The 107,507-nt window shown below is 63.7% G+C and carries 94 protein-coding genes, 1 rRNA gene, 15 pseudogenes and 1 riboswitch (2 of these 111 only partly in view); of the genes and pseudogenes, 51 read left to right on the top strand and 59 right to left on the bottom strand.

What is annotated here, in order from left to right; genetic code table 11:
• From ACTGJ9_RS08405 to ACTGJ9_RS08430, 6 genes are all read right to left on the bottom strand, one after another.
• A protein-coding gene (locus ACTGJ9_RS08405) for a response regulator (RefSeq protein WP_456676680.1) crosses the window boundary here: on the bottom strand, nt 1–1,113 show its 5' portion. Its footprint begins 420 nt before the window's first position; the window shows 1,113 of its 1,533 coding nt (coding positions 1–1,113); the start codon lies at nt 1,111–1,113; its stop codon lies off the left edge, out of view.
• A gap of 14 nt (nt 1,114–1,127) precedes the next feature.
• Nucleotides 1,128–1,370 (bottom strand): hypothetical protein, encoded by a 243-nt coding sequence (locus ACTGJ9_RS08410; RefSeq protein ID WP_456678472.1) that lies wholly within the window; start codon nt 1,368–1,370, stop codon nt 1,128–1,130.
• Nucleotides 1,371–1,502: 132 nt separating this feature from the next.
• Nucleotides 1,503–2,582: a circadian clock protein KaiC gene (gene kaiC, locus ACTGJ9_RS08415; protein WP_456676681.1), complete on the bottom strand. Its 1,080-nt coding sequence runs from the start codon at nt 2,580–2,582 to the stop codon at nt 1,503–1,505.
• On the bottom strand, nt 2,548–2,985 hold the full coding sequence (locus tag ACTGJ9_RS08420; protein WP_456676682.1) for an ATPase domain-containing protein: 438 nt from the start codon (nt 2,983–2,985) through the stop codon (nt 2,548–2,550). The genes kaiC and ACTGJ9_RS08420 overlap by 35 nt, the downstream gene beginning before the upstream one ends.
• Nucleotides 2,982–3,302: a circadian clock KaiB family protein gene (locus ACTGJ9_RS08425; protein ID WP_456676683.1), complete on the bottom strand. Its 321-nt coding sequence runs from the start codon at nt 3,300–3,302 to the stop codon at nt 2,982–2,984. The genes ACTGJ9_RS08420 and ACTGJ9_RS08425 overlap by 4 nt, the downstream gene beginning before the upstream one ends.
• A gap of 137 nt (nt 3,303–3,439) precedes the next feature.
• Nucleotides 3,440–4,111, bottom strand: a complete 672-nt coding sequence (locus ACTGJ9_RS08430; protein WP_456676684.1) for a response regulator transcription factor — start codon at nt 4,109–4,111, stop codon at nt 3,440–3,442.
• A 388-nt stretch (nt 4,112–4,499) separates the two neighbouring features.
• Between ACTGJ9_RS08430 and ACTGJ9_RS08435 the strand changes: the two genes are divergently transcribed.
• On the top strand, nt 4,500–5,720 hold the full coding sequence (locus tag ACTGJ9_RS08435) for an OpgC domain-containing protein (RefSeq protein ID WP_456676685.1): 1,221 nt from the start codon (nt 4,500–4,502) through the stop codon (nt 5,718–5,720).
• A gap of 41 nt (nt 5,721–5,761) precedes the next feature.
• Nucleotides 5,762–6,254, top strand: a pseudogene (locus tag ACTGJ9_RS08440) (DUF2059 domain-containing protein).
• A gap of 9 nt (nt 6,255–6,263) precedes the next feature.
• On the opposite strand, the gene ACTGJ9_RS08445 reads toward ACTGJ9_RS08440, so the two are convergent.
• The 7 genes and pseudogenes from ACTGJ9_RS08445 to ACTGJ9_RS08475 form a co-directional block, all read right to left on the bottom strand.
• Nucleotides 6,264–7,760, bottom strand: a complete 1,497-nt coding sequence (locus ACTGJ9_RS08445) for a sugar ABC transporter ATP-binding protein (RefSeq protein ID WP_456676686.1) — start codon at nt 7,758–7,760, stop codon at nt 6,264–6,266.
• Nucleotides 7,757–8,629, bottom strand: coding sequence for a hypothetical protein (locus ACTGJ9_RS08450; RefSeq protein WP_456676687.1), 873 nt, complete (start codon nt 8,627–8,629; stop codon nt 7,757–7,759). The genes ACTGJ9_RS08445 and ACTGJ9_RS08450 overlap by 4 nt, the downstream gene beginning before the upstream one ends.
• 20 nt (nt 8,630–8,649) lie before the next feature.
• On the bottom strand, nt 8,650–8,853 hold the full coding sequence (locus tag ACTGJ9_RS08455; protein WP_456676688.1) for a hypothetical protein: 204 nt from the start codon (nt 8,851–8,853) through the stop codon (nt 8,650–8,652).
• Entirely contained in the window at nt 8,850–10,973 is a 2,124-nt protein-coding gene (locus tag ACTGJ9_RS08460; RefSeq protein ID WP_456676689.1) for an ABC transporter permease, read from the bottom strand. The genes ACTGJ9_RS08455 and ACTGJ9_RS08460 overlap by 4 nt, the downstream gene beginning before the upstream one ends.
• A 79-nt stretch (nt 10,974–11,052) precedes the next feature.
• Nucleotides 11,053–12,069, bottom strand: coding sequence for a sugar ABC transporter substrate-binding protein (locus ACTGJ9_RS08465; protein ID WP_456676690.1), 1,017 nt, complete (start codon nt 12,067–12,069; stop codon nt 11,053–11,055).
• 40 nt (nt 12,070–12,109) lie between these two features.
• Entirely contained in the window at nt 12,110–13,081 is a 972-nt protein-coding gene (locus tag ACTGJ9_RS08470; protein WP_456676691.1) for an ABC transporter permease, read from the bottom strand.
• 611 nt (nt 13,082–13,692) lie between these two features.
• Nucleotides 13,693–13,900: pseudogene (locus ACTGJ9_RS08475) on the bottom strand (ABC transporter substrate-binding protein); the annotation flags it as partial.
• Nucleotides 13,901–14,033: 133 nt separating this feature from the next.
• Here ACTGJ9_RS08475 and ACTGJ9_RS08480 point away from each other — a divergent pair.
• Nucleotides 14,034–15,647, top strand: a complete 1,614-nt coding sequence (locus ACTGJ9_RS08480) for an acyl-CoA synthetase (protein WP_456676692.1) — start codon at nt 14,034–14,036, stop codon at nt 15,645–15,647.
• A 99-nt stretch (nt 15,648–15,746) separates the two neighbouring features.
• Here ACTGJ9_RS08480 and ACTGJ9_RS08485 read toward each other — a convergent pair whose 3' ends face one another.
• Nucleotides 15,747–16,946: an MFS transporter gene (locus tag ACTGJ9_RS08485; protein WP_456676693.1), complete on the bottom strand. Its 1,200-nt coding sequence runs from the start codon at nt 16,944–16,946 to the stop codon at nt 15,747–15,749.
• Between the two features lie 173 nt (nt 16,947–17,119).
• Here ACTGJ9_RS08485 and ACTGJ9_RS08490 point away from each other — a divergent pair, with 173 nt between their 5' ends.
• The 3 genes from ACTGJ9_RS08490 (at nt 17,120) to ACTGJ9_RS08500 (ending at nt 20,055) form a co-directional block, all read left to right on the top strand.
• Entirely contained in the window at nt 17,120–17,923 is an 804-nt protein-coding gene (locus ACTGJ9_RS08490; protein ID WP_456676694.1) for an MBL fold metallo-hydrolase, read from the top strand.
• A gap of 150 nt (nt 17,924–18,073) precedes the next feature.
• Nucleotides 18,074–19,111, top strand: coding sequence for an alpha/beta fold hydrolase (locus ACTGJ9_RS08495; protein ID WP_456676695.1), 1,038 nt, complete (start codon nt 18,074–18,076; stop codon nt 19,109–19,111).
• Entirely contained in the window at nt 19,108–20,055 is a 948-nt protein-coding gene (locus ACTGJ9_RS08500; RefSeq protein ID WP_456676696.1) for a fatty acid desaturase, read from the top strand. Before ACTGJ9_RS08495 ends, ACTGJ9_RS08500 begins: the two co-directional genes overlap by 4 nt.
• A gap of 57 nt (nt 20,056–20,112) precedes the next feature.
• On the opposite strand, the gene ACTGJ9_RS08505 is transcribed toward ACTGJ9_RS08500, so the two are convergent.
• Together ACTGJ9_RS08505 and ACTGJ9_RS08510 are read right to left on the bottom strand one after the other, a co-directional pair.
• Nucleotides 20,113–20,349 (bottom strand): hypothetical protein, encoded by a 237-nt coding sequence (locus tag ACTGJ9_RS08505; RefSeq protein ID WP_456676697.1) that lies wholly within the window; start codon nt 20,347–20,349, stop codon nt 20,113–20,115.
• Nucleotides 20,350–20,486: 137 nt separating this feature from the next.
• Nucleotides 20,487–21,467 carry a helix-turn-helix transcriptional regulator gene (locus ACTGJ9_RS08510; protein WP_456676698.1) on the bottom strand — a complete coding sequence of 327 codons (981 nt, stop codon included), beginning with the start codon at nt 21,465–21,467 and terminating at the stop codon, nt 20,487–20,489.
• Between the two features lie 86 nt (nt 21,468–21,553).
• Here ACTGJ9_RS08510 and ACTGJ9_RS08515 point away from each other — a divergent pair.
• Nucleotides 21,554–22,199, top strand: a pseudogene (locus ACTGJ9_RS08515) (glutathione S-transferase family protein).
• A 28-nt stretch (nt 22,200–22,227) separates the two neighbouring features.
• Nucleotides 22,228–22,649 (top strand): annotated as a pseudogene (locus tag ACTGJ9_RS08520) (DUF6157 family protein).
• Here ACTGJ9_RS08520 and ACTGJ9_RS08525 read toward each other — a convergent pair.
• From ACTGJ9_RS08525 to ACTGJ9_RS08540, 4 genes and pseudogenes are all read right to left on the bottom strand, one after another.
• Entirely contained in the window at nt 22,650–23,435 is a 786-nt protein-coding gene (locus ACTGJ9_RS08525; RefSeq protein WP_456676699.1) for an enoyl-CoA hydratase/isomerase family protein, read from the bottom strand.
• A gap of 12 nt (nt 23,436–23,447) precedes the next feature.
• Nucleotides 23,448–24,557 carry a cyclic nucleotide-gated ion channel gene (locus ACTGJ9_RS08530; protein ID WP_456676700.1) on the bottom strand — a complete coding sequence of 370 codons (1,110 nt, stop codon included), beginning with the start codon at nt 24,555–24,557 and terminating at the stop codon, nt 23,448–23,450.
• A gap of 160 nt (nt 24,558–24,717) precedes the next feature.
• A pseudogene (locus ACTGJ9_RS08535) lies at nt 24,718–24,935 on the bottom strand (hypothetical protein).
• A gap of 123 nt (nt 24,936–25,058) precedes the next feature.
• A pseudogene (locus tag ACTGJ9_RS08540) lies at nt 25,059–26,506 on the bottom strand (TAXI family TRAP transporter solute-binding subunit).
• A 28-nt stretch (nt 26,507–26,534) separates the two neighbouring features.
• Between ACTGJ9_RS08540 and ACTGJ9_RS08545 the strand changes: the two are divergent.
• The 3 genes from ACTGJ9_RS08545 (at nt 26,535) to ACTGJ9_RS08555 (ending at nt 27,790) form a co-directional block, all read left to right on the top strand.
• Nucleotides 26,535–26,792 (top strand): hypothetical protein, encoded by a 258-nt coding sequence (locus tag ACTGJ9_RS08545; RefSeq protein WP_456676701.1) that lies wholly within the window; start codon nt 26,535–26,537, stop codon nt 26,790–26,792.
• Nucleotides 26,793–26,912: 120 nt separating this feature from the next.
• On the top strand, nt 26,913–27,260 hold the full coding sequence (locus tag ACTGJ9_RS08550) for a DUF3307 domain-containing protein (RefSeq protein ID WP_456676702.1): 348 nt from the start codon (nt 26,913–26,915) through the stop codon (nt 27,258–27,260).
• 131 nt (nt 27,261–27,391) lie between these two features.
• Nucleotides 27,392–27,790: a hypothetical protein gene (locus ACTGJ9_RS08555; RefSeq protein WP_456676703.1), complete on the top strand. Its 399-nt coding sequence runs from the start codon at nt 27,392–27,394 to the stop codon at nt 27,788–27,790.
• Here ACTGJ9_RS08555 and ACTGJ9_RS08560 read toward each other — a convergent pair.
• Together ACTGJ9_RS08560 and ACTGJ9_RS08565 are read right to left on the bottom strand one after the other, a co-directional pair.
• Nucleotides 27,787–28,101: a YkgJ family cysteine cluster protein gene (locus ACTGJ9_RS08560; RefSeq protein ID WP_456678473.1), complete on the bottom strand. Its 315-nt coding sequence runs from the start codon at nt 28,099–28,101 to the stop codon at nt 27,787–27,789. The two genes, ACTGJ9_RS08555 and ACTGJ9_RS08560, sit on opposite strands and share 4 nt — an antisense overlap.
• Nucleotides 28,102–28,119: 18 nt before the next feature.
• Complete coding sequence (locus tag ACTGJ9_RS08565) at nt 28,120–28,818, bottom strand: helix-turn-helix transcriptional regulator (protein ID WP_212327527.1); 699 nt, start codon at nt 28,816–28,818, stop codon at nt 28,120–28,122.
• Between the two features lie 112 nt (nt 28,819–28,930).
• On the opposite strand from ACTGJ9_RS08565, the gene ACTGJ9_RS08570 reads away from it, so the two are divergent.
• On the top strand, nt 28,931–29,206 hold the full coding sequence (locus tag ACTGJ9_RS08570; RefSeq protein WP_456676704.1) for a hypothetical protein: 276 nt from the start codon (nt 28,931–28,933) through the stop codon (nt 29,204–29,206).
• A gap of 38 nt (nt 29,207–29,244) precedes the next feature.
• Entirely contained in the window at nt 29,245–29,973 is a 729-nt protein-coding gene (locus tag ACTGJ9_RS08575; RefSeq protein ID WP_456676705.1) for a glutathione S-transferase family protein, read from the top strand.
• A gap of 78 nt (nt 29,974–30,051) precedes the next feature.
• Here the strand turns inward: ACTGJ9_RS08575 and ACTGJ9_RS08580 are convergent, their stop codons facing one another.
• From ACTGJ9_RS08580 to ACTGJ9_RS08620, 9 genes and pseudogenes are all read right to left on the bottom strand, one after another.
• Complete coding sequence (locus ACTGJ9_RS08580; protein ID WP_456676706.1) at nt 30,052–31,203, bottom strand: ABC transporter substrate-binding protein; 1,152 nt, start codon at nt 31,201–31,203, stop codon at nt 30,052–30,054.
• 90 nt (nt 31,204–31,293) lie between these two features.
• Nucleotides 31,294–31,713 carry an acyl-CoA thioesterase gene (locus ACTGJ9_RS08585; protein ID WP_456676707.1) on the bottom strand — a complete coding sequence of 140 codons (420 nt, stop codon included), beginning with the start codon at nt 31,711–31,713 and terminating at the stop codon, nt 31,294–31,296.
• Between the two features lie 9 nt (nt 31,714–31,722).
• Nucleotides 31,723–32,484 carry an SDR family NAD(P)-dependent oxidoreductase gene (locus tag ACTGJ9_RS08590; RefSeq protein WP_354084120.1) on the bottom strand — a complete coding sequence of 254 codons (762 nt, stop codon included), beginning with the start codon at nt 32,482–32,484 and terminating at the stop codon, nt 31,723–31,725.
• 22 nt (nt 32,485–32,506) lie between these two features.
• Nucleotides 32,507–34,390 carry a feruloyl-CoA synthase gene (locus tag ACTGJ9_RS08595; RefSeq protein WP_456676708.1) on the bottom strand — a complete coding sequence of 628 codons (1,884 nt, stop codon included), beginning with the start codon at nt 34,388–34,390 and terminating at the stop codon, nt 32,507–32,509.
• Nucleotides 34,387–35,196, bottom strand: coding sequence for a crotonase/enoyl-CoA hydratase family protein (locus ACTGJ9_RS08600; RefSeq protein ID WP_456676709.1), 810 nt, complete (start codon nt 35,194–35,196; stop codon nt 34,387–34,389). Before ACTGJ9_RS08600 ends, ACTGJ9_RS08595 begins: the two co-directional genes overlap by 4 nt.
• Before the next feature lie 253 nt (nt 35,197–35,449).
• Nucleotides 35,450–35,911, bottom strand: coding sequence for a DUF3237 domain-containing protein (locus tag ACTGJ9_RS08605; RefSeq protein WP_456676710.1), 462 nt, complete (start codon nt 35,909–35,911; stop codon nt 35,450–35,452).
• Between the two features lie 11 nt (nt 35,912–35,922).
• A complete protein-coding gene (locus ACTGJ9_RS08610) occupies nt 35,923–37,242 on the bottom strand; it encodes a TRAP transporter large permease (protein WP_456676711.1) in 1,320 nt (439 codons plus the stop codon).
• Between the two features lie 2 nt (nt 37,243–37,244).
• Entirely contained in the window at nt 37,245–37,751 is a 507-nt protein-coding gene (locus tag ACTGJ9_RS08615) for a TRAP transporter small permease (protein WP_148751638.1), read from the bottom strand.
• Nucleotides 37,752–37,944: 193 nt separating this feature from the next.
• Nucleotides 37,945–38,962: pseudogene (locus ACTGJ9_RS08620) on the bottom strand (TRAP transporter substrate-binding protein).
• A 256-nt stretch (nt 38,963–39,218) separates the two neighbouring features.
• Here ACTGJ9_RS08620 and pobA point away from each other — a divergent pair.
• Together pobA and ACTGJ9_RS08630 are read left to right on the top strand one after the other, a co-directional pair.
• Nucleotides 39,219–40,388, top strand: a complete 1,170-nt coding sequence (gene pobA, locus ACTGJ9_RS08625) for a 4-hydroxybenzoate 3-monooxygenase (RefSeq protein ID WP_456676712.1) — start codon at nt 39,219–39,221, stop codon at nt 40,386–40,388.
• Between the two features lie 222 nt (nt 40,389–40,610).
• The gene (locus ACTGJ9_RS08630; RefSeq protein ID WP_456676713.1) at nt 40,611–41,066 is read left to right on the top strand and encodes a PaaI family thioesterase; all 456 of its coding nucleotides are present in this window, start codon (nt 40,611–40,613) and stop codon (nt 41,064–41,066) included.
• Here the strand turns inward: ACTGJ9_RS08630 and ACTGJ9_RS08635 are convergent.
• Nucleotides 41,023–41,907 carry a LysR family transcriptional regulator gene (locus ACTGJ9_RS08635; RefSeq protein WP_456676714.1) on the bottom strand — a complete coding sequence of 295 codons (885 nt, stop codon included), beginning with the start codon at nt 41,905–41,907 and terminating at the stop codon, nt 41,023–41,025. The two genes, ACTGJ9_RS08630 and ACTGJ9_RS08635, sit on opposite strands and share 44 nt — an antisense overlap.
• A 122-nt stretch (nt 41,908–42,029) precedes the next feature.
• Between ACTGJ9_RS08635 and ACTGJ9_RS08640 the strand changes: the two genes are divergently transcribed.
• Nucleotides 42,030–42,659 (top strand): pyridoxamine 5'-phosphate oxidase family protein, encoded by a 630-nt coding sequence (locus tag ACTGJ9_RS08640; RefSeq protein WP_456676715.1) that lies wholly within the window; start codon nt 42,030–42,032, stop codon nt 42,657–42,659.
• Here ACTGJ9_RS08640 and ACTGJ9_RS08645 read toward each other — a convergent pair.
• Nucleotides 42,656–43,740 (bottom strand): annotated as a pseudogene (locus tag ACTGJ9_RS08645) (AbrB family transcriptional regulator). The gene ACTGJ9_RS08640 and the pseudogene ACTGJ9_RS08645 sit on opposite strands and share 4 nt — an antisense overlap.
• A gap of 100 nt (nt 43,741–43,840) precedes the next feature.
• Nucleotides 43,841–44,116, bottom strand: coding sequence for a PsiF family protein (locus tag ACTGJ9_RS08650; protein ID WP_456676716.1), 276 nt, complete (start codon nt 44,114–44,116; stop codon nt 43,841–43,843).
• Between the two features lie 186 nt (nt 44,117–44,302).
• On the opposite strand from ACTGJ9_RS08650, the gene ACTGJ9_RS08655 reads away from it, so the two are divergent.
• Nucleotides 44,303–44,791, top strand: a complete 489-nt coding sequence (locus ACTGJ9_RS08655) for a hypothetical protein (RefSeq protein ID WP_456676717.1) — start codon at nt 44,303–44,305, stop codon at nt 44,789–44,791.
• Between the two features lie 46 nt (nt 44,792–44,837).
• On the opposite strand, the gene ACTGJ9_RS08660 is transcribed toward ACTGJ9_RS08655, so the two are convergent.
• Nucleotides 44,838–45,386: a TetR/AcrR family transcriptional regulator gene (locus tag ACTGJ9_RS08660; protein ID WP_456676718.1), complete on the bottom strand. Its 549-nt coding sequence runs from the start codon at nt 45,384–45,386 to the stop codon at nt 44,838–44,840.
• A 104-nt stretch (nt 45,387–45,490) separates the two neighbouring features.
• Here ACTGJ9_RS08660 and ACTGJ9_RS08665 point away from each other — a divergent pair, with 104 nt between their 5' ends.
• Nucleotides 45,491–45,967 carry a PaaI family thioesterase gene (locus ACTGJ9_RS08665; RefSeq protein ID WP_456676719.1) on the top strand — a complete coding sequence of 159 codons (477 nt, stop codon included), beginning with the start codon at nt 45,491–45,493 and terminating at the stop codon, nt 45,965–45,967.
• 170 nt (nt 45,968–46,137) lie between these two features.
• Nucleotides 46,138–46,795 (top strand): annotated as a pseudogene (locus ACTGJ9_RS08670) (DsbA family protein).
• 82 nt (nt 46,796–46,877) lie between these two features.
• Here the strand turns inward: ACTGJ9_RS08670 and ACTGJ9_RS08675 are convergent.
• From ACTGJ9_RS08675 to ACTGJ9_RS08685, 3 genes are all read right to left on the bottom strand, one after another.
• Entirely contained in the window at nt 46,878–47,078 is a 201-nt protein-coding gene (locus tag ACTGJ9_RS08675) for a hypothetical protein (RefSeq protein ID WP_456676720.1), read from the bottom strand.
• A gap of 83 nt (nt 47,079–47,161) precedes the next feature.
• The gene (locus ACTGJ9_RS08680; RefSeq protein ID WP_456676721.1) at nt 47,162–48,232 is read right to left on the bottom strand and encodes a carboxylesterase family protein; all 1,071 of its coding nucleotides are present in this window, start codon (nt 48,230–48,232) and stop codon (nt 47,162–47,164) included.
• Nucleotides 48,233–48,252: 20 nt separating this feature from the next.
• Nucleotides 48,253–49,224 carry a S1C family serine protease gene (locus ACTGJ9_RS08685; RefSeq protein WP_456676722.1) on the bottom strand — a complete coding sequence of 324 codons (972 nt, stop codon included), beginning with the start codon at nt 49,222–49,224 and terminating at the stop codon, nt 48,253–48,255.
• Between the two features lie 286 nt (nt 49,225–49,510).
• Between ACTGJ9_RS08685 and ACTGJ9_RS08690 the strand changes: the two genes are divergently transcribed.
• The 7 genes from ACTGJ9_RS08690 (at nt 49,511) to ACTGJ9_RS08720 (ending at nt 58,133) form a co-directional block, all read left to right on the top strand.
• Nucleotides 49,511–50,929 carry a M20 family metallopeptidase gene (locus tag ACTGJ9_RS08690; RefSeq protein ID WP_456676723.1) on the top strand — a complete coding sequence of 473 codons (1,419 nt, stop codon included), beginning with the start codon at nt 49,511–49,513 and terminating at the stop codon, nt 50,927–50,929.
• A 260-nt stretch (nt 50,930–51,189) separates the two neighbouring features.
• Nucleotides 51,190–52,980, top strand: a complete 1,791-nt coding sequence (locus ACTGJ9_RS08695) for a peptide ABC transporter substrate-binding protein (RefSeq protein ID WP_456676724.1) — start codon at nt 51,190–51,192, stop codon at nt 52,978–52,980.
• A gap of 29 nt (nt 52,981–53,009) precedes the next feature.
• Nucleotides 53,010–53,969 carry an ABC transporter permease gene (locus tag ACTGJ9_RS08700; RefSeq protein ID WP_456676725.1) on the top strand — a complete coding sequence of 320 codons (960 nt, stop codon included), beginning with the start codon at nt 53,010–53,012 and terminating at the stop codon, nt 53,967–53,969.
• Entirely contained in the window at nt 53,935–54,852 is a 918-nt protein-coding gene (locus ACTGJ9_RS08705) for an ABC transporter permease (RefSeq protein WP_456676726.1), read from the top strand. The genes ACTGJ9_RS08700 and ACTGJ9_RS08705 overlap by 35 nt, the downstream gene beginning before the upstream one ends.
• Nucleotides 54,852–55,859, top strand: a complete 1,008-nt coding sequence (locus tag ACTGJ9_RS08710; RefSeq protein ID WP_456676727.1) for an ABC transporter ATP-binding protein — start codon at nt 54,852–54,854, stop codon at nt 55,857–55,859. The genes ACTGJ9_RS08705 and ACTGJ9_RS08710 overlap by 1 nt, the downstream gene beginning before the upstream one ends.
• A complete protein-coding gene (locus ACTGJ9_RS08715; protein ID WP_456676728.1) occupies nt 55,856–56,824 on the top strand; it encodes an ABC transporter ATP-binding protein in 969 nt (322 codons plus the stop codon). The genes ACTGJ9_RS08710 and ACTGJ9_RS08715 overlap by 4 nt, the downstream gene beginning before the upstream one ends.
• Nucleotides 56,825–56,888: 64 nt before the next feature.
• Nucleotides 56,889–58,133 carry an MFS transporter gene (locus ACTGJ9_RS08720; RefSeq protein WP_456676729.1) on the top strand — a complete coding sequence of 415 codons (1,245 nt, stop codon included), beginning with the start codon at nt 56,889–56,891 and terminating at the stop codon, nt 58,131–58,133.
• Nucleotides 58,134–58,252: 119 nt separating this feature from the next.
• Here ACTGJ9_RS08720 and ACTGJ9_RS08725 read toward each other — a convergent pair whose 3' ends face one another.
• The 5 genes and pseudogenes from ACTGJ9_RS08725 to ACTGJ9_RS08745 form a co-directional block, all read right to left on the bottom strand.
• Nucleotides 58,253–58,474 (bottom strand): dodecin, encoded by a 222-nt coding sequence (locus tag ACTGJ9_RS08725; protein ID WP_456676730.1) that lies wholly within the window; start codon nt 58,472–58,474, stop codon nt 58,253–58,255.
• A 309-nt stretch (nt 58,475–58,783) separates the two neighbouring features.
• Complete coding sequence (locus tag ACTGJ9_RS08730) at nt 58,784–59,341, bottom strand: HNH endonuclease (RefSeq protein ID WP_456676731.1); 558 nt, start codon at nt 59,339–59,341, stop codon at nt 58,784–58,786.
• 186 nt (nt 59,342–59,527) lie between these two features.
• Nucleotides 59,528–60,504 (bottom strand): annotated as a pseudogene (locus ACTGJ9_RS08735) (peptidyl-alpha-hydroxyglycine alpha-amidating lyase family protein).
• Between the two features lie 16 nt (nt 60,505–60,520).
• Nucleotides 60,521–62,290 carry a flavin-containing monooxygenase gene (locus ACTGJ9_RS08740; protein WP_456676732.1) on the bottom strand — a complete coding sequence of 590 codons (1,770 nt, stop codon included), beginning with the start codon at nt 62,288–62,290 and terminating at the stop codon, nt 60,521–60,523.
• A 231-nt stretch (nt 62,291–62,521) separates the two neighbouring features.
• A complete protein-coding gene (locus ACTGJ9_RS08745; protein ID WP_456676733.1) occupies nt 62,522–63,169 on the bottom strand; it encodes a DNA-3-methyladenine glycosylase family protein in 648 nt (215 codons plus the stop codon).
• Between the two features lie 187 nt (nt 63,170–63,356).
• Here ACTGJ9_RS08745 and gluQRS point away from each other — a divergent pair, with 187 nt between their 5' ends.
• On the top strand, nt 63,357–64,229 hold the full coding sequence (gene gluQRS / locus ACTGJ9_RS08750) for a tRNA glutamyl-Q(34) synthetase GluQRS (protein WP_456678474.1): 873 nt from the start codon (nt 63,357–63,359) through the stop codon (nt 64,227–64,229).
• 103 nt (nt 64,230–64,332) lie between these two features.
• Nucleotides 64,333–65,611, top strand: a pseudogene (locus ACTGJ9_RS08755) (ATP-binding protein).
• Here ACTGJ9_RS08755 and ACTGJ9_RS08760 read toward each other — a convergent pair.
• Nucleotides 65,538–66,431 (bottom strand): YihY/virulence factor BrkB family protein, encoded by an 894-nt coding sequence (locus ACTGJ9_RS08760; RefSeq protein ID WP_456676734.1) that lies wholly within the window; start codon nt 66,429–66,431, stop codon nt 65,538–65,540. The pseudogene ACTGJ9_RS08755 and the gene ACTGJ9_RS08760 sit on opposite strands and share 74 nt — an antisense overlap.
• A gap of 164 nt (nt 66,432–66,595) precedes the next feature.
• Here ACTGJ9_RS08760 and ACTGJ9_RS08765 point away from each other — a divergent pair, with 164 nt between their 5' ends.
• The 6 genes from ACTGJ9_RS08765 to ACTGJ9_RS08790 all read left to right on the top strand — a co-directional run bounded on the left by ACTGJ9_RS08765 (nt 66,596) and on the right by ACTGJ9_RS08790 (nt 70,544).
• On the top strand, nt 66,596–66,790 hold the full coding sequence (locus ACTGJ9_RS08765; protein ID WP_148751678.1) for a twin transmembrane helix small protein: 195 nt from the start codon (nt 66,596–66,598) through the stop codon (nt 66,788–66,790).
• Between the two features lies 1 nt (nt 66,791).
• Nucleotides 66,792–67,364 carry a cob(I)yrinic acid a,c-diamide adenosyltransferase gene (locus ACTGJ9_RS08770; RefSeq protein ID WP_456676735.1) on the top strand — a complete coding sequence of 191 codons (573 nt, stop codon included), beginning with the start codon at nt 66,792–66,794 and terminating at the stop codon, nt 67,362–67,364.
• Between the two features lie 124 nt (nt 67,365–67,488).
• Nucleotides 67,489–68,238, top strand: coding sequence for an electron transfer flavoprotein subunit beta/FixA family protein (locus tag ACTGJ9_RS08775; RefSeq protein WP_377786608.1), 750 nt, complete (start codon nt 67,489–67,491; stop codon nt 68,236–68,238).
• Nucleotides 68,238–69,188, top strand: coding sequence for an electron transfer flavoprotein subunit alpha/FixB family protein (locus tag ACTGJ9_RS08780; protein ID WP_456676736.1), 951 nt, complete (start codon nt 68,238–68,240; stop codon nt 69,186–69,188). The genes ACTGJ9_RS08775 and ACTGJ9_RS08780 overlap by 1 nt, the downstream gene beginning before the upstream one ends.
• Nucleotides 69,189–69,396: 208 nt before the next feature.
• Nucleotides 69,397–70,278, top strand: coding sequence for a 3-hydroxybutyryl-CoA dehydrogenase (locus ACTGJ9_RS08785; protein WP_456676737.1), 882 nt, complete (start codon nt 69,397–69,399; stop codon nt 70,276–70,278).
• Between the two features lie 71 nt (nt 70,279–70,349).
• On the top strand, nt 70,350–70,544 hold the full coding sequence (locus ACTGJ9_RS08790; RefSeq protein WP_456676738.1) for a hypothetical protein: 195 nt from the start codon (nt 70,350–70,352) through the stop codon (nt 70,542–70,544).
• On the opposite strand, the gene tlpA is transcribed toward ACTGJ9_RS08790, so the two are convergent.
• A complete protein-coding gene (tlpA, locus tag ACTGJ9_RS08795) occupies nt 70,541–71,206 on the bottom strand; it encodes a thiol:disulfide interchange protein TlpA (RefSeq protein ID WP_456676739.1) in 666 nt (221 codons plus the stop codon). The two genes, ACTGJ9_RS08790 and tlpA, sit on opposite strands and share 4 nt — an antisense overlap.
• A 101-nt stretch (nt 71,207–71,307) precedes the next feature.
• Between tlpA and argH the strand changes: the two genes are divergently transcribed.
• From argH to lysA, 3 genes are all read left to right on the top strand, one after another.
• On the top strand, nt 71,308–72,705 hold the full coding sequence (gene argH / locus ACTGJ9_RS08800) for an argininosuccinate lyase (RefSeq protein ID WP_456676740.1): 1,398 nt from the start codon (nt 71,308–71,310) through the stop codon (nt 72,703–72,705).
• Between the two features lie 93 nt (nt 72,706–72,798).
• Nucleotides 72,799–73,089, top strand: coding sequence for an LPS translocon maturation chaperone LptM (gene lptM, locus ACTGJ9_RS08805; RefSeq protein WP_456676741.1), 291 nt, complete (start codon nt 72,799–72,801; stop codon nt 73,087–73,089).
• A gap of 23 nt (nt 73,090–73,112) precedes the next feature.
• Nucleotides 73,113–74,378 carry a diaminopimelate decarboxylase gene (gene lysA / locus ACTGJ9_RS08810; RefSeq protein WP_456676742.1) on the top strand — a complete coding sequence of 422 codons (1,266 nt, stop codon included), beginning with the start codon at nt 73,113–73,115 and terminating at the stop codon, nt 74,376–74,378.
• A 40-nt stretch (nt 74,379–74,418) separates the two neighbouring features.
• Here the strand turns inward: lysA and ACTGJ9_RS08815 are convergent, their stop codons facing one another.
• From ACTGJ9_RS08815 to ACTGJ9_RS08825, 3 genes and pseudogenes are all read right to left on the bottom strand, one after another.
• Nucleotides 74,419–76,164 carry a tannase/feruloyl esterase family alpha/beta hydrolase gene (locus ACTGJ9_RS08815; RefSeq protein WP_456676743.1) on the bottom strand — a complete coding sequence of 582 codons (1,746 nt, stop codon included), beginning with the start codon at nt 76,162–76,164 and terminating at the stop codon, nt 74,419–74,421.
• A 161-nt stretch (nt 76,165–76,325) separates the two neighbouring features.
• Nucleotides 76,326–77,233: pseudogene (locus ACTGJ9_RS08820) on the bottom strand (NAD(P)-dependent oxidoreductase).
• Nucleotides 77,234–77,496: 263 nt separating this feature from the next.
• Nucleotides 77,497–77,880: a carboxymuconolactone decarboxylase family protein gene (locus ACTGJ9_RS08825; RefSeq protein WP_456676744.1), complete on the bottom strand. Its 384-nt coding sequence runs from the start codon at nt 77,878–77,880 to the stop codon at nt 77,497–77,499.
• Between the two features lie 167 nt (nt 77,881–78,047).
• Here ACTGJ9_RS08825 and ACTGJ9_RS08830 point away from each other — a divergent pair, with 167 nt between their 5' ends.
• Complete coding sequence (locus ACTGJ9_RS08830; RefSeq protein WP_456676745.1) at nt 78,048–80,690, top strand: TIGR02302 family protein; 2,643 nt, start codon at nt 78,048–78,050, stop codon at nt 80,688–80,690.
• Between the two features lie 163 nt (nt 80,691–80,853).
• Here the strand turns inward: ACTGJ9_RS08830 and ACTGJ9_RS08835 are convergent.
• A pseudogene (locus ACTGJ9_RS08835) lies at nt 80,854–81,227 on the bottom strand (response regulator).
• Between the two features lie 36 nt (nt 81,228–81,263).
• Complete coding sequence (locus ACTGJ9_RS08840; protein ID WP_456676746.1) at nt 81,264–82,139, bottom strand: MJ0042-type zinc finger domain-containing protein; 876 nt, start codon at nt 82,137–82,139, stop codon at nt 81,264–81,266.
• Nucleotides 82,140–82,343: 204 nt separating this feature from the next.
• Here ACTGJ9_RS08840 and ftsE point away from each other — a divergent pair, with 204 nt between their 5' ends.
• The 5 genes from ftsE (at nt 82,344) to ACTGJ9_RS08865 (ending at nt 87,116) form a co-directional block, all read left to right on the top strand.
• Nucleotides 82,344–83,003: a cell division ATP-binding protein FtsE gene (ftsE, locus tag ACTGJ9_RS08845; RefSeq protein WP_200513240.1), complete on the top strand. Its 660-nt coding sequence runs from the start codon at nt 82,344–82,346 to the stop codon at nt 83,001–83,003.
• Nucleotides 82,996–83,964, top strand: a complete 969-nt coding sequence (locus ACTGJ9_RS08850) for a cell division protein FtsX (RefSeq protein ID WP_456676747.1) — start codon at nt 82,996–82,998, stop codon at nt 83,962–83,964. Before ftsE ends, ACTGJ9_RS08850 begins: the two co-directional genes overlap by 8 nt.
• Before the next feature lie 170 nt (nt 83,965–84,134).
• Nucleotides 84,135–84,839 carry a YdcF family protein gene (locus tag ACTGJ9_RS08855; protein WP_456676748.1) on the top strand — a complete coding sequence of 235 codons (705 nt, stop codon included), beginning with the start codon at nt 84,135–84,137 and terminating at the stop codon, nt 84,837–84,839.
• A gap of 11 nt (nt 84,840–84,850) precedes the next feature.
• On the top strand, nt 84,851–85,624 hold the full coding sequence (locus tag ACTGJ9_RS08860) for a lysophospholipid acyltransferase family protein (RefSeq protein ID WP_456676749.1): 774 nt from the start codon (nt 84,851–84,853) through the stop codon (nt 85,622–85,624).
• Nucleotides 85,625–85,718: 94 nt separating this feature from the next.
• Nucleotides 85,719–87,116, top strand: a complete 1,398-nt coding sequence (locus ACTGJ9_RS08865) for an IS1380 family transposase (protein ID WP_456676750.1) — start codon at nt 85,719–85,721, stop codon at nt 87,114–87,116.
• 169 nt (nt 87,117–87,285) lie between these two features.
• On the opposite strand, the gene ACTGJ9_RS08870 is transcribed toward ACTGJ9_RS08865, so the two are convergent.
• Nucleotides 87,286–87,897, bottom strand: coding sequence for a gamma-glutamylcyclotransferase (locus ACTGJ9_RS08870; protein WP_456676751.1), 612 nt, complete (start codon nt 87,895–87,897; stop codon nt 87,286–87,288).
• Nucleotides 87,898–88,007: 110 nt separating this feature from the next.
• On the opposite strand from ACTGJ9_RS08870, the gene ACTGJ9_RS08875 reads away from it, so the two are divergent.
• The 3 genes from ACTGJ9_RS08875 to ACTGJ9_RS08885 all read left to right on the top strand — a co-directional run bounded on the left by ACTGJ9_RS08875 (nt 88,008) and on the right by ACTGJ9_RS08885 (nt 91,375).
• Nucleotides 88,008–89,192 (top strand): DUF2125 domain-containing protein, encoded by a 1,185-nt coding sequence (locus ACTGJ9_RS08875; RefSeq protein WP_456676752.1) that lies wholly within the window; start codon nt 88,008–88,010, stop codon nt 89,190–89,192.
• Nucleotides 89,193–89,308: 116 nt separating this feature from the next.
• Nucleotides 89,309–89,527: a hypothetical protein gene (locus ACTGJ9_RS08880; protein WP_456676753.1), complete on the top strand. Its 219-nt coding sequence runs from the start codon at nt 89,309–89,311 to the stop codon at nt 89,525–89,527.
• A 279-nt stretch (nt 89,528–89,806) separates the two neighbouring features.
• Entirely contained in the window at nt 89,807–91,375 is a 1,569-nt protein-coding gene (locus ACTGJ9_RS08885; protein ID WP_456676754.1) for a hypothetical protein, read from the top strand.
• 113 nt (nt 91,376–91,488) lie between these two features.
• Here the strand turns inward: ACTGJ9_RS08885 and ACTGJ9_RS08890 are convergent, their stop codons facing one another.
• Genes ACTGJ9_RS08890 through ACTGJ9_RS08900 form a run of 3 tightly spaced genes read right to left on the bottom strand, consistent with a single transcriptional unit; the run spans nt 91,489 to nt 94,398 of the window.
• Nucleotides 91,489–92,424: a prephenate/arogenate dehydrogenase family protein gene (locus tag ACTGJ9_RS08890; protein ID WP_456676755.1), complete on the bottom strand. Its 936-nt coding sequence runs from the start codon at nt 92,422–92,424 to the stop codon at nt 91,489–91,491.
• Nucleotides 92,421–93,515, bottom strand: a complete 1,095-nt coding sequence (gene hisC / locus ACTGJ9_RS08895) for a histidinol-phosphate transaminase (protein ID WP_456676756.1) — start codon at nt 93,513–93,515, stop codon at nt 92,421–92,423. The genes ACTGJ9_RS08890 and hisC overlap by 4 nt, the downstream gene beginning before the upstream one ends.
• A gap of 34 nt (nt 93,516–93,549) precedes the next feature.
• Nucleotides 93,550–94,398: a chorismate mutase gene (locus tag ACTGJ9_RS08900; RefSeq protein ID WP_456676757.1), complete on the bottom strand. Its 849-nt coding sequence runs from the start codon at nt 94,396–94,398 to the stop codon at nt 93,550–93,552.
• 186 nt (nt 94,399–94,584) lie between these two features.
• Nucleotides 94,585–94,664, top strand: a riboswitch (SAM riboswitch).
• A gap of 93 nt (nt 94,665–94,757) precedes the next feature.
• Between ACTGJ9_RS08900 and metX the strand changes: the two genes are divergently transcribed.
• Both metX and metW read left to right on the top strand, forming a co-directional pair.
• Nucleotides 94,758–95,960 (top strand): homoserine O-acetyltransferase MetX, encoded by a 1,203-nt coding sequence (metX, locus tag ACTGJ9_RS08905; RefSeq protein WP_456676758.1) that lies wholly within the window; start codon nt 94,758–94,760, stop codon nt 95,958–95,960.
• Between the two features lie 2 nt (nt 95,961–95,962).
• A complete protein-coding gene (gene metW, locus ACTGJ9_RS08910; protein WP_456676759.1) occupies nt 95,963–96,625 on the top strand; it encodes a methionine biosynthesis protein MetW in 663 nt (220 codons plus the stop codon).
• Nucleotides 96,626–96,733: 108 nt separating this feature from the next.
• Here metW and ACTGJ9_RS08915 read toward each other — a convergent pair.
• Nucleotides 96,734–97,596 (bottom strand): annotated as a pseudogene (locus ACTGJ9_RS08915) (alpha/beta fold hydrolase).
• Nucleotides 97,597–97,811: 215 nt separating this feature from the next.
• Here ACTGJ9_RS08915 and ACTGJ9_RS08920 point away from each other — a divergent pair.
• Complete coding sequence (locus tag ACTGJ9_RS08920) at nt 97,812–98,465, top strand: NlpC/P60 family protein (RefSeq protein WP_456676760.1); 654 nt, start codon at nt 97,812–97,814, stop codon at nt 98,463–98,465.
• A gap of 112 nt (nt 98,466–98,577) precedes the next feature.
• Here ACTGJ9_RS08920 and ACTGJ9_RS08925 read toward each other — a convergent pair whose 3' ends face one another.
• Nucleotides 98,578–99,366: an MOSC domain-containing protein gene (locus ACTGJ9_RS08925; protein WP_456676761.1), complete on the bottom strand. Its 789-nt coding sequence runs from the start codon at nt 99,364–99,366 to the stop codon at nt 98,578–98,580.
• Between the two features lie 243 nt (nt 99,367–99,609).
• Here ACTGJ9_RS08925 and clpB point away from each other — a divergent pair, with 243 nt between their 5' ends.
• The gene (gene clpB / locus ACTGJ9_RS08930; RefSeq protein WP_456676762.1) at nt 99,610–102,249 is read left to right on the top strand and encodes an ATP-dependent chaperone ClpB; all 2,640 of its coding nucleotides are present in this window, start codon (nt 99,610–99,612) and stop codon (nt 102,247–102,249) included.
• An 86-nt stretch (nt 102,250–102,335) separates the two neighbouring features.
• Here the strand turns inward: clpB and ACTGJ9_RS08935 are convergent, their stop codons facing one another.
• From ACTGJ9_RS08935 to ACTGJ9_RS08945, 3 genes and pseudogenes are all read right to left on the bottom strand, one after another.
• Nucleotides 102,336–102,602 (bottom strand): hypothetical protein, encoded by a 267-nt coding sequence (locus ACTGJ9_RS08935; protein ID WP_456676763.1) that lies wholly within the window; start codon nt 102,600–102,602, stop codon nt 102,336–102,338.
• A gap of 128 nt (nt 102,603–102,730) precedes the next feature.
• Complete coding sequence (locus tag ACTGJ9_RS08940; RefSeq protein ID WP_456676764.1) at nt 102,731–103,093, bottom strand: SPW repeat protein; 363 nt, start codon at nt 103,091–103,093, stop codon at nt 102,731–102,733.
• 171 nt (nt 103,094–103,264) lie between these two features.
• Nucleotides 103,265–105,339: pseudogene (locus tag ACTGJ9_RS08945) on the bottom strand (M23 family metallopeptidase).
• 1,030 nt (nt 105,340–106,369) lie between these two features.
• Between ACTGJ9_RS08945 and ACTGJ9_RS08950 the strand changes: the two are divergent.
• Nucleotides 106,370–107,507, top strand: a 16S ribosomal RNA gene (locus ACTGJ9_RS08950) (it continues 351 nt past the right edge of the window).

The raw sequence follows: 107,507 nt of genomic DNA on the forward strand, positions 1-107,507 counted from the left end.
CGTTGCGAGCTCAGAGTAAGAGAAGGGCTTATTGAGCAATTCGATCTCGGCATCGAGCCTGCCCTCGTGAACCAAAGCACCGGCGGCATAGGCTGTCGTCATTAATATTTGAATGGAGGCGCGCATTGCCCGAGCGCGTTCCGCCAGGACCCGTCCATCCATACCGCCCGGCAGTCCGAGGTCGGTGAACAACAGGCAGATGTCGTTCTCCCGCGCCAGGATGTCCAGCGCCGACGCGCCATCGATGGCTTCGAAAACCCGGTAACCGAGCTCGCGCAGGCTATCAACCGTATAGCGTCGAACGTCCGCCTCGTCTTCGACAACGAGGATCGTCTCGCCTTGTTTGCCCCGCGATGCATCAGCAGCCGCTTTGGGCTCTGCGACAGGGGTCCATGTGGGAGCAGCCGCGTCCAGGACCTTGGGCAGATAAAGTTTGGCCGAGGTGCCGATGCCGGGTTCGCTGTAAAGCCTCACGTGGCCGCCGCTCTGTTTGACGAACCCGTAGACTTGACTCAGCCCCAAGCCGGTCCCACGTCCGCCTGCCTTTGTCGTGAAGAATGGCTCGAAGACCTGCCGAAGCACATCGGGCGTCATGCCTATTCCCGTGTCTGTCACGGTGATGAGAACATGAGATCCCGCAACGACATCGATATCTGCCATTGCGGAGACGGCCTCGAACTCGACATTATCCGTCTCGATCACAAGTTGCCCGCCCGACGGCATCGCATCCCGCGCGTTGACGGCAAGGTTCAAAATCGCCGCTTCGAGTTCGGTCGGATCGATCTCAACGCTCCAAGGGTCTTTGACCAGTCTGGTCCGCACCACTATCTGCTCGCCCAAAGTGTGCTGGAGGAGATCGGACATCCCGGAAACAAGTACGTTGACGTCAAGCACATGGGGTTCGAGGGGCTTTCGCCGCGCAAACGCCAGCAATTTCTCGGTGAGCTTCGCGGCTTGCCAGGCGCCGCGGGTGGCATTTTCGAGTGCTCGCAGCAAGGCGGGCTCGGTGATTGCAAATCGACGTTGAGCACTCTCCAGATTGCCGAGCACGACGGTCAGGAGATTATTGAAATCGTGTGCTATCCCAGCCGTCAGCAGTCCAACCGCTTCCATTTTTGCCGAATGCCTTAGACGTTCTTCGGCTGCCTTGCGGGCCGAGACATCTCGAAGGCTGGCAAGGCGAGCAGGCTGACGGTCCCAAGTCGTTTCGACGATTGAATCTCTGCATCAATCTGGTCGCCGTCCGGCTTATGAATAGCTATTTCGGCCGTGTCTCCGGCGATAAACGGTATTCCGATCGGACGCCCGATCAATGACTCAGCCTGCCGCCCGAAAATCTCCTCGGCAGCTGGGTTGGCAAACAGGACGATGCCCCCTCGTCAATGACGATGATCCCGTCGGCATTCTTCTCGACGAGGAATCTGATCTCGGCTTGATCGATGCCGCTGCGAGACCTGGCATCCGCACTGTTCATGGTATCGACCTTGCCGCGCCTTCACCGATTATTGTGCGATATCATCACCGGTGAACACGTTTGGCGCAGCTTTGAAGGAATCGCCGAAGTGCATGCCGGCGCCGTCGATTGTGAACTTCCGGATTTCCTTGGCATGCTCGCTGCCACGCATCTTCAGCACCATGAGCCCTCGATTCATCGTGTTCTGCTCCTGGATGTAGCGCAGTAAGATGATTGAATCCGTCAACGTGGAGATGTGTTGCTCGCTGACGCTCTCGCCACCGACGAGGGATTTGCTGGTGGCGGTACAAAGTCCGGCAATTTCCCGCTTCTTGATGAAGGAGGTAAGGCTGATCAGAAATTCGCGGAACCCGGTATCCGGGGCGATCCGTTCCAGTGCCGACAGGCTGTCCACCGCGATCCGGTTCGGCTGGAATTCGTCGACCAGACTCTGGATCGTAAGCAGATGATCCGGCAGCCCCTGCGCTTCAGGATAGAGACAGACGATTTTGAGCTTTCCCGCGGCTTCCATTTGAGCGAAATCGGCACCCCAGCCACTCGCGTTGCGGAAGAGCTGGCCCTTGCTCTCCTCATATCCAAACAGGATGGCTTTCTCTCCGGCCGCTACGCCGCCGGCGAGAAAGTTGGTGACGAGCAGGGTCTTGCCGGTACCGGTGGCACCGCTCACGAGCGTCACGCTATCGCGAAAGAAACCGCCTCCGCACATCTTGTCGATCTCAGAATTTCCGCTTGTGACGCGCACCGTGCTTGATTGCTGTTCCAGCCGAAGCGAGGAGAGCGGGACCGCGACCACGCCTTGGTTCGCCAGGAGGGTAAAGGGTGCCTCACCTTCGGCGTGGTGGCTGCCGCGCATCTTGAGGACTTCGATGGTACGGCGACGTTTTTCACGATGAAGGACGTTGCGCAAAATGACAACGTTGTCGGCGACGAATTCCTCCAGGCGATGCCGCGTGATTTCTCCATACTCACTGTTGCGTTCCGCCGTCATGAGCACGGTAAGGCCGGTCTTTTTGAGCGCGCTGCTGATATGAAACAGCTCGCGGCGCAGAATCTTCGGGTCGCCGATAAAATGGTCAAAAAAGTTGAGTAAGCGAATCGAGAACGACACGTTTGGCGTTGACCGTCTTGACTGCGTGCTGAATGCGAGAGAGCAAGCCAACGAGATCGAAATCGCCGATGATCAGTTCATCGCTGGCTGGCGGGCTGGCGTCCACAAATCCCAAGCGGCCGTTCTTGCGCCATTTCGCCAGTTCCCAGCCAAATCCCAGCATATTGGCTTCAATATCCGTGGGCGGCTCCTCGAACGTGACGAGCACGCCATTCTCACCAAACGTCGTAATTCCGTGAGCGAGAAATTGGGTGGCGAACACCGTCTTGCCGCTTCCGGGAGTGCCGCCGACCACGGTGGTCCGGGCGCGAGGCAACCCACCCATGACCAGTTCATCGAAGGCCTGAACGCCGGTCTGCACCCGATCCAGCACGGCGGCAACGTCGACATCCTCTGTGATCATGCTGTCTTCCCTTCAGGGTCGATACCGAGAAAATCAAGAACCCTCGCCACGTCGCTGAGATCGCCAATTATCCGCCGCGGGCGAACAGGGTGTTCAAAGGCGAGGGTCGGCGTAGCGATGATCGCAGCTTGTTCGGCCAGCTCGGGATTCTTGATGACGTCGATAATTTCGACTTCCAGCCCATTGTGTGCCTTCGCGACCTCTTGCAAGCGGCGCAGATTCTGCTCCGCTCGACGAGAGGTCGCTGACGGTCCGGCGATGTAGAGTCGAAGCAAGAGGTTGGTCACGTCGCAATCGCCTTCTTGGCGCTGAAACATCGGGCGCCGCCGATGATGCCACCGCTGACCTCGCACCCCGCGTGCGAACCATGGCGGCGCATCCGAGCGCCCCATGAGTCGTGTCAGCAAACACGGTGCGCCGGTCTCAGGCAAGAGAGAGAGAAATACCAACCCTACTAGTAGAGGCCGTCACCCCGCGGCATTTGGCCCGGGCGTCTCGGCGAGCGTCGCGGCCTCAACGCGTCGTCACTCGTGACCGCCCGCTCGCGCGCCCAGATAATAGCCGCACTACGGCGGTTTACGCCGATTTTGCGGTACAGGGACGCAATATGGTTGCGAACCGTGTTCTGGGAAAGATGGAGCATCTCGCTCATCTCGGAATCGCTTCGTCCTTCGCAAATAAGCCACAGCACTTCGCGTTCGCGACCTGTTAAACTATCAACCTCGGACGATCGCGGGGGCGACCGCGTGCCGTGGCGTAGAGCGCTGAATTTCTCGACGATCATCCGGGTGAGCCAGGAGCTATCGGCCATGATGGCTTCGATCGCGGCGACGAACTGCCACGGCTCTTTTTGATCGCTGGTCTGTTGAACGACACAGACCGGACGCCGCTCGTTGTCGATCATGACGTCGGCGGTCGTAATAAAGCAATCCAGCACCGGGCGCTCGGACCTGCGTATAGGCAACTCAAGATTCTGAAGGCCACCGTTAAGGCGACGACGCAAATTGTCGTCGATCCAGACGATTTGCCCTGAGGCATCTACGAGAATGGCACCATCCGCGAGAGCAGAAGCGATTGGCTTCAACTCTTCATCATCTCGCGCAAAATCCTTCGCCACCTGGTCCATGACTGGCCCCCTGTGTTGATCAATGACAGGCAAGAATTGGAATGTGCGGAGATAACGTTACGAGGCTAAACTGGTTCCGGCCTACTAACTCCTTAGTAGACCGGAACTATTTCGGTCCAAAGGCATGGAGGAGGGCAACTTCCTCGATCGTTCGCCGCCCCCTAGTTTCCGGCCGCCTTGGAGTTACGGTGCACTAGACGTTCGAGTGACCGCGTAACTTTTGTGGCAGGGGGCCGCGCGTCCAGATGACAAAGTTCTTGCGCGGGCGCCAAGGTCGGCTACCGTCGGGTTCTAGTCGCCGGGTCAGGTGACGATTTGATTGATCCTTTTTAGCACTCGAATTCATCGGCGCCGCGACGGCGCGACGCCCACCGGACGAGGCGGGGCCATGATCGTACGGGACCAGGCAGCACTCTTGGCGCCGGTTGAGCGCGACTTGCGGCTCGACCTCTTCCGCGGCATCGGCCTGTGGATGATCTTCCTCGATCACATCCCGCACGACGTCGTGGCCTGGCTGACCTTGCGCAATTACGGCTTCAGCGACGCCGCCGAGTTCTTCGTCTTCATCTCCGGCTATCTGGTCGGCTGGATTTACGGGCCGATCGTCGCCGGCGGCTGGTTCATCGCCGCGCTGAAGCGGCTATGGCGGCGGGCGGCGGAAATGTATGTCGCCCACATCATGCTGTTCCTGCTGTTCACGGCCCAGATCGCCCGCACGATCAGGAGATTCGACAACCCGATGTATGCGGACGAGTTCAACGTTCACAGTTTCCTCGACCATCCGGACATCCTGATCGGCCAGGCGCTCACACTGCGTTACAAGCCAGTCAATCTCGACGTGCTGCCGCTCTACATCACGCTGGTGATCGCCGCGCCCTTCATCGTGTGGTGCCTGGTGCGCCGGCCGAACCTGACGCTCGCGGCGTCCGCGGTGCTCTATGTGCTGTCGCGCTGGTTCGACTGGAATGTCGCGTCCTATCCGCCCGGCACGACCTGGTATTTCAATCCGTTCTGCTGGCAGCTGATGTTCGTCGTCGCCGCATGGTGTGGCATTGGCCAGGTCGAGAAGATCGCCAAATGGGTCTGGTCGAAGCCGGTGATGGGCCTGGCGGCGGCATGGATTGCGTTCGCCCTCCTGATCGTGATGACCTGGCACATTCACGCGCTCGAGGCCCTGATCCCGAAATGGATGATCAAGGCGATCTACCCGATCGACAAGACCGACCTCGACATGCTGCGCTTCACGCATTTCCTGGCGCTCGGGATCTGGGTGACCTATTTCATCCCGCGCCACTGGAAGGCGTTACACCTGAAATGGCTGCGCCCGGTCATCCTGTGCGGCCAGCATTCGCTCCCGATCTTTTGCCTCAGCGTGTTCCTGTCGTTCTCGGCGCATTGGATCCTGATGCAATACACAAGGGGCGTCTGGGAGCAACTCGCCGTCTCCTTCGCCGGATTCGCCATCATGGTCGGGGCGGCGTGGCTGCTCGACCGCGCCGAGCGGGTGCCCAGCCTCTTCGTCAAGGTGACCGATGTCGACGACGAGCCGGAGCCCGCCGCCGAAGGCGCACTGGTAAAGGTCATCGCCGCAGCTCCCGTGAGCCGTTGAGGGCCCATCGCATCGCGCGGGCGACTTTTCAGGAGATATCCATGTCGAGGCTCTCGTTGACGGTTGCCGGCGCCCTTCTGCTCCTCACCTGCAACGCGTCGGCGGGCACAGGCGCCGTCGCCCGAGGCGATGGATGCTGCGCGAAAACTCGTCACCACGCTGAAGATCACGGATCAATATCGCGCGGCTCTCCCGCAGCTCATGCTTAAGCTGAGACCCGTGGTCGCGCAGGACAGGCCGGAGATCGAGCACGATTATGATGCGATGATCGCGCCGGGCTCCGACATCTACGCACCGTTCGCCGCTGCCATGGTCGACCAGATCGCCGCGCTCTACGCCGCCAGCTTCACGGTGGAAGAGCTGCGCCAGATCGAGGCGTTCTATGTCCAGCCGGCTGGCCGGAAGCTTTTGGAGAAATCGGATACGCTGGCGCAAGCGAGTGCGCAGATCGGCCAGGACGCGAACCAGAAGGCCGTCGACGAACTGAAGCAGCGCCTCACCGAGGCGCTGCGCCAGAAGGGGCACAAGCCGTAGCCGCTGCCTCTAGTGAATAGCCGCGTACATGATCTTCTCCTCCGTCGCCTCCAGCGCGGAGAATTCCTCCACCACCTTGCCCTGGCGCGAGACCAGGATCCGGTCGGACAGCGCCATGATCTCGGGCAAATAGGACGAGATGACCACGACCGCCTTGCCCTCGTCGGCGAGCCGGTTGATCAGCTCGTGGATCTCGACGATGGCGCCGACGTCGACGCCGCGGGTCGGCTCGTCGAAGATGATCAAATCTGGCTCCTGCACCAGAGATTTTGCGATCACGACCTTTTGCTGATTTCCGCCGGAGAGCTCGACCACCTTGCCGTCGTCGCCGATGGCACGAACCCCAAGCTTCTCGATCCAGGTCTTGCCGACCGCATCCGCCTCTCGCCGCGACAGCATCATGCGGCCCCGCGGAAACTTCGACAGCAGGCCGAGATAGATGTTGCGCGCGATCGAGGACGTCTCGAAGAAACCCTCGACCTTGCGGTCCTCGGTGACATAGGCGATGCCGGCCTTGACCGCCGGCGCCGGCACCCGGTAGCGCGCCGGCTGATCGTGCAGCAGGATTTCGCCTCCATGGAAGAAGTCACGCTTGAGTACGCCCGCGACGATCTTGAACGTTTCGGTGCGGCCCGCGCCGACGAGGCCGAAAACGCCGGTGATCTGGCCCGCGAATACCGACAGCGAATTGTTCTTCACCATCGGCGCCATCTTCAGGTTCTGCACCGTAAGCACGCGCGCACCGGTCGGCCGCACGCTGCTCTTGCGTGCGCCATAGAGCGTGTTGGAGAGGTCGCGGCCGACCATGGCCTGCACGATCGCCGCGCGGTCGAACTTGGCGGCATCGCCGGTCACGACATGCTTGCCATCGCGCAGCACGGTGATGCGGTCGGCCAGTAGCAGCGCTTCTTCCAGCGCATGCGAGATGAAGACGATCGAGACGCCGCGCTTCTTGAGGTCGCGCACGAGATCGAAGAAGTATTTCTTCTCCTCCGGCGTCAGCGACGCAGTCGGCTCGTCGAAGATGATGACCTTGGCGCGGTGCAGGACCGCGCGCGCGATCTCGACCATCTGCTTCTTGGCCGCGCCAAGGCCGCCGACGGTCGCGGTCGGCGTGACGTCGAAATTAAGTGACTGCAAAAACTGCTGCGCGGCGATGTAGATGCCGCGCAGGCGGTTGTAAAACTTCTCTTGCCCGAGAAAAAGGTTTTGCGCGACCGTCATGGTCGGCACCAGGCTGTTCTCCTGGAACACCATGGCGATGCCGAGATTGCGTGCCTCCAATGGCGTCTTTGGCGCGACATCGGCGCCGTCGACCGTCATGGTCCCCGAGGTCAGCATCACAACGCCCGCCATCACCTTGGTGAGGGTCGACTTGCCCGCGCCGTTCTCGCCGACCAGCGCGTGGATCTCGCCGCGGCGGAGCTCGAAGTCGACCCCATCGATGGCAGGCACGCCGGCGTAGAGCTTCGTCGCCTTGCGCAGCGAGAGTGCGATGTCGCTCATGGACGAAACTCCTCGGCAAGACCGGCAAGGGGCAATCGCAGGACTCGGCCGGGCCCCTTGGCGATCAGGACGAGATCGTCGCCCATCTCGGCGGCCGCGACGACGCCGTGATTGATGCCGTCGACCCTGCTATGCAGCGAATAGAGCGGCTGGCCGTCCGCATCGAGACGGATGACGAGGCCATAGGAACGCGGCGGCGCCCACGGCTTGATCACGCCCATGGTCTTGATGTGCGCGCCTTGCATCGGCTCCTTGAACGAACGCCCGGAACGCAGGCGCGGCGCGACCCAATAGGCCGTTTCAATCTCCGCCATCATGCGACGCCGATAGCCGGGCTCGCGCAACACGAACTCGACGAGCTGTGTCCGCGCGGTAAAGGCAGTGAGCCAGTAGCCGCCGCCAGAGGCCTTCGACAGCCGCGACGGATAGACGGGGAGGTGAGCGAGCACGACCTTTGCCGATGTACCGGGCGAGACGAGAACGAGGCGATGACGCCAGCTCTCGCTGACCAGCATAGCGTTGCCATGAGCGCAGGCGCCGAAGGCATAGCCGAACCCCTGAGCCACTCGTGTCACGGCCTTGCTGCCGAGATCGAGCTTGAACACGCGGCCGGTCCGATTGAGCTCCAGCAGGTCACGTGCCCAATCGTCGATGCCGCATGTCGTCGAGCCGTCGGTTGCAATGAGCGTGTTGTCGTCCGCGAGCGCCAGCGCATTGATGGCGTTGAACGCGGGGTCGGTGAACGTCACGCTCGGCTGCTCGGCCGAGGGGCTTGCGTAGACACGCACCTCGCGTCCCCCGAGTGCGACAGCAAGGCCGCCGCCGGGAAGTGCAGAGAGCGCCGATATCGGCTGCTCGAAACTGCGCACCTCCGATGCCGTGCCGCCTTTCAGGAAGTCAGCCGCTGCCCGTTGGCGATAAAGAGGTTGCTTCCGTCGGTGGCGAGATCTTGCGGTGCGTCGCACGTCAGCAAGGTCTCGGCCGATTCCAGTTTTTGGTTGGGCTTCAATGCGCCGTCGAAAGAGGGCACTGTGATGGTGGCGTCGCCGCGCCCGAGAAAACGGTTGGCGAAGTCTCTGACGGCGCCGATCACGACTGCTTTCCCCACCGCTTGTCATACTGGACGAAGTTCGGATCGGCATTGTCGAGCTTGTAGCGGCCGATCCGGTTGTTGAGGATGCCGCCCAGATAGAGATAGCCGCGATGCTCGCGCATCGAGGTGATCATCGGATGGTTCTCGCCGTGCAGATCCCAGAACGATTCGACGATCTTGCCTTGCTCGTTGAACTTGACCACGCAGCCGGTGTTGATGTTTGGGAATAGCCATTCGTCGACCGGCACGCGCTTGGCCATACGACGGCGGAAGCCCGGCATCTTCCAGGCGAGGTCGAGCGAGGGGCTGCGCATGCCGACCAACGCCAGCCAGTAATTGCCGTCGGAGGCGAGGTTGATGTTGTCGGGGTAGCCCGGCAGATTATCCATCACGACTTCGACCTGGCCCTTCTTTGCGCCCGCGAACCAATAGCGCTTGATCGAGCAGCCAAACGTCTCGGCGAACAGGATCGACTGGCCGTCGCTGGCAACGCAGATGCCGTTGGGGAATTTGAGTCCGCGCAACTCGGTGCGCGTCGTGCCGGTCTTGGTGTCGTAGGAGATGATGCGGCCGTTGCCGCGCGCTTCCAGGCCGTCGATCGGCCACTCGTCCATCTCGTAACGTACGGTTGCTTCCGAGAAGAAAATCAGCCCGTCATCGGTGATATCGAGGTCGTCGGCGAGCCGCAGGCGGCTGTCGTCGTTGACCGAGCGCATGCTGCGGTTGGTCTCGTCGGTCGCCTTTTCCACGGTGCCGTCGGGCTTGATGCGATAGAGCCCCATGCCGCCGATACAGACATAGAGATTGTCCTCGCGGTCGAACGCCATGCCGAGCGGCTGGCCGCCGATATGGGCGAATACCTCCATTTTTTCGTAGTCGGGCGCGAGGAAGCGCATGATGTCGCCGTGGCGTGAGCCGGCATAGAGGTTGTCGTGGCGATCGAGGATGACGTCTTCCGGCGCCTCGATCCGGCCAAGCCCGATCGCCTCGACGTCACGCAGCTTGTCGTTCTGCTCGAACGGCCCGCCTTGCCCGATCTCGGTCGGTGGGGGCGGCGGCAACTCGTGATAGGTGGGCGCGACATAGACCTTGCTGATGATGCGGGTCCGGTTTTTCTGCCAGCGAATGTCGACCATGGCGGCGACGAGCAGGATACCGGCGAGAGCCATGCGATTGACGCCGCCGCGCGCGTTCATGGTTGTGAGACCGTTGGTGATCAGGAGCACGATCAGCACCCCGACCGCAGATTTTGCGACCGAGCCCTTGCCGCCGCCGAGCGTGATGCCGCCAAGCACGGTCGCGGTCAGCACGATCACTTCCAGGCCGACGCCGATGTCGCCGCCGACTGTGCCGAGCCTGGAGGCGAAGAACAGCGCGCCGATGCTGGTCAGCACACCGCTTGCCACGTAGCAGAGCGCGATGGTGCGGCGAACGGGAATGCCGGAGTTATACGCCGAGCGGCGCGAGCCGCCGATCGCGGTGATGTGCCAGCCCGGTCGCAACCGGGTCATGAAGATGTGGCCGAAGATCGCGATGACGATATAGACCAGGGCCACGGTCGGAATGCCGAAGACAGAACCGGCACCGATGAAATCCCAGGATGGGATGTCGGGAAAGGCCGAGGCGATCGCGTTCGAGTAGCGCTGGATCAAGAGATCGTAGGCCGAGCGGTAGATGATGAGCGTGATTAGCGTGGTGATGAAGGCGCGCAGCCGCAGATATCCGACCAGAATGCCGTTGACGGCGCCGAGCAGCGCGCCACAAAGCAACGTGGCGACGACCACAGCAGGGACCGGCCAGCCCGCGACGTCAAGCAGATAGAGTGCGCAGAAATCCGTCAATGCGAAGATCGACCCGACGGAAAGATCGATGCCGCCGACGATGACGACCAGCGCAAGCCCGAGCGCGATGAAGCCGATTTCGCCGGCTTGGCGCGCCGTGTCGGCGAGGCTCGCCGGCGACAGGAAGTTGTCGATGGACCGGCTGAACGCGAACCCGACGATCAGGAGAAGGATGACCGGGATGGCTGTCTCGGTCCATCGTTTGGAGAGAATTTCGCCGAGCAAATGATCCGGCCAGTAGCGGTAACGCAGACTCGTCAGGGTATCGCGCATCAGCATTCCAGCGGTGCATGGACAATGGTGGAGCGAGGTCCCCGAAACAGGCACGGTCTCGGGGACTTCGAGCGTCAGCGTCGAGCTATTTCTTGAGATCGCTGAGATTCCAGCAGGACATCGGGCTGTCGGCGTTCTCCTTGGTGATCCGTATCAGCGTGGTGTATTCCGAGCCCTTGATCGAGCCGGGCTTGGCGCCCGACGACAGCAGCCATTTGATCGTGCCGGCCATCTGCGCAGCCTGCGTCGGCACGTCGTAGCTCATGTCGAGATCGAACGCGCCTGATTTCACCAGTTCGCAGGCGCCCTTGCGCTCGCCGCCGCCTGATGTGGCGAGGAACACCTTTCCGGTGAGACCTGCTTCCTTGACTGCGGCAGCGGTGCCGATGTCCATGCCGTCCCAGAAGCCTACGATGCCACAGAGGTCGGGGTTCTGCTTCAGCACCGTTTGCGTGATCGCTTTGGCCTTGGCGGCATCCCAGTCCGCGGCCTGGCTCGACACCACCTTGATCTCGGGATGCTTGGCAAGAACGTTCTCGACGCCCTTGAGGGTATAGGCGCTCGCGGCCGCCGACAGTGCGCCCTGGATGATCGCGATCTTGTTCGACTTGCCCTCGCAAGCCTTGACCACGCCTTCCGTCTGGCGTTCGCCGATCTCGACCCAGTTGGCGCCGACGAAGGCAGAGCTCCGATAGGCCGAGCCCATATTGATCTGGATGACGTAGATGCCTTCATTCTCGGCGCGCTGCAGAAGTTTTGCGTAGGTCTGCACGTCCGGATTATGCACCACCATCACCGCCGGCTTCTCGGAGATAAGCGAGGTGACGGCCTGCGCGCCGGCATTGGTGTTCCAGTTGGCGTCGCGGATCACGAACTTCACGCCGAACGGCTCGAGCTCCTTCTTCAGGCCGGCGTACCAACCCTCGGTGAGGTCGAAGTTCATCGCCACGGGGACATAAGCCACGGTCTTGCCGGCGAGCGCTTCCTTGAACGGCTTCTGGAATGGCTCGTCCAGGCCCTGCTGGGCGAGAGCCGGTCCGGTCAGCGCCGCGAGAGCCAGCGCGGCGAGTGTTGTCTTCGTCAGGCTGCCAAAGGTCTTCATTGCTTCCTCCTTGGTTGTCATTGTCGTTGCTGTTGATCGTTCAAATGTCGCCCTGCTGGGCCGTTTCTTCGTTGCGCGGATTCAGGAAGGAGTCCGTGATGACGGCGAGCAGCAGGACCACGCCCTTGATGAGATTTTGCCCGGCGTAGGAGATATCCATGATGGTCATCCCGTTGAGCATGGTGCCGATCAACAGCGTGCCGATGATGACGTTCAGCACGCCGCCGCGCCCGCCTGACAGCCCGATGCCGCCCAGCACGACGACCAGAATCACGTCGTAGATCAGCGTCGAGTTGAAGATGCGGGTCGGCATCGAATTGACGGAGGCCGCCAGCACGAGGCCGGCAAAGCAGCCGATCAGGGCTGTGATCACATACTGCAGGACAACGATCGGGCGGGAGGGGATGCCGGTCACGCGCGCAGCGTAAGGGTTATCTCCGATGGCATAAATATAAGCGCCCCAGCGGGTCTGGCGCAGCAGGAATGCGACCACGATGCAGGCAATCGCGAACATCCAGATCGACGTTGGAATGCCGAGAACGGTGCCCTGTCCGAGCCGCTCGAAGCCGTTCATGCCCGGACTCCATTGCACGACGTCGAGCTGGAACAGCGCGGCTTGTCCCAGCCCAGCGAGCAACAGACCCGTTGCCAGCGTCGCAAACAGCGAGGGCACCTCGGCATAGGCGATCAGCCAGCCGTTGACGAGGCCGAACGCGATCGTGAGCAGCACCGCGATCAGCAACGAGAACGGCAGCGAATGGCCGTTCTGCACCATCTGAAGCACGAGCCCAGGCGGCACCGCGAGGGCCGCGATCAGCGAGATGTCGATGCCGCGGCCGATCACGACGATCGCCATGGCGAGGCCGAGGATGCCGAGCACTGCCACGTTCTGGAGCAGCGTCAGCATGTTCTCTGCGGTCAGAAATCCGTTCAGGAAGATCGAGAATACGAGGAACAGCAGCGCGAAGACGGCGAAAACGATCTCCTGCTGATTGAACCGAAAGCGCTTCATCCCCGTATTGCCTTTCTTCGACGTCGGCCTCTGTGGGTCCTTATGACGGTCGGGTCTATGCGGTAGGTCTGTGGGAGCGGCCTCGGGCTCTCCGCCCTCACCCGGTCCCGGTCGTTGGGGCCGATCGAGAAGTGAACCAGCGTATTCAGTCTGGCGTCTTTGTCGACGAGAATGTCTGCCGCGATGTCCGGACCGAAGATGCGATCGATCTCGGTTCGGACGTTCTCCCCACAGCGAGGTCACGAAGCGCAGGCTTGGTAACCGGGAGGGCTTCGAAGCAGTCATGCAAATTGCGGGAAGGGATGAGCGAGTCGTGAGGCCGCCCTTCCAGCGCCCTGATTTCGGCGACGGTTTTGACAGGCTGCGTGAAGCACGTCGTGAGCAACGAGGGTGCTCTCACGGACACCGCCGTCCAGGCGGCACGGCGAGTTGTGCAGCAGCTGATCTGTCCTGATGCAAGCGAACGTTCCTGCCTATCTCATTGACCGATTTTTGTTCTTCATAGGCCAAACGCTCGGACCCGGCTTGCTCCGGAGCGCAAAGCTTTTGCTTGTCCGCGCAAACCGGTCTTGCGTGTAGGCGGCGGCCACCTAAAATCTCGGCGCCGGGCGAGCTTGTGCGATGCACAAAGGGCGTTCATTTTGGCTGCGCGATTTCGGCAATTCCATCGTCGCAAGCGCAGTAGCCGAGGTCGGCAGCTCGATGATCATGTCGACGCCTGCGGCCTCCACCATTTGCGGCCGATGGTAGCGGCGACGTCGGGCTTGTTGAGCACGTCGGCTGCGACGATGTCGACGGGCTGCCGAACATCTGCCCGCCAGGGCTCGGGCCGATTTGACGCAACAGATCGCGCCGACTACGCTTTGCGCAAACTCGAGAATGCATAAGGACGATGGCCGGACCAATGTCCAGGCCGGCCTTCGTGCGCATTGAAAATCACCGGGGGACGGAAATGTCGAGCGATATCACAGCCACCATCTCGAAAGCGCGCGAGCATTCCATCGGCGACCTCCTGCGCCGCTCGGCGGGCCGCGAGCCGGCCAAGCTTGCCGTGAGCTGCGGCAGCGTCAGCTGGAGCTTCGCGGAGATGGATGCGATCTGCAACCGGCTCGGCCGCGGCCTGCTTGATCTTGGCGTGAAGAAGGGCGACCGTCTAGCCGTGCTGTCGCGCAATTCCCATGCGTTCGCTGCGCTGCGTTTCTCGGTGGCGCGTATCGGTGCTGTGCTGGTGCCGATCAACTTCATGCTCAATCCCGATGAGATCAATTTCATCCTGAAAAGCTCTGGCGCAAAGCTGCTCGCGACCGGGCCCGATTTCGTTGAGCCGGCGCGTGCCGCGAGCGCGAAGGATTGCGCTGTCGAAAAGATCATCTGGCTGCCGGGTGAGGATCCCGCCACAGCGCCTGCTGGCATCACCACCTTCGACGATTTGCTTCATGCCGACGCCTCGTACCTCGATGCATCCGTCGACAGCCGCGATCTCGCGCAGATTGTCTACACCAGCGGTACGGAATCGCTGCCCAAGGGTGCGATGCTGAGCCATGAAGCGGTGATGTGGCAGTATGTCAGCTGCATCATCGACGGCGGCATGAGCGTAGACGACAAATTCCTGCACTCCCTGCCGCTCTATCATTGCGCGCAGCTCGACGTGTTCCTGGGGCCGCAAATCTATCTCGGCGCCTCCGGCGTGATCACGGGCAAGCCGACCGCGGACAACATTCTGGCGTTGATCCAGGCGCACAGCATCACCTCGTTCTTTGCGCCGCCGACGATCTGGATCGCCATGCTGCGCTCGCCGAATCTCGACAAGACCGATCTTTCGACGCTGCAGAAGGGCTATTACGGCGCTTCGATCATGCCGGTGGAGGTATTGCTCGAGCTTCAGCGTCGGCTGCCCGCCGTAAAATTCTGGAACTTCTACGGCCAGACCGAGATCGCGCCGCTCGCGACCGTGTTGCGGCCGGAGGATCAGCTGCGCAAGGCCGGCTCGGCCGGCAAGCCCGTGCTCAATGTCGAGACGCGCGTGGTCAACCTCGCAATGGAAGACGTGAAGGTTGGCGAGGTCGGCGAGATCGTTCACCGCTCGCCGCACCTGCTCTCCGGGTATTACAACGACCCCGTGAAGACCGCGGCGGCGTTTACCGGCGGCTGGTTTCACTCCGGCGATCTCGCCACCGTTGACGCCGAAGGCCACATCACCGTGGTCGATCGCGTCAAGGACATGATCAAGACCGGCGGCGAGAATGTCGCCAGCCGCGAGGTCGAGGAGATGGTCTATCGCATTCCTGAAGTCTCCGAGGTCGCCGTGGTGGGCCTGCCCGATCCGCGCTGGATCGAGGCTGTGACTGCGATCGTCGTGGTCAAGACCGGCGAGACGCTGGATGAAGATGCCGTCATCCGGCATTGCGCCGGCCAGATGGCGCATTTCAAGGTGCCGAAGCGCGTGATCTTCGTCGACAGCTTGCCCAAAAATCCGAGCGGCAAGCTGCTCAAGCGCGAGCTCCGCCAGCGCTTCGTCGGGGCTGATACCTTCGACAAGGCGGTCCAGAGGAATTTTGCCACCTGAGGCTGGCCGCCGTCATGAAGCCCTGGCAGGTCGCGCGGACTGCAGCACGGCGGGCACTTCGGCAATATCTTTGCGGAGTTTCCTTGAAGCCTGTTCGCCTCAATACTTCTTCACGTGGGCGCCGAACGCCAGCCACAGCGCCATCGAGGCGAGGCCGAAGCCACCGAGCAGCAGGAAGGTCGGACCGTAGCCGATCCATTGCGCGATCCAGCCGCCGAGCGCTGGGCTGAGGCTTGCGCCAATGCCCTGCACCGTGATGACGGCGCCCTGGCCGAGATTGATGCGGCCGGTGCCGTCGAGCGAGCGCGCGACCATGCCGGGTACGGCGACTGTCTGCAGTCCGGTGCCGATGCCGTCGAGCACCTGCATCGGCACGACGCCCCACCATCCCGTGACGAAGAACGCGAGAACGCCGCGGATCGGCAGGAACATGAATGAGACCAGGATCACCGGCCAGTAGTTGCGTTTCCCCGCGACTTGCATGCCGACCAGGGACGTCACGATCATCACGCCCTGCGCAATGACGACGATGGTCGCGACGAAGCTTGGACCGTTGGCCTGGCCCGCGCTCACCGCAGCAAGGCCATAGAGCGGCACGATGGCGGCGTTGCCGAGATGGAAGATGGCCAATGCCAGCGCCAGCACCAGCAGCGGCTTGTGCTTCCACAGAACGGAGAGACCTGCCGGCGGGTTCTTGCTCTCGTCTTCCTTACTGCCGCGAGCCTGGCGGTCATCGATGGCCTTGGCCGGAATCATCAAGACGCAAGCGACGGCGACGGCCCCAAAGACGGCGGCCAGCACGAACACCGAGACGTAGCCGAATTTGTATCCGAGATATCCCGAGAGCGCCGCGCCGACCATGTTGCCCGCATGGTTGAAGGCCTGATTGCGTCCGTTCAGCGCATTGAAACCCTTTTGCTTGGCGATGCCGAGCGTGATGCCGGTGACCGCCGGGACGATCGCAGCGCTCGCCAGCGATTGCGCCACCTGCGACAACGTTACCGCCCAGAAATTCTGGGAGATGAGGATGATCGCGGAAGCCAGCACCACACAGATACCGGGGATGACGACCCACAGCCGCTTGTTGCGGCTGGAATCGATGAAGCCGCCGATCGGGGTCGTGACCAGCATGCCCGCGACATTGCCGATCGTCAGCGCCGTGCCGATCAGCCCGGTTGCCCAGCCGCGCTCTTGCAGGAACACCCCCACGAACGGCCCGATGCCCGACTGCATGTCGGCCATGAAAAAGTTGACGGCGTAGAGGGGCCAGAGACGGGGTGAGGAAGGGCGCGATGTCATCGAGACGCTGACGTGATGCTGCCGATCGGGAGGGTCCCCGTGCAGGACCGGCCAATCGTGCCGGTGCGGACATAAACGTAACCTGTGCCGCCAGCGTTGGTTCCTCCCCACTTGCGGTCGTTCGATTGCGATGTCACGTAAGGGCCACCCGCTCCCTTTTCAGGATCACGGCCATGCCTCTCTGGACCTGCGAAACCTGCGGCGCTCAATTCCCGGACAGCGGAAAGCCACCTCCATCCTGCCGGATCTGCGAGGACGAACGGCAATTCGTGAACTGGAAGGGCCAAACCTTCCTCACGCCCGAGACATTGGCAGGACGCCACCGCGTCGTCTGGCGAGACGATCTCGGCCTCACCGGCCTGGCGCTCGAGCCGAGCTTTGCCATCGGCCAGCGCGCGCTGCTGGTCCCCGATGGCCGGGGATGCATAATGTGGGATTGCATTCCGCTGGCAACCTCAGAGGCGATCGCGCATGTCAAATCGCTCGGCGGTCTGACAGCAATCTCGATCTCGCATCCGCATTACTATGGCGCGCTCGCTGACTGGAGCGAGGCATTTGGTGGTGTGCCGGTCTATCTGCATGCCGACGACCGCCAATGGGTGACGCGCCCGCATTCGTCGATCGTGCACTGGAGCGGCGATCATCGTCGCATCTCCGATGATTTGCTGCTGCTTCGCACCGGCGGTCATTTCGCAGGCGCCACTATGCTGCACCACGCGCGCGGCGCGGACGGCAAGGGTGCGCTGCTGACCGGCGATGTCGCGCAGGTGACGATGAACCGTCGCTTTCTCAGCTTCATGTACTCCTATCCGAACTACATGCCGCTCAACACCGCCGCGGTACGGCGGATTGCAGCTGCGGTCGAGCCGCTCGCCTTCGACCGCATCTACGGCGCCTGGTGGGGCCGGAACATCGCCTCCGCCGCCAAGGCGGCCTTCGCGGCGTCGGTGGAGCGATACATCGCGGCGATCGCCTGACGGTCGGAATCTCATTGCCTTCTTCAAGTAACTGTACTATTGGTACAGTTATTAAGTGCGACGCAACGATGCGTTTGCTGGTCCGGCGCGTTCGATGCATCGTGGCTGCGGCGGGCGCGTTTTGCGGCCGCGCGAGCGGGAGTTGGACGCATGACCGGGCAGCCCGGCCACAAAATCTTTGAAGCCGGCGAGGTCGCGCTTCAATCCGGTGCGATCTTCCCTGCGCTGAAGCTCGCTTACGAGACCTATGGCACGCTGAGCCCGGCCAAAGACAACGTCATCTTGTATCCGACCTCGTTCAGCGCGCAGCACTTCGACACCGAATGGCTGATCAGGCCCGACGGCGTGCTCGATCCCACCCGCTATTTCATTGTCAGTCCCAACCTGTTCGGCAACGGCCTGTCGTCATCGCCGTCAAACTCCGGCGATGTACCGTTTCCGGAGCTCACCTATCACGACGCCGTCGCCATTCAGCGCCGCCTGCTCAACGAACGCTTCGGCATCACAAGGTTGGCGCTGGTCTATGGCTGGTCGATGGGTGGCATGCAGGCCTATCACTGGGCGGCGCTCCATCCCGACATGGTCGAGCGCGCCGCGGTCGTCTGCGGCAGCGCGCGCTGTGCGCCTTACAATCATGTGTTTCTCGAAGCCGTGAAGGCCGCGCTGAGCGGTGATCCCGCGTTCCGTGATGGGCGCTTCGTCGAAAACCCTACCATCGGCTACCGCGCTATGGGCCGCGTCTATGCCGGCTGCGCGATGTCGCACGGGTTTTATCGTGACGAGCTGTGGCGTGAAGCCGGTTTCACCTCGTTGGAAGATTATCTCGTCCGCACCTGGGACGCGGCGTTTGCCCGGCGCGACGCCAATGATCTGCTGGCGCAGGTCGGCATCTGGCAGCGCGGCGATGTCAGCCGCTGCGTGGCGTTCGACGGCGATTTCGATCGGGCGCTGAGGGCGATCAAGGCGCACATGCTGTTGATGCCGGGCGCGACCGATCGTTATTTCGACGTCCGCGACAACGAGGATGAGCTTGGCAGGCTGGTCAACGCGAAATCAGCCGTGCTGCATCCGATTCCCTCGCTGCACGGCCATCGCGCCGGCAACCCCGTCAACAATCCGCGCGACCAGGCCTTCCTCAAGGCAGAAGTCGCAGCGCTCTCAGCAAATAATGCAGGCATCCGATCATGACTGACGCGACCGTTTCAGAGCCCGGCCATCGCCTGAAGCCGCTGAGCCCCGCCATGCTGCGCGAATTGTCGGCGCGCTCCAACCTGAGAGGCGCGGCGCAGAGCCTCGGTCACTACGGCATGATCGCCATGGTCGGCGCGCTGATCTGGATGATCACCTCGCGCTATGGCGTGCGCTGGGCGCTGCCGCTGATGGCGGCGCAGGGCTATCTCATCGCCTTCCTGTTCATGGCGGTGCACGAGACTGCGCACAAGACCGCGTTCAGGAGTCGTGGCCTCAACCTCGCGGTTGGCTATCTCTCGGCCTTCATCATCGGATTGCCATACGAATATTACTGCCTGTTCCACTGGGACCACCATCGCTACACCCAGGATCCGGAGAAGGACCCGGAACTGATCGTCGGCGTCAAGCCGACCTCCGATACGCAACTCGCGATCGCCTATAGCGGATTGCTCCAGGTTGCCGGCCGTCTCCGGCTGATGCTCGGCCATGCCATCCCGGGCAAGGTGGTCGTGCCCTGGATTCCCGAGAACAAGCGCGGCACCATCGTGGCTGAGGCGCGTGCCTATGTTGCGTTCTACGCGTTGCTGCTCGCATGGTCGCTGTGGTTCTCGTCAGCGCTGCTTCTGTGGGTCTGGATCGTGCCGCTGGTCATCGGGCAATTCTTCCTGCGACCCTATCTCTATGCCGAGCACACCGGTTGCGACCGTACCCGCAGCGCGTTCCAGAACACCCGCACCACCTACACCGGCGTCATCGTCAAATGGGTTGCGTGGAACATGCCCTACCACGTCGAGCACCACGCCTATCCCTCAATCCCGTTTCACGCGCTGCCGAAGCTGAACGGAATCGTCGATGGTGAAATCGTCTATCGCGGACGCGGCTATATCCGAACGACGCGCGAGACCTGGGCCTGGTTTCGCCGGCATCGGAAGAGCGCTTAAGCTCAACGCAAAACTCCGGCCGGAGCGCGACCGGAGCTTTGTCGTGAAAGCACGAAATCAGTAGATCCCGTAGGCGCAGACATTCACCACGCGAACGCGCATGCCGTGGCGGGTCTGGACGGCGCGCTCCTGGTAGCAATTGCTGACGCCGGTGTTGACGTAGAGACCGCCATAACCGAAGCCCCAGCCGGGACCCCAGTGGTGGAAGCCGTGGGCCGACGCGACGGTGGGCGCGAGGGCAGCAGCGCCGAGCGAACCGGCGGCGATCAGACCAAGTGTAAGCTTACGAAACATTTTCATTCTCCAGTATGGCGCGAGGCCGTTGTTGTGTCCCTGCTTCTCGGTCGAGGCGACACGCGGATGCGTTCACGCGGTAAGGCGAGAATCGTGTTTCAGGATTGCTTCGTCGCTTGCGGCGAGATGCGCCGCCGTCAGGCTTTCCGCGCCACGCGATAGCGCGCGGCCATTGCCTGCGTCATCTCAGCCATCTTCCCCCGGAGATCGGTAGGCTCCAACACCTCGACCTCGGGCCCGAGCCGCAGCAATTCGGCTGCGGCATGCCATGATGTCTTTCCGGTCGGCACCCTTGCGATGCGCCAGCCGTCGGCATCAGTCGCTTCTTCGATCTGCGTGCGCGCCTTGACGTAAGGCTGGCGCAACGCATCGAGCAGTTTTACGCCCAATGGTGAGAGCCGCACGAGCGCGATGTTCGGGTGCATCTCGGCCTCGAGCCGCAGCGTCGCGTCCTGCCAATAGGCGGCGAGATCGAAATCGGCGGGACGATCGAAGCGGTCGTCGAGTGCCGTGCAGTCGAGCACGCGCGCGATCCGATAAGTGCGCACGCTGTCCTCGACCTGGCCGGCGAGATACCAGCTGCCGCCCTTCAGCACGAGGCCGAGCGGGGCGACACGGCGCTGCTTCTCGGCGCGCCAGCTCTGATAGCGGATTTTGATGAGTGTCCCGCGTAGCGCCGCGCCGGCAATCGCGCGCAGATGCTTTGGCTCCTCCGCCTCGCCGAACCAGCCCGGCGCATCCAGATGGAAACGCTCCTGCATCCGGCCGGCGTCTTCGCGCAGGTTTGCGGGTAGCGCCGCCATCAGCTTGTTACGGGCGGCGATCATCGCGGCATCCAGCCCCAGCGCCGCGGCCGGGCCCGGCAATCCCGTCAGGAACAGGGCGCCCGCTTCGCTCTGCGAGAGTCCGTTGAGGCGCACGCGATAGCCATCGAGCAGGCGGTAGCCACCCTCCGCACCGCGGTCGGCATAGACCGGGACGCCGGATGCCGCGAGCGCGTCGATGTCGCGATAGATCGTGCGCACCGAAACCTCGCAGGCCTCTGCAAGTTCGGGCGCAGTGACCTGCCCCTTGGCCTGAAGGGTGGTGAGGATCGACAACATCCGGCTCGCGCGCATGATGCTTTAAACCATACCTGACACAGGATGTCAGGCATGGTCGGCTACTGATGCAGCCATCGCAAGCCGGCCCGAGGAGATCCGCCATGACCGATCCGAACCGCATCACGCTGTATTATTCGCCGCAGAGCCGCGCCACCGGCACGCGGGGTGTTGTTGGAGGAACTCGGGGCGCCCTATGACCTTCACGTCCTCAACATGAAGGCCGGCGAGCAGCGGAGGCCTCCCTATCTCGGGATTAATCCGCTGGGCAAGGTTCCGGCGATCCGGCATGGCGAGGCGCTGGTGACCGAGCAGGTCGCCATCTACATTTATCTCGCCGACCTGTTTCCGCAGGCCGGCCTTGCGCCCGCGCTCAACGATCCGCTGCGCGGTCCCTATTTGCGCTGGACCGCTTATTACGGCTCCTCCTTCGAGCCCGCACTGATCGACAAGTTCATGCAGCGCGAGCCTGCGCCGATCACGCAGTCACCCTACGCCGACTACGACACCATGCTGGGTGCGCTCGAGACGCAGTTGTCGAAAGGGCCGTATCTGTTCGGCGAACGGATGACCGCCGCCGATATACTCTGGGGCGTCGCGTTCAGCTGGACCATGATGTTCGGCATCGTGCCGAAGAAGGACGTGTTCGTCCGCTATAGCGAGCGCATCACCGCGCGCCCTGCGTTCCAGCGTGTCAATGCGGCCGATGATCAGATGGCGGCGCAGCATGCCGCGGCGCTAGGCGGATGAACGATCTGGAGTGCAGATGACGAAGCCGATGCATACGACCAATTGCTTCAACACCTTCATCCAGGTAGCGGAAGATTGTCCCGCGCGTACCGGCGAGGAACCGCCGCTTCGCGCGGGAAAGCCGACCGCGGCGGGCCTGCAGTACGCAATGATCGCGAAGGAGCCTTACAGGTACACGTCCGACGACGTGATTTTCGTGACGTCTGCGGCCGGTCGGGAGCTCAATGAAAAAGTGACGAAGAAGGAGCGGAGCCTCGCCCGCGAGGTGTTCTTCTCAAAGGACAGGCCTGCATGCGCGCGTCCGGCCTCGGCAAGCGCTTTGGCTGGGGCGTTCATGCCGATAGTGAGGGCCGCATCGCGATCTACGCCGTCGACAGCAAACGCTACCAGGCATTGGCGCGAGACCCGCAGCTCAAGCAGGTCCGCGCGATGCGGACCAGGCGGGCGTGATCAAAACCGCGGCGGTCGCTTCTCCGCGAATGCCTTGATGCCTTCCTTGATCTCCTCGCCGCGCATACTGTCGCGGTGGCGCTGGTCGGCAGCTTGCTCATTCAGCTCGCCGCGGGCGAATTCGTTGATTGCGCGCTTCATGCCGCGCATCGCGTTCGGAGCATTGCCGGCGAGAATACTGGCGAGCTTGTCGACTTCCTCGTCGAGTGTCTCCACCGGCACCATGGCGGTGAGATAGCCGATCCGCAGCATCTCCGGCGCACTGATCTTCTGCGCCGTGAGAAACAGCTTCTTGGCGTTGTCGATGCCGAGCCGCGTCACGTAGCGTTTGATGCCGCTCCTGTAATAGTGCAGCCCGAGCCGCGCCGCCGGCATGAACATCTCGGCGGTGTCGACACCGATACGGAAATCGCAGGCCAGCGCGAGATCGGTCGAGCCGCCATAGACGCCGCCATTGAGCCGGCAGATCGTCGGCACGCCGAGATCTTCCAGCCGGTTGACGACGACTTCGAAGGCCGAGCCCACACTCTGCTGCTCGTTGGCGCTCGCTGCCCGCTCGGCGACCGAATTGAGGTCATAGCCGGCTGAGAAGGCGCGTCCGGTGCCGGTCAACACCAGCACGCGGATGTCGGTATCGGCCTCGATCCGATCGAACAGTTTGATCAGTTCGCCGAGATCCTCCGCCTGCAGCCGGTTGAGATGCTTCGGCCGGTTCAAGCGAATGGTGGCGCGCGCACCGCCGATTTCGAGCACGGGGCCACTGGCCGCGTCGGCTGTGTCCGACATTGTTGTCTCCATTTATTTGTTTTCGAGCGTGCGGCGCTTCGCTTCGGCGTCGATAGTCTCGGCAAGATCCGGGTGCCGTGCCATCAGCACGCGGAAGTCGACGAGATCGAGCACCAGCAGCCGCGACACTTTCGTGGTCGAGACATTGGCGCCGCGCATGTTGTTGCCGAGCAGTGCCATCTCACCGAAGAAGGCACCTTCGCCGAGTTGGACCTTCTTGCCGGGGAGGTCGACCTCGACCGCGCCGGCCGCGATGAAATACATGCAGTCGCCCTGGGTGCCCTTGCGGATGATCATGGTGCGCGCCGGCAGCTCCATGGTGCGCAGCATGTGGGTGACGTCCGCAATGGCCGCCGGACCCAATGCTGCGAAGAACGGCACCTTGCTGACGGATTCCCAGGTCTTGAGGAAGTTGTCACGCCGCGTTTCCGCCGCGAACCCGGTCGCCAGAATACCGGTCCAGAGGCCGAACACGCCGAGGCCGGAGATCATCACCAGCGCTGCGACCATGCGGCCGAGCGGCGTGACCGGCACGGCATCGCCATAGCCCGTCGTGGTCAGCGTGACCACCGCCCACCACAGCGCGGCAGGGACACTGCCGAACGTCTGTGGCTGCACGTCCCGCTCCAGGAAATATTCGGCGACGGAGGCCAGGAAGACCACCATCAGGAAGATCACGAGCACGCTGATCAGCGGCCCCGATTCCAGCACCAGCACGCGGCGGAGCTGGCGCAGACCGGGAATGCCCGGAACCACCTTCAAGACCCAGAGCACGCTCAGCAGCCAGGCCGTCTTGGGCTCGGCGCCCAGGACCAGTGCGACCGGCACGGCCAGCGCCCCCAGGGCATCGACCAGTCCGGCGGATGAGGACATGTAGAGGCCCAACCGCCCCTGCCTCGCCATGTGACGCAGCCGGACCAGCCATTCGAACACGAAATAGACCAGACAGGCCCACAGCAGGAAATCGACCCAACGGTGGGCCGTTTCATAGGCCGGATCGAGCGTCAGCAGCACCATGCTGACCACGCCGACGGTCACGGCCACATAGGCCGCCCTGGTCATGTTGCGGCCGGCGGTCGCGGCCACGAACTGGGCCAGAGCGGGAAACATCGGCTTGGACATGCGGAACGGCGGCTCGATCTTGGTGCTGGCGGCCCCGCGCCGGGACCCCGGCGCCAAAGTGCCCGCCCGCACCGGAGCCGTCAACGACGGGTCGGGCAGCCGCACCATCCGCCCCGATCAGGGCGCGGATGCCTCGTCCAATGGCTGGGAAGCCTGCCGGCTATTTGAAATGGGGAGGCTCGTCGTAGCCACGCCGGCTGCTCAGGAACAGCAGCATCATGAGGCCGATGCCGACGATCAGGAGAACCCCGCTCCCAGCGCCAGCGCCACATAACCCTCGGTCGGGATCGGATCGCCTCCGACCGACATGGCCGAGTAGGCGAAGTAACCAACCGCAACCAGCATTCCCAGCAAGATGATGAGAAGGAGTAGACGCATGGCTGCGTTCTCCGTTGTGCCGGAAACCAACGGTTGCGGTGGGGAAACGGTTCCATGGCCCCTGCAGGCAGCGATTCGCCAAAAGGAGATGAGTGCCCTGTCCATCCAGGATCGATCGATAGGTCAGGCGCTCTGAGCTGTCTTCACGACCACGACATTGCTTTCTTCGGGCGGGGGAGCGCGGCGGGGGCGGCGATCTTATCGAGCTCGCTGGCATGGCGCTTCAGGTAGTCCCGGCGCATCCCGATCTCGTCGCGGACAAATTCGTAGCCGAGCTTGAACGTATCGAGCCCGTCGGTACTGATCGTGCCGTCGCGCAAGCCGATTATTGCGCCGCGCAAGATGCACTCGAGCTCGTCCTGCAGGCATTCGATCTGATCCAGCGAATGGGCGTGCTCGATGCGTTCGCCAATGTCGAGGATCGCGGTAGAGAGCTCGCTGGCCTTCTCAGGCGCGACGCGGGTGATCTTGGCGTAGATCGCAGCGAAGATCGAGCCAATAACGCTGAGCGCGGCGGCGCCCAGATACATCATGTCGCTGTACTTATCCATGAACGACTTGGTGTCGTCGTTGATGTAATCGGCGGCGCCCTGATGCGCCATCACGTAGGCGTCCTTCTCGACGGAGGCCGGCTCGATATGGGTGGCAAAGCCGTTGTCGAGTCCGAGCGCGGACTTGTTCTCGTAGACGATGCGCGCGATGTCGCCGGCGGTGGTCGGCGACATCTTGGACTGCGCGACCAGCAGCCATTCGAGGCCGATCGTGTCGAGATCATCGTCGGGAATCTCGGGCGAGGCGGACAGCGTGCCTGCTGTCAGCGTCTCGTCGGAAATGCCGGGGAATTTACGCGCCAGCGCCTTGGCTTCGTCGATGGCATTGAGCGTGAAGCCGCCGCGCTTGGCGGTCTGCTCGTAAGCCTTGTCACGCACGGCCTTGGAGGCGTGGACGACAGCAATCACCGCGCTGAAGCCGCTGGTTGGCGCGAACAGCTTGTCCAGCGTCGCACCCTGGGGCGCCATCTGGATCTTCGCGGCGTCGGGACTATCGGCGGGAATGTCGAGGATGCTGCGGACAAAGGCGAGGGACGAATCGTTCTCGGCGAGAATGGCGACCTTCTTCTTCTTGAGCTCGGCGAGTGATTTGATCTTCTTGCTGCCGGGACCGAGCAGGAGCACGAGATCGTGCTCAAGGATCGCGAGCGTGCGCGCCCGCAGCGGCACCTTGGCATCCGTGCGCAGGACGGCAAGATCGGCTTGCCTGCGATCGAACTGCGCGAGCGCCTTGGCGCTGTCGGCACTGTTGACGATCTTGATCCGGAAACGCGAGGCGTTGTTCTTCAGCAGTGTGGCGAGCTTGGTCGCGAACAGTGCTTCGTCGCTGTTGGGAGCGCCGACGGCAAAGGTCAGCGTCTCCGAATTGTGCCACCAGGTGCGCCCGGCCCAGACGGTGGCAAGCGACAGCAGCAGGGTCAGCACCACATACAGCAGCACCTGCTGCTGATTGGTCTTGATGACCTTGGGACGCCGTGGCGGCGGCAGCTCGGTTGACGAGGTTGGGCCTTCAGCACTCATGGCAGGACTCTGGCCCTTAATTCCTGGCATGGCGGGCGGCACGGCCATTGCCGGCGGCACGCTGGAAATTCCTAAGCGTCTGAAAAAAGAACGACAATCCGCTCTACCTGAGCATGATAGCGCTCCAGCGAAAGAATGCAAATTCCGCGCCGAAGGTAACCTTACCCGACCGATCCGCGTCGTTTGGTCAAGCTATCACCGTTTAGCCACAGTCGGCGATTTTCCAGTTCCCCCGGCTGCATTCCGCCGCGGGAGATGTCATAAATCAGCAGTCGCGATGTTCTGACGGGTCCAAGAAGAAGCTGCGCTGAACGCTCCATTTTTTCTTTTCGAGTCAACGAGGGCGTCAGCTTTGTCGTTTCCACCTCTGTCATCGGCGGTTCCGGTCGAAGCGCTCATTGGTTGGATGTTGCTCCTTACCTTCAAGCACATCATCGCCGATTTCGTGCTGCAGACCGCCTGGATGGCGCAAGGCAAGGACCAGAAGCACGGCTGGGCTTTGCCGCTTCTGGTGCATTGCCTGATTCATCTTGCGGTTGCGCTGCCGCTGATCCTGATCGTGGCGCCGAAATTCTGGTTCGTGGCGCTGATCGACTTCGTCATTCATATCACGATCGACCGCGCCAAGGGACTGGTCTCGGCCAATTTCGGCGTCAACCAGGAGCACCCCTGGTTCTGGACCCTGATCGGCGTCGACCAGGCACTGCACCATCTGACCGGTTCCGGCCTCTCCATCTTCATGGCGGCCAACTGACTGCTGGCACTGCCGTTCCGCCCGATTGATTCGCGGCCGACGCGCAAGCACTCCGGGTGACTACCGCCCCGGGTGGTTAACCTTTCATTAGAGAATTGCGCTGCATCTTCCCCACACGAGGGAGAACTGCAATGTTTTCAAGCCGCGACGCTTATGAAAGCGATTTCTGCCCGGTTCGCGACGAGCTCCTTGGCGAGATGTACCGCGCCAGCGAGAGTGGCCTGCCGAGGCTGGTTGAGAGTGTTTCCCCTGACGCGCGCGCCAGGCTGGCGCTGTTCTGCTATCGCCGCAGCCATCTTCATTCGCTGGCCGTCGCGATCGCAGCCAGCTGCAGCGAGCGCGATCTGATCGAGAACGGCGGCCGTGTCGGCTCGACGCTCTATGCGCTGTCGCGCGAGCGCTCGGCCAAAGCGTCCCCGTCGCTGTCGGGTGGCCGCAAGCCGATCACGCTGTCGACCAAGCCGCTCTCGGTGCTCGCACCGCTGGACGACGAGCTCGACGACGAGATCAGCGAAGCCGTCCCGGCTTAAGCGGTCTCGATCACAGGCAGTCCGAACTTCCGCCGTGCCATCGCGCATTCGGCGTCGCCCGGCATGCAGGTGCGGCACACCTCCGGCCGCACCGCATAGATGCCGCACGCGGTCGCCTTGCCGATCTCGCCCTGCAACGCTGAACAGCGATCGCCTTCGCAACGCATGCCGGATTGCCGCTCGTCGACGAGCGTCTGCGGGATCAACGCAAGCTCCTCGTCGCTCTCGATTGAGAAGCGCGGCCAGTTCTGCGAATAGCCGCAGCAGGCGCCGCAGCTCTGGCAACAGCTCGACAGATCGGTCTCTTCCATCAGCGTCATGTGTCCTTGTCAGGTATCCTTGGGCGGGCCCCAGACCAGGCTCTGCCGCCATTTCGCGCGCAGCACGTCGCGCCGCTCCGGATATCTTTCGTCGAGATAGGTCGCATCTACCACGCGGTCGGTGCGGAAGCTGCGAAAGTCGCTGCGCAGCTCGCACCAGGCCGCGAGCAGGCGCACGGCTTCGAGATAGCCGACCGAGATCGGCCAGATCATGCGCTCGCTGGGGCGGCCTTGCTCGTCGCGATAACGCAGCATGATCTTCTTGCCCTCGTGAATCTGGGCGCGCGTGCGTGCCATGTCGAGGCGGTCCGGCTCCCTGTTCCAGCTCGGCCGCGCGCGGCTCGCGGGCTCCAGCACGAATGGACGCAGGCGCTCAGGCACGGTGTCGGCGATCTTCGCCATCAGATCTTCAGCCGCACGCGCCAGCGTGGAATCGGCATGGCCCGCGACCCATTGCGCGCCCAACACTGCCGCCTCGATCTCGTCGGGGGTCAGCATCAAGGGTGGCAGGTCAAAACCCTTCTCGAGAATGTAGCCCATGCCGGCTTCGCCACGGATCGGCACGCGCTGGCCCATCAGCGTTGCGATGTCGCGATAGATCGTTCGCTTCGAGGTCTCGAGCTCGGCCGCAATCGCGTCCGCCGTCAGCGGCTTACGGGTGCGCCTCAGTACCTGGATGATCTGAAACAGCCGGTCGGCACGTCTCATGACAATTCTCTCATCGGGGGCGGATCAGAAAACGGCGCGTGGCTGCTGACAGGATGTTGGCAGCAGGGGAGTTCTATACCGGGTCAACACATCGACTGAAGAGGATTTGTCCATGATCATCCCAACCCACCTCGGTCCGGCCGGACCCCTGTGGCGGAGCCAAGTCTCGTTGCATGCTTGGCTGCAGGCCTGGGCCTTCAGCCGCCTCACATTTGTCGATCTCACCATCGTCGATCTCCGGGTCGCGCTCGTGACCATGCTGACACGCTCGCTGATTCAGGCCGCGGACGCGCTGGTCCGCCATGTGATGGGCCGCGCCTGGCGGGGCGCCCGTTTCGCAGAAGATATCACGGCTGCTGCCACCATGGTGGCAGCAGCCCGGCACTAGGTTCCGTCAACTCTTTCGGTAGGTTCAGGAGAGCTCCAATGATCACGCTTTACGGCTTTGGCACCGGCTTCGGCCTGCCGGAAATCAGCCCTTTCGTCACTAAGACGGAGGTGCAGCTCAAGATAGCCGGACTGCCCTACCGGAAGGAGCGGGCGATGCCGCCGGCTTCCCCGAAGGGTCAGCTGCCCTTCATCGACGACGGCGGCGAGGCGGTGGCCGATTCCAGCTTCATCCGCGCCCATATCGAGCGCCGCTATGGCTTCGACTTCGATGCCGGCCTTTCCTTGCACGAACGCGCCCAGGCCTGGGCGTTCGAGCGCATGATCGAGCACCACGTCTATTGGGCGCTGGTCGGCGCGCGCTGGGTCGATGCTGCCAATTTCGCCAAGGGCCCTGCGCATTTCTTCGACGGGGCGCCCGAGCACAGTCGCGAGAAGCTGCGCGAGGACGCGCAATTCCGCGTCGCCGAGAATTACCTGCTCTCCGGCCTCGGTCGTCACGCCCCCGATGACGATGTCGAGCTCGCGGTCCGCTCGTTGTTTGCACTGTCGGTGCAACTCGGCGACAAATCCTATCTGATGGGCAACAAGCCGAGCGGCGTCGATGCGACCGCGTTCGGCGCGCTCGCCGGGATTCTCACACCGTTCTTCGAATCCCGTCTGCGCGAGCGTGCGGAAGGATTTCCGAACCTCACCGCCTATGTCGACCGGATGATGGACACCTATTATCCGGAGTTCGCCTGGACGCCGCTGCGACAGGCCGCCTGATGCAATGGCGCAACTAGCGTAAAAGAAAAGAGCCGGCCCATCGGACCGGCTCTCATCGTCCTCGAAGCTTCCCGCCGCTTACTTCGCGAGCGAGTATTTGCCGTCCTTGACCGTGAGCAGGATGCGAGAGCGGTCGTCGAGGCCGTAGCGATCCTTCTCGGTGAAGTTGTAGACGCCTTGGCTCGCCGCGATTTCCCGCTCCGAGAGGAGCGCCTGACGGATCGCCTCGCGGAATTCCGGCGTGCCCGGCTTGGCCGTCTTCAGCGCCACCGGAATGACGCGCTTCAGGATCTCGAAGGCGTCGTAAGAGTGCCCTGCGAACTGGCTGCGGCTGTTCGGGCCGTACTTGCCCTCATAGGCCGTGTTGAGCGCCAGGCCCGGCTTCTTGGTGAGGGCGCTGTCAGGCTGATCCTCGGGATCCATCACCGGGCCCGATGCCATCAGCACGCCTTCGGCAGCCTTGCCCGCGATCCGGATGAAATCCATGCTGGCAGCGCCGTGCGTTTGGTAGATCAGGCCCTGATAGCCCCGCTCGCGCAGCTCGGTTTGCGGCAATGCCGCGGCCGTGCCGGAAGCGCCGATCAGGATCGCGTCGGGATTTGCGGCGACGAGCTTCAGCACCTGTCCTGTCACAGACGTGTCGGGACGCGCGAAGCGCTCCTCGTCAGCAATGGTCAGGCCCATCGGCACGCCCTGGGCCTTGAGGTCGTTGAACCAGAGGTCGCCGTAGCTGTCGGAATAGCCGATATAGCCGACCGTCTTCACGTTGTGGGACCTCATGTGCTCGTAAAGCACCTTGCCCATGATCGGAATCGGCTGCGGCATGGCCACCGACCACTTCATGCGTTCCGGCGTGATCGGGAAGGGCGACAGGCCGAAATGCGGAATGCCGGCTTCGTTGGCGACGTTGGAAACCGCAATCGTCGGCGGTGTCACCGCCGATCCCATGATGACGTCGGCCTTGGATTCGGTGACGAAGCGGCGGGCGTTGGTGGTCGCGGTGGTCGGATCGCCACCATCGTCGAGCACGATCACCTTCAGCGGCACGCCGCCGATCTCCTTCGGCACGAATTCCAGCGCGTTGCGCTCGGGAATGCCGAGCGCCGCGCCCGGACCGGTCGTCGTGGTGGTGATGCCGATGGTGATTTCGTTGGTCTGGGCCAGCGCCGGCAGGGCCGGCAGCGCCAGCGCGCCCGCGGCGATGGCGGCTGTCAGGTAAAAGCGTTTCATCTATTCCTCCCTTTTCGTGTTTGTTTGAAAGCAGAAATTCGGGGCTATTTCAGCCCCGTCTTTTGGTGATGCGGCGATTTAGCTCCGGATCTAACTCCCTGTGAATTTCGCTACCATTTCCGGCGGAAACGGTGCCGATTTCAGCTTGTCGGGGTTAACGGGATCGCGGCCGACCAGGACGCGGGTCTCAAAACCTTCGATGGCAAGTGCCTCGCCCTTATAGACATTGTGCTTCACCTCGAAGCTCGAGCGCTTGATGCTCTCGATCTTCGTCTCGATGGTGATCCAGTCGCCATAGGTCGAGGGGATGTAGAACTTGGACCGCGTATCGACCATGGGGATGCCCACTAGGCCGTATTTGCGGACCAGATCCTGCTTGGAGAACCCGGCGACCTCGAACAGGGTCGACGTCGAATCGTCGAACATCGCGAAATAGCGCGGGTAGTAGACGATATTGGCGGGGTCGCAGTCGCCCCACTGGATCTGGACCTCGCGCCGGTTCACGAACATGCGGGGCTCTTACTTCGGCGCCATGCGCAGCGAGCCGTCGAGGCGCACCACCTCGCCGTTGAGATAGGAGTTCTCGACCATGTGCAGCGCGAGCGCGGCGAATTCGTCGGCGTGGCCGAGCCGGCGCGGGAAGGGGATCGCGGCGGCGAGCGAGTCCTGGGCTTCCTGCGGCAGGTTGGCCAGCAACGGCGTCAGGAACAGGCCGGGCGCGATCGTCAGCACGCGAACGCCGAACTGGGCCAGCTCGCGCGCGATCGGCAGCGTCATGCCGACGATGCCGCCCTTGGAAGCCGAATAAGCCGACTGGCCGATCTGGCCGTCATAGGCGGCAACCGAGGCCGTGTTGATGATGACGCCGCGCTCGCCGCTCGCCTGCGGCTCGAGCTTGGACATCTCCGTCGCGGCGAGGCGCAACATGTTGAAAGTGCCGATCAGGTTGACCTTGATCACCTTGTCGAAATCGGCGAGCGCCATCGGACCGTCACGGCCGACGACGCGCTTCGCAACGCCGATGCCGGCGCAGTTGACCAGCACCCGGGCCGGGCCATGAGCCTTGGTCGCCTGCGCGATCGCGGCTTCAGCGGAGGCGGCATCGGAGACGTCGCAGGTCACGGCCACGCCCTTGATTTCGGCGGCAACGGTCTCCGCGAGCTTGGTGTTGAGATCGCACACCGCGACCCTGGCGCCCTGCGCCGCCAGCTTTCGCGCGGTGGCGGCGCCCAGTCCCGATGCGCCGCCGGTCACGATCGCTGCCTGATCCTTTAACAACATGGCGTTCTCCTTCATTGATTTCTTAGCGAACCGATATCACACGGTCGGATGGATTGGCAGCGTAGAGCTCCTCGATCAGCGCTCCGCGATGCTCGAGCACCGCGCGCTGGTTGATCGAGCCCTTGTCGGTAACCTCGCCCTTGTCGATCGACAGTGGCGCGTCCAGCAGGATCGCACGCGTGATCCGCGTCGAGGAGCCGGTGGCCGAGGCAAGAAACTGGTTCAGTCGCTCGCGGAATGCTTCGCGCACCAGCCGGTCCCGGGCGGTCACGGTGAGATCGTCCGCCGGCAGCGTCGGGTTGATCAGCCGGCAACCGTCGAGATCGAGCAGCACCAGCGCGGAGACCTCGTCGCGGTTGATGCCGGCGATGACGACGTCGCGCACCAGCGGCGCGCAGGCGGCGACGAAGCGCGCACGCAGCGGACCGACGCTGACCCAGGTGCCGCTCGCGAGCTTGAAATCCTCGCTGACGCGGCCGTCGAAATCGAAGCCGGCGTTGAGATCATCGGGATCGGCGGGCTTGAGCGCATCGCCCATCTTGTAAAATCCTTCCTCGTCGAAGGATTTTGCGGTGATGTCGGGCTGACGCCAGTAGCCGGGCATCACGTTCGGGCCCTTGGCACGAACCTCCATCTTGCCGTTGTTCGGCACCAGCTTGGCGTCGTTGCCCGACACGGGAAGACCGACATGGCCGGAGCGGCTGGTGCGCGGATTCACCGACATGAAGAACGGCGCGGTCTCGGTTGCGCCTAGGCCGGTCAGCATCGGTACGCGATAGCCTTTTTCCTTCACCGCGAGTTCGTCGAGACTGTTCCAGACGAAGGGCGACAGCGCCGCACCCGAGAAGAACATCGCATGCAGCCGGTCGAAGAACTTTGCGCGTAGCCCCTGGTCGTCGCGTAAGTAAGGCAGCAACGACTCGTAGCCCTTGGGCACGTTGAAATAGACCGTCGGCGAAATCTCCTGGAGATTGCGCACCGTCTCCTCGATGCCACCAGGCATCGGCTTGCCGGCGTCGAGATACATCGAGCCGCCATTGTAGAGCGTCAGCCCGATATTGTGGTTGCCGCCAAAGGTGTGGTTCCAGGGCAGCCAGTCGATGATGACGGGCGGCTCGTCCTTGAGGAAGGCAAGCGTCTCGCGCAGCATCACCTGGTTGGCGCAGATCATGCGCTGGGTGTTGATGACGGCCTTTGGATTGCCAGTCGAGCCCGACGTCAGCAGTAATTTTGCGATCGTGTCGGGACCGATTTTGCCATGCACCGCGTCGAGGTCGCTGCGGACCGGCGTTGCCATGAGGTCGGCGAGCAGCGTGACGTCGCGGCCTGGCACGTGGCCATAGGACGCCGCGATTTCGGTGCCGAGCGAAACATTGGCGGCGAGCGCGTCGGCAAACTTGTCGGCATCCTCGGCGAAAACCAGGCCGGGCGTCAGCAGCTTCATCAGATAAGAGAGCTTGCCGTAATCCTTCGAGACCAGCGAATAGGCCGGCGATACCGGACAGAATGGAATGCCCGCATAGAACGCGCCGAACGCCAGCAGCGCGTGGTCTATCGAATTGCCGGAGAGGATGACGACCGGCCGCTCGGCCGATAGACCGCGCTGGATCAGCGCGGAGGCGATGTGCCGGCTCGCCGTGAGCAGTTCGGCATAGGTGATCTTGCGCCAGCCGCGGCCGCCGTCGCGCTCCGCCATGAACACGCGGTCCGGCGTCGTCGTCGCCCAATGATGCAGGCGGTCGGTGATGCGGACGGGATAATCGCCGAGCGGTTGCTTCGGCCGCAAATAGATCGTGCCATCGACGCGACGCTCGATGTCGACGGCGGGATCGCCGAACGAGATCGGCCGCAGCGGAGAATTGCTCGCGCCGCGCTCTGTGCTGGAAGAGGACGGCTGCGTATTCATGACTTCGGCTTTACCTTGGCGGTCTTGTGCTCGAGGAATTCGCGAATCCTGCGTTTTGCCTCTTTGTCGCTCTGCGCGACGGTGGCCATCAGCGATTCCATCAACAGGCCGGTCTGCGGATTGGCCTCCGCGATCATCGGCAGCGCCTGGAGCACGGCGAAATTCGTCAGCGGTGCGTTGGACGCGATCTTGGTCGCGAGCTCCAGCGCCTTGGTGAGGCCGTTACCTGCTTCGGTGACATATTGCGCAAAGCCATAGGACGCGCCCTCGGTCGCGCTATAAACCCGCCCGGTTAGCATCATGTCCATCATGCGCGCGACGCCGATCAACCGCGGCAGCCGCACCGAGCCGCCGCCGCCGACGAAGATACCGCGCTGCCCCTCAGGCAGCGCAAAATACGCTGTGGGCTCGGCGACGCGAATGTGGGCGGAGCAGGCAAGCTCGAGCCCGCCGCCGATCACCGCGCCCTTCAGGGCCGCGATCACGGGCACACGGCTGTACTGGATGCGATCGAACACCCGGTGCCACATCTGCGAATGCAACAGGCCGCCCGTGGCGTCGTGATCTTGCAGTTCGGACAGGTCGAGGCCGGAGGAGAAATGGTCGCCGATGCCGTGGATAACGACGGCGCCGACGTCCTCGGGCAGGGACGCAAAGCATTCGCCGATTTCTAGGATGATGCCGTCGTTGAGCGCATTGCGCTTGGCCGGCCGGTTCAGACCCACGGTCAGAACCCGGTCCACCCTCTCGATCTGAAGCAGTCCGGAGGCGCCCGCGTTAACGGTCTCGGCGTTTCCCTGTACCATTTGCGTCCTTATCAGAATAGTTATGTTGTATAACGAATTTGGGGGGAGTCAATATGGGATGTGGCGGGATATGGCCTCGGAGTATTGACTCGCATGGCGTCTGATCCGGCGGTCAGGGGGCGGGGGCGTGTTGTGACGCACTGCTGTCGCCATACTCTCCGTCATGGCGAGCGAAGCGAAGTAAATCCAGAGTGTCTCCTCGGCGGGATGCTGGATTGCTTCGCTGCGCTCCCAACGACGAGGCGGCGTTGACTCACACCACCTGATGCACGTCGATCACCACCCGGTCCGCGTGACGCGCGGCTGAGGCGACGAAGATGTGCTCCATCAGCCAGCGATACTTCTCGTGCCCCGTCTCGAACTTCGGGACTGTGCGGAAATAGATCAGCTTGGGGTCGACCGGCTCGCCGCGCTTGAGCTTTTGCAGCAGGTCGACCGGGCCGAAGCGCATGCCCTTGTTCTCGACATAGACGATTGCGCCGTCATCGGTCTCGAAGGCGTATTTGGCTTCGAGATCGATCAGCTCGTTGGGGCGGATGGTCTGGAAGTCCGCGCCGAACGGCAACACCTTGCCCGTGATCGCGCCGTTCACCTCGCCGCCGATGATCGGAATGATGCGGCGGACCCCGATGCCGGTCTCGCCGGCGGTGACGACATCGCCGATTTCAGCGACGATGGTGAAGACGTATTTTGTCTCGAGCGTCGGTGTGGTCATCGCTTCACCCTTCAATGCGCCATCATGCGCGTCGGCAACCAGGTCGCCAGCAACGGGAAAGCGATCAAAATCACCAGACGCACCAGGTCGGTCGCCACGAACGGGATCACGCCCTTGAAGATGGTGGAGAAGGAGACGTCCTTCACCACGCTTTTGATCACAAAGACGTTCATGCCGACCGGCGGATGGATCAGGCCGAGCTCGACGGTCATGACGATGATGACGCCGAACCAGATCGGATCGAAGCCGAGATGCGTGATGACCGGGAAGATGATCGGCACGGTCAGGATGATCATCGCCATGGCATCCATCAGGCAGCCGAGCACGAGATACATCAACATGATCAGAGCCAGCACGCCATAGGGGCCTAAGCCCAGGCCGGTGAGGAACTCCGTCACCTTCTGCGGCGTCTGCGTCACCGTGAGGAAATAGCCGAAGATCAGCGCGCCGATCAGGACCGTGAACACGGCCGCTGCCGTGCGCGTCGCCTGCAGCAGCGAGGCCAGCACTTTCTCACGGTCGAGCCGTCCCGTGACGATGCCGATGATGAAAGCACCGGTGGCGCCGACGCCGCCGGCTTCCGTCGGGGTGAAGCGCGGCAGGAACGGCAGGCCGTAAAGGCCGCCGATCACGAACACGAACAGCAGCACCGGCGCCCAGATGTCCTTCAGGCCGGCGAAGCGTTCGCGCCAGGGCAGCACCTTGCCCTTGGGCAGGAAGTCGGGGCGGAAATAGCCGATCAGGAAGATCGTGATCATGTACATCGTCATCGCCAGCAGGCCCGGGATGATGCCGGCGATGAAGAGTTTTCCGATGTCCTGCTCGGTGATGATGCCGTAGACCGCAAGCACGGTGGAGGGCGGCAGCATCGCACCCAGCGTGCCGCCGGCCGCGATCACGCCGGTCGCAAAGGATTGCGGATACCCGAAGCGGCGCATCTCCGGGTAGGCGACCGCCGAGAACGTCGCGGCGGTCGCGACAGACGAGCCGCAGATCGCGGCAAAGCCGCCGCAGGCGCCGACGGTGGCAATGCCGAGACCGCCGCGCAAGTGCCCGACAAAACCGTTGGCGGCGCGGAACAACTCGCGGCTCATGCCGGAATTGCTCACGAAGGAGCCCATCAGCAGAAACATCGGGATGACGCCAAAGGTGTAGTCGGTGACCGTGCGCATCGAGGTTTGGCCGACCAGCTTCAGCGCCGGCGTTGCGCCGACCAGATAGGAGAAGCCGGAGACGCCGACGAGGCCCATCGCCATGCCGACGGGCACGCGCAACAGCATCAACGCGAACAGGGAAACGAAACCGAGAACGGCAACGGCATCGGTGCTCATGATTACTCCGTCGCCTTCAGCTTGGGGTCGTGCATGTCTTCGGGATGGAAGATCAATCGGTAAGTGCGGATCGCGATCAGCAGCACGGCCGAAACGTCGCCGATCCAGGCGATCGCGAAGAACGGCCATGTCGGCATGTGCATGTCGAAGGTCTGGACGTTGTCCTTGTAGGTGCCGCGGACCTTATCGAACAATGTCCAGGTCTGAACGGTGACCACGAACAGCAGCACCAGCGTCGCGAACACGTCGATCCAGCGCTGATAGCGCGGGCCGACATTGCCCCAGACCAGGTCGACCGTGATGTGCGTGCCGCGGTAGGAGGTCGCGGCGATGCCCCAGAAAATGAGGATGCCAAGCAGCATGCGGCCGATATCGAAACTGTCGGGAATCGAATAGTTCAGCGTGTTGCGCAGCAGCACCGACAGGAAGATGTCGAGCGCGACGATGCCGACGAACGCGGCAGCGATCCATTCGATCGAGTCGATGACCCGATCCATCCAGCGCTTCATGGGTGTGTCCTATCGGATGCCGTCATTGTTTGAGCCGGATCCCGCTGCGCACTCCGCCTCTCCCCCGCGTGCGGGTGAGGAGAACTCTCCGCGAGTCCATCTCTCACTATTCTTGCGGTTGCAGCCCCTCACCCCACCCTCTCCCCGTAAGAACGGGGCGAGGGAGAATAGGAACTCGCCGCGACGACACGTGCTACTCCGCCAGCGCGTTGTATTTCTTCAGCGAGGTCTTCAAATCCGCCAGAGCGGCGTCGGGATCGACGCCGGCCTTCTTGGCGCCCTCACCCCATGTCTTGACCAGCGGCTCGGCCGCCTTCTTCCAGGCGGCGGTCTGCTCGGGCGTCAGCTTGTAGACCTCGTGACCTTCTTCCGCCTTCACCTTGTCGATACCGGCATCCTCGAACTTGCCCCAGTGCTCGCCGACAACGCCTGCCATTTCGGTCGAGCAGTTCTTGTCGATCGCGGCCTTCTGCTTGTCGGACATCGCGTCGTATTTGTCCTTGTTCATCACGAACACGAAGGTCGTGCGTGTAGAGCGGGGCCTCCATATGGTACTTCGTCACCTTGTCGATGCCGAACAGCACCAGCGACCCCCACGGGAACGTCACGCCGTCGGCGACGCCGCGCTCGATGATGTCGCGCACTTCAGGTGCCGACGACTGCACGTTGGTGCCGCCGAGTGCGGTGACGAAGTTCGCCATGGTGGCGTGAGCCGGGCGGATCTTCATGCCCTTCACGTCCTCCGGCATCACGATCTTCTTGGTGCGGGAGTGGAAGGAGGAGGGCGAGTGGACGAAGGCGAGGCAGTATTTGACGTCCTTCATCTCCTTCTCGGCATATTTGCGGTACCAGGCGTCGAGCCCCATCGAGCCGCCCTTGGCATCAGAGATCAGGAACGGTAATTCGCCGGCACCGACGATCGGAAAGCGGCCGGGCTGGTAGCCGGGGTTGACGTAAGTTACGTCGGCAATGCCGTCGCGGGCCATGTCGTAATGGTCGAAGGCCTTGCCCAGCTGCTGGGCCGGAAACACCTTGCCCGTGATGGTGCCGCCGGAATCCTTGTTCACCGCGGCCACCCAGTCTTCCAGAGATTTTTGCAACGGATGCGACGCCGGCACCCAATGCGAGACCTTCAGGTCAAAAGTCTTGTCCTGCGCGAACGCAGGCGTCACGCTTGCTGCCAGCAGCAAAGCCAGACAGGCTTTCCTCATCGGTCGTGTCTCCCTCTTTTCGACGGCGGGCTTCGCTGGCCCGGCCTCATTAATTAACATGTTATCTAACTGGACGGCACGTTCAAGCCGGAACTGCCGTCGCGTCGCTTACGTCAGCCATGTTGCATGGATTTTTCGCCGTCAGCGGCGACGCGCACTCCCTTTTGCCCAACCGTTATATGATATAATTATCGCCCGTGGAGCACCGCGACAAGCGAGCCGCCACGAAAACCTACAGGAACGGGAGGAGCAAGTATTGCGGACAAAAGTCGCAATCATCGGGGCCGGGCCGGCAGGATTGTTGCTTGGGCAACTTCTGCATCAATACGGCATCGACAATCTCATTCTGGAGCGGCAGAGCCCGGACTACGTGCTGGGCCGCATCCGCGCCGGCCTCCTGGAGGAGGGAACGGTCGGGCTGCTCGACCAAATCGGCGCCGGCGCGCGGGCGCATGCGGAAGGCCTAGTGCATGAAGGTATCGAACTCGCCTTCGACGGCCGCCGTCATCGCATCGACATGAAGGGCGCGACCGGCAAGACGGTCATGATCTATGGCCAGACCGAGGTCACGCTCGACCTGATGAATGCGCGGCAAGCCGCCGGCCTCACCACCGTCTACGAAGCCAAGGATGTGCAGCCGCACGATTTCGACGGCGGTCACCCGCGCGTAACCTGGGCCAAGGACGGCGTCACCCACACGCTCGATTGCGACTTCATCGCCGGCTGCGACGGCTTTCATGGCGTCAGTCGCGCCAGCGTGCCGGCCTCGGCGATCGAGGAGTTCGAGCGGGTCTATCCATTCGGCTGGCTCGGCATCTTATCCGAGACGCCGCCGGTCAGCCACGAGCTGATCTATTCCAACCATGCCCGCGGCTTTGCGCTCTGCACCATGCGCTCGATGAAGCGCAGCCGGCATTACCTGCAGTGTTCGCTAGACGACCATGTCGATCAATGGCCGGACGATCGCTTCTGGGACGAATTGAAGCGCCGGCTCGACCAGAAGGCTGCCGACAGTCTCGTCACCGGTCCCTCGATCGAGAAGAGCATCGCACCGTTGCGCAGCTTCGTCGCCGAGCCGATGCGGTTCGGCCGGATGTTCTTGTGCGGCGATGCCGCCCACATCGTGCCGCCGACGGGCGCCAAGGGACTGAATTTGGCCGCGAGCGATGCGCATTATCTCGGGAGCGCCTTCCGCGAGTTCTACGACGAGAAAACGAGCGCCGGCATCGACGCTTATTCCGCCAAGGCGCTTGCGCGCGTCTGGAAGGCGGTGCGCTTCTCCTGGTGGATGACCTCGATGCTGCACAAATTCCCCGACACCGGCACCATCGGCGCGCGCATCCAGGTTGCCGAACTGGATTACGTCACACAATCGCAGGCCGCGATGACGTCGTTGTCGGAGAATTATGTGGGGTTGCCGTTTTAGGCGAACCTGTGGCCTCATACTCCGTCATTGCGAGCGAAGCGAAGCAATCCAGAAACTCTCCGCGGTGACAGTCTGGATTGCTTCGTCGCGAGAGCTCCTCGCAATGACGGGAGCATCCATTTCAAACACTCGCGCAAATCTCGTTTAAAACTTTGTAGGCGGTGAAACTGTCATCTACATCGCGTTCAATGGCGGCAACCGACCAACGGACGCGAGGCACGCATGACCGACACCGCCATCCCCGACGGCTTCGAGCCGTTGTCCCGCAAGAGTCCGCTTACCGAACCCTGGGAGCCGATCTACGCAAAGAAAGCTGAGAGAGCCGTCATGATCGGCCTTCGTCTGGCAAGGCCGCACACCAACGGTCGTGGCCTGATCCACGGCGGCCTCATCGCCGCGCTTGCCGACAACGCCATGGGCTACAGCTGCGCGCAGACGACGAACTGGACGACGTCATTCGTGACGGTCTCGCTCTCGATCGATTTTGTCGGCTCGGCCGCGATCGGCCAGTGGTGTTCGATCGAGAGCGACGTGATCAAGACCGGCAAGACGATCTGCTTCGCGCAGAGCCTGATCAAGGCCGACGGCGTTGTGATCGCGCGTGCCAGCGGGACGTTCCGCGTGGTGCCGAAGCCTACCCAAACCCCCACTCCGTCGTCTCCACCACGAGATCGATGAACGCGCGCACCTTGGCCGAGAGCAGGCGCGAGGTCGGGTAGACGATGTGGATCGGCAGCGCGAGCTGCTCGTATTTCGCCAGCACGATCTTCAGCCGCCCACGCTTCAGGCCCTCGGCGGCCTGATAGGCCAGCACGCGCGTGATGCCGCCGCCGGATTCGGCATATTGCAGGGCGGCGTCGGCGCTGTTGCTGATGAAGCGCGGAGACGGCGTCACCTCGAAATCTTGGCCGTCGCGCAGGAAGCGCCACGCGATCGAAGGGCCGAACAGGATGATCTGGTGCTCCAGCAGGGCTTCCGGCGTCCTCGGCTCGCCGTGGCGCTTCAGGTAGCCGGGCGTGGCCACCACGATCCGCCGCATCTCGCCGACCTGGCGCGCGACCAGCGAGGAATCGGCGAGATGACCGATCCGGACCGCGGCGTCGACGGCATCTTCCACCAGGTTGACGAGATTATCCGAGAGCCTGAGTTCGCCGGTGACATCGGGATAGCGCTTGAGATAGTCGGTCATGACCGGGCTGACATGCAGCCGGCCGAAGCCAACCGGGGCCGACACCACGAGACGTCCGCTCGGGCGGTTGCGCTCCTCCCGCGCGGAGCCGTCGGCCTCCTCGACGTCGGCGAGAATCCGTCGGGCGCGTTCCAGATAACGCGTGCCGACGTCGGTCAATCTCACCTGCCGCGTGGTCCGCTGCAGCAACCGTGCGCCGAGATGATCCTCGAGCGCCGCGATCGTCCGCGTCACCGCCGACGGCGACAGGCGCAGCTTGCGCGCGGCCGGCGCAAAGCCGCGCAGATCGGCGACGGTGACGAAGACATGCATGGCTTCCAGGCGGTCCATGGGCATTATTGCATAGACTGCAACGATGAAGTGTCAACAGGTCCGATTGTTTTGATGGCCGGAGGGGCCATCTTGGCCGCGAGAAGACGCAGAGATGCGCCGGGATTTCAGGAGATGTTCCGATGAGTGCGGCCCATACCTATGCCAGCGACGTCGCCTTCACCCCCGCGGTGAAGGCGATCCAGGCGCGCAAGGGCTCTCGGGAGGCCTATGGCCGCGCCGAGCAGCGCGGCTGGCGCACCGAGGTCGACGAAAACCTCGAGGCCTTCCTCGCCGATGCCAACAGCTTCTATTTCGCCACCGCCTCGGCCGACGGCCAGCCCTATATCCAGCATCGCGGCGGCCCGAAGGGGCTTCTCAAGGTGCTGGACAAGCGGACGCTCGCCTTCGCCGACTATGCCGGTAACCAGCAATATTTGACCCAAGGCAATCTCTCGGAGAATCCCAAGGCCTACATTTTCGTGATGGACTACGCGCATCGCCGCCGGGTGAAGATCTGGGGTGAGGCGCGGGTGGTCGAGGACGACGCTGCGCTGACGGACGCGCTGATGCCGAAGGGCTATCGTGCCAGGCCCGAGCAGGTGATCATGTTCAAGATCGCGGCCTGGGATACCAACTGTCCGCAGCACATTCCGCAGAAGTTCGATGCCGGGGATGTGGCGGCGGCGTTGGCTGCGCGGGACCAGCGGATTGCGGAGCTCGAGGCGCAGGTTGCGGCGCTGAAGGGGCAGGCGGAGGTAGAAGAGAGCTAATCGTCGACGTCGTCCTGCGTGCGGCCGAACAGGTGCACGATCCCCGGCGTTGCGATCGTCACGAACACGAAGCGCGAGAGGTGATGGGCGCCGACGAAGATCGGGTCGATGTGCAGCGTCAGCGCCAGCGCCAGCATCGCGTCCATCGCGCCCGGCGCGTAGGCCACGACGACATCGGAGATTTTCACCTCCGTCTGAGCGCAACGATTCCGACGAAGATGGCGGAGACGGCGACTGCCACCGCGAACGAGCCCAGCGCGGCGTTGATGTGGCCGGCGAGGGTCTTGATCTGCATCCGGGCAAAACGGCTGCCGATCAGCGCGCCGATGCCGACCAGCGCGACGCCGCGCACCCAGTTCGGCAGGCCGCCCTCGACCCAGCCCGCGCCATGCAGGACACTGGAGGCGATCATCGCGCCAAACATCCAGCTCGCCGGAAACTTGATCAGCCGCAGCAGGAGCGATGCCGCCAGCGAGGCGGCGACCAGCTCCAGAAGATCGAGCGGCGAGGCAATCGCCGTCGTCAGCGACGGCGCGACGGAGGGCGCAACACCCGCGATTGCCAGCACCATCGGCAGGGCCGCGGTCAGGATGATCACGCGCATGGTCTGCACCACCGCGATGCCCGGCAGGTCGGCACCACGCTCGACCGCCAAGATCGAGATCTGTGACAGCGCGCCGGGGCTGCCGGCGAGGAAGGCGGAGGTGCGGTCCCAGCCGTGGATGCGCTGGAGGTAATAGCTCGAACCAAAGGTCGAGCAGAACGTCGCGAGCGCCAACAGCCCGATGGTGAGCGGGTAGGCGCTGACCTGCTGGATCAAATGGCGCGAAACCACGGAGCCGAGCGAAATGCCGAGCAGCACCAGCACAGTTTGGGTCAGCAGCGGCGGTACCGAAAGCTGGCGTCCGGCAATCGCGGCGATCCCGACCGCGATCATCGAGCCCGAGATCAACCCGCCCGGAAGGCCCGCGGCCAGGAAGGCCAGACCGCCGGAGGCGCCGATGGCGAGCGTCTCCGCAGTGCTCAAGATCTTGGCACGGCTCGGCCATTCGAACGGCAGGGAGGCGCTGATTTGCTTCACGCCGCCTTATCGCAAATCGGCGAGAGGTGCACAATTGCAGGCTCGTCATGCCGCAATGCGTGCGCCTCTCGCCAAAGGCGAGGGAAGGATTCTGAGGGATTTACTTCTTGTCGGCGGCAGGGGCGGGCGCAGCGCCGGCCTTGGCGGTCTTGATGCAATCGGAGCGGAATTTCTTGCGCTCCTTGCCGTGCAGGCCCTTGGCGTCTGCCTGCTTGGAGCATTCGAGCGATTCGGCCGAATGCTCCTTCGGCGCCTTCTTGTCGGTGGTGGTGGCGGCATCGGTCTTTGCGGCCGGCGCGGCGGTCTGCGCGAAGGCAGTGCCGGTGGCGAACAGGGAGGCGATCGCGACGACGGCGAGACGGGAGGCGAGGGTCATGATGGGCTCTTCTTGCGAGAGTTGCGGAGGAGCGCGAACGTCGGCCCGCCTTGCTGAACGCCACATGAATAACCCTGAACGACGCGATCACTATATTTTAGCGCCAAGCAGCATCACTTCCTTGTCGGACGTCCCCGGCGCGCTAGGATAGCAGTCCTCGTTTTGCTTTCCTGAGGGAGACCAAGGATGACCATTCAAGCCAAATTGTTGTGTGCGATTGCGGTGTCTGGCGTTGCCGCGCTGGTGGCGAGCGCGCCGGCTCAGGCGTTGACCTCGCAAGAGTGCAGCGCGAAATATCAGGCCGCCAAGAAAGACGGCTCACTCGGCACCATGAAGTGGAATGACTTCCGCAAGGCCCAGTGCGGCGCCGATGCAACGCCCGCTGCCGCGCCGACCGCGGCCGCGCCTTCGCCTGCTGCCGAGCCGAAGCAGGCCAAGAAGGAGGCAGCCCCCGCTGCTGCTCCGGCGCCGACCCTGCCGGCCGGCCCTGCGATCTTCCCGAACGCGGTCGATGCAAAGTACGCCAAGGAGAGCGCCGGCAAGGCTCGCCTCCATACCTGCGTCGACCAGTACAACGCCAACAAGGCCACCAACGGCAATGGCGGCATGAAGTGGATCGAGAAGGGCGGCGGCTATTACAGCGAATGCAACAAGAAGCTGAAGGGCGCCGCCTGAGCTTCGATGTGATGCGACGGCCGGAGCAAAGCTCCGGCCATTTTGCTCAGCCCAACAGTTTCTCGGCCGATTTCGTCACGAGTTGCGACCGCTTGCGCGGGCCACGCTCGACGAACAAAAGGCTCTGGCCGAAGATGAAGCAATAGAACAGGAAAGCCTGCGCCTCGGCCTCCTCGGCCTCCAGGCCGGTCGCGCGATAGAGCTCGGCAACGTGCTTGAGCCGCGCCGCATCCACGCTCGCCACCGCCGCAGCGGCGCTCTGGTCGGAGCGGGCCCACTGCCGGATCGCGAGCTCGATCGCCATGCCCTCCGGATTGAGCCGCTCGGAATAGAGCTGGATCACCGCCCTCAGCCGCTCGCGGGGCTGGTGCCCGTCCAGGCTGGTCTGCTCCGCAATGGATGCCGAGCGTCCTTCGCGCCAGTGCACCAGCATGGCCTCGAGCAGCGCGGCGCGGTCGGCGAAGCGGCGGTAGAAGCCGCCCTTGGTAACGCCCAAATTCTTGGCGAGCACCTCGACCCGCACCCCCTCGACACCAGCGCGGGCGAGCTCGGTAAACCCTGCCTCGACCCAGATATCGCCCTTGCCGTCGTTCATGAAGGTTGCCTCACCGGCTTTCGATACGGCACCGTATTGCTAACGCGTCCCGTGTTTGGTACGCTACCGTATCAACAAAGGGCAGGAAAGGGCAGGGAAATGCCATGGCTGCGTTCGAGCCGAAAAATCCTGGCTATCGTGCGGCGGCCGTCGCGATGTTCGAACGGCAGCCGGCGATGCGCACACTTGACATCGTGATCGTCCGTCTCGCGCCGGGTGAGGTCGAACTGGCCATGCTGCATTCGCCCGGATTCACGCAGCAGAATGGCTTTATCCATGGCGGTATCATCACTGCGGGGCTCGATAACGCCTGTGGCGTCGCCGCCTTCACGCTGATGCCGTCCGAAGCCGATATCCTTACGGTCGAGTTCAAGACCACGCTGCTCGCCCCCGCCCGCGGCGAGCGTTTTGTGTTCAAGGCCGAGGTGGTCAAGCCTGGCCGCACCTTGACCTTCTGCGAGGGGAAGGCGGTTGCCGAGCACGAGGGCAAAACCACGCTGATCGCCACCACGAACGGAACGCTGATGGCGATGCTGCCCCGCGTTGCGGCTTCGCACGAACCGCGCGCGCCCCGCGTTTAGCGGCAATTGATAAGCCCTGCGACGCATCCCTTGATGCCTCGTGACTATTGGTCGATGCGACCACGGAAACGGTGGCGCGATGACATCGCCCCCGCGACACTCTATACGAGGCGTAACACTTCCCGGTTCCGAGCCGTAATTGCGGTGATGGGACCGAAACGGGACGAGATATGGCTGGATTCAGGACTAACGGCCTTGGGCCGACGCGCCGCGCGGCGCTGACGCTGATCGGAGCAGGCGCCTTCGCGGCTGGCGGTATGACCTTGGCGCGTGCAGCCAGCGGTGATGACGAAGTGCTCACCGAAGCCAAGGTGCTGCGCGATCCGACGTTCCGTTGCCGGCAATCCCGATGGCAACATCAGCATCATCGAGTGGTCCGACTACAATTGTCCCTATTGCCGCAAACTCGAGCCCGAGTTGCGCCAGGTCATTCAGGACGACGGCAAGGTCAGGCTGGTCTTGAAAGACTGGCCGATCCTCGGACCCGTGTCGGTGACGGCTGCCCGGATCGCGCTTGCCGCGAAATTCCAGGACAAATACCACCAGGCCCATGACGCCATGATGGGCGTCAGCTCGCGCCTGACCGAGTCGCGCATCAACGAGCTGCTCGCGGCCGCCGGCGTCGACATGGATCGCCTCAAGCGCGACCTCACCGCCCACGCCAAGGATATCGACACGATCCTCAAGCGCAACAATGACCAGGCTGAAGCGTTCGGCTTCCGCGGCACGCCGTCCTTCATCGTCGGCAAGTACCGCGTGCCCGGGGTGCTCAGCATGGCCGAGTTCGAGCAGGTCATCGCCGATGCCCGCAAAGCCAAGATGAACTGACGCGCAGCCAGCCGATCGCAGCCAACACAAAGGCGCCGCCGCGGACCCGCGGCGGCGCCTGTTCATGTCTGGTCGATAGAGATTACTTCGACGAAATCCGGACCCAGTCCGCGCGATCCTGCAGCGCATTCCAGTCGGCCTTCGCGACATCCCAGTTCACGATGGTGCGATTGGCAGTCGCGACCTCGCCGTTGGCGACGGACGACGTCTGCATGGAGTCATAGACGTACACGCCGCAGCCGAGCAGCAGCGCGCCCAAAATCATTCCGAAAAAAGTCTGCATGGCGAACCTCCGGTGACGGGCGGATAACGTCGGGCCCGGAGTGATGGTTCCGCGACAGTGCGGCGCGGTTAAGGACACTTCGTTCATCCCCGATTCAGCCATTGCAGCAGCTCCGCGTTGATCTCGCGGGGATAGGTGTGGCTGAGGTCGTCGATTTCGCGGTATGTGACATCGGCGCCGGCGGCCGTGAGTGTCGCTTGCGTCTGCCGTGCAGTCTGCACCGGAAACATCCAGTCGAGCTTGCCGTGGGTGATGAAGATCGGCAGGCGCCGTAGCCGCGTTGCGTCCGCTATCTCCGCCATCAGTGGATGGAAGGTCGCGGACACCGGCGCAAGGTGGGTGAATGGCGAAGCACCGTCGAGACCGCTGACATAGCTGAAGGTGCCGCCGTCGCTCATGCCGGTCAGCAGCAGGCGCGAGGCATCGATGCTCCAGCGGCCGTGCACGGTTTCGAGGATGCGCATGAGATTGGGCGTGTCGGTGTCGTCGCCCATCAGTGCCCAGGTCTGTCCCGTCGCAGTCGGCGCCACCAGGATCGCGCCCATGCTGCGGGCATCACGCAACCAGCTCCACAGAAATCCGCGTCCGTTGCCGTTGCCGCCATGCAGCGCCATCACCAGAGGCCAGCTGCGATCGGGCGTATAGTATTCGGGAACATAGATCGAGAAGCCGCCGCGGCTGCCGGGCTCGTTGTGATCGTGGAAGATGCCGGTGTCCTCGCTGGCACTGACGTCCAGCCGCGCCAGCAGCTCACCGTTCTCGCGATTGGCGCTGTTGAGGAAGAAGTTGCTCACCGGCGGAAATTGCAGCGATAGTGGATACAGCGCCTCCTGTGCGCGCGGCACATGGCGCAGCGCGCGGAACACCGCGACGAGATCGCCGTTGCCGCGCTCGACCTCGCGGATGCCGGCGAAGGCGGCGAGCGCCTCATTGCAGGCGCGATCGAGCCGCTCGCGCAGTCCGGCGAATTGCTCCGGCCACGCGCCGATTGCTGCCTGTGCTGGCCGAAGTGCATCGTCGGGTGCGCCGATGGCGTTCATCACCGCGGCGAAGGCCGGTGGATGCAGATGCCGCTGGAAGAAGCCGAGCGCTTCGAGCGCGTTGAGCAACGGCGGCAGCACGGCCACGATGTCGTCGACCACGGCCTCGGTCATTGCCGATTCCTTTGCTCGGATCAGTGCAGCTTCGGTGCCTTCAGAAGCTTGAAGCGGTCGGTCGACGTCACGGTGACGTCGAAGGTGACGCCTTCATGATGCACGGTGAGCGGCACGTCGACGCCGGCAGGGCCGAGGCTCCACATCTTCTTGTAGAACGCCGTTTGGCTCGTGACCTTGTCGCCGTCCACGGCAAGAATGATGTCGTCGGTCTTGAGCTCGGCGCGGGCCGCGGGACTGTTGGCGGAGATCCCGATCACCACCACGCGGTTGTCGATCTCGGTCGAATAGAGTCCCAGCCACGGACGTGCCGGCTTGTTGACGCGGCCGAACTTGCGGAGGTCGTCGAGGATCGGCTTCAACAGGTCGATCGGCACGATCATGTTGACATGTTCGGCCTTGCCGTCGCGTTCTCGCTCGAGCTGGAGCGAGCCGATGCCGATCAGCTCGCCTCGTTCATTGATCAGTCCGGTGCCACCCCAATTCGGATGGGCGGGATAGGTGAACAATGCCTCGTCGAGCAGATACTCCCAGTAGCCGGCGAATTCCTGCTTGGCGACGATCTGGCTTGCGACCGATCGCGTCCGTCCCCCGGCGCCACCGACCACGACGCGGTCGCCGAGCCGGGTCTCCGCTGACGAGCCGAGCGGCAGCGGCTCGATATCGAGCCGGCCGAGCGCCTGCACCAGGCCGAAGCCGGTAACGGCATCGAAGCCGAGCACATGTCCTTCCACCACGCGCCCGTCGCCGAGGTGAAGCCAGACCGATTCGGCCTCGGTGATGAGATAGCCGATGGTGAGCACCAGCCCGTCGTCGATGACGACGCCGTTGCCGGCGCGCTCGGTGCCGAGCGTTTCGGCGCTGAAGGCGTCCGGCGGGATGATGGCGTGCAGGCCGACGACGGCGGCGAGCGCACGGTCGAGATCGAAGCCGTAGTCGCTCGCACGCGGCTGATTGGCCGGCGGCACTCTCCATTCGGTCAATGCGGGCATGGAGTTCTCCTGGCTGAGAGCATCGCTCCGCCATGGCTGCGGAACGATGCGCGAAGCAAGCATAATTTAGGCCGGAGGAGGCCGTCTTGAAAGACTTGACGGCAACTATTCCAGATCTCGCGCCGCCGATTTCCGAAGATGACAGAAATTGTTCGCCCAAATTCCGCCGGCAGCCCCCCAATCCGGCATCGGTCGCATGGCTGGTGTCCCGCGGGATGCTAGGCGGGGTTCAATGAAGCTGCTAACCATTGCGGCTTCGTTTGACCAAGAGATCACGGACGAAGCAATGGACAATCGCAGCGACATCTGGCGTGGCATCGATACGATCAAGGGACGTTTCATCGATCTCAGCGATAAGATCTGGGGCATGCCCGAAGTCTGCTACACCGAAGCGCGTTCCGCCGCCGAGCACCTCGCTGAGCTGCGTCACCAGGGTTTCCGTATCACCGAGAACGTGGCGGGCATTCCGACCGCTGTGATGGGCGAATGGGGCGAGGGCGGTCCGGTCATCGCCTTCATGGGCGAATATGACGCGCTGCCGGGCCTCAGCCAGGAGGCTGGCGTTGCCGAGCATCGTCCGGTCGAGACCGGCGGCCACGGCCATGGCTGTGGTCACAATCTGCTCGGTTCCGCGGCGCTGCTTGCCGCCACGGCGGTCAAGGACTGGCTCGCCGAGAACAAGGTGCCCGGTCGCGTGCGCTACTACGGCTGCCCGGCGGAAGAGGGCGGCGCGGCCAAGGCCTTCATGGTGCGCTCCGGCGCGTTCGAGGATGCCGACATCGCCATCACCTGGCATCCGCACAGTTTCTGGGAAGTCGCGGTGACGCCCTCGCTCGCCAACACCCGCGCCGACTTCATCTTCACTGGCCGCACCTCGCACGCGGCGGCTTCGCCCCATCTCGGCCGCTCCGCGCTCGACGCGGTGGAGCTGATGAATGTCGGCGTGAACTACATGCGCGAGCACATGCCGAGCGATGCGCGCGTGCACTACGCGCTGCTCGACACCGGCGGCATTGCGCCCAACGTGGTGCAGGCCCATGCCCGCGTGCGCTATTCCATTCGCGCCCGCGATCTCCCCGGCATGAACGAGCTGGTCGGGCGCGTCAGCAAGATCGCGGAAGGGGCGGCCTTGATGACCGAGACCAAGGTCGAGATGAAGATCATCTCCGCGGTCTCCAACATCCTGCCGAACACGCCGCTGGAGCAGGCGCTGCATCGGGTCATGGAAGAGCTCGGGCCGCCGCATTTTGACGACGCCGACAAGGGCTTTGCCAGCCAGATCCGCGCGACGCTGACCGACAAGGACATCGCATCGGTCTATTACGCAATCGGCATGGAGCCGACCGAACGGCCGCTCGCCGACTTCCTGGTGCCGCTCGACGCCAAGCGCAATCCGCTGGTTGGCTCCACGGATGTCGGCGATGTGAGCTGGGTGGTGCCGACCGTGCAGGTTCACGCACCAACGGTTGCGATCGGCACGCCGTTCCACACCTGGCAGGTGGTCGCACAGGGCAAGAGCCCGCATGCCCACAAGGCCATGGTGCAGGCGGCCAAGGCCATGGCCGGCCTTGGTATCAAAGCGTTGACAGAACCGGAACTGATCAAGGCCGCGAAGGCCGATCTCACGAAGCGGACGACCAAGACGCCTTATGTCTGCCCGCTGCCGGACCACGTCGCGCCGCCGCTCGATATGTCCGTGGCGTAGAATTCCGTCTCGATACTTCGTCTGATCTGGAGAACAAATTTTTCGCAGTGCAACTTGGTTTCCGGCGGATTTTGACGCGGGAATGCCAAACCCTTGGGCTGCGGAAGCAAGTTTTGCTCAACAGACAGCCAGAAGACCGTTTGCACACACACGGTCGCAGTTGACGCGCGGCCTATTCAGTGTGCCATCTACCGCCAGCCAAAGCCGGGCGGCCGCCGCGCGGCCGCCTGCATCCATACTGGAACCAGACGGGGACAACCATGCTGGATAAAGAACTACGTTCAATGATCGGTGAGGTGGCCAATGGCCGCATGGATCGACGCGCCTTCATTAAGCGCATGGCCGCGGTCGGCCTGACCGCGCCACTGGCAAACCAAATCCTCGCGCTGGGCGGGGTCGCCATGGCAGAAGGTGCCTCGACCTATAAGCCGACCAAGCGTGGTGGCGGCGGCGCACTGAAGCTGTTGTGGTGGCAGGGGCCGACCCTGCTCAACCCGCATTTTGCCACCGGCACCAAGGACCAGGACGGCTCGCGCCTGTTCTACGAGCCGCTGGCCTGCTGGGACCCCGACGGCAACATGAAGCTGGTACTGGCGGCCGAAATCCCGTCGATCGCAAACGGCGGGCTCGCTGCCGACGGCAAGTCGGTGACCTGGAAGCTGAAACCCGGCATCAAATGGCACGACGGCAAGCCGTTCACCGCTGATGACGTCGTGTTCAACTGGGAATATTCCAGGGATCCCGCAACCTCCGCGCTGACCATCAGCACGTATCGGGATATCACGGTCGAGAAGGTGGACGATCTCACGGTTCGGATTCTCTTCAACAAACCGACGCCGTTCTGGGCCGACGCTTTTGTCGGCGCGCCCAACACCCTCATCCCCAAACATTTGTTCGCCGACTACAAGGGCGCCAAATCCCGCGAGGCTCCGGCGAATCTCGCGCCGGTCGGCACCGGCCCCTACAAGTTCGTCGAGTTCAAGCCGGGCGATCTCGTTCGCGGCGTGCTCAATCCTGACTATCACATGGCGAACCGTCCCTATTTCGATCTGATCGAGATGAAGGGCGGCGGCGATGCCGTCTCTGCCGCGCGCGCGGTGATCCAGACCGGTGAATATGATTTCGGCTGGAACATCCAGGTCGAGGACGACGTGCTCCTGCGCCTGGAGAAGGGCGGCAAGGGAAAGACGGTTTACGCGGTCGGCGGAGACACCGAGTTCATCGCACTGAACTTCACCGACCCGAACACCGAGGTCGACGGCGAACGCTCCTCGATCAAGACCAAGCACCCGCTGTTTTCTGATCCGGCGGTGCGCAAGGCGCTATCGCTGCTGGTCGATCGCGAGTCCGTCAAGAAGGCGATCTACGGCCGCGCCGGCCGCACCACCGCCAACTTCCTCAACGGTCCCGAAAAATTCGTGTCCAAGAACACGACGTGGGAGTTCAGCGTCGAGAAGGCCTCGAAGATCCTGGACGATGCCGGCTGGAAGCCCGGCGCGGACGGCATCCGCGAGAAGGACGGCAAGAAGCTGAAGCTTCTCTACCAGACTTCGATCAACGGGCCCCGCCAAAAGACCCAAGCCATCGTCAAGCAGGCCTGCCAGAAGGCCGGAATCGAAGTCGAGCTGAAGTCGGTCGTGGCGTCCGTGTTCTTTTCCTCAGACGTCGCCAATCCCGATACCTACGCGCATTTTTACGCCGACATGGAGATGTTCCAGATTCCGCTGAGCCAGCCTGACCCGTCGCAGCACATGCGTCGCTATCTTTCGAACCTTGTCGCTACCAAGGAGAACAAGTGGCAGGGCACGAACTTCCCGCGGTGGGTCAACAAGGAGTACGACGCGACCATTGAGGCCGCCGACGGCGAGATGGACCCGGTCAAACGCGCGGCGCTCTACATCAAGGCCAACGACCTCATGTACCAGGACACCGTGTTCATCCCGGTGCAGCATCGCCTGAAGGTGGAAGCTGCCGCCAACAACCTGGTATGCGTTATCAGCGGCTGGGCGAACGAGACCGACAATCTGTTCGACTGGTACCGGGAGGCATGATCGCGCGGGCGTAGGCAGGGTCTTTCCCTATGAGTCAATATGTCCTGCGTCGCCTGGTGATCGCGATTCCGAGCCTGCTCGGCATCTCCCTGGTGCTGTTCGTCGTACTGGCGTTGGCGCCCGGCGATCCTTTCTCGGAACTGGCAACCAACCCGAACGTGCCGCCCGAAGTCGCTCTCGCGCTTCGGGCCAAGTTCGGTCTCGATGACCCCATCTATCTTCGCTATTTGCACTGGCTCAACGCCATGCTGCACGGCGACTGGGGCTTCTCCTTTGTCAGCCGGATGAACGTCGACACCCTCATCCTGCAGCGCCTGCCGGCCACGCTCTACGTGATCGGCTCGGCGCAGATCCTGGCGCTGCTGATTGCGATTCCCGTCGGCGTTTATGCGGCGACAAAGCCCTATTCGCTGTTCGACCAGGTCGCGAATACGCTCGCTTTCGTCGGCTTCTCGCTGCCGACCTTCTTCACCGGGATCCTGTTCATCCTGATCTTCTCGGTCACCCTGGATTGGCTGCCCTTCGTCTACACCACCGACATCAAGGCCACCGGCATCCATTATGTGCTCGAAATGATCCGGCAGGCGATCATGCCGGTGGCGGTGCTCGGGCTTTTCCAGGCGGCGTCGATGACGCGCTTCGTGCGATCGGCGATGCTCGACGTCATCCGGCTCGACTACGTCACCACGGCGCGCGCCAAGGGCCTCGGGCAGGCCAAGGTCATCGTCAAGCATGTGATGCGCAACGCCATGATTCCGGTGGTCACGCTGATCGCGCTGCAGATGCCTGCGGTGTTCGGCGGCGCCATCGTCACGGAGCAGATCTTTCGCATTCCCGGCATCGGCTCGCTGCTGATCTCCTCCATTCTCTCCAATGACACCCCGGTCGTGATGGCCGTGACTTTCGTGTTCGCCTGTCTGGTGGTGCTCTTCAATCTGATCGCGGATGTGCTGTATGGCTGGCTTGACCCTCGCATCTCCCTCCGCTAGGCGGGGCATCTACTCGCCCTGGCGCGAGACCTGGCGGCGCTTCAGCCGCCACAAGCTCGCCGTCGTCAGCGCGTTCCTGCTTCTCATCCTGATTCTTGCCGTAGTGACCGGTCCCTTCATCTGGCGTGTTTCGATCAACGACATCGATATCGTGGCAGGCATGCAGGGGCCGTCGCTAGCTCATCCGTTCGGCACCGACGATCTTGGTCAGGACATTCTGGCGCGCATGATTTATGGCGGCCGCATCTCACTCGCCGTTGGGCTCGCCGCGATGCTGGTGTCGGTGTTCATCGGCACGCTGATCGGCGCGCTCGCCGGCATGTCGCGCGGCGCGCTCGGGCACGGATTGATGTGGCTCACCGACCTCTTTCTGTCGCTGCCGCAGCTGCCGCTGCTTCTGCTGCTGATCTATCTCTTCCGCGACGGGTTGAAACAGGTGTTCGGCCCCGAGGGCGGCATCTTCATCCTGATCGTCCTCGTGATCGGCGGTTTGCGCTGGATGCCGGTGGCGCGCCTCGTGCGTGCGCAGTTCCTGTCGATCCGCGAGAAGGAGTTCGTCGAGGCCGCACGGGCGCTTGGTGCGAGTCCTGTGCGGCAGGTGGTGAAGCACATCCTGCCCAATGCGCTCGGCCCGGTGATCATCGCCGGCACCATTGACGTTGCCGCCGCGATCATCGCGGAATCGACGCTGTCCTTCCTCGGCCTCGGTTTTCCGCCGGATACCCCGACCTGGGGCCGGCTGCTGTACGATGCCAAGGACTTCCTCGACATCGGTCCGCACTGGGCCTTGTTTCCGGGCGGCGCGATCTTCATCGCGGTGGTCGCCATCAACTTCATCGGCGACGGCCTGCGTGATGCGCTCGACGCGCGGCGGGTGATCTGATGGCGCCGCTGCTCGAGATCAAAGGTCTCAAGACCCACTTCTCCACCGACGACGGCATTTTGCAAGCTGTCGATGGCGTCGACATCTCCATCAACAAGGGCGAGACGCTCTGCGTCGTCGGCGAGTCCGGTTGCGGCAAGACCGTCACCGCGATGTCGATCCTGAAGCTGATTGCGATGCCGCCGGGCCGGATCGCGGCCGGCGAGATCATCTTCGAGGGCCGCGATCTGGTGCCGCTGACGAGCAGCCAGCTCGACGAGGTCAGGGCCAAGGAGATCGGCTTCATCTTCCAGGAGCCGATGACCTCGCTCAATCCGGTGCTGACGATCGGCGAGCAGATCGCCGAGAGTCTGCGCCGCCACGAGAACGTCACCAGGAAACAGGCACTCGATCGCACCATCGAAATGCTGAAGCTGGTCCAGATCCCCAACGCCGAAGGCCGCGTGCACAACTATCCGCACCAGTTCTCCGGCGGCATGCGTCAGCGCGTCATGATCGCGATGGCGCTCGCCTGCAAGCCCAAGCTGATCATTGCCGACGAGCCGACCACCGCGCTCGACGTCACCATCCAGGCGCAGATCCTCGACCTGCTCCAGGACATGAAGGAACGTTTCGGCATGGCGGTGATGCTGATCACCCACGCCATGGGTGTCGTCGCCGAGACGGCGCAGCGTGTCGTCGTGATGTATGCCGGCAAGGTGGTGGAGGAGGCCGATGTCGACGCTCTCTTCGCCGATCCGGGCCATCCCTACACGCAGGGCCTGATCCGCTCGATCCCGCGCATCGATCTCGACAGCGCGCATAAGACCCGGCTCGAGGCGATCGGCGGTTCGGTGCCGATCCTGATCAATCCGCCGGTCGGCTGCCGTTTTGCGCCGCGCTGCAAGTTTGCCATGGACGTCTGCACCAAGAAGGAGCCGCTGCTGCGCCAGATCGCGCCCGGCCATCGCATGGCCTGCCATCTGGGAGATGCGCAGTTGGGAGACGCGGCAGGAGCACTGGCATGAGCGAACCCCTGCTCCGCGTCACCGGCCTGAAGAAATATTTTCCCGTGCTCGGCGGCCTGCTGTCGCGCCAGGTCGGCACCGTCTATGCGGTCGACGGCGTGTCGTTCTCGGTCAATCGCGGCGAGACGCTCGGGCTCGTCGGAGAGTCCGGTTGCGGCAAGTCGACCACCGGGCGCTGCGTGCTGCGCCTGATCGAGCCGACCGACGGTGAGGTCGTGTTCGACGGCCAGGACGTCGGCAAGCTCGGCGGCAATGATTTGCGCGCGATGCGGCGGAACATGCAGCTCGTGTTCCAGGATCCGTTCGCCTCGCTCAATCCGCGCATGACGGTCGGCTCCATTCTCGGCGAAGCCCTCATTATTCATAAGCTTGGGTCAACGGCCAAGGAGCGTGAGGAACGCGTCGCAAGCCTGCTCGTGAAGGTCGGCCTCAAGGCCGAGCACATGCGCCGCTATCCGCACGAGTTCTCCGGCGGCCAGCGCCAGCGCATCGTGATCGCGCGTGCGCTCGCGGTCGAGCCGAAGCTGATCGTCTGCGACGAGCCGGTGTCCGCGCTCGACGTCTCGATCCAGGCGCAGGTCATCAACCTCCTGGAAGATCTCCAGGCCGAGTTGAATCTCACCTATCTCTTCGTTGCGCACGACCTCTCGGTCGTCGAGCACATTTCCGACCGCGTCGCGGTGATGTATCTCGGCCGCATCGTCGAATTGGCAAAGGCGAGCGACCTCTATCGCAATCCGCAGCATCCCTACACCAAGGCGCTGCTCTCCGCCGTGCCGGTGCCGGATCCCAGGCTCAAGCGCAACCGCATCCGCCTCAAGGGCGACGTGCCAAGCCCGATGAAGCCGCCGGCAGGCTGTCACTTTCACACCCGTTGCCCGATCGCCCAGCCGCGCTGCGCGGAAAGTGCGCCGGAACTGAAGGAAGGGGCGGGCGGGCATTTCGTGGCGTGCCATCTGGCCTGAGTTGCGCGGTGCAAAGGTCATCGGAGGCCTTGATCCCAAGAGGCCGGCCGGCGTAGGGGGACGCATGAGCCAGGTACAGGATGTAACTCTCGGCGCGCTTGATACGGATCATGTGGCGGATGAGCAAGCGCGCAGGGCGCTGTGGGGATCGGCGCTCGGCTATGCCATGGACGGATTCGACCTCCTCATCCTCGGCTTCATGCTGACGGCGATTTCGAAAGACCTTCATCTCACCCAGCCGCAGGCGGCCTCGCTGGTGACGGGAACGCTGGTCGGCGCGGTCGTTGGCGGCTTCGTCTTCGGCATGCTGTCGGACCGGCTTGGCCGCGTGCGGGTTCTGACCTGGAGCATCGTCCTGTTCGCGGTTTTCACCGGCCTGTGCGCGCTGGCCCAGGGCTATTGGGATCTGCTGACCTACCGGGTCGTCGCCGGTATCGGCCTTGGCGGCGAATTCGGCATCGGTATGGCCCTGGTGGCCGAGGCCTGGCCCGCGAGCAAGCGCGCGCGGGCAACGTCCTATGTCGGGCTTGGCTGGCAGTTCGGCGTGCTGACGGCGGCGCTGCTGACGCCGCTGCTGTTGCCGATCATCGGCTGGCGCGGAATGTTTGCACTCGGCGTGTTTCCGGCGGTGGTCGCTTACGTGATCCGGCGCAAGCTGCATGAGCCGGATGTCTTCATCGCGCACAAGGCGAATGCGGCGAATGCCGGCTCGTCACTTCGCGCGCTCGTGGCCGATGCGGAGACGACCCGGATCGGCATCGGAATGATCATTCTCTGCTCGGTGCAGAATTTCGGCTATTACGGCATCATGATCTGGCTGCCGAACTATCTCTCGACGCGGTTCGGCTATGGCCTGACACAATCGGCGCTCTGGACATCAGTCACCATCGCCGGCATGGCGCTCGGCATCTTCCTGTTCGGTCATGCGGCTGATCGGTTCGGCCGCCGTGCGGCGTTTCTGACCTACATGCTGGGCGCGGCCGTGATGGTGGTGGTCTATTCGCAGCTCACGAGTGCTGGCGCGCTGCTGATCGGCGGAGCCGTGATGGGTTTCTTCGTCAACGGCATGCTCGGTGGCTATGGCGCGCTGATGAGCGAGCTTTATCCGACCGCGGCGCGCGCCACTGCGCAGAACGTTTTCTTCAACATCGGTCGGGCCGTTGCCGGCTTCGGTCCGCTGGTTGTCGGCATCGTCAGTGCGGCTTACGGCTTCCCGACCGCAATCGCCGGCCTTGCATTGCTCTACCTCATCGACGTCGTGGCGTTGCTCGCGCTCATCCCGGAGCGGCGCGGCGTCGATCTGGCCTGACGTCGAATGCGTTCACCGCCCGCGAAGCAGGCGGTAGCGCTTGGCAGCACTCTGGCTCCGGCCAGGGCGTCCGGCCGCGATCCCAGTGATATCAAAGCGCTGCCGGCCGCAAGCCCGGCTCATCCATCCAGCGTGAACCCGACGCGCAGCGTCACTTGATAGTGGCGCACGGCGCCGTTCTCGATATGGCCGCGTGTCTGCACCACCTCGAACCATTTCATTTCGCGCACGGTCTTGGAGGCGCGGCTGATCGCGTTCTTGATCGCGTCCTCGATCGAGGCCTCGGACGATCCGACCAGTTCCAGGATCTTGTAGACATGATCCTTCTCGGCTGCAGGCATGGTGGGCCTCCCTCGGTTGCGCTGCGGCGTCAACCGCCGCGGGTCGTCGATCTGAACGGGCGCGGGGCCTCTCCGGTTCCGTCGCACGCGGAGCGAGTGAGTGACACAGACAGAGATCGTCCGCTCCTGTGGCGAGGCCTGAATCTACTCCAGCGTCGCGCTAAGCATGGATGGCGACCTTACGACCAGACGCGCGGCTGCGCTTTGCAGCTCAGATTGCCGAGCGAGCCTTGAGGGACGTAACGAACGGGGATCGCAATTTGCGGTTCGAGAGTGCTTTGTGACGGTCACCGCCAACGATTTCGTCCGCTACGGATCCAGCTCCGTATCCCAGTAGAGATAGTCCAGCCAGCTGTCATGCAGGTAGTTCGGTGGGAACAGGCGGCCGTTGCGGTGGAGCTGGTGCACGGTCGGGGCGAAGGCGTGCTGGCGCGGAAACATCTTGGCCTGCACCGGCGTGAGATTGCCCTTGCGCAGATTACAGGGCGAGCACGCCGCGACCACGTTCTCCCAGGTGGTCTGGCCGCCTTTGCTGCGCGGGATGATGTGATCGAAGGTGAGGTCCTCGGGCGAGCCACAGTATTGGCAGGCGAAGCGATCGCGCAGGAAGACGTTGAACCGGGTGAAGGCGGGATGCGTGCTCGGCTTGACGAAGGATTTGAGCGAGACCACGCTCGGCAGCTGCATTTGCAGCGTAGGACTGTGAACCGCCTGATCGTAATGCGCGACGATGTTGACACGATCGAGGAACACCGCCTTGATCGCGTCCTGCCACGACCACAAAGACAGTGGGTAGTAACTCAGCGGCCGGAAGTCCGCGTTGAGGACCAGCACCGGCCAACTGCCTTGCGAGACATGTGCGTTCAAGTAACGCTCCCGGCCTCCAATATACGCTGCGAAGCAGCATGTACTGACATACTACATGCAGCGTGACGGGATTGTGAAGCCCGTTGAGCGACTTATTCAGGCACAAGCAATGCGGCGGCGGGATGGCAAATGCTCAAAAACGCCGCGATTTAGGGAGGGGCCGTGCCGCCGGAATGGCGGAATGGACTACTCCCGAATCCGCTCCAGCTTCTGCAAGCATCGCGTCGCAAGCACCACGGCCGGCACCTCCTGGTCCGGAAAGCTCGTCTTCCAGTCGGTGACGCCGACTTCGCCGACATAGATATCGCCCTTCGAATCCAGCGCGATGCCGTGTGGCGCCAGAAACTTTCCGCTCGCAACACCGGGACCCTCCACGCCGCCGAGCCGCGCGATGCGCTTTCCGTGGCGTCCACGATGGACAGCCGCGGGCCGAGATTGGGCACCTTGCGGTTCACGGCCATGCCGGGGCCGAGCTCGCCGATGATGAAGGTCGGGCTCTTGCCCCCGCCGCAACAGCACAGCGCACAAGGGCGGTGCAGATTGTTCCACTGCGTCTCGTACTTGCCCTCGCTGTTGAACACCTGCACGCGATGGTTCTCGCGATCGGCGACATAGACCCAGCCGTCCGCATCGGCGGCGATGTTGTGCACGATGTTGAACTGGCCGGGATCGGTGCCCGGCTCGCCCCAGCTTTTGATGAGCTTGCCGTCGGGCGTGTATTTGTGCACGCGGGCATTGCCATAGCCGTCGGAGACGTAGATCTCGCCGTTTGGCGACAGCGCGGTGTGGGTGCAGCGGTGAAACGGCTCGCCGCTCATGAACGGCGCGGGCTGCGCGGGAATGCCGATCGTCAGCAGCACCTTGCCATCGGCGGTGCATTTGCGCACGGTGTGGTCGCCGTCATCCGTGCAGTAGAGATTGTCGTCGGCATCGATGTGCAGGCCGTGGGCACGGGAGAACAGGCCTTCGCCAAAACTGCGCAGGAAATTGCCATCGCTGTCGAGCACCACCATCGGATGGGCGCCGCGGTTGAAGACGTAGACGCGGTCCTTGCTGTCGACCGCGACGGAGGCGACATCGGTCAGCTGCCAGCCGTCGGGCAGTTTTGCGAAATTTTCGACGACGCGGTAGCGGTGTTCGCCGGCGCCGAGAATGGCTGGCATTGGTCTTTCCTTGCCGTCAATCCGGGGCGTGCCTCAGTATCCCTTCCTCGATCGCCTTGATCTGCAGCGCGAGAAATCTCGAGTTGATCCGGCATTGCGCGAGGCTGCCGGCGATGAACCACAGGCCGGGCTGCCCGGTGCGCGCATACATATTGCGCAGCTCGAAACCATCGCCAAAGCCCCAGATCGGGCCGACGCGGTCGGCGATGCCGTCGCCGAACAGCTTTCGCACGAGGTATTCCTGCGGCTTGTAGCCGGTCGAGAGCACGATGAGATCGGCAGCAATGGTCGTGCCGTCCTTCATCCGCGCGCCTTCGGCCGTGAAGCTGTCGATGTCCTCAAACTGCTTCAGCTCGATCGCGCCTTCGACGATCAGGTTGGAGCAACCGACGTTGAAATAATAACCGCCGCCGCGGGTGAGGTACTTGAATTGCCAGCCGGTGCCGGCCTCGCCGAAATCGAGCTTGAAGCCGACGCGGCGCAAGCCGTCGAGCAGCTCCTTGTCGAGCTCCTTCGACTGCTCCGTCAGCATCACATGGGTCTTTCTCGCAAGCGGCGTCGGCATCGAGGTCGCGATCAGGTCGTTGTCCTCGAGCGTGCCCTCATTGTAGGTCGCATACGCCAGCTGCGCCGACGGCTCGATATTGGTGACCAGCGTCGGCGAACGCTGCACCAGCGTCACCTTGGCGCCACTGGAATGAAGGTCCTGCGCGATGTCGTGACCGCTGTTGCCGGTGCCGATGACGATGGCGCGTTTGCCGTGCCAGTTCTCGCCGTCCTCGTAACGGCTGGAATGCATCAGCGTGCCCTTGAAACGATCGAGGGTGGGAATGTCCGGGATGTTCGCGATGCCGCTGACGCCGGTTGCCATGATCACATGACGCGGATGCATGGTGCGCTTGCTGCCGTCGGCGCGGCGCAGCGTCACCGTCCAGTTTCCCCTGGCCTCGTCATAGGCGCCGCCTTCGAATTCCGTGCCGGTCCAGAAGTTCAGCTCCATCGCGTCGACGTAAGCTTCGAACCAGTTCGCGAGCTTGTCCTTGGGGATATAGGTCGGCCAGCTCGGCGGGAACGGCATGTAGGGCAGGTGATTGACCTGCACCTGATTGTGCAGGGTGAGCGCGTGATAGCGCTTGCGCCAATTGTCGCCGACTCGCGTCTCGCGATCGACGATCAGCGTATCGATCTGCAATTGCTTCAGCCGCGCCGCGATCGCGAGCCCGGCCTGGCCACCGCCGACCACCAGGACGGCGGGATCGCGATCGGAATAGTCGCGCGCCGCGTTGCGCAGGTCGAGCCAGTTCGGCCCGCGGAAATCGCGCGAATAGGCCTGGCCGCGCGGCCCCGAGGTGCCGAGCTGTTCCTCAAAGCCCTTGAGCTCGTCGAGCGCAGTGAGCAGCGTCCACCCTCTCAGACGATCGCCGTCGGCGGCATCGGGCACGAGCCGCAAGATGCCGCTGCCTCGGCCCTGCGCAGTCTCGAAATTGAAGATCGCCTCGATATTGTTTGTGCCGGCACGTGTCACGCAGCGCGGCGCTGCGCGGTTCGGGGCGATCCTGAGATCGCTCGGCGCCGCCGTGGGTGCCAGGCCGGTCAATGCTCGAGCGACGTCATCGCGTCCGGCGATGGTTTGTAGAGTCCAGCTTAGCGCCAGCACATCACGCCAGAAGCATTCGGCGACGAAAAGGCGGTCGAGAGCAGCGCGATCGGATCGAGCAAGCGCACGCTCGAATTCGTCCAGCCAGGCTTGCGCGGAGACGGAAATATCCTTCGTCTTATCCAGCATACGCGACCTCGTGCCGTCTTCGCGGGGTTTCCTCTTAGGCCGGACGCTATACTGGTTCAGTCGACGTCGAAAGCGCTTTACCCGAGCCGCGGGAGCATGTGGCTCTGCTCAGGCGGAATGCGCCGCATGTTGTTGGCGGTGAAATCCCGGCTTGTGTCTGTGCCGGCATTTCATCGATCATGCGGGCGTCGCTTGCAACAGCAATATAGCTTTAAACGTTGTTCGGCGGCCTCACGCCGAAAGCACGCCCTCGCGCTTCTTCACTGCACGGTAATAGCTCCACCACAGATGCGCGGCAGCACCACGGAACGGACGCCAGGGCTCGGCGAGCGGCGCCATCTGCTTTTCCGTCGGCCGCGCCTGAAGACCGAGGCCAATCTTGATGCCCTCCTGCACGGCGAGGTCGCCCGCCGGCCAGGCATCGCCATGCCCGAGGCAAAACAGGAGATAGACGTCGGCCGTCCACGGTCCGATGCCGGGCAGCGAGATCAGCGTGTGATGCGCGGCATCCGCATCTTCCTCGGCGAGCACGTCGAGGTTCAGCCGCTCCGCGATGATCTCGCGCGCGAGATGTTTCAGCGTCTTGATCTTGGCAGCCGACAGGCCGAGCCGCCCCAGCCGGTCGGTGCGGGCACGGCGCACGGCCTCATGATCGAACGGATCGAAGGCGGCGGACAGGCGTCCCCAGATCGCCGCGGCGCTCGCGGTCGAGAGCTGTTGCCCGCAGACGATATGGGCAAGGCCGGCAAACCCCGGCTCGCGCCGCCGCAGCGCCGGCATGCCCGCGATATCGAGCACGTCCTTCAGGCGCGGATCGCGCTGGACCAGCGTATGGACGGCTTCTTCGAGATCGGACTGAGTTTCGAGGTGGATAGTCATGATGGCTCGGCAACTCTCTCCGCGTCGTGGCCGGGCTTGACCCGGCCATCTACGTCTTTTTAACCGCGCATTATTGTTAGCATGACTGGCAGGAATCGCATCGGTTCGCGGTCTTGACACGATCGGCAAGTCGCACCGAAGAACGTGGATGGCCGGGACGAGCCAGGCCATGACGAGATCTTTGCATATGGCGCCACCCGTTTTCCGATTTGCCCCCAGCCCGAACGGCCACTTGCATCTCGGCCACGCCTATTCGGCGCTGCTCAATTTCGATCGCGCGCAGCAAACCGGCGGGCGGCTGTTGCTGCGGATCGAGGATATCGACGCGACGCGCTGCCGGCCGGAGTTCGAGAGTGCCATTTATGAGGACCTCGCCTGGCTGGGGATCACCTGGGAGACGCCAGTGCGGCGGCAGTCGGAGCACCTCGCCGATTATCGCGGCGCCGTGGAAAAGCTCGCCGCGCTCGGCCTCGTCTATCCCGCCTTCGAAAGCCGTGCCGAGATCGCCAGGCTCGTGGCTGCGCGCGAGGCCGATGGACCGTGGCCGCGCGATCCCGACGGTGCACCGCTCTATCCCGGTGACGCGAAATCACTGTCGGCCGGCGAGCGGTCGCGTCTGATCGATACCGGCGCGGCTTACGCGTTGCGGCTCGACATGACGGCCGCCTGCCGGCGCGTTGCCGGCCTGACCTGGAATGAGTTGGGTGAGGGCCCCGATGGCGAGCGCGGCACGGTGGCTGTGCGGCCCGAGGCGTGGGGTGACGTCATTCTGGCCCGCAAGGAGACGCCGACCAGCTACCATCTGTCCGTGGTAGTTGACGACGCGCTCCAGGGTGTCAACGAGATCGTGCGTGGCCAGGACCTGTTTCACGCTACCGCGGTCCACCGCCTGCTCCAGGCTCTGCTCGGCCTGCCTGAGCCCGCCTATCGCCACCACGCCCTAATTCGCGACGCCGACGGACGGAAACTGTCGAAATCCGACCGCTCGACGGGGCTGCGGGAATTGCGCGCGGCAGGCATCTCGCCCGCCGGTGTCCGCATGTCCGTGGGATTAGGCTAAGTTTCTCTGGGGGTTAGCCAAACGCCGCCGTGACTCGGGGGTTCCGCCGTGCCATGCTTAGCCGATAGCCCGGGGTTCGAAGTGGCTACTTCGAAGGGGATTTATGGCGGCGAAAACGCGCACTACGCGGGCGTCCAGGCGACCGCCTCGAAGCGGTCCGGGGCGGCCGGCAAGGTGCGCAAGCGCGGCGTCAAGGCGGCCGCACCGGACATGGTCCAGGCGGCGCTGGCCGCCTTTGCCCACGAGGTCCGCACACCCCTGACCGGCATTCTGGCGATCAGCGATCTGCTCTCGACCTCCGATCTCGGTGAACGGGAACGTCGCTGGGCCGACACGATCAAAGCCGGTGCCGAGCATCTGGCGAATCTTGCCACCCTGTTCGTCGACGCGGCTAAAACCGGCAGGGGAGCCCGGAAGGGCGGAAGCTCGTTGCGGCAGGACCTGTTCGACCTGCGGGCGCTCGCGCGCAGCACCGGCGATTCGCTCGCCGGCCGCGCCGCCGCCAAAGGTCTCCAGGCGGAAGTCCAGATCTCCGAAAAGCTTGCGGGTCTCGTGGTTGGAGATCCCGTCCGCCTCCGGGCCGCGCTCGAGAATCTGATCGACAATGCCGTGAAGTTCACCGACCAGGGCGGCGTGGCGATCTCGGCGACGCCCTGGCGGCCCGCCAAGGGCAGCGGAAGGGCAAGACCAAGGACGACGTGAAAGACAAGCGCAAAGTCGGCGTCGCCTTTGCTGTCTCGGACAGCGGCATCGGCTTGACCATGTCCGAGATCAAGCGGCTGTTCCGCCCGTTCACGCAGGCCAACGTCACCATCGCCTCGCGCTTCGGCGGTGCCGGGCTCGGTTTGTCCTCGGTGAAGCAGCTGGCGCGCGCGATGGGCGGCGACATCACGGTCGCGCCCCGGCGCGGCGGTGGTGCCACCTTCACGTTAACCGTCACGCTCGACGCGGCGGGGCCGGTGAAGTCGCGCAAGCTGGACGGCGACGAGGCGGCTTGTCTGGCGGCGCTGCGCGTGCTCAGCGTCGAAGACAATCCATTTGGCCGTGTCGTGCTCAACACGATTCTGACCGAGCTCGGTCATCATGCCGAGTTCATCGGCCGCGGCGAGGATGCAGTGAACCGGCTCGCGCAGGGCGGCTTCGATGCGGTGCTGATGGACATGGTGTTGCCGGGCATCGACGGCGTCGAGGCGATCCGCCGGATCCGCACGATGCAGGCGCCATTGGCTCAGATCCCGATCATAGGCGTGTCCGGCCGCGGCGAGGACGAGGCGGCGTCGCGCGAGGCCGGTGCCAACGCCTTCCTGGTCAAGCCTGTCTCCCCGCGGGCTTTAGCGACTGCGCTGCTTGAAGCGAGACGCCGTGAGGAAGCCGCGACTTGATGATCGCAGCGTTGAGCTCGCCGCCGAAGACGAAGATCGCGGCGATGAAATACAAAAACACCAGTGCGATGATCACCGAGGCGAGCCCCGCATACATCGTGACGTAATTGTTGGCGAAGCGCGCCAGGTACTGGCCGAACACGACGCCCGAGATCAGCGACGCCACGATGGTGAAGACGATGCCGGGCAGGATCTGCAGGAAGCCGCGCCGTCCCGCCGGCAGCCAAGTATGCAGAATGATCAGCGCCACCACCAGCGCGCTGATGGTGATACCGTAGCGCAACCAGGTCAGGATGCTCTCGTTGGATTCGACGAACAGCGGAATGTGGCGCCGCGCGGCCTCGATGAAGAGCGGGCCGAGCACGATCAGGAATGCCATGGCAAGCGCGGTGACGGCCGCGACCAGCGTGTAGACGATCGATTCCAGTCGCAGCCAGTACCAGCGCCGCATCTCCACCACTGCATAGGCGCGGTTCAGCGCGACGCGAAGTGCCTCGACGCCGTTCGAGGCGAAATAGACCGACAGCACCGCGCCGATCGTCAGCACGCCGGTGCGGGTGGTCGTCAGCACGTCGTGGATCTCACCCGAGAGCGCGTCCGCCACTTGCGTCGGCCACACCTGAAGCATCAGACCAGCCGCCTGGTCGGCGAGTTCCTTGGAGCCGAAGAAGCCGGCCAGCGACGTCAGCACGATCAGGAACGGGAACAGCGCCATCAGCGTCGACAGCGCAATGTGGCTCGCGATCGCCCAGCCGTCATCGGCCAGGAACGTGTAAAAAGCGTCCTCCACGACGATATAGATCGTGCGGATGACCTTCACAGCCTGCCCCGCAACTCTCCCGCTTCGCGCAGGCGGGGAAGGGCGAAGATGGCAGGCCACGCTTGCAAATCGGAAATCATCCAGCCAGCTTCTGACATTATTGGCCTAAAAGCCAGATTGGGAACGCCATGGCGGAGCGCCGCGCACGGTGTTATCACCTCGAAATGGCATCTCTCCTGAGTACTTTCATCCTGCCGGTGGCAGCCGGCGCCGTTGCGATTGTGCTGCTGCTCGGTCTCGTCAACATGATGCGCGGCGGCTCGCCCAACACGTCGCAGAAGTTGATGCGCTTGCGCGTACTGCTTCAGTTCGTGGCGATCGTGGTTGCCATGCTCGCCGTCTGGGCTATGGGGCGCTAACATGGTTGTGCTCAACCGCATCTATACCAAGACCGGTGACGACGGCACGACAGCGCTCGGCTCGGGCGAACGCCGCCCGAAATATGATCTGCGCATCGCAGCCTATGGCACTGTCGACGAGACCAACGCCGCGATCGGCGTTGTTCGTCTGTACACAAAGGACGCGCCCGAGCTCGATGCGATGCTCGGCCGGATCCAGAACGATCTATTCGACCTCGGCGCTGACCTCGCGGTGCCCGAGCGGGAAGGCAAAGCGGAACGCTTGCGGGTGGTGGCAAGCCAGGTCGAGCGCCTCGAGCGCGATATCGACGCGCTCAACGATAAGCTCGCAACCCTCACGTCTTTCGTGCTGCCGGGCGGCACGCCGGCCGCCGCCTACCTCCATGTCGCCCGCACGATTTGCCGTAGGGCGGAACGTGTGATGGTGGAACTGGCGGCCCAGCCCGGAGAGCCAGTCGGTGCAGCTGGCATCCAGTATATGAACCGCCTGTCGGACTTCCTGTTCGTGGCCAGTCGCGCGGCTAACCATGATGGCGCCGGCGATGTCCTCTGGATTCCGGGCCAGAACCGCTGACCCATTGAGCATCGCATTTCTGACGTCTAAAATTTGGCCCTGTCGCGCGTTGACCGGGCCGGATCAGGCCTTTAGGTTCCGCGCCAGTTGATAACCCCCTCCCAAATTGAGTGAAAGAGGATCGATGAAGGTCTTGGTGCCGGTAAAGCGGGTGGTCGATTACAACGTCAAGGTCCGCGTCAAGAGCGATGGATCGGGCGTTGAACTCGCCAACGTCAAAATGTCCATGAACCCGTTCGATGAGATCGCGGTCGAGGAAGCGTTGCGCCTGAAGGAAGCCGGCAAGGCCACCGAAGTCGTGGTGGTCTCCATCGGACCGGCGCAGGCGTCGGAGACGATCCGCACTGGGCTCGCCATGGGCGCTGACCGCGGCATCCTGGTGAAGGCGGAGGGCCCCGTCGAGCCGCTCGCCGTCGCCAAGATCCTGAAGAAGGTCGCGGAGGAAGAGCAGCCCGGCCTGATCATTCTCGGCAAGCAGGCGATCGACGACGACAGCAATCAGACCGGCCAGATGCTGGCCGCGCTGCTCGGCTGGTCGCAAGCGACGTTCGCCTCGAAGCTCGAGGTGGAAGGTTCTGACTTCAAGGTCACCCGCGAAGTCGACGGCGGCCTGCAGACCGTGAAGCTGAAGGGACCGGCGATCGTCACCACCGATCTTCGTCTCAACGAGCCGCGCTATGCGTCGCTGCCCAATATCATGAAGGCCAAGAAGAAGCCGATCGCGGACAAGACCGTCGCCGATTACGGCGTCGACATCACCGCGCGCCTCGAAGTTCTGAAGACGGCTGAGCCCGCGGGCCGCAAGGCCGGCGTTAAGGTCAAGGACGTCGCCGAGCTGGTGTCGAAGCTCAAGAACGAAGCCGGGGTGCTGTGATGACGACGTTGCTGATTGCCGAACACGAACACGAGGTCCTCAAGGACTCCACCAACAAGGCGCTGACCGCCGCTTCCCAACTCGGCGGCGACGTCCATGTGCTGATCGCCGGTGGCGGGCAGGACACCAAGGCTGCGGCTGGCGCGGCTTCCAAGCTCACGGGCGTCGCCAAGGTGCTGGTCGCCGAGGGCGAAGTTTATGCGCACGACCTCGCCGAGCCGCTGGCCGCGCTGATCGTCTCGCTGGCGCCCGCCTATGACGCGATCGTCGCGCCCGCGACCTCGCGCTTCAAGAACGTGATGCCGCGCGTCGCAGCTCTGCTCGACGTCATGCAGGTCTCGGAGATCACCAAGGTGGTCGCGCCCGACACCTATGAGCGTCCGATCTATGCTGGCAATGCCATCCAGACGGTAAAGTCGAAGGATGCCAAGAAGGTCATCACGGTCCGCACCTCGACCTTCGCCGCCGCGGCTGTCGGCGGCAGTGCGCCGGTCGAGAGCGTTCAGGCAGCGGCCGATCCGGGCCTGTCGTCCTTTGTCGGCGAGGAAGTCGCCAAGAGCGACCGTCCCGAGCTGACCTCGGCGAAGATCATCGTCTCCGGTGGCCGTGCCATGCAGAGCCGCGAGAACTTCGCCAAATACATCGAGCCGCTCGCCGACAAGCTCGGTGCCGGTGTCGGTGCCTCGCGCGCAGCGGTCGACGCTGGCTATGCGCCGAACGACTGGCAGGTCGGCCAGACCGGCAAGGTCGTGGCCCCCGAGCTCTATGTCGCGGTGGGCATTTCCGGCGCGATCCAGCATCTGGCGGGGATGAAGGACTCCAAGGTGATCGTCGCGATCAACAAGGACGAGGACGCGCCGATCTTCCAGGTCGCCGACTACGGCCTGGTCGCCGACCTCTACCAGGCGGTTCCGGAGCTGACGGCCGAACTCGGCAAGCTCGGCAAGTAAAACGCGTTAAAAACACCGGCCGGAGGCATAAACTCCGGCCGGTGTTGCTTTTTCGAGGCGTTTTCTTTGGCGTGGGGCACGCCTTCGAAGCGATCCAATCTAGGTTTTGAGCCAGGATTCTGATCTAATCGAGCTTCTGATCAATCAGACCTCCCGGCTCAGGGGATAGGCAGGGCGCGATCTGCGCGCCGTTCCGGTGGATGACATTATGGCGGCAGTAATCAAGAAGGTCGGCGTGATCGGCGCGGGTCAGATGGGCAATGGCATCGCCCATGTCGCGGCCTTGGCCGGCTTCGACGTGGTGCTCAACGACATCTCGGCCGACCGCCTCAAGTCAGGCATGGCGACCATCAACGGCAATCTGGCGCGCCAGGTCTCCAAGAAGGGCGTGACCGAGGACGACAAGGCCAAGGCGATGGCGCGCATCAAGCTCGCCGAGAAGCTCGACGACCTCGCCGACTGCGATCTCGTGATCGAGACCGCGGTCGAGAAGGAAGAGGTCAAGCGCAAGATCTTCCACGACCTCTGCGCGGTGTTGAAGCCGGAGGCGATCGTCGCCTCCGATACGTCCTCGATCTCGATCACGCGGCTCGCCGCAGCCACCGACCGGCCCGAGCGCTTCATCGGCATTCACTTCATGAATCCGGTGCCGCTGATGGAACTGGTGGAGCTGATCCGCGGCATCGCGACCGACGACTCCACCTTCGAGGCGTCCAAGGAATTCGTCGCCAAGCTCGGCAAGCAGGTTGCGGTCTCCGAGGACTTTCCGGCCTTTATCGTCAACCGCATCCTGCTGCCGATGATCAACGAGGCGATCTACACGCTGTACGAAGGTGTCGGCAACGTCGAGGCGATCGACGCGGCGATGAAGCTCGGCGCCCACCATCCGATGGGCCCGCTCGAGCTCGCCGATTTCATCGGTCTCGATACCTGCCTGTCGATCATGCAGGTGCTGCATGAGGGCCTGGCCGACTCCAAGTACCGCCCGTGCCCGCTGCTCGTGAAATACGTCGAGGCCGGCTGGCTCGGCCGCAAGACCCAGCGCGGCTTCTACGACTACCGCGGCGCCAAGCCGGTTCCGACGCGCTGATCCTTCTTGTGACAATTCATGTCGCGTTAACCGATCGCCCCTAGGCTGCCTCCGGTACAAGGGTTTGCGTAATGGACACGATGGCAATGGTCAGCACCATGCTGGCCTCTCAGCAGGGCGCGCTGCAGTCGAATATCTCGGCGACGCTGATGAAGCAGAACGCGGATGCGGAGAAATCCGCCGTCCTGACGCTGCTGGGCGCCGGTCAGCCCTCGCTCGCCAATGTCGGCGCAGGCGTCGGCAGCAACCTCAATATCACCGCTTAAAGCGACGCGGCAGCTGGCCCCAGCGCGGCCCGGATCAGCTTAAGCGCGTCGTCGCTCGCCCATTCGGCCGGTCCCGCGATCGTCGCGATCTCGCAGCCCTGCGGGTCGACCAGCACCGAGGTCGGCATGCCCAGGGCACGGCCTATCGATTTAAGGTCTTGGAAAACCTTGGCTTTTTGATCGGTGAAATAGCCGAGACGGGTCAGGTTGGCGTCTTTCAGGAAGTTCTTCGGCTTCTCGGGGTCGCGCGTGTCGATATTAATCGCGACCACCTCGAAATTAGGACCCGAAAGCTTGGCCTGGAGCTGGTCCAGCGCCGGCATCTCTTTTCGACACGGCACGCACCAGGTCGCCCAGAGGTTGACCAGCAGCGTCTTGCCGCGGAAATCCGACAGCTTCTTTGGCTTGCCGTCGGTATCCTCGAAGGCCAGGTCCGGCAGCTTCAGGGGCGCGCTCGCCATGGTCAGTGCCGCTACCTCGCCATGGGCGAGCGGAGCGATCTTTTGGGCCGTGGCCACCGCAGCCCGGCAGGCCGGATCGCCTGATGGGGCCCGGCTCAAGCCCAGCCAGTACAGCGCGGCGAAGCCGACCAGCCCGCCGACCACCACGGTGGCGATGACGATGGGGATCCGGCGCGTGGCCGAGGGCTTCTGGTCGAGCATATCGTTTGTCATCCGGTCGCAGATATGGCTATCAGGGGCCTCTTAATACGGCTGGCCTCCGCCAGCAAACGTGCGGCAAAGCAAGGCGTGAGCAGGGGATCATGAGCAACAAGATGTGGGGCGGCCGGTTCTCGGAACGTCCCGATGAGATCATGGAAGAGATCAACGTCTCCATCGACGTCGATCGCCACCTCTTTGCCCAGGACATTGCCGCGTCGAAGGCCCACGCCGCGATGCTTGCCAGCCAGGGCATCATCACGGCCTCTGATGCGAAAAATATCGGCAAGGGTCTAGACACGATTTTGTCAGAGATCGGCAAGGGCGCCTTCACGTTCAAGCGCGCGCTCGAGGACATTCACATGAATGTCGAGAGCCGGCTGTCCGAGTTGATCGGTCCTGCCGCCGGCCGCCTGCACACCGCGCGCTCGCGCAACGACCAGGTCGCGACCGACTTCCGGCTCTATGTCCGCGACGTGCTCGATGAGACCGACGCCGCGCTTGCCGCGTTCCAGGCGGCGCTGGTCAATCGCGCGCTCGAACATGCCGCGACCGTGATGCCCGGCTTCACGCATCTCCAGACCGCGCAGCCCGTCACCTTCGGCCATCATCTGCTCGCCTATGTCGAGATGGCCGCGCGTGACCGCGGCCGCTTCCAGGACGCGCGCAAGCGGCTCAATGAATCCCCGCTCGGCGCCGCCGCGCTGGCCGGCACCTCGTTCCCGATCGACCGGCACGCCACCGCGAAGGCGTTGGGCTTCGATCGTCCGATGGCGAACTCGCTCGATGCAGTCTCTGACCGCGACTTCGTGCTGGAAACCTTGTCGGCGGCCTCGATCTGCGCCGTGCACATGTCGCGCTTCGCCGAGGAGATCGTGATCTGGACCTCGCCGCTGGTCGGCATGATCCGGCTCAGCGACAAGTTCACCACCGGTTCCTCGATCATGCCGCAGAAGCGGAATCCTGATGCCGCCGAGCTGGTGCGCGCCAAGACCGGCCGCGTCATCGGTGCGCTCAATGGCCTCCTGATCGTGATGAAGGGCCTGCCGCTCGCCTATCAAAAGGACATGCAGGAGGACAAGCAGGGCGCGATGGAGGGCTTTGCCGCGCTGTCGCTGGCGATCCGCGCCATGACCGGCATGGTCCGCGATCTCGTGCCTGACGAAGCCAGGATGAAGGCGGCTGCGGGCGAGGGCTATGCCACCGCGACCGATCTCGCCGACTGGCTGGTACGAACGCTGAAGATGCCGTTCCGCGAGGCCCATCACGTCACCGGGCGCATCGTGGCCAAGGCCGCCGAGGGCGGCATGGCGCTGCACGAGCTGCCGCTGAGCGAGATGCGGGCGGTCGAGCCCAAGATTACCAAGGACGTGTTCGGCGTGCTCTCGGTCGGATCGTCGGTGAAGAGCCGTACCAGCTTCGGCGGCACCGCGCCAAAGAACGTGGCATCGCAGGCCAAGGCTTGGGCGAAGCGGCTGGAAAAAGAGCGAAAATCGGGCTGAAGGCAAAATTTCGCTTATGTTTCATGGTCATCCGGGTCTCGCCAGAGCGCGCCAATCTCTGTATGGTGCGCCCCGCGTAGTGGGGATTTCGTCGTGACGTCAAAGTTTCGCCCGGCCGGCTCGGGGTGGGCCATCATTGTCTTGAGTCTGAGCGCGCTTGCGCTCGCTGGCTGCGGCCGCAAGGGCCCGCTCGACTTGCCGCCGACCGCCTCCAACGCGTCCACGGCCAACATCGCCGCGCCGACCGATACCGAGACCGAAGCCCAGAAAACGCCGAGCGTGTTCAATCCGACCTATGGCGCGGATGCCCCACCGGCGGCGAACAAGGGCAAGAAGAAACCGTTTATCCTAGACCCGCTCCTGGACGAAAATCCCGGCCGATAGGCTGGGGCAACCGAGCCAACGCCATGAACCATTTCGACTACCGCAACGGCGTGCTGCACGCCGAGGCGGTGAGCCTGTCCGAGCTGGCCGCGACCGTCGGCACGCCGTTCTATTGCTATTCGACCGCGACGCTTGAGCGGCACTATCGCGTCTTCGCCGATGCCTTTGCCGGCGAGAAGGTGCTGATCTGTTACGCCATGAAGGCGAACTCCAACCAGTCGGTGCTGCGCACGCTGGCGAAGCTTGGTGCCGGCGCCGACGTCGTCTCCGGCGGCGAGCTGAAGCGCGCGCTGGCCGCCGGTATCCCCGCCAGCAAGATCCTGTTCTCCGGCGTCGGCAAGACCGAGGCCGAGCTGCGCGCCGCGCTCGCCGCCGACATTCTCTGTCTCAACGTCGAATCCGAGCCCGAACTCGAATTGCTCTCGCGCCTTGCGACCGAGACGGGCAAGACCGCGCGGATCTCCATCCGCGTCAATCCGGATGTCGATGCCGGTACGCACGCAAAAATTTCCACCGGCAAGTCCGAGAACAAGTTCGGCATCCCGCTCGCGCATGCCCGCGAGGTCTACGCGCGGGCCGCGAAGCTGCCGGGTATCGAAGTGACCGGCACCGACGTGCATATCGGCAGCCAGATCACCGATCTCTCCAAGATGGAGACCGCGTTCCGCATCCTGTCCGAATTCGTGCAGACGCTGCGTTCCGACGGCCACAATATCAGCCACGTCGATTTCGGCGGTGGGCTCGGCATTCCCTACTACATGGACCGCGAGGCGCCGCCGGCGCCGGATGCCTATGCCGCGATGGTCAAGCGCGTCAGCCACAATCTCGGCTGCACGCTGATGTTCGAGCCGGGCCGCATGATCGTCGGCAATGCCGGCATCCTCGTCGCCAAGGTGATCTATGTGAAGCACGGCGACGGCAAGAACTTCGTCATCATCGATGCCGCGATGAATGACCTCATCCGGCCGACGCTGTACGAGGCGCATCACGATATCCTGCCGGTGACCCAGCCGGCAAAGGGTGCGGCGACCATCATGGCCGATGTCGTCGGCCCCGTCTGCGAGACCGGCGACTACCTCGCTCTCGACCGTACGCTGCCGACGCCGAAGCCGGGCGATCTCATCGCCATCATGACCGCGGGCGCGTACGGCGCCGTGCAGGCCGGCACCTACAACACGCGGCCGCTGGTGCCGGAAGTGCTGGTGAAGGCCGATCAATACGCGGTCGTGCGTCCGCGCATCGAGATCGAGCAGCTGATCGCGATGGATACGCCGGCGCCCTGGCTGTAAGGACGCCGGCGAGCGTGCGCTCGCCGACGCTACGTGTTTGTCACGGCCCGTATTTCGGAGCCGGCTTCTGGTTGAAATCGTTCTCGTCGGTGAAGCAGCTGAAATTCACTGCGTTGTTGGTGTCGCCGCTGCCGTTGTATCTCGCGACCTTGGGGAAGACGCAGAGCGGCCGGGTCATCTGAACCGCGGGCGGCGTGTCGGCCACGAACTTCGTGGCGACGATCGTCTCCGGCGCGACGCCGGCCTCGACCCATTTGACCAGCGGTGTGAGCGCATCGAACGTGTTGGGACCGGGGCCGCCGGAGCAGTGATACATCCCGGGCACCATGAACAGACGCGCGTAGCTCTGGGTCCGTCGCAGTGCCGGATTTCCGTTGCTATGATCGAAGAAGGCCACCGGTTGCGCCCCTTGCTGGAATCCCGGACCTTCATTCCCCACCAGGGCCAGGAAATAGTTGATACTGCTCTGGGACGGAATCAGCGGGTCGGCCCAGCCGTGGTACATCAGCAGCTTGCCGCCGTGTCCCCTGAATTCGCCGAGATCGGTGCTGGTGGCGTTGAGCACCGCGGCGAGTTGGTCGTCGACCTTGTCGATGTCGCGGTGGAAATCGAAATTGGCAAAATTGGTCGGGCTTGCCGGATAGCCGAAGCTCGGGCCGAACACCCAGTAGAACAAGCCGTCGAAGGCCGGCTCGGGCAGGCGTTCCTGAAATGCCAGGCCGAGGGCGAGGATGTCGTCGGTCTCGTTGCCGCGCTCGGAGCCCGGATTGACGAGCTGTCCGTTCACCGGGTCGATCGCGCCGGCGTAATAGCGCTGCATGGTTGTAACCTGGTCGGAGGTCAGGCAGGCCGGCGGCGCGTTGCCGCCGGTGCAGAGCAGGACCTTCGGATCGAAATGACAGTCGCGCGGATCGGTCAGGAACTGATCGGACTTGGCGCCGCCGTCCTGGCCGACGCATTGCTTGAGCACGGCCTGGTTGATCAGCGTCATCTGGCCGGGCTGAATGAACCGGCCGGGGCTCGCATGCGTGTTCTGCCAGCTATAGAGTCCCGCTATGTGCAAATGGGTGCGGTTGAAGGCGGCGGCACCGGCGAGAATGCCATCATAATCGTTGGGGAAGCGCTGCGCCTCCATCAAAGCGTTCTGGCCGCCGGTGGAGCAACCGGCGAAATAGGCCCGTTGCGATCGGTGGCCGTAAAACGCGCTGACGATCTCCTTGCCCCGCTCGGTCATCAGATGGATCGCGCGGTAGCCGAAATCCTTGATCCGCTCGGGATGCCCGAACAGTCCGGTCGACGGCTCCGTCGGTTCGCCGAACTCGATCGCGAGCGGATTGCCCATGTTGCCGGCCGAGCCGCAGAACAGCGGATTGCATCCCGATGATCCGGTGCCGAGGTCGCTGTTGGTCGCGGCAAAGCCGCCCTGGATGCCAATGGCGAGCTCGTTGTAGGTGATCGTGCCCTGGAAGCCGCCGCCGCCGGTGCCGAGGAACCGGCCATTCCACGTGGTCTCGGGCAGCCAGACCTCGATCTTGATGCTGGAATCCGAACTCGGGATTACGGTTGCGGTGACGCGGCAGAAGGCGGGAAGGCCGGTGATCGGGCTCGACCCAGGCGGGACGAAGGTGCCGGTCGTGTTGTCGTCCGCCGAATTGATCACCGTATGCTGCAGTTGCAAGGATCGAAGATTGGTGCACGCCGTCGCCATGGCGGGCGAAGTACCGAGTGCGACACAGGCAAACAGGGCCGTGGTCGCACCGACAAGTAAGTGTCGATGACGTTTCATTCCGTCCTCCCTGATTTTTTTGCAGTCGTGTAGGGCGGACAGGATAGCCCATAGCGGATGCAACTCAAGGATGAAACGTCTGGTCGCGAAACAGCTCGCGGCTTCGCGCCTCGGTTGTGAGGATCAGGGCGCGACGCGTCTCGACAACTCGGGCTGCGCGGCTACTTCCCCGCCAGTCCGCCGGTCTTGCCGCCGACCACCACACCTGCCTTCTTCTCGATCGGCTTGATTGCCGCGGTGAAATCGGACTCGGCGCCTTCGGCGCTGATCACCGTTTCCCACAGCCGTCCGACGGCGTCCGCGACCTCCATCGACAGGCCGAGCTGCTTCATCTCCTCCAGCGCGAGCCGCACGTCCTTCACCATGAGCCCGGTGGCAAAGCCGAAATCGAAGGTCCGCGGCAGCACCGAGCGCGGAAACTTATCGCGGCTCGCCGTGTTCATGCCTGAGCCTGAATTGATGACGTCGATCATCACGGCGGGATCTAGCCCGGCCTTGACCCCCATCACCACGGCTTCCGACGTCGCCACGATCGCGGTGGCGGAGAGGAAATTGTTGGCGAGCTTCATGGTCTGTGCAGCACCGGGCTTCTCGCCGATGAAGAACACCTTTCCGATCACGTCGAGCGCGGGCTTCAACAGCGCGAACTCCGCTTTCGGCCCCGACACCATCACCGCCAGCGTGCCCTTCTCGGCGCCGCCGACGCCGCCGGACACGGGGCAGTCGATCTGCACGATGTCGCGCTTGGCCAGCAGGCCGTGATCTTCGCAGCCATCGTCGAGCCGACGGTCGAGAGATCGATGAAGCGCTTGGCGCGTTTGCCCTCGATCACGCCGTTCGCGCCCGTTGCGACCTCCAGCGAAGCCTGCAGCGACGGCAGGCTTGCCATCACAGTCTCGACCCGGTCGGCAACATCCTTCGGCGACGTCGCGCCGGTGGCGCCACGCGCGACCAGCTTGTCGACGACCTCCTTGCGGGTGTCGAACACGACGAGCCTGTGGCCGGCCTCAACCAGCCGTCGCGCCATCGGAAAACCCATGTTTCCGAGGCCGATGAATCCGATGTCCATGGTGTTTCCTTGTGCTTGTTATTCGTTGTTGTGGTGAAGATGCGCGTTTCATCCTCGCTGTCGTCCCGGACAAGCGCGCCCAAAGCGCGCTGATCCGGGGTCCATAACCCCGGAGAGAAGTCCTGGCGCGGAGGGTAACTCCGAATCCCATATCCACACCCGCCCGTGGCTATGGTCCCGGATCTGCGCTCCGCTATGGGACAGCGCTACGCGCTGCCCGACGCTCCGCTTGTCCGGGACGACTGCGGAGGTTGGCTTGCTGCTCACGCCTTCCCGTCGATCTCCGCAAACACCTCGCGCGCGATGCGGAAGCTGTCGACGGCGGCCGGCATGCCGCCATAGATCGCGACCTGCATCAGGATCTCGCGGATCTCGTCGCGGCTGACGCCGTTGGTGAGCGCGCCCTTCAGATGCGCGCGGAACTCGTGCTGGCGGTTGAGGATAGCGATCATCGCGATGTTGAGCATGCTGCGGGTCTTGCGCGGCAGCTCCTCGCGCCCCCACACCGTGCCCCAGCAATATTCGTTGAGCATCTCCTGGAACGGACGGTTGAAGCCGTCGACGTTCTTCAGCGCGTTGTCGACATAGGCCTCGCCCAGCACCGCTTTGCGAACTTCCAGGCCCTTGTCGTGCATCTTCTTGTCCATGACGTTTCCTTGTTTTCGTTGGATGGCGCCGCGGAAACTACGGGGTTGAGCCGGAGCAGTCACGTCCTCGTGTTATGCGGGAAAAGGGGGATGTCCCGTACAGGAACGGATGCCTCAGTACTGCCGTTGTGGTACGCTTTGCTCGCCCGGGTAACCTGGAGAGTTGATTGACCGGCGTCACCCCCGACCCGTCAGACCCGATCCGCGATGGCGACGCTCTGTCGCGGTTGAAGCTGGCGCAGGCCCTCGAGCGATCCACTTATGCCATCGCGTGGGAGCGTGCCTGGCCCAGGCTGGCCCGTGTTCTCACCGTCGCCGGCCTGTTCCTGGTCGTGTCCTGGGCCGGACTCTGGCTGGCACTGCCCCTGGTCGCCCGTGCCATCGGTCTTGTCATTTTCGCTGGCCTTGCGGCTGCCGCCCTGTTCCCCCTGATTCGGTTTCGCTGGCCGAGCCGCGAGGAGGCGCTCGCCCGGCTCGACCGCGGTTCGGGCATCCGTCATCGCCCGGCCACGACGCTCACGGACACGCTGACCTCGCAGGATCCTGTCGCGCAGGCACTCTGGCAGGTGCAGCGCGAGCGCACGCTGGCCTCGCTCAAGCGCATCCGCGCCGGTTTGCCGCACCCGCGCCTCGCCATCCACGACCCCTGGGCGCTGCGTGCGCTGGTCATGGTGATGCTGGTCGCGACCTTCTTCGCCGCTGGCGACGAGCGCGGATTGCGGCTGGGCGCCGCCTTCGACTGGAACGGCATGCTGACGCCGACCAATGTCCGCGTCGACGCCTGGGTCACGCCGCCGCTCTACACCGGAAAGCCGCCGGTGATCCTGTCCGCCGCCAACAAGGAAGCCGCAGCGCTTCCGGCCTCCGGCCCGCTCGGTGTTCCCGCCGGCTCGACCCTGATCGTGCGCTCCTCCGGCGGCAGCCTGGATGTCGTAGTGTCCGGCGGCCTCAAGGAGGTCGCGCCGACTGAGGCCACGCCCAAGGGCACCAACGAGAAGCATTTCACCATCACCGCCGACGGCACTGCGCATGTCCGCGCCCCCTCGGGCCAGCCGCAATGGGCTTTTGCGGCGACGCCGGACCGGCCGCCGACGATCGCGCTAGCCAAGGATCCGGAGCGCCAGGCGCGCGGCGCGCTCCAGCTGGTCTACAAGATCGAGGACGATTACGGCGTCACCGGCGCCGAGGCGCATGTCGCTCCGCGTTCCGCCGATGCGGGCAAGGACGGCGGCGGCAAGACCGACAGCAAGACCGATAACAAGGCCGCGGCGCGGCCGCTGTTCCAGCCGCCGCAATTTCCACTGGTGCTGCCGAATGCGCGCACTCGCAACGGCGTCGGCCAGACGGTGAAGGATCTCAGCGAGGACCCCTACGCCGGTGCCGATGTCACGCTGACGCTCACTGCCAAGGACGAGGCCGGCAACGAGGCGAAGAGCGAGCCGTTCAACATGCGCCTGCCCGAGCGGCTGTTCACCAAGCCACTCGCACGCGCGCTGATCGAACAGCGCCGTATCCTTGCGCTCGACGGCAACAGGAATTCCGACGTCTACGCCGCGCTCGACGCGCTGATGATCGCGCCCGAGCTGTTCACCCAGGAGACCGGGCAATATCTCGGCCTCCACAGTGTCGCGCGCCAGCTCGAGGCCGCGCGCACCGATGATTCATTGCGCGAGGTGGTGGCGAGCCTGTGGGCGCTCGCGGTGACCATCGAGGACGGCAACATCTCCGACGTCGAGAAGGCGTTGCGCGCGGCGCAGGACGCGTTGAAGCAGGCGCTGGAGCGCGGCGCCAGCGACGAGGAGATCAAGAAGCTCACGCAGGATCTCAGGGCGGCGCTCGACAATTTCATGCGCCAGCTCGCCGAGCAGTTCCGCAACAACAAGGATGCCCAGCAGCTCGCGCGTCCTCTCGATCCCAACACGAAAATCCTGCGCCAGCAGGACCTCCAGAACATGATCGACCGCATGGAGCGCCTGTCGCGCTCCGGCGACAAGGACGCGGCCAAGCAGTTGCTCGATCAGCTCCAGCAGATGCTGGAGGGCCTTCAAATGGCGCAGCCGGGACAGTCCGGCGAGAGCGACATGGAGCAGGCGCTCAACGAGCTCGGCGATATGATCCGCAAGCAGCAGCAATTGCGCGACAAAACCTACAAGCAGGGCCAGGACTCCCGGCGCGATCGCATGCGCGGCAAGCAGCAGCAGGGCGACCAGTCGATGTCGGACCTGCAGCAGGACCAGCAGGCGCTGCGCGACCGCTTGAAGAAGCTCCAGGACGAAATGGCCAAGCGCGGCCTCTCGCAGAAGGGCCAGAAAGGGCAGCCGGGACAGAAGGGCCAGCAAGGTCAGCAAGGCGACCAGGGCCAGCCCGGCCAGGATGGCGATCAGGATGCCGACCAGGGCGATGATGACGGCGGACTCGATTCCGCCGACAACGCCATGGGCGATGCGGGCTCGAAACTCGGCGACGGCAATGCCGACGGCGCGGTGGATTCCCAGGGCAAGGCACTGGATGCGATGCGCAAGGGTGCGCAGAAGATGGCCGAGGCGATGCAGCAGGGCGACGGCGACGGCCAGGGCGACGGTCCCGGCAATCGCGCCGGCCGCCAGCAGAGCGGTGGCAACCAGACCGACCCGCTCGGTCGTCCGCTGCATGGCCGCGAGTTCGGCGACGATTACACGGTCAAGATCCCCGGCGAGATCGACGTGCAGCGCGTCCGTCGCATCCTCGAAGAACTCCGCCGCCGCCTCGGCGACCCCTCGCGCCCGCAGATCGAGCTCGACTATATCGAGCGGCTGCTGAAGGATTTTTGAGGGATATCACCGCAAACTCACTGTCATCGCCCGACTTGATCGGGCGATCCAGCATTCCAGAGGCTGGCGTTGACGAACTCGCTCTTGCCACATCGGCCGCGGCGTACTGGATGCCCCGGTCAAGCCGGGGCATGACGGCGGAACACATGGGCCGCGCCCGCAGCTATCCCTTCTTCGCCGCCAGCGCGTCCGCCACCGCCGTGCGGATATCCGCGACCGAGAATGGCTTTGTGATCACGTCATGCACCAGCGCATTGAGGTTGGAGGCACGCTCGCGCTGATCGGCAAAGCCGGTCATCAGCAAAATGGTCAGCCGGGGAAAGTCGCGCGCGGCGGAGAGGGCGAGTGCAATGCCGTCCATGACGGGCATCTGGATGTCGGTGAGCAACAGATCGAACGCGCCGTCCTCGCGGGTCAGGATTTCCAACGCCTCGGCGCCGTCCTGTGCCGTGACGATCTCGTGGCCGTCCATGGCGATGGCGCGCGCCACCAGCTGGCGCATCGATCCTCATCGTCGGCGATCAGTACTTTCGGCATGGGACGAACCTTCCCGTGCGGGACTCTACAGGCTGATTACACGCTGCCGCCAGCAATGTCGCGCCGGTTGAAGAAGCGAACGTCGATATTGCGGCCTTCCGGCGGCGGTGAGGCCAGGCGCGAGCGGAAGAACGCACGCTCGCCGGGTTGCAGCACGGTCTGCTCCAGCACCGAATTCCAGGCGTAGATCTCGGCGCCTTGCGCGTCGCGCACGGCAAAGCGCAGGCGCGGAATATCGAGCGGCTTCTTGCCCTGGCCCACGATCACGCCCTCGATCACCAGCACCTGCTTGCCGTCAACGGTCTCGCTCGAGAGCTTGACGTCCTTGAAGGCAAGCCCGCGCAGGTTCACCTCCAAGCCGACCATCTTGTAGAAGGCCGCGGTTTGCGGCAGCAGGCGGACCATGTCGCCGCGCCAGATCACAAGCGCCAGCACCAGCGCGCCCATGGCGGCGCACGCGGTCGGCAGCCCGAAATGGGATTTTCGCCGGGCCATGGCCGGTGCCGGGCGGCTCACCTTTGCCCCGCGGCGACTGAACAGACCGCGGAACCAGGACTGGTGCTGCACGCCCGCGACTTCCTCCTCGGCGCCGCGGGCTGCCGCCGACCACTCGTCCTCCGGCTCGGCAGCGTCCTCGGTCGGCCAGTCGCCGGCAATCGAGGGGCTTTCGACCACCGGGGTTTCGGCGTCGTCGTCCTTGGCGTATGAGTTCCACTGCTCGGCGAGGTCCGACTGGTCCTCGGACTGGTTCGCTGCGGCCAGGGCCGGCACGGCGGCCTCCCCGATGGCATCCGCGGGATGCGCCATCCACGTCTCCTTGCAGCGGGAGCAACGGACCGTCCGCCCATTGGCCCCAAGGCTCGCAAGCTTGATGGCGTAGGATGTCGTACAATGGGGGCAGACAATATGCATATGGACGGCCTCGACGGATGACCTTCGCGCGGAACCAGGCGCCAAGGGTACTTCCAAGGATGGATAGTTTCTAAGATGCTGCCCCGGATGCTACAGAGCGACCGTTAACGAACCGGAAACCATAACGGTCGCACAACCCCTTGATCGCATGCGGCGAAGCCGCGCTGGCGTGCGGCCTGCGTCACCTCTCGAACGGAGCTGAGCTTGGTTCGGTTCGAAAATGTCGGATTACGTTACGGTCTGGGACCGGAGATCCTGCGCGACCTCAATTTCCAGATCCCGGCGCATTCCTTTCAATTCCTCACCGGCCCGTCCGGCGCCGGCAAGACGTCATTGTTGCGCCTGTTGTTCCTGTCGCACCGGCCGACGCGCGGCCTCGTCAATCTGTTCGGCCACGACATCTCCCAGCTCGGCAAGGACGAGATCGCCGATTTGCGCAAGCGCATCGGCATCGTGCTCCAGGATTTTCGCCTGCTCGACCACATGACGACCTACGAGAACGTGGCGCTGCCGTTCCGCGTCATGGGCCGCAGCGAGTCGAGCTATCGGAAAGAAGTCATCGACCTGCTGCGCTGGGTCGGGCTCGGGGAGCGCATGGATGCGCTGCCGCCGATCTTGTCCGGCGGCGAGAAGCAGCGTGCGGCGATCGCGCGCGCCGTGATCTCGCGGCCGCAACTGCTGCTCGCGGACGAGCCGACCGGCAGCGTCGATCCGACGCTCGGGCGGCGATTGCTGCGGCTGTTCATCGAGCTCAACAAGTCCGGCACCGCCGTCATCATCGCAACTCACGACATCGCGCTGATGGACCAGTACGAAGCGCGCCGCTTCGTGCTGCATCAGGGCCGGCTGCACGTCTATGAGTAGGACCGACGAGCGCGGCGTATTGGTCGATCTCGGACAGGAACGTCCGCAGCTTCCGGCCAGGGCGCGCAACATGTCGCCGATCGTGCCGCGCGCCTCGATCCACGGCCGCGCGCTGGTCGCCGTTGTCGCCATCATGACATTCCTCGCCTCGATGACGACAGGCACCGTGCTGCTGGTCAGCGCCTCGGCCGCGGAATGGCAGTCCGATGTCGCGAGCGAGATCACCATCCAGGTCCGCCCGCAATCCGGACGCGATATCGAGCGCGACACCGCAGCCGTCACTGAGGCGATGCGCGCGCAGGCCGGCATCGTCGAGGTCAAGCCGTTCACCAAGGAGGAGAGCGGCAAGCTGCTCGAGCCCTGGCTCGGCACCGGGCTGTCGATGGACGATCTGCCGGTGCCGCGCATGATCATCGCGCGCGTGCAGCCAGGCACGGCGCTCGATCTCGGCGCCTTGCGCGCCCGGGTGACGCAGGTGGCGCCAAGCGCCAGCGTCGACGATCATCGCGCCTGGATCGAACGGATGCGTTCGATGACCAACGCCACCGTGCTCGCCGGCATCGGTATCCTCGCGCTCGTCATCGTCGCAACCATCATCTCGGTTTCGTTCGCGACCCGCGGCGCGATGGCGGCGAACCGCCCGATCGTCGAGGTCCTGCATTTCGTCGGCGCCGGCGACCGCTACATCGCCAATCATTTCCTGCGGCATTTCCTCAGGCTCGGCCTCGAGGGCGGCGTCATCGGCGGCGGTGTTGCCATGCTGCTGTTCGGCTTCTCCGAGTCGATCGCCGGCTGGTTCTCCGGCACCCCGGTCGGCGACCAGTTCGCGGCCCTGCTCGGCACCTTCTCGCTGCGGCCGTCCGGCTATGTGGTGCTCGCGGTGCAGGCCGTCCTGATCGGCGCGATTACCGCCGTCGCCTCGCGCCAGACCCTGTTCGCGACGCTGAATGATGTCGATTGAGGATGTGCACGTTTGTGGTTTCTTCACCTCTCCCCGCAACCGGGGCGGGGGAGCGCATCGCCGACGCGGATAGAGTAGCAGTCCATTGGGTTCAAAGAGCCCGATAAACCGGACTCCACTTCGCCTCAAACCGTCCTAAAATAATCCGGGGAAGGGATCACCGACATCATATGACCTCGCCGACCGACGATCCATCGCCGAAAATGCCGCGCGGCTGGCTACGCGCGACCGTGGTGTCGACGATCGCATTCGTTTTCGTCGGCGCAGCGGCGGGGTTCGTCGTGTTCCTGTCGCAATTACGCGGCGCCGAGATTGCGCCGGACCGCAAGGCTGACGGCATCGTGGTGTTGACCGGTGGTTCCTCTCGGGTCTCGGATGCAATGGCGCTGCTGGCGGCCGGCTACGGCAAAAGGCTCCTGATCTCGGGCGTGCATCCGACCTCGACCGCGAGCGACATCTCGCGGACGCTGCCGGAGAACCAATCCTTCATGGCCTGCTGCGTCGATCTCGACCGCACTGCGCTCTCGACCCGCGGCAACGCGGCGGAGGCGCGGCGCTGGGCCGAGGGGCGCGGCTTCAAATCGCTGATCGTGGTCACCTCGAACTATCACATGCCGCGCGCGCTGGCGGAATTCTCGCATGCCATGCCGGGGACCACGCTGGTCCCGTTCGCCGTGGTCGGCGACAAATGGCGCGAGGAGCCGTGGTGGACCTCGGCCTCGACGCTGCGGCTGCTGCTGTCCGAATATGTCAAGTATGTCGCCGCCGAGCTCAGGATGCGGCTGGAAGATTTCGGGATTGACCTTTCCCCCGAACTGTCGGAGCAGCCAGCGGGCCTGCAATCCAGGCGGCCCGCCACCGCACAGGCCAATTGATCGGATTCTTGATGTTCCTGATTTTCCTGCGCTCGCTGCTGTTCAACGTGCTGTTCTATGCGGTGCTGGTGTGCCTCGCGATCGTGGCGCTGCCGACCTTCGCCTTGCCGCCGCGTGCCATGCTGACGGTCGCGAAATGGTGGGCGAAGGCGACGCTGGTCCTGATGCGCGTGGTCTGCAACATCAGGGTGGAATTCCGCGGCGTTGAGAAGATCCCGCAGGGACCGCTGGTGATCGTGGCGAAGCACCAGTCATTCTGGGAGACCTTCGTGTTGCCGGGCTTCTTCAATCGCCCGATCTTCATCCTCAAGCGCCAGCTCATGCAGATTCCGGTGTTCGGTCAGTTCCTGGTCAAGACCGGGATGATCGCGATCGACCGCAATGCCGGCGTCAAGGCGCTGCTGGACATGACGCGCCGCGCGCGCGAGGCGGTGCGCGCGGGCGGCCAGCTCGTGATCTTTCCGGAAGGCACGCGCCGTGCGCCGGGAGCACCGCCGGACTACAAGACCGGCTTTGCGCAGATCTACTCGTCCTGCGGCGTGCAGTGCCTGCCGATCGCGCTCAACTCCGGCCTGTTCTGGCCGCGCCGCACCTTCATGCGCTATCCCGGAACGCTGGTGGTGGAGTTCCTCGATCCGCTGCCGCCGGGCCTGCCCAAGGGTGAGTTTCTCACGCGCGTGCAGACGGCGATCGAAGACGCGACCGCTCGCATCGTCGAAGCGGGCCGCGAGGAGCAGGAGCAGTTGATCGGCAGCGCGCCGAGCTACGCTCCCTCGGAGAGCTAGCCCGCATTTCTCACAGTGTTGAGGCGCATCGGGGCGCGGATCAGCGAAAGTTCTTTTGCGAGAAGGACTTCGCGGTGATTCAAGGAATGCCCCGATGCCGGCACAGTGTAGCGCAGAACGGTTTGATTTTGGAGAGGTGGAAGGCCGCATCGTGGAAGCGGCTTTTGATGGTGGCCTGGTGACGTCGGATGCGGGCGCGCTGCTGCTGGGCGCGTCTGATCGGGCGATTGATCTGGTGGGGCGCTTTGCCGATTGCTTTCGCGATCATCGCCGGGTGGACTTGATCGAGCACGCAGTCGGAACGTTGGTCGGACAGCGGGTCTTTGGCATCGCACTTGGCTACGAAGACATCAACGGTCACGACGAGTTGCGGCACGACCCGCTGATGGCGGTGCTGGCGGGCAAGCTTGTTGCCAGGCGCGAGGACTGCGCACCGGTGGCCGGCAAGTCGACGCTGAACCGGCTGGAACTGGGCCGGGAGGAACCTTCGCGCTATCACAAGATCGCCTACGACGCGGCGGCGATCGAGGCGTTGCCGGTGACGCTGTTCCTGGAGGCGCACAAGCGACCGCCGCCGCAGATCATCCTCGATCTCGACGCCACCGACGATCCTCTGCACGGGCATCAGGAGGGGCGCTTCTTCCACGGCTATTACGACTGCTACTGCTATCTGCCGCTGTACGTGTTCTGCGGCCGGCATCTGCTGGCGGCCAAGCTGCGGCGCGCCGACATCGATGCCAGCGCAGGCAGTGTCGCGGAGATCGCGCGGATTGTCCGGCAAATCCGCGCCCGCTGGCCGTTCGTGCGCATCGTGCTGCGCGCCGACAGTGGCTTTGCGCGCGAGGCGCTGATGGCGTGGTGTGAGCAAAACCGCGTGGATTATCTGTTCGGGCTCGCCCGCAACACGCGCCTGGTCGCCATGATCGAGGAGGAGCTCGCCGCGGCGAGAGCCACAGCCGAGACGACCGGCCACCCGGCACGCCGCTTCAAGGACTTCCAATGGCGTACGCGCGACACCTGGAGCCAGGAGCGCCGCGTCGTCGCCAAGGCGGAGTGGACGCAAGGCGAGGCCAATCCGCGCTTCGTCGTCACCTCGCTCAAGCGCAGCGCGGCGGGCGTGCGGCAGCTCTATGAGGACATCTACTGCGCCCGCGGCGACATGGAGAACCGCATCAAGGAGTGCCAGCTCGATCTCTACGCCGACCGCACCTCGGCCGCCACCATGCGCGCCAACCAGCTGCGGCTGTGGTTCGCCTCGATGGCCTATGTGCTGATCTGTGCCCTGCGGCGCATCGGCCTTGCCGAAACCACCTTTGCGGACGCCACCTGCGGCACCATCCGCCTCAAGCTCCTCAAGATCGGCGCACTGGTGCGCATCAGCGTCCGCCGCATCAGGATCGCCATGGCCTCGGCCTGCCCAGCCGCTCAGCCGTGGGGACACGCGGCTCGTCGCCTGGCCGAAGCCGCCAAGGCTCGCGCCTCGCCGGCCTGACACGCGACGCTGCGACGCGCTCAATCGGCGGCATCACCAACAGGCCCAACGGAGACATTCAAAACCAAATCGCCGGCTGCGCCTTCAGCGCCACGGCTCCCCGTTGCCTTGCCAAATCCTCCTATCCTCCGTCGCTGAGCAATCGGTCGTGTGAGAAATGCGGGCTAGTCTAGCGGTTCTCTCGATCTTCTGCGGGAGCCGGCGCGTGCAGCGTATGCGCGTCGCCATGCAGCATCGCCGCAAGCTGATGCAATTGAGTGTCGCGAAAGCCTTCGGCCTCGATCGCCTTCACGGTCGCCGTCACGTAGTCGCGGTTGGCGCCGGACTGGCCGTGACCCTGCAGCACATGGCGGTGCTGGTCGGCGAGCGACAGCCGGCCGGCGTACTGCACATGGCCGCGATCAACGACATAGGCGAGCGCCGAGACGCGCTCACGCGCTTCGTTCTCCAGCCACACCGAGCGCATCACCTCGCGATAGACCGACGTCACCTGCTCGCGCGCCCGCAAATAGGCGACCACGTCGGCACGGTTCTTTTCAGCGACGCGGAAGGCGATGCCGCGGCAGGCGCCGCCACGGTCGAGCCCAAGCACCAGGCCGGGCTGTTCCGGCGTGCCGCGATGCACGAAGGAATAGACGCAGAGCGCGCGATGCTCGCCGACCAGCCGCGCCGGGACGCGCTCCTCGAATTCGAAGCCCGGCCGCCACATCAGCGATCCGTATCCGAACACCCAGAGATCGCCCTTGGCGGAGGTGGCGGAGGGGAGGGTGATTTCCGACATTTCGGGCACGGCTACCAGAACCGTGCCCCCAAGCGAAGCGAATTCTCCGCCTTTCGGCCGGGGCCAGCCTCGCTTACATTTGACAAAATCTGGGATCAAAGGGTCGCCGCATGTCCAATATGACTATTGCCGCAGGCCGGCGCTCCCGTTGGGGGCTCTTCATTGCTCCCGTCCTCCTCCTGATTCTCGCGGCCGCCTGGAGCGGCTTCTGGTTCTATGCGGCCTCGCAGGCCGAGGTTGCGGCCGATGCCTGGCGCGCGCAAGAAGCCAAATCCGGCCGCATCTATGATTGCGCCAAGCGCTCGATTGCCGGCTTCCCATTCCGCTTCGAGGTCCGGTGCTCCGGCGCCAGCGTCGCCCTGGTCTCGCAGAATGCGAGCAAGACGCCGTTCACGGCCAAGCTCGACGACATTCTGGTTGTGGCGCAGGTCTACGATCCCAAGCACGTCATCGCCGAGTTTTCCGCGCCGGCAACGCTGACCGATGGCGTCACGCAAAACACCTTCGTGGTGAACTGGAGCAACGGCCGCAGCAGCGTGATCGGCTTGCCGGCTATCCCGGAACGCGCCTCGATCGTGTTCGATGACCCCAGCATCGTGAGGCTCGACGGTTCGGTGCAGGTGCCGCTCGCGCGCGCCAAGCAGATTGAACTGCATGGGCGCATCGCGGATGGATCGCCGGCCGATCATCCTGTTATCGAGACCGTGCTCCAGATCGCGCAGGGCAGCATCCAGGGCGTTCATCCCCTCCTCGCCGAGCCGTTCGAAGCCGACACGCGCGCGAAGATCACCGGGCTTTCCGACCTCACCCCAAAACCCTGGCCGCAGCGCTTCCGCGAAATCCAGGCCGCCGGCGGCCACATCGAGATCGTACAGTCGCGGATCCAGCAGGGCGAGACGATCGCGGTCGCGGCCGGCACGCTGGGCCTCTCGGCCAATGGCCGACTGGATGGCGAATTGCAGATGACGGTAACCGGTCTCGAGCGCGTCATCCCGGCGCTCGGCATCGAGAAGATGCTGGAAGAGGGCGTGCCGCAGGCGACACTCGATCGCGTCGCGCCCGGCGTGAAGTCAAAGGACCTCAACAATCTCTTTGGGGCACTCGACCGTGCCGTCCCCGGCCTCGGCAAGGTCATCAAGCAGAACGCCAACGCCGGCGTTGCCGCCGGCATCAATTCGATCGGCACCGAGAGCACGCTCGAGGGCAAGAAGGCCCGCAGCTTCCCGCTGAAGTTCGTCGACGGCGCCGTGCTGCTTGGCCCGATCCAGGTCGGCCAGATTCCGCCCCTGTACTAGCTGTCGTTGCTCCCGATGGCCACGTCACGGTCGCTTCGCTGAATCGTGAACGTCCGCCGGGAATGCGGAGCCGTAAAGCCCGGTTTCGCTCCATGTCGGCAGCAGGAGAGAATACCATGACGACATCCAGGCTGTGCGTTGGCGCCATCGCCATTTTGACCGCACTCGCGACGCCTGCGTTCGCGCAGTGGCAATCGCACGAGCGTGCCGCCTACGAAGCCCGGTATCCGAACGACCGCAATCTCGCGCGCCCTGCGACGCGCGACACGATGGCTGACGTGCCTTCTGCGAAATCACCGCGCCCCACGGTGATCCGCGCGACCAAGGGTCAATAGCCGCCATTCCCCTTGAGATTTTGCGCGTCGCGGAGTTGGGCCCGGCCATGTCCCGGTCGGGCCCAATGCGCGCTGCATCACGAGCGCGGCAATCGCGCGCGTGCGGATCGGTCGAGCGGCGAGAATATTCCGAACATGATCGTCAGGAAAACGTGATGCAGAAGATGCCCAGGCCTGCGAATAACAGCTCGCCCGTTCGCATCACTCCACACCAGGGAAGCATGCACGCGCCGGGGGCGCAACCAACAGCACCGGCTTCCCAAGTGGAGGGAGGCTTACGTGCGGATCATCAACTGCGGACTGATGCTGGGACTACTCGCTGCCTGTTCGGGACAGGCGCGTGCCGACGACAATGTCACAACCGAAATCCAGGCGCTGAAGACGAAGCTGAAGGAGCTGCAGCAGAAGGTGGATTCGGAGGCGCGCAAGGCGCGCCAGGTCGAAGTGCAGGCCAAAGTCATGCCGGTGCCGGGGACCTACAAGGCGCTGCCGGTCGAAGCATGTGCGGGCGGCAAGGTCTGCTACAAGGGCGTCACGCTGACATTCGGCGGCTGGATCGATCTCACCGGCATCTACCGCTCGCGCAACATCGCCTCCGATACCGGCTCGGTGTTCAATTTCATCCCCTATCAGCAAGCTCACAATTTCTACTTCCCGGAGACGCGCTTCTCCGCGCGCCAGAGCCGGTTCTCGGTGCTGGCCGAAGGCAATGCCGATCTCGATACGCATCTCGCGGGCTACGGCGAAATCGACTTCGAGGGCGCGGCGCAAACGGCGAGCTCGGTGGCCACCAACTCCTTCAATCCGCGGATGCGGCAGCTCAGTATCGAGCTCGACCGGACCGATCTCGGCCTGCACGTCCTCGCCGGCCAATCCTGGTCGCTGAATGCGCCGACCAAGACGGGCATCGATCCTCGCGGCGTCGACGCGCCCGGCGTGATCGACTTCGAATCCGTTCCGGGATTTCTGGCGGCACGGCAACCCGGGCTTCGCGTCTGGAAGGATCTCGGGCCCGAGTTCAAGCTCGCCGCGTCGGTCGAGAATCCGCAGACCGCATTTTTCGGCGGCAATACGCCGACGGTCGGTACGCCCGCGGTCGGTCCGCAGGGCGTGCTCAACCCGAACCTCCAGGTCAATTTGACCGGGCCGGGCGGCAGCTTCTTCAACAACCTCAACAATGTCAGCTTGAACCAGGTGCCTGATTTCACCGTCAAGGCGGCGTGGGATCCGCGGCTCGGGCCTTACAAGCTGCATGTCGAGGCCTGGGCGCTCTATCGCCAGCTGTTCGATCGCTTCAATGGCGCCAACCACAGCTACGACACCGGCAGCTTCGGAGGCCACGTCTTCGCCGAGCTGATTCCGAAGACCCTCGACCTCCAGCTCTACGGCGCGCATGGTGTGCTCGGCCGCTTCACGGCGACGCCGTTCCCCGATGCGGCGGTAGCGCAGGACGGCACGGTGCTGCCGCTGACGATCACCGCGGCCGCGGTCGGCCTGATCTGGCACGCGACGCCGAGCCTCGATGTCTACAGCTACGCCGGTCTGGAAAAGGCCAAGGCCAATTTTGCCAATGCCGGGACCACTCCGTTCGGCTACGGCAATCCCCTCTACAACAACACCGGCTGCTTCACCGAGAACACGCCGGCCGCGAGCTGTAACGGCAACACCCGGGAAGTCCGGCAGATCACCGCCGGCATCTACGACACCCTCTACCAGGGCAATTACGGCACGCTGAAAGCCGGCGTGCAGTATTCCTACACGCAGCGGCTCGCCTTCGCCGGTGTCGGCGGCGCGCCCAAGACCGACGACAACATCGTCATGACGCAGATCCGGTACTATCCGTTCTAGGAAGGGAGCCACGCAGACTGGTAGCCCGGATCGAGCGAAAAGCGAAATCCGGGAATCTTGCCTCAGGCGACCGGGTCCCGGATTACGCTTGCGCTCCATCCGGGCTACTTCAGCTATGGCTTCTTCAGCGCCGCGTGCGGACGGCCGAAATCTGCAGCCGCCGAATCCTGGCCGATCTCGACGATGCCGCGGCGGATCGCGCGGGTGCGGGTGAAGTGATCGAACAGCGCTTCGCCGTCACCGCGGCGGATCGCGCGGGTGAGCTTTGCGAGATCCTCGGTGAAGGTGCCGAGCATCTCCAGCACCGCGTCCTTGTTGGCGAGGAAGACGTCGCGCCACATCGTCGGATCGGAAGCCGCGATGCGGGTGAAGTCGCGGAAACCGCCGGCGGAGAACTTGATGACCTCCGATTCCGTCACCTGTTGCAGCTCGTCGGCGGTGCCGACGATGGTGTAGGCGATCAGATGCGGCAGATGGCTGGTGATCGCGAGCACGAGATCATGATGATCCGGCGTCATCACCTCGACCTTGGCACCCATCGCCGCCCAGAACGCGCGCAGATGCGCGGTGGCGGCGGCGTCGGTGCCTTCCGGCGGCGTCAGAATGCACCAGCGGTTGATGAAGAGCTCGGCGAATCCGGAATCCGGCCCCGAATGCTCGGTGCCCGCGACCGGGTGCGCCGGCACGAAATGAACATTCTTCGGCAGGTGCGGCGCCATGTCCCTGACGATTGCGCCCTTGACCGAGCCGACGTCGGAAATAACGGCGCCCGGCTTGAGAAAGCCTGCAATCTCCTGCGCCACCGGCCCGCAGGCGCCGACGGGAATGCAGAGGATGACGAGATCGGCATCCTTCACCGCTTCCGCATTGGTCGCCACGACCTGGTCGACGATGCCGAGCTCGAGCACCCGCGCACGCGTCTTCTCCGAGCGCGCGGTGGTGACGATCTCGGAAGCCAGGCCCTGAAGCTTGGCAGCACGCGCGATCGAACCGCCGATCAGACCGAAGCCGATCAGCGCGACGCGCTTGAAGTGCGGATCCACGCTCATTTGCCGGCCATGAAGTCGCGCAAGCCGTCGACGACGAGGCGGTTGGCCTCTTCGGTGCCGATAGTCATGCGCAGTTCATGGTGCAGGCCGTAGTTCTTCAGCGCGCGCAGCACGAGGCCACGCTTGGTGAGATAGGCATCGGCCGCGTCCGATGTCTTGCCTTCTTGCGGGAAATGGATCAGCACGAAATTGGCGACGCCCGGCGTCACCTTCAGCCCGAGCCTGGTGATCTCCTCGGTCAGCCAGTTGCGCCAGGTCTCGGTGAACTGCTTCGACATCGCCTGATGCGCGGTGTCCTCGATCGCGGCGACGGCGGCGTACATGGCCGGCGTCGACACGTTGAACGGACCGCGGATGCGGTTGATCGCGTCTATGATGTGCTCGGGGCCGAACATCCAGCCGATACGCAGCGCGGCGAGGCCGTGGATTTTGGAGAAGGTATGCGTCACCACCGTATTCTCGGTGGTCGCAACGAGCTCGATCCCCATCTCGTAGTCGTTGCGCGAGACGTAGTCGCAATAGGCGGCATCCAGCACCAGCAACACGTGCGACGGCAGGCCGGCACGCAGGCGCTTGACCTCGTCGAACGGGATATAGGTGCCGGTCGGGTTGTTGGGATTGGCGAGCCAGACCAGCTTCGTTTTCGGCGTCACCGCCTTGAGGATGGCATCGACGTCGCAGGTCAGGTTCTTCTCCGCCGCGATCACGTTCTTGGCGCCGACCGCCATGGTCGCGATCGGGTAGACCAGGAAGCCGTGTGTGGTCGAGATCGCCTCGTCGCCGTGGCTGAGATAGGTGTGGGCGAGCAGGTTGAGGATTTCGTCCGAGCCGGCACCGCAGATGATGCGGTTCGGATCGAGCCCGAAAGAACGGCCGATCGCCTCGCGCAGCACGCGCGAGGTTCCTTCGGGATAGTCTTCCAGATGATCCGCGACGCGCTTGAAGGCCTCGATCGCCTTGGGCGAGGGTCCGAACGGCGTCTCGTTGGCCGACAGCTTGAACACCTTGCGGCCCGGCTCCGCGACCGGACTCTTGCCAGGCGTGTAGGGCGCAATATCGAGAATGCCGGGATTCGGCACGGGGCGGGACATCTTCAACTCCGGATAGGCCAGATCTGTTCGCGATTTACGATTTCGACCCGGTCGGGGGCACCGTATAGCGCGTTGCGTGGCTGCCGACGAGGGCCGTGGAGCGCACCGAGGCTCCTGCTTCGATCAGGGCAGCCCTGATTTTGTCGATGCTGGTGGCGCTCGTGACCGAGACCAGCAGCGCCGCGCCATCGAAGGCGGTATCGGGCACCGCCACGATCTCGGCAAGCGGCGACAGGGCGCGTGCGACCTCGGCGTTCCACCCCGAGACTCGCACACTGAAGGTCTCGACCTCTGTCACCACAGCGCTGTCGGCGACGCGCGAGATCGCGAACACCGGCAGTGCGGCCGGATGGTCGGCGCGCTCGACGAAGGGCAGTCGCGCGATGATTTTTGGCGCGCCGTCCGCTTCCAGCTCCAGCCACCACGGCGTGCGGCTCGAGGTCGCCGAGACCAGCGCCAGATCGCCCTTGGATTTCGCCACCGCTTCGACCGCGGCCTGCGCGCTGAAATGCGCGACGTAAGGGACTGTGAAGCCGAAATGGAAGCGCACGGAATCGCGCATCGCCGGCTCGCTCACTGAGATGTCGGCATGCACGGAGAACGGCGCCTGGACATAGGTGAAAGTGGAGATGATGACGCGCCAGATGCTCTCGACCGTGTCGAGCGGCAGGATGCCGCGATGGCGTTGCACGATGTCACGCATCATGGAGGCTTCGCGCGCCGGGCGGAACGCCGAGCCGACCTCCTGGGTCTGCTTCACCTGGATCAGGCGGTCGATGATGTCGCCGCGCTGCATCAACAGGCGATGCATGCCCTCGTCGATCGCATCGATCTCCTTGCGCAATTCCTGGAGTGATGGTGGCGCGGGCGGACGTTGGGACATATCTGCGAGGTGCTGTTGCGAGGTGCTGTCGAGAGGCTGCCGTCGAGGTTCTGATTAGGCAGGATAGGCGGCGAAAGCAAAGAGAAATGCAAAGAGAAGTCAGGGTGGTTTCGGCCGGCGGCACGGGGGCAAATTTGGCTGATCCGGACCGCGACTTGACGAAAAGCGCCCAAGCCAGTAGGTTTTTGCCTGTTCCGTGGTCATTTGAGCCGGCCGGCTTGCAGCCACGTTAAAAAACTCGCTAAACAGGCCGGGGACGCTTCCGATCCCGGCCGAACCTATCGTTCAGGCCGGGTTTTTCATGGCCTGATGTCAGTCGCGATCTGAAGTCCGATCGCAAACGAGGTCGATGGTCAGAGATGGTTGGCGTCAAATCGATTCCCAGTCCCGCGATCAGTGCCGACGATCGGTCGCATGAGGTCGATCATCCGAGTTCAGAGGTCGCGCAGTTCGGCGCCGACCAGCCGCTGCGGCTCGATTGCGGCATCGATCTCACCCCGTTCCAGATCGCCTACAAGACCTATGGCGAGCTCAACGCCGATCGCTCAAACGCCGTGCTGATCTGCCATGCGCTGACCGGCGATCAGCACGTCGCCAATGTGCACCCCGTCACCGGCAAGTCCGGCTGGTGGGAGACGCTGGTCGGCCCCGGCCGTCCGCTCGATCCCAGCCGCTACTTCATCATCTGCTCCAACGTGATCGGCGGCTGCATGGGTTCAACTGGCCCGGCTTCGATCAATCCCGCAACCGGCAAGGTGTGGGGCCTGGATTTCCCCGTCATCACCATCCCCGACATGGTGCGCGCGCAGGCGATGCTGATCGACCGGCTTGGCATCGACACGCTGTTCGCCGTCGTCGGCGGCTCGATGGGTGGCATGCAGGTGCTGCAATGGACTGCGGCCTATCCCAAGCGCGTCTACTCGGCGCTGGCGATCGCCTGTTCGACGCGGCACTCGGCGCAGAACATCGCCTTCCACGAGCTCGGTCGTCAGGCCGTAATGGCCGATCCCGACTGGCACAATGGCGCCTACGCCGATCAGGGTATCCATCCGCATCGCGGCCTCGCGGTCGCGCGCATGGCTGCGCACATCACCTATCTCTCGGACGCCGCGCTGCATCGCAAGTTTGGCCGCCGCATGCAGGACCGCGAACTGCCAACCTTCTCGTTCGATGCCGATTTCCAGGTCGAGTCCTATCTCCGCTATCAGGGCTCGTCCTTTGTCGAGCGTTTTGACGCCAACTCCTATCTCTATCTCACGCGCGCGATGGACTATTTCGACATCGCCGGCGACCATGGTGGTGTGCTGGCGAAGGCGTTCGCCGGAATCGAGACGCGCTTCTGCGTGGTCTCGTTCACCAGCGACTGGCTGTTCCCGACTTCGGAATCCCGTGCGCTGGTGCATGCGCTGAACGCGTCGAGCGCACGGGTGTCGTTCGCCGAGATCGAGACCGATCGCGGCCACGATGCCTTCCTGCTCGACGTGCCTGAATTCTTCGACATCTCCCGCGCCTTCCTGCAATCGGCAGGCAAGGCGCGCGGGCTCACCGGCAAGGACGATTAGCGATGTCTGGGCAGGAAGTGCTGCCGCTGGGCGGCTTGGCGACGGATCAGTCCGGCCCGTTTCGCGCCGACCATCTGCTGGTCGCCGAGATGGTCAAGCCGGGCTCGAAAGTCCTCGACGTCGGTTGCGGCGAGGGCGATCTGCTTCAGTTGCTGGAGACCCGCGGCATCGACGGGCGCGGGATCGAACTGTCGCGCGAGGGCGTCAACCGCTGCGTGGCAAAAGGCCTCGCGGTGGTGCAGGGCGACGCCGACACCGACCTCGTCAACTATCCCGACGACGCCTTCGACTACGTGATCCTGTCGCAGACGCTGCAGGCGACGCGGCAGCCCAAGGTCGTGCTGGAGAATCTCCTGCGCATCGGCCGCCGGGCCATCGTGTCGTTCCCTAATTTCGGCTTCTGGCGGATGCGCCTGCAGCTCCTGGTCGGCGGTCACATGCCCCGCACGGAGAATCTGCCGGCGAGCTGGTATGACACCGCCAACATCCATTTCTGCACCATCAAGGATTTCGTCGAGCTCTGTGACCAAATCCACGTCAAGATGGAGCGCGCCGAGGCGCTCGACCTCTACGGCCGGCCGCTGCGGCTGCGGCTGCCGTGGTGGGTGTGGAATCTGTTCGGTGAGCAGGGCGTGTTTTTGCTCACGCGAGGACAGGGAAAGTAGTTTCCCGTCATTGCGAGCGCAGCGAAGCGATCCGGAATTCCTCCGCGGAAAGACTCTGGATTGCTTCGCTGCGCTCGCAATGACGGAGTGCGAAGCAACGCTTTCGCCCTAATGCACCGGCAGCGACCTGGGATCGCGCACCGGCCACCGTCCCGCTTCCACCAGCGTCACGAACCGCTCCACGCTCTCGTTGAACAGTGCGGGCTCTTCGAGGTTGAGGACGTGGCCCGATTTCGGAAACATCGCGAGCCCCGCGGCCGGCAGGCGCTTCTTCAGGAACAGGCTCGCCCCGACGCAGGGATCGTCTTCGTCGCCGCAGATGATCAGCGCGGGGTCGTAACCTTCCTGATCGCATCCGTCATGGTGTAGAGCGACGGCCGCCCGCCCTGGAATCCGCGCATCGTGTTGGCCGAACCCCTGGAATCGTGCCGCGCCAGCGCAGCGTAGAAATCGGCGTGGCCGCGCGGGTCCTTCACCAGGAATGGAATCCGGCTCGGCGCCTCGCGGGTGACTTTTGCGACCTCGGCGGAGCCGAGCGTCTCGAATTGCTCGGCATTGGCGCGGCACTGCTTGCGCCAATTGTCGAGAGTCTCGATCTCCGAGCCTGAGCCGACGCCCGCCAGCGTCATCGACAGCGCGCGCTGCGGCGCGTTCAAGCCGATCTGAAGCGATGAATAGGCGCCCATCGAGAGACCGACGAGATGCGCGCGCTCGATCCCGAGATGATCGAGCACCGCGAGCGCGTCGGTGTAGAAATGTTGGTAGGTGTAGGCCTCGCCTGCCGGCACATCGGATGGCGTGTAGCCGCGCGCGGAGTAGGTGATGCAGCGGTGGCCGCGCGAGAAGTAACGCATCTGCGGCTCCCAATTGGTGTAGTCGGCCGCGAATTCGTGCAGAAAAATTATCGGCGTTCCCTGACCCGCTTCTTCGAAATAGATGCGGACATCGTCCCTGGTCGTGGCGTGGGGCATTAACCGTTTCCCTCTCTTCAAGCCGTGACTTCAGGATCGCAGTTAATGCCCTTGTCCGCAATGAGGCAGCCTCGCGCCAGCACTGACGCAAAATCATCGCAGCTATTCGCGGCCGCGGCGTCTTTTTCTCGCCACATCGGGCGGCTTAACGGCCAGACGGATGTCGGCCTCCGCAGGGGCTGATTGGAAGTGGGGGTGTCAACGAAGGATGAAGAATGTTTGAGTTGTTTGCGTCTCGCCTGTCGCGTTGTGTTGTCGCGCTGGCGATCTTCTTCGCGGCGGTTGCCGCGTTCGTTTCTCCGGCCTCAGCGCGGCCTCATCATCGTCATAGCGCAGAGCGGCACGCTTACGTGCATCACGCCAGACATCATCACTATCGTCACCATGCACGCAGCTCGCGCTTCGAGCGCAGCGCGGCGCAGTTGCAGGCGAGCGGCTTTGCCGACACACAGGCCAGCTACAATCCCAACGCCAATAGCGGCATGGCTAATGGCGGTATGGCTGCAAGCGGGGGCTTCGGCGGCGGGTCGGGTCTCGTGTCAGAGGCGCGCCGCTATCTCGGCGGCAATCCGACGGGGCGCGCCAGCCTGTGGTGTGCGCGGTTCATGAACATGGTGCTGCAACACACCGGCCATCAGGGCACCGGCTCCGACATGGCGAGCTCGTTCGCGCGTTACGGCACTCGCGTCTCCGGTCCGCAGGTCGGCGCCATCGCAGTGATGGGGCGGCGCGGCGGCGGTCATGTCGGCATCATCACCGGCATCGACGCGCGGGGGAATCCGATCATGATCTCCGGCAACAACGGCAACCGCGTCCGCGAAGCGCCGATCTCGCGCGGTCGGATCTATGCGTATGTGATGCCGAATTGAAGCTCGTCATTGCGAGCGAAGCGAAGCAATCCAGAATCCCTCCGCGGTGCACTCTGGATTGCTTCGTCGCTCCGCTCCTCGCAATGACGGAATTTGTTGAGAAAGCGCCGCGTCACACCAGCTTCGGCGCTTCCAGCGCGACCGCATCGCCCACGCCGATCTCGCCGTCCGTCACCACCTCGGCATAGATGCCGCAATCCATGTGGCCGAGATTGCGCGACAGCGTCGGTGGTATCTCGAGATCGCGTACGGCCGTCGCCGGATCGACGTTGACGGCCGGGCAGCGGACGATGCGCTTGACCACTTTCATCCGGGCTTGCCCGATCGCGAGCGTCTCTCCGACCATGTCGAGCTCGGACCAGGCCGGCCAGCCCTTCACGTAGAGATTGGCGCGGAAGCGCAGGGGATTGACGGCGACGCCGCCGAGCATGGTCTCGATGGCCCGGACGCTTTTGAGATTGATGATGGACACGACCTTGCGGGCGACGTCGGAAAAGCTGTGGCCCCGGCCGGACAGCACCTTGGGCGGGCCCTTCAGCTCCGGCTGGAAATTCTCCTTGAAGTAGCCCTCGATGGCGGCGCGCCCCGCCGCAGTCTCGAGATCACCGCTGGCGACGATCTGGCCGTCCTTGCGGATAGTCAGACGGTTGGTCGCATCCTCGAAACGGCTGTCGAGGGACGCCAGCCGCTCGTTGCGGGCCAGCATCAGAAACTGGATTTTCGGCTTCCACTCCGGAGCCTCGGGGTCGAACCCGCTCGGGCCGTTCTCGATGGCGTAGCGGCGGTCGGCGGGGAGGGTCTGGCCGGTTCGCAACGGGACCCGGGCCAGGGATTCCGGCGTCAGGCCCTTGATCGGGTAGCGGTAGAGACCGGTGATTTCGGCAGTCTGGCTGGTTGTCATAGGTCTACTTAGGGGATTCGCTCCGTGCCCGCCAAGCCGGCCGATCAGCGCACGAAATTGTGAACGCGCCTCTTCCGATCCGAGCGCAGGCTTCCCACATCTGGATCAGGCCGGCGCCAGCGTCGGCTGATAACGACCGCTGATGCGTTGAGGAACGTCAACGTATCAAGCGGAAACCCAATGAAGATGCCGTTTGGGGTGCCTTAGAGGGCCCCAGGGGCAGGCCGAGGGAAACAAAAGACCATGAATATCGAGAAGTATACCGAACGCTCCAGGGGCTTCATCCAGTCCGCGCAGTCGCTCGCGATGCGCGAAGGGCATCAGCAGTTTTCGACCCTGCATCTCCTGAAGGTGCTGCTGGACGACAACGAGGGGCTGGCTGCCGGTCTGATCGACCGCGCCGGCGGCAATTCCCGCGCAATTCTGAAGGCGACCGAGGACGCCCTCAACAAGGTGCCGAAGGTCAGTGGCGGCGGTGCCGGCCAGATCTATCTGGCGCCCGAGCTCGCGCGCACTTTCGATGCGGCCGAAAAGGCCGGCGAGAAGGCCGGCGACAGCTTTGTCACGGTCGAGCGGCTCCTGCTCGGTCTCGCACTGGAGAAGACCAGTGAGGCGGGCGCCATCCTCGCCAAGGGCGGCGTCACGCCGCAAAATCTCAATGCCGCGATCGAGGCGCTGCGCAAGGGCCGCACCGCGGACTCCGCGACTGCCGAGAACGCCTATGACGCGCTGAAGAAATATGCCCGCGACCTGACCCAGGCGGCGCGCGACGGCAAGCTCGACCCGGTGATCGGCCGTGACGAGGAGATCCGCCGCACCATCCAGGTGCTGTCGCGCCGGACCAAGAACAATCCCGTCCTGATCGGCGAGCCCGGCGTCGGCAAGACCGCCATCGCCGAGGGCCTCGCGCTGCGCATCGTCAATGGCGACGTGCCCGAGAGCCTCCAGGACAAGAAGCTGCTGTCGCTCGACCTGGGCGCGCTGATTGCAGGTGCAAAATACCGCGGCGAATTCGAGGAGCGGCTGAAGGCCGTGCTCCAGGAAGTCATCGCGAGCGACGGCAATTTCATCCTGTTCATCGACGAGATGCATACGCTGATCGGCGCGGGCAAGGGCGATGGCGCGATGGACGCCTCCAACCTGCTCAAGCCTGCGCTTGCGCGCGGCGAGCTGCACTGCATCGGCGCGACCACGCTCGACGAGTACCGCAAGCATGTCGAGAAGGATGCGGCGCTGGCGCGGCGTTTCCAGCCGATCTTCGTCAGCGAACCTTCGGTCGAGGACACGATCTCGATCCTGCGCGGGCTGAAGGACAAGTACGAGCAGCACCATGGTGTGCGGATCACCGATTCCGCACTCGTGGCCGCGACGACCCTGTCCAACCGCTACATCACCGACCGCTTCCTGCCGGACAAGGCGATCGATCTCGTGGACGAGGCGGCCGCGCGGCTGAAGATGCAGGTCGATTCCAAGCCGGAAGAGCTGGATTCGCTCGACCGCGAGATCATCCGGCTCAAGATCGAGCAGGAGGCGCTCAAGAAGGAGAGCGACCTCGGCTCCAAGTCCCGTCTCGAGACGCTGCAGAGGGAGCTGGCCGAGCTTGAGGAGAAATCTGCGTCGCTGACCGCGCGTTGGAGCGCCGAAAAGAGCAAGCTCTCCGACGCCCAGAAGCTCAAATCCGAGCTGGACGCGCTGCGCGTGGATCTGGCCGACGCGCAGCGGCGCGGCGAGTTTCAGAAGGCCGGCGAGCTGGCCTATGGCCGGATCCCGCAGCTCGAGAAGCAGCTCGCCGAGATCGAGGCGCGTGATGGCTCCGGCGAGATGATGGAGGAGGCTGTTACCGCCAATCACATCGCGCAGGTGGTCTCGCGCTGGACCGGCGTGCCCGTCGACAAGATGCTGGAAGGCGAGAAGGAGAAGCTCCTGAGAATGGAGGAGCAACTCGGACAGCGCGTCGTCGGCCAAGCTGAGGCCGTGCGTGCGGTTGCGACCGCCGTGCGCCGCTCGCGCGCAGGTCTGCAGGATCCGAACCGGCCGACCGGCTCGTTCATGTTCTTGGGCCCCACCGGTGTCGGCAAGACCGAGCTGACCAAGGCGCTCGCGGAGTACCTCTTCAACGACGAGACCGCGATGGTTCGCCTCGACATGTCCGAGTACATGGAAAAGCACTCGGTCTCGCGGCTGATCGGCGCGCCTCCGGGCTATGTCGGCTATGACGAGGGCGGCGCGCTGACCGAAGCGGTGCGGCGCCGGCCTTATCAGGTCGTGCTGTTCGACGAAATCGAGAAAGCGCATCCGGACGTCTTCAATGTCCTGTTGCAGGTGCTCGACGACGGCCGCCTGACAGATGGCCAGGGCCGTACCGTCGATTTCCGCAACACGTTGATCATCATGACCTCGAACCTCGGTTCGGAGTTTTTGGTGAATCAACCCGAGGGCGAAGACACGTCTGCCGTGCGTGAGCAGGTGATGGGAATGGTGCGCGGACATTTCCGCCCCGAGTTCCTGAACCGCGTCGACGAAATCATCCTGTTCCACCGCTTGCAGAGGAGCGAAATGGGCCGGATCGTCGAGATCCAGTTCGCGCGGCTGCAGAAGCTGCTGACCGATCGCAAGATCGTGCTGACGCTCGATGCTTCGGGCCGCGACTGGCTCGCGGCGAAAGGCTGGGATCCCGCCTACGGGGCGCGCCCGTTGAAGCGGGTGGTGCAGCGCTATCTTCAGGATCCGCTCGCCGAGATGATCCTGGCCGGCGACGTCCGGGATGGCGATACGGTCGCGATTTCGTCCGAAGGCAATGTGTTGACCTTCAACGGCAAGGCGTCGCAAACCGCTGAGATCGCCCAGTTCGAAGCGCCTGTATCGAAGCGCAAGCTGAACTGATTGTCGTGCTCACGGCAAAACGAAAACCGCCCCGGAGAGGTCTTGCTTCTCCGGGGCGAATTGTTTTGGTTAGTCCGGTCGGCTTGCTAACTGACGGCGGACGCAGAGCCGGGATCGGCCGGACCTTCCTCGTCATCTTCCTGTTCAAGCTCCGACAGGATATCCACGAGCTCGCGCACGCGGCCCTGCGCCAACGGACGGAGGTCGTTGATCATGGGCTCGTCGTTGGCGAGCCATGCCTGGGCCTCGGCAAGCTCCTCGACTGTCGCGCCGGTTCCGATGATCTGGGCAATCGTGACGTCATCAGCGCTGCTAACGGCCTTGACCACGTCGTCACGCGAGAGGCGCTGCATGAATTGTCCTCCTCTTGGCTGAGGGGCAGGAAACCGCCCCAAAAAACCAAATCGTGGTGACCGTTGGTTGGTTCCGCCCACAGGAAGCGCGGCTCCGCCCGCGTTGGGCGCGGGCGGGATGCGGTCTGCTAGCGGCTTGTGGTCAGGCGCGGCGGGTTCTGTGACATGATCCAGAGTTCGATCGCGGCAAGCACCGCGACTGCGATGCCGACCACGATGTGGATCGTCATCGCCGTCTTGGCTCCTTGGAAGCCAAGCACCCAAGGCGCAATGAGCGTCCACAGGCCGACGATCAGGTTCAGCCACTCTTCCCACACCGCGAAGGCGGCGAGCGCCGCGATGGCTAAAATTGCGATCACGATGCCCGCGATATGCGCGTTCTGGGAAGCCCTTCCGGCGTCGAAGCCGAAGATCCACGGCGAAAGAAACAGGAATGCGCCGAGGACCAAGTTTGCGACATCGCACAATTTTGCGTTGGTCCAGTTCTCCATGGCAATGCTCCGTAAAGCCCTGCCCCTGGCAGCAAAATAACGGGCGTGCTGCCCGCGAGGTTCCAGGCGGTTCCAGGAAATTCAAGCAAGAGAGAAAATTCAAGCAAGAGAATTGAAGCAGGGAATTGAGGAGAGGCAGCGCACGCTTGGCGATTGTGCGGCTGGTCAGACCTACCGGTTGGTAACCTGGAGCGGCCCACCCGTGGCATCGGACATGCGGGCGATGGCGCCGTTGCGGCCGCTCATCATGCCGTCTAGGCGGTCGCGCTCCTTCTCAAAGCCTGACAGCATCGGGCCCTCAAGCGAACGGCCGCGCGGCAGTTTCACGCGCATCGGGTCGACGAAGCGGCCGTTGACCAGGATTTCGTAGTGGACGTGCGGGCCCGTCGACTGGCCCGTCGAGCCGACGAAGCCGATGACCTGGCCCTGCCGCACCTTCTTGCCGGGCTCCATGCCCTTGGCGAAGGCCGACATATGGCCGTAGGCGGTCTCGTAGCCGTTATTGTGCTTGATGCGGACGTATTTGCCGTAACCGCCCTCGAGCTGGGCCTTTTCGATCACGCCGTTGCCCGCGGCGAAAATCGGGGTGCCGTAGGCGGTGGCCCAGTCGACGCCAGTGTGCATCTTCACATAGCCGAGGATCGGGTGGCGGCGGCCGCCGAAGCCGGAGCGCATGATGGCGCTGTTGACGGGCTTGCGGACCAGGAACTTTTTCGCGCTCTTGCCGGTCTCGTCATAGTAGTCGACGACGCCGTCGTCGGGGCTCTGGTAGCGATAATATTTCTTGGTTTCGCCGCCGACCGTGAGCGAGGCGAACAGCACTTCGCTCTTGTCGACCGCCGTCGAGCCCTCGTCTTCACCGGCGTAGAACACGTCGAACGAGTCGCCCGGCTGCACCTTGCGCTGGAAATCGACGTCGTAGGAGTAGATCTTGATCATGTCGTCGATGACCGGCATCGGCACTTTGTTGCGCATCGCGGTCTCGTAGATGCTCTGGTAGAGCCGCACGCCGCTGCCGTCATCTTCATCATCGTCGTCGCTGCTGGCGTTGGCCGCAGCATCGGCGACGGTGTTCATGCTGGAGACGTCGACCGCGACGTATTTGCCGAGATCGGACAACGCCGCGATCGCCTCGACCATGGTGTCGTTGGCGACGACGACGCGATAGGGCTGCAGCCTGGCGCCGGGGCTTGCGGGCGCCATCAGGATGCGAAGTTTCTCGCCTTCCTTCAGGCCGCCGTCCCGGCCGCGGGGGCCGAGCGTCGTGGCGATCGCCTTGATCTCCTCCGGCGTGGCGCCGAGGTCGCGCAGCACGGACGCGACCGAGTCGCCCTTCTTGACCAGATGGACGCGTTCGCCGTTGGGATTGCCGCCGGTGATCTGCTCTTTGGTCTTCGGCAGCAGCGTGACGTTTTCCGGCACCACGCGGGTCTCGAAGCCGGCATAGGGATCGGACGGCGACACTTCGGTGGCGTAGGCCATCTTCATGTCGGACCTGTTGACGTCGGGCCGGTCACGCCGGAGACGTCGGCGGTCGCATTGGCGAGCGAAGCGTAGCGCACCCCGCCATTGCCGCGCCAATTGGCGGCATCGCGCACCCGCATCAGGATGTCGTCGAGCGCCACCACCGCGGAAATCTTGGCCTTCGGCAGCACCGGCGAGAGGTCCTTGGTGACGAAGGAGACCTCGGCGTCGGGCTCGACGGCCTCAGGGTTGTTCGGATCGTCGGTCGCGGTTTTCGGATCGGAGCCGACGTCGGTGAGCATGCGCTGCGCATTGAACGGCGGAATCTTCGCCGACAGGTCGCTCGTCGTCATCGACAGATTGCCGGCGATCCGGATGAAGGGACGCACGCGCATCACGTCGCGGTTGCCGACGCGGGCGACGGTCGAGACGCGCACGATGTTGCGCGAGGCGGTGGAGTCGTTCGGCGGTGGGAGGCGGTCGCTCTTGTGCAGCGTGGCGGCGCGATCGGCAGCTCCGAATGCGCCACGCAGCGCGCCTTCGACCCGCTCCGGCACCTTGGCGAAGGTCATTTCGCCGTCGAGAGATGCGAAAACGGCGCCGCCGATCAGGGCTGCGCCGCAGAGTCCGGTCAGAATTGTGCCGCTGAACCATTGCACCGAGACGCGACGGCGATCGATGACTGCGGCCTCGGAGCCATCGACCGACAGCGGCGGCTCGTGGCCGAGATCGATGATCCCGGTCTCACGCCCATAAGCGCCGCGCGACGTCCTCTGGTTCAACCCAAGTCCCCCAATCAACGACCCGAGCCCCTTCGCCTCGAACCTCTTCCCGGTCGCCCTCTTGCAGGGGGATCGCGGAAAAAGCCGTGCCGCACAGGTGCTCGCGCTCAGTAGGCCCCGATCAGGGCCCGTCCGAAATTACGAACAGCAAGGCAGGTGAAGGTCTCTCGATGTCTTTCGAATGTCCGAAGAAGGCTGCGTCATCGGATCGCCTTCTCTGAACCCCATGAAAATCGCCGGCAGCCCCCACTGGCATCCCGCGATTCAAGCTTGTCTTTTACCAGAACGCCGCGGGATTGTGGCTCTAGTACGGCGTCGAATATGGAAAAACTTTCCTGAACGGCCCGGCGCAGGGGCTTAGGCCGAGGGTCGCCGCAAGCCGCCTCCGGGATTTCCTCCAGGCCCATCCGACGCCCCTCTTCGGAGCCCCTTCGGAGCCCCTTCCAAGCCCCCTGAAGGCCAAACTTTTTTCAGATTTTTTGCCGGGCGGCTTCGCGCCGCCGCCTCCATGGTTCTCTAATCGACTGGAATCGCTCGATTATTTTCGACGATCCGCTGTGCGACGATTTGTTGACGATGGGCGTTGACAATCCCGGGCGGGGGGGCCTATAACCCGACCACTGAGCGCGGCGCCGCCGGGTCACTGACCAAGGCGAGCGAACGCGCCACTGATGCTCCTCACCTTGTTGAGTGACACAACAGCCGACACAAATCGGTTGGAGTCCATTCGTCGTCGGTAGGGGTGTCGGAACCCTTCCACTCTGGAAGGTTGGGGCCTCCTGGTCCCGGGCTGTTTGACAAGTGAAGATGAAGAAAGAGAAACGTGGACGGCGGAGTCCTTGCGGGTCTCGCTTCTGAAAAGCTTCGGCTTTTCTGATCGAGACCGGACGAAAGACTTCGGCGGTACACGTTTCAAAGGTTACACCATCGTTGCCAACGATGTGAATCGTAGGCAGCTCGCAGACTTCGGTCGGCGATGAATGGTGGGACCTCGTCAAACGTTGTGATCAGCCGGTTCAAAGTTCAAGTCCAACTTGAGAGTTTGATCCTGGCTCAGAGCGAACGCTGGCGGCAGGCTTAACACATGCAAGTCGAGCGGGCGTAGCAATACGTCAGCGGCAGACGGGTGAGTAACGCGTGGGAACATACCTTTTGGTTCGGAACAACACAGGGAAACTTGTGCTAATACCGGATAAGCCCTTACGGGGAAAGATTTATCGCCGAAAGATTGGCCCGCGTCTGATTAGCTAGTTGGTAGGGTAATGGCCTACCAAGGCGACGATCAGTAGCTGGTCTGAGAGGATGATCAGCCACATTGGGACTGAGACACGGCCCAAACTCCTACGGGAGGCAGCAGTGGGGAATATTGGACAATGGGGGCAACCCTGATCCAGCCATGCCGCGTGAGTGATGAAGGCCCTAGGGTTGTAAAGCTCTTTTGTGCGGGAAGATAATGACGGTACCGCAAGAATAAGCCCCGGCTAACTTCGTGCCAGCAGCCGCGGTAATACGAAGGGGGCTAGCGTTGCTCGGAATCACTGGGCGTAAAGGGTGCGTAGGCGGGTTTTTAAGTCAGGGGTGAAATCCTGGAGCTCAACTCCAGAACTGCCTTTGATACTGAAGATCTTGAGTCCGGGAGAGGTGAGTGGAACTGCGAGTGTAGAGGTGAAATTCGTAGATATTCGCAAGAACACCAGTGGCGAAGGCGGCTCACTGGCCCGGTACTGACGCTGAGGCACGAAAGCGTGGGGAGCAAACAGGATTAGATACCCTGGTAGTCCACGCCGTAAACGATGAATGCCAGCCGTTAGTGGGTTTACTCACTAGTGGCGCAGCTAACGCTTTAAGCATTCCGCCTGGGGAGTACGGTCGCAAGATTAAAACTCAAAGGAATTGACGGGGGCCCGCACAAGCGGTGGAGCATGTGGTTTAATTCGACGCAACGCGCAGAACCTTACCAGCCCTTGACATGTCCAGGACCGGTCGCAGAGATGTGACCTTCTCTTCGGAGCCTGGAACACAGGTGCTGCATGGCTGTCGTCAGCTCGTGTCGTGAGATGTTGGGTTAAGTCCCGCAACGAGCGCAACCCCCGTCCTTAGTTGCTACCATTTAGTTGAGCACTCTAAGGAGACTGCCGGTGATAAGCCGCGAGGAAGGTGGGGATGAC

The sequence above is a fragment of the Bradyrhizobium sp. RDM12 genome, from assembly GCF_051917485.1.
In the GTDB taxonomy this organism is placed as follows: Bacteria; Pseudomonadota; Alphaproteobacteria; order Rhizobiales; family Xanthobacteraceae; genus Bradyrhizobium.

Coding starts and splice junctions, on each gene's coding strand:
- ACTGJ9_RS08420 (WP_456676682.1), bottom strand. CDS start 2,985: ATGATCACAGAGGATGTCGACGTTGCCGCCGTGCTGGATCGGGTGCAG.
- ACTGJ9_RS08665 (WP_456676719.1), top strand. CDS start 45,491: ATGGCTGCGTTCGAGCCGAAAAATCCTGGCTATCGTGCGGCGGCCGTC.
- ACTGJ9_RS08860 (WP_456676749.1), top strand. CDS start 84,851: ATGTTCCTGATTTTCCTGCGCTCGCTGCTGTTCAACGTGCTGTTCTAT.
- ACTGJ9_RS08575 (WP_456676705.1), top strand. CDS start 29,245: ATGATCACGCTTTACGGCTTTGGCACCGGCTTCGGCCTGCCGGAAATC.
- ACTGJ9_RS08935 (WP_456676763.1), bottom strand. CDS start 102,602: ATGCAGCGCCTCTCGCGTGACGACGTGGTCAAGGCCGTTAGCAGCGCT.
- ACTGJ9_RS08785 (WP_456676737.1), top strand. CDS start 69,397: ATGGCGGCAGTAATCAAGAAGGTCGGCGTGATCGGCGCGGGTCAGATG.
- ACTGJ9_RS08700 (WP_456676725.1), top strand. CDS start 53,010: ATGAGTCAATATGTCCTGCGTCGCCTGGTGATCGCGATTCCGAGCCTG.
- ACTGJ9_RS08505 (WP_456676697.1), bottom strand. CDS start 20,349: ATGTTTCGTAAGCTTACACTTGGTCTGATCGCCGCCGGTTCGCTCGGC.
- tlpA (WP_456676739.1), bottom strand. CDS start 71,206: ATGCTCGACCAGAAGCCCTCGGCCACGCGCCGGATCCCCATCGTCATC.
- ACTGJ9_RS08875 (WP_456676752.1), top strand. CDS start 88,008: ATGTCCAATATGACTATTGCCGCAGGCCGGCGCTCCCGTTGGGGGCTC.
- ACTGJ9_RS08545 (WP_456676701.1), top strand. CDS start 26,535: ATGGCGGGCGGCACGGCCATTGCCGGCGGCACGCTGGAAATTCCTAAG.
- ACTGJ9_RS08740 (WP_456676732.1), bottom strand. CDS start 62,290: ATGCTGGATAAGACGAAGGATATTTCCGTCTCCGCGCAAGCCTGGCTG.
- ACTGJ9_RS08595 (WP_456676708.1), bottom strand. CDS start 34,390: ATGAATACGCAGCCGTCCTCTTCCAGCACAGAGCGCGGCGCGAGCAAT.
- ACTGJ9_RS08745 (WP_456676733.1), bottom strand. CDS start 63,169: ATGACTATCCACCTCGAAACTCAGTCCGATCTCGAAGAAGCCGTCCAT.
- ACTGJ9_RS08560 (WP_456678473.1), bottom strand. CDS start 28,101: ATGGAAGAGACCGATCTGTCGAGCTGTTGCCAGAGCTGCGGCGCCTGC.
- ACTGJ9_RS08480 (WP_456676692.1), top strand. CDS start 14,034: ATGTCGAGCGATATCACAGCCACCATCTCGAAAGCGCGCGAGCATTCC.
- ACTGJ9_RS08425 (WP_456676683.1), bottom strand. CDS start 3,302: ATGTTTCAGCGCCAAGAAGGCGATTGCGACGTGACCAACCTCTTGCTT.
- ACTGJ9_RS08630 (WP_456676713.1), top strand. CDS start 40,611: ATGACCGACACCGCCATCCCCGACGGCTTCGAGCCGTTGTCCCGCAAG.
- ACTGJ9_RS08675 (WP_456676720.1), bottom strand. CDS start 47,078: ATGCAGACTTTTTTCGGAATGATTTTGGGCGCGCTGCTGCTCGGCTGC.
- ACTGJ9_RS08600 (WP_456676709.1), bottom strand. CDS start 35,196: ATGGTACAGGGAAACGCCGAGACCGTTAACGCGGGCGCCTCCGGACTG.
- ACTGJ9_RS08485 (WP_456676693.1), bottom strand. CDS start 16,946: ATGACATCGCGCCCTTCCTCACCCCGTCTCTGGCCCCTCTACGCCGTC.
- ACTGJ9_RS08510 (WP_456676698.1), bottom strand. CDS start 21,467: ATGCGCGCGAGCCGGATGTTGTCGATCCTCACCACCCTTCAGGCCAAG.
- ACTGJ9_RS08790 (WP_456676738.1), top strand. CDS start 70,350: ATGGACACGATGGCAATGGTCAGCACCATGCTGGCCTCTCAGCAGGGC.
- ACTGJ9_RS08925 (WP_456676761.1), bottom strand. CDS start 99,366: ATGACAACCAGCCAGACTGCCGAAATCACCGGTCTCTACCGCTACCCG.
- ACTGJ9_RS08640 (WP_456676715.1), top strand. CDS start 42,030: ATGAGTGCGGCCCATACCTATGCCAGCGACGTCGCCTTCACCCCCGCG.
- ACTGJ9_RS08610 (WP_456676711.1), bottom strand. CDS start 37,242: ATGAGCACCGATGCCGTTGCCGTTCTCGGTTTCGTTTCCCTGTTCGCG.
- ACTGJ9_RS08650 (WP_456676716.1), bottom strand. CDS start 44,116: ATGACCCTCGCCTCCCGTCTCGCCGTCGTCGCGATCGCCTCCCTGTTC.
- lysA (WP_456676742.1), top strand. CDS start 73,113: ATGAACCATTTCGACTACCGCAACGGCGTGCTGCACGCCGAGGCGGTG.
- ACTGJ9_RS08690 (WP_456676723.1), top strand. CDS start 49,511: ATGGACAATCGCAGCGACATCTGGCGTGGCATCGATACGATCAAGGGA.
- ACTGJ9_RS08840 (WP_456676746.1), bottom strand. CDS start 82,139: ATGCATATTGTCTGCCCCCATTGTACGACATCCTACGCCATCAAGCTT.
- ACTGJ9_RS08500 (WP_456676696.1), top strand. CDS start 19,108: ATGACTGACGCGACCGTTTCAGAGCCCGGCCATCGCCTGAAGCCGCTG.
- ACTGJ9_RS08920 (WP_456676760.1), top strand. CDS start 97,812: ATGTTTGAGTTGTTTGCGTCTCGCCTGTCGCGTTGTGTTGTCGCGCTG.
- ACTGJ9_RS08525 (WP_456676699.1), bottom strand. CDS start 23,435: ATGTCGGACACAGCCGACGCGGCCAGTGGCCCCGTGCTCGAAATCGGC.
- ACTGJ9_RS08580 (WP_456676706.1), bottom strand. CDS start 31,203: ATGAAACGCTTTTACCTGACAGCCGCCATCGCCGCGGGCGCGCTGGCG.
- ACTGJ9_RS08635 (WP_456676714.1), bottom strand. CDS start 41,907: ATGGACCGCCTGGAAGCCATGCATGTCTTCGTCACCGTCGCCGATCTG.
- ACTGJ9_RS08430 (WP_456676684.1), bottom strand. CDS start 4,111: ATGGACCAGGTGGCGAAGGATTTTGCGCGAGATGATGAAGAGTTGAAG.
- ACTGJ9_RS08940 (WP_456676764.1), bottom strand. CDS start 103,093: ATGGAGAACTGGACCAACGCAAAATTGTGCGATGTCGCAAACTTGGTC.
- clpB (WP_456676762.1), top strand. CDS start 99,610: ATGAATATCGAGAAGTATACCGAACGCTCCAGGGGCTTCATCCAGTCC.
- ACTGJ9_RS08465 (WP_456676690.1), bottom strand. CDS start 12,069: ATGAAGACCTTTGGCAGCCTGACGAAGACAACACTCGCCGCGCTGGCT.
- ACTGJ9_RS08825 (WP_456676744.1), bottom strand. CDS start 77,880: ATGGACAAGAAGATGCACGACAAGGGCCTGGAAGTTCGCAAAGCGGTG.
- ACTGJ9_RS08850 (WP_456676747.1), top strand. CDS start 82,996: ATGAGTAGGACCGACGAGCGCGGCGTATTGGTCGATCTCGGACAGGAA.
- ACTGJ9_RS08710 (WP_456676727.1), top strand. CDS start 54,852: ATGGCGCCGCTGCTCGAGATCAAAGGTCTCAAGACCCACTTCTCCACC.
- ACTGJ9_RS08720 (WP_456676729.1), top strand. CDS start 56,889: ATGAGCCAGGTACAGGATGTAACTCTCGGCGCGCTTGATACGGATCAT.
- ACTGJ9_RS08570 (WP_456676704.1), top strand. CDS start 28,931: ATGATCATCCCAACCCACCTCGGTCCGGCCGGACCCCTGTGGCGGAGC.
- ACTGJ9_RS08445 (WP_456676686.1), bottom strand. CDS start 7,760: ATGAGCGACATCGCACTCTCGCTGCGCAAGGCGACGAAGCTCTACGCC.
- ACTGJ9_RS08550 (WP_456676702.1), top strand. CDS start 26,913: ATGTTGCTCCTTACCTTCAAGCACATCATCGCCGATTTCGTGCTGCAG.
- argH (WP_456676740.1), top strand. CDS start 71,308: ATGAGCAACAAGATGTGGGGCGGCCGGTTCTCGGAACGTCCCGATGAG.
- ACTGJ9_RS08460 (WP_456676689.1), bottom strand. CDS start 10,973: ATGCTGATGCGCGATACCCTGACGAGTCTGCGTTACCGCTACTGGCCG.
- metW (WP_456676759.1), top strand. CDS start 95,963: ATGTCTGGGCAGGAAGTGCTGCCGCTGGGCGGCTTGGCGACGGATCAG.
- ACTGJ9_RS08470 (WP_456676691.1), bottom strand. CDS start 13,081: ATGAAGCGCTTTCGGTTCAATCAGCAGGAGATCGTTTTCGCCGTCTTC.
- ACTGJ9_RS08555 (WP_456676703.1), top strand. CDS start 27,392: ATGTTTTCAAGCCGCGACGCTTATGAAAGCGATTTCTGCCCGGTTCGC.
- ACTGJ9_RS08880 (WP_456676753.1), top strand. CDS start 89,309: ATGACGACATCCAGGCTGTGCGTTGGCGCCATCGCCATTTTGACCGCA.
- ACTGJ9_RS08890 (WP_456676755.1), bottom strand. CDS start 92,424: ATGAGCGTGGATCCGCACTTCAAGCGCGTCGCGCTGATCGGCTTCGGT.
- ACTGJ9_RS08770 (WP_456676735.1), top strand. CDS start 66,792: ATGGTTGTGCTCAACCGCATCTATACCAAGACCGGTGACGACGGCACG.
- ACTGJ9_RS08775 (WP_377786608.1), top strand. CDS start 67,489: ATGAAGGTCTTGGTGCCGGTAAAGCGGGTGGTCGATTACAACGTCAAG.
- ACTGJ9_RS08585 (WP_456676707.1), bottom strand. CDS start 31,713: ATGTTCGTGAACCGGCGCGAGGTCCAGATCCAGTGGGGCGACTGCGAC.
- ACTGJ9_RS08660 (WP_456676718.1), bottom strand. CDS start 45,386: ATGAACGACGGCAAGGGCGATATCTGGGTCGAGGCAGGGTTTACCGAG.
- ACTGJ9_RS08615 (WP_148751638.1), bottom strand. CDS start 37,751: ATGAAGCGCTGGATGGATCGGGTCATCGACTCGATCGAATGGATCGCT.
- ACTGJ9_RS08680 (WP_456676721.1), bottom strand. CDS start 48,232: ATGACCGAGGCCGTGGTCGACGACATCGTGGCCGTGCTGCCGCCGTTG.
- ACTGJ9_RS08870 (WP_456676751.1), bottom strand. CDS start 87,897: ATGTCGGAAATCACCCTCCCCTCCGCCACCTCCGCCAAGGGCGATCTC.
- ACTGJ9_RS08715 (WP_456676728.1), top strand. CDS start 55,856: ATGAGCGAACCCCTGCTCCGCGTCACCGGCCTGAAGAAATATTTTCCC.
- ACTGJ9_RS08685 (WP_456676722.1), bottom strand. CDS start 49,224: ATGCCCGCATTGACCGAATGGAGAGTGCCGCCGGCCAATCAGCCGCGT.
- ACTGJ9_RS08765 (WP_148751678.1), top strand. CDS start 66,596: ATGGCATCTCTCCTGAGTACTTTCATCCTGCCGGTGGCAGCCGGCGCC.
- ACTGJ9_RS08865 (WP_456676750.1), top strand. CDS start 85,719: ATGCCGGCACAGTGTAGCGCAGAACGGTTTGATTTTGGAGAGGTGGAA.
- ACTGJ9_RS08605 (WP_456676710.1), bottom strand. CDS start 35,911: ATGACCACACCGACGCTCGAGACAAAATACGTCTTCACCATCGTCGCT.
- ACTGJ9_RS08435 (WP_456676685.1), top strand. CDS start 4,500: ATGATCGTACGGGACCAGGCAGCACTCTTGGCGCCGGTTGAGCGCGAC.
- ACTGJ9_RS08590 (WP_354084120.1), bottom strand. CDS start 32,484: ATGTTGTTAAAGGATCAGGCAGCGATCGTGACCGGCGGCGCATCGGGA.
- gluQRS (WP_456678474.1), top strand. CDS start 63,357: ATGGCGCCACCCGTTTTCCGATTTGCCCCCAGCCCGAACGGCCACTTG.
- hisC (WP_456676756.1), bottom strand. CDS start 93,515: ATGTCCCGCCCCGTGCCGAATCCCGGCATTCTCGATATTGCGCCCTAC.
- ACTGJ9_RS08695 (WP_456676724.1), top strand. CDS start 51,190: ATGCTGGATAAAGAACTACGTTCAATGATCGGTGAGGTGGCCAATGGC.
- ACTGJ9_RS08725 (WP_456676730.1), bottom strand. CDS start 58,474: ATGCCTGCAGCCGAGAAGGATCATGTCTACAAGATCCTGGAACTGGTC.
- ACTGJ9_RS08655 (WP_456676717.1), top strand. CDS start 44,303: ATGACCATTCAAGCCAAATTGTTGTGTGCGATTGCGGTGTCTGGCGTT.
- ACTGJ9_RS08780 (WP_456676736.1), top strand. CDS start 68,238: ATGACGACGTTGCTGATTGCCGAACACGAACACGAGGTCCTCAAGGAC.
- ACTGJ9_RS08565 (WP_212327527.1), bottom strand. CDS start 28,818: ATGAGACGTGCCGACCGGCTGTTTCAGATCATCCAGGTACTGAGGCGC.
- ACTGJ9_RS08815 (WP_456676743.1), bottom strand. CDS start 76,164: ATGAAACGTCATCGACACTTACTTGTCGGTGCGACCACGGCCCTGTTT.
- ACTGJ9_RS08705 (WP_456676726.1), top strand. CDS start 53,935: ATGGCTGGCTTGACCCTCGCATCTCCCTCCGCTAGGCGGGGCATCTAC.
- ACTGJ9_RS08855 (WP_456676748.1), top strand. CDS start 84,135: ATGACCTCGCCGACCGACGATCCATCGCCGAAAATGCCGCGCGGCTGG.
- metX (WP_456676758.1), top strand. CDS start 94,758: ATGGTTGGCGTCAAATCGATTCCCAGTCCCGCGATCAGTGCCGACGAT.
- ACTGJ9_RS08530 (WP_456676700.1), bottom strand. CDS start 24,557: ATGTCCAAGCCGATGTTTCCCGCTCTGGCCCAGTTCGTGGCCGCGACC.
- ACTGJ9_RS08900 (WP_456676757.1), bottom strand. CDS start 94,398: ATGTCCCAACGTCCGCCCGCGCCACCATCACTCCAGGAATTGCGCAAG.
- ACTGJ9_RS08490 (WP_456676694.1), top strand. CDS start 17,120: ATGCCTCTCTGGACCTGCGAAACCTGCGGCGCTCAATTCCCGGACAGC.
- ACTGJ9_RS08495 (WP_456676695.1), top strand. CDS start 18,074: ATGACCGGGCAGCCCGGCCACAAAATCTTTGAAGCCGGCGAGGTCGCG.